This window comes from Streptomyces griseomycini (genome assembly GCF_014203535.1).
Classification (GTDB): Bacteria; Actinomycetota; Actinomycetes; order Streptomycetales; family Streptomycetaceae; genus Streptomyces; species Streptomyces griseomycini.
Genome location: NZ_JACHJI010000008.1, coordinates 284,734 through 395,570 on the forward strand (window position 1 = coordinate 284,734; position 110,837 = coordinate 395,570).

103 protein-coding genes, 1 tRNA gene and 3 pseudogenes (2 of these 107 only partly in view) are annotated in these 110,837 nt (G+C 73.4%); 54 read left to right on the forward strand and 53 right to left on the reverse strand.

Annotation, left to right across the window (positions count from 1 at the left end):
• Positions 1–1,310 carry the 5' portion of a depupylase/deamidase Dop gene (gene dop / locus FHS37_RS23785; protein ID WP_364719590.1) on the reverse strand. 202 nt of this gene lie to the left of the window's left edge, so 1,310 of the gene's 1,512 nt are visible here — the first part of the coding sequence; the start codon lies at positions 1,308–1,310; the stop codon falls past the left edge of the window.
• A 231-nt stretch (positions 1,311–1,541) separates the two neighbouring features.
• Entirely contained in the window at positions 1,542–3,308 is a 1,767-nt protein-coding gene (gene arc / locus FHS37_RS23790) for a proteasome ATPase (RefSeq protein ID WP_184824576.1), read from the reverse strand.
• A gap of 245 nt (positions 3,309–3,553) precedes the next feature.
• On the opposite strand from arc, the gene FHS37_RS23795 reads away from it, so the two are divergent.
• Positions 3,554–3,859 carry a ferredoxin gene (locus FHS37_RS23795; protein WP_184824578.1) on the forward strand — a complete coding sequence of 102 codons (306 nt, stop codon included), beginning with the start codon at positions 3,554–3,556 and terminating at the stop codon, positions 3,857–3,859.
• Positions 3,860–3,938: 79 nt separating this feature from the next.
• On the opposite strand, the gene FHS37_RS23800 is transcribed toward FHS37_RS23795, so the two are convergent.
• From FHS37_RS23800 to FHS37_RS23810, 3 genes are all read right to left on the reverse strand, one after another.
• Positions 3,939–4,517, reverse strand: a complete 579-nt coding sequence (locus FHS37_RS23800; RefSeq protein WP_184824580.1) for a hypothetical protein — start codon at positions 4,515–4,517, stop codon at positions 3,939–3,941.
• A gap of 224 nt (positions 4,518–4,741) precedes the next feature.
• Positions 4,742–5,644 carry a tRNA (adenine-N1)-methyltransferase gene (locus FHS37_RS23805; RefSeq protein WP_184824582.1) on the reverse strand — a complete coding sequence of 301 codons (903 nt, stop codon included), beginning with the start codon at positions 5,642–5,644 and terminating at the stop codon, positions 4,742–4,744.
• A gap of 58 nt (positions 5,645–5,702) precedes the next feature.
• Positions 5,703–7,454, reverse strand: coding sequence for a site-2 protease family protein (locus FHS37_RS23810; protein ID WP_184824584.1), 1,752 nt, complete (start codon positions 7,452–7,454; stop codon positions 5,703–5,705).
• 261 nt (positions 7,455–7,715) lie between these two features.
• On the opposite strand from FHS37_RS23810, the gene FHS37_RS23815 reads away from it, so the two are divergent.
• Entirely contained in the window at positions 7,716–8,690 is a 975-nt protein-coding gene (locus FHS37_RS23815) for a RecB family exonuclease (protein ID WP_184824586.1), read from the forward strand.
• Between the two features lie 14 nt (positions 8,691–8,704).
• Positions 8,705–9,376 (forward strand): response regulator, encoded by a 672-nt coding sequence (locus FHS37_RS23820; protein ID WP_184824588.1) that lies wholly within the window; start codon positions 8,705–8,707, stop codon positions 9,374–9,376.
• 91 nt (positions 9,377–9,467) lie between these two features.
• Here the strand turns inward: FHS37_RS23820 and FHS37_RS23825 are convergent, their stop codons facing one another.
• The 4 genes from FHS37_RS23825 to metH all read right to left on the reverse strand — a co-directional run bounded on the left by FHS37_RS23825 (position 9,468) and on the right by metH (position 17,528).
• Positions 9,468–11,054 (reverse strand): ABC transporter substrate-binding protein, encoded by a 1,587-nt coding sequence (locus tag FHS37_RS23825; protein WP_184824590.1) that lies wholly within the window; start codon positions 11,052–11,054, stop codon positions 9,468–9,470.
• A gap of 67 nt (positions 11,055–11,121) precedes the next feature.
• On the reverse strand, positions 11,122–12,726 hold the full coding sequence (locus FHS37_RS23830; RefSeq protein WP_184824592.1) for an ABC transporter substrate-binding protein: 1,605 nt from the start codon (positions 12,724–12,726) through the stop codon (positions 11,122–11,124).
• A 441-nt stretch (positions 12,727–13,167) separates the two neighbouring features.
• Positions 13,168–13,869, reverse strand: coding sequence for an HAD family hydrolase (locus FHS37_RS23835; protein ID WP_184824594.1), 702 nt, complete (start codon positions 13,867–13,869; stop codon positions 13,168–13,170).
• Between the two features lie 146 nt (positions 13,870–14,015).
• The gene (metH, locus tag FHS37_RS23840) at positions 14,016–17,528 is read right to left on the reverse strand and encodes a methionine synthase (RefSeq protein WP_184824596.1); all 3,513 of its coding nucleotides are present in this window, start codon (positions 17,526–17,528) and stop codon (positions 14,016–14,018) included.
• A 298-nt stretch (positions 17,529–17,826) separates the two neighbouring features.
• Between metH and FHS37_RS23845 the strand changes: the two genes are divergently transcribed.
• The 7 genes from FHS37_RS23845 to FHS37_RS23875 all read left to right on the forward strand — a co-directional run bounded on the left by FHS37_RS23845 (position 17,827) and on the right by FHS37_RS23875 (position 25,505).
• Positions 17,827–18,591: an IclR family transcriptional regulator gene (locus FHS37_RS23845; protein ID WP_184824598.1), complete on the forward strand. Its 765-nt coding sequence runs from the start codon at positions 17,827–17,829 to the stop codon at positions 18,589–18,591.
• Positions 18,592–18,939: 348 nt separating this feature from the next.
• A complete protein-coding gene (locus FHS37_RS23850; protein ID WP_184824600.1) occupies positions 18,940–19,734 on the forward strand; it encodes an MIP/aquaporin family protein in 795 nt (264 codons plus the stop codon).
• An 82-nt stretch (positions 19,735–19,816) separates the two neighbouring features.
• Complete coding sequence (gene glpK / locus FHS37_RS23855) at positions 19,817–21,355, forward strand: glycerol kinase GlpK (protein ID WP_184824602.1); 1,539 nt, start codon at positions 19,817–19,819, stop codon at positions 21,353–21,355.
• Between the two features lie 9 nt (positions 21,356–21,364).
• A complete protein-coding gene (locus FHS37_RS23860; protein WP_184824604.1) occupies positions 21,365–22,981 on the forward strand; it encodes a glycerol-3-phosphate dehydrogenase/oxidase in 1,617 nt (538 codons plus the stop codon).
• A 447-nt stretch (positions 22,982–23,428) separates the two neighbouring features.
• Positions 23,429–23,605, forward strand: a complete 177-nt coding sequence (locus FHS37_RS23865) for a hypothetical protein (RefSeq protein ID WP_184824606.1) — start codon at positions 23,429–23,431, stop codon at positions 23,603–23,605.
• A gap of 73 nt (positions 23,606–23,678) precedes the next feature.
• Positions 23,679–24,350, forward strand: a complete 672-nt coding sequence (locus FHS37_RS23870) for a FadR/GntR family transcriptional regulator (protein WP_184824608.1) — start codon at positions 23,679–23,681, stop codon at positions 24,348–24,350.
• A 171-nt stretch (positions 24,351–24,521) separates the two neighbouring features.
• Positions 24,522–25,505 (forward strand): PAC2 family protein, encoded by a 984-nt coding sequence (locus FHS37_RS23875; protein WP_184824610.1) that lies wholly within the window; start codon positions 24,522–24,524, stop codon positions 25,503–25,505.
• Positions 25,506–25,561: 56 nt separating this feature from the next.
• Here the strand turns inward: FHS37_RS23875 and mshC are convergent, their stop codons facing one another.
• The 4 genes from mshC to FHS37_RS23895 all read right to left on the reverse strand — a co-directional run bounded on the left by mshC (position 25,562) and on the right by FHS37_RS23895 (position 29,058).
• Positions 25,562–26,791, reverse strand: a complete 1,230-nt coding sequence (mshC, locus tag FHS37_RS23880; RefSeq protein ID WP_184824612.1) for a cysteine--1-D-myo-inosityl 2-amino-2-deoxy-alpha-D-glucopyranoside ligase — start codon at positions 26,789–26,791, stop codon at positions 25,562–25,564.
• A gap of 103 nt (positions 26,792–26,894) precedes the next feature.
• Complete coding sequence (locus FHS37_RS23885; RefSeq protein WP_184824614.1) at positions 26,895–27,728, reverse strand: Rv2133c family protein; 834 nt, start codon at positions 27,726–27,728, stop codon at positions 26,895–26,897.
• Entirely contained in the window at positions 27,692–28,282 is a 591-nt protein-coding gene (locus tag FHS37_RS23890; RefSeq protein ID WP_184824616.1) for an Rv2134c family protein, read from the reverse strand. Before FHS37_RS23890 ends, FHS37_RS23885 begins: the two co-directional genes overlap by 37 nt.
• Positions 28,283–28,371: 89 nt before the next feature.
• Positions 28,372–29,058, reverse strand: coding sequence for a histidine phosphatase family protein (locus FHS37_RS23895; RefSeq protein ID WP_184824618.1), 687 nt, complete (start codon positions 29,056–29,058; stop codon positions 28,372–28,374).
• A 62-nt stretch (positions 29,059–29,120) separates the two neighbouring features.
• Between FHS37_RS23895 and corA the strand changes: the two genes are divergently transcribed.
• Entirely contained in the window at positions 29,121–30,116 is a 996-nt protein-coding gene (gene corA / locus FHS37_RS23900) for a magnesium/cobalt transporter CorA (protein WP_184824620.1), read from the forward strand.
• 57 nt (positions 30,117–30,173) lie between these two features.
• Here the strand turns inward: corA and FHS37_RS23905 are convergent, their stop codons facing one another.
• Together FHS37_RS23905 and FHS37_RS23910 are read right to left on the reverse strand one after the other, a co-directional pair.
• On the reverse strand, positions 30,174–30,962 hold the full coding sequence (locus tag FHS37_RS23905; RefSeq protein WP_184824622.1) for a ferritin-like domain-containing protein: 789 nt from the start codon (positions 30,960–30,962) through the stop codon (positions 30,174–30,176).
• Positions 30,963–31,303: 341 nt separating this feature from the next.
• Positions 31,304–32,359, reverse strand: coding sequence for an LLM class F420-dependent oxidoreductase (locus tag FHS37_RS23910; protein WP_184824624.1), 1,056 nt, complete (start codon positions 32,357–32,359; stop codon positions 31,304–31,306).
• A gap of 163 nt (positions 32,360–32,522) precedes the next feature.
• Here FHS37_RS23910 and FHS37_RS23915 point away from each other — a divergent pair, with 163 nt between their 5' ends.
• Both FHS37_RS23915 and FHS37_RS23920 read left to right on the forward strand, forming a co-directional pair.
• Positions 32,523–33,509: an aldo/keto reductase gene (locus tag FHS37_RS23915; RefSeq protein ID WP_184824626.1), complete on the forward strand. Its 987-nt coding sequence runs from the start codon at positions 32,523–32,525 to the stop codon at positions 33,507–33,509.
• On the forward strand, positions 33,506–35,584 hold the full coding sequence (locus tag FHS37_RS23920; RefSeq protein WP_184824628.1) for an ATP-dependent DNA helicase: 2,079 nt from the start codon (positions 33,506–33,508) through the stop codon (positions 35,582–35,584). Before FHS37_RS23915 ends, FHS37_RS23920 begins: the two co-directional genes overlap by 4 nt.
• A 65-nt stretch (positions 35,585–35,649) precedes the next feature.
• Here the strand turns inward: FHS37_RS23920 and FHS37_RS23925 are convergent, their stop codons facing one another.
• Positions 35,650–36,345, reverse strand: coding sequence for a hypothetical protein (locus tag FHS37_RS23925; protein WP_184824630.1), 696 nt, complete (start codon positions 36,343–36,345; stop codon positions 35,650–35,652).
• Between the two features lie 47 nt (positions 36,346–36,392).
• Between FHS37_RS23925 and FHS37_RS23930 the strand changes: the two genes are divergently transcribed.
• Entirely contained in the window at positions 36,393–36,581 is a 189-nt protein-coding gene (locus FHS37_RS23930; protein WP_026085313.1) for a DUF5703 family protein, read from the forward strand.
• An 89-nt stretch (positions 36,582–36,670) separates the two neighbouring features.
• On the opposite strand, the gene FHS37_RS23935 is transcribed toward FHS37_RS23930, so the two are convergent.
• The 3 genes from FHS37_RS23935 to FHS37_RS23945 all read right to left on the reverse strand — a co-directional run bounded on the left by FHS37_RS23935 (position 36,671) and on the right by FHS37_RS23945 (position 39,274).
• Complete coding sequence (locus tag FHS37_RS23935) at positions 36,671–37,399, reverse strand: chaplin (protein ID WP_184824632.1); 729 nt, start codon at positions 37,397–37,399, stop codon at positions 36,671–36,673.
• Between the two features lie 166 nt (positions 37,400–37,565).
• Positions 37,566–37,799 carry a chaplin ChpH gene (chpH, locus tag FHS37_RS23940; protein WP_184824634.1) on the reverse strand — a complete coding sequence of 78 codons (234 nt, stop codon included), beginning with the start codon at positions 37,797–37,799 and terminating at the stop codon, positions 37,566–37,568.
• Positions 37,800–37,948: 149 nt separating this feature from the next.
• A complete protein-coding gene (locus FHS37_RS23945; RefSeq protein WP_184824636.1) occupies positions 37,949–39,274 on the reverse strand; it encodes a M20/M25/M40 family metallo-hydrolase in 1,326 nt (441 codons plus the stop codon).
• 206 nt (positions 39,275–39,480) lie between these two features.
• On the opposite strand from FHS37_RS23945, the gene FHS37_RS23950 reads away from it, so the two are divergent.
• Positions 39,481–39,565: transfer RNA gene (locus FHS37_RS23950), tRNA-Leu, on the forward strand.
• A gap of 63 nt (positions 39,566–39,628) precedes the next feature.
• Positions 39,629–40,000, forward strand: a complete 372-nt coding sequence (locus FHS37_RS23955; protein ID WP_184824638.1) for a YchJ family protein — start codon at positions 39,629–39,631, stop codon at positions 39,998–40,000.
• Between the two features lie 419 nt (positions 40,001–40,419).
• Here FHS37_RS23955 and FHS37_RS23960 read toward each other — a convergent pair whose 3' ends face one another.
• Together FHS37_RS23960 and FHS37_RS23965 are read right to left on the reverse strand one after the other, a co-directional pair.
• Positions 40,420–40,614: a hypothetical protein gene (locus FHS37_RS23960; RefSeq protein WP_184824640.1), complete on the reverse strand. Its 195-nt coding sequence runs from the start codon at positions 40,612–40,614 to the stop codon at positions 40,420–40,422.
• Between the two features lie 112 nt (positions 40,615–40,726).
• Positions 40,727–41,428: a FadR/GntR family transcriptional regulator gene (locus FHS37_RS23965; protein WP_184824642.1), complete on the reverse strand. Its 702-nt coding sequence runs from the start codon at positions 41,426–41,428 to the stop codon at positions 40,727–40,729.
• 136 nt (positions 41,429–41,564) lie between these two features.
• Here FHS37_RS23965 and FHS37_RS23970 point away from each other — a divergent pair, with 136 nt between their 5' ends.
• From FHS37_RS23970 to FHS37_RS23985, 4 genes are all read left to right on the forward strand, one after another.
• On the forward strand, positions 41,565–42,083 hold the full coding sequence (locus tag FHS37_RS23970; RefSeq protein ID WP_184824644.1) for a gluconokinase: 519 nt from the start codon (positions 41,565–41,567) through the stop codon (positions 42,081–42,083).
• Between the two features lie 106 nt (positions 42,084–42,189).
• Positions 42,190–43,587: a GntT/GntP/DsdX family permease gene (locus FHS37_RS23975; RefSeq protein ID WP_184824646.1), complete on the forward strand. Its 1,398-nt coding sequence runs from the start codon at positions 42,190–42,192 to the stop codon at positions 43,585–43,587.
• A gap of 10 nt (positions 43,588–43,597) precedes the next feature.
• Positions 43,598–44,359, forward strand: coding sequence for an SDR family oxidoreductase (locus FHS37_RS23980; RefSeq protein WP_184824648.1), 762 nt, complete (start codon positions 43,598–43,600; stop codon positions 44,357–44,359).
• A 14-nt stretch (positions 44,360–44,373) separates the two neighbouring features.
• On the forward strand, positions 44,374–45,399 hold the full coding sequence (locus FHS37_RS23985; RefSeq protein ID WP_184824650.1) for an L-idonate 5-dehydrogenase: 1,026 nt from the start codon (positions 44,374–44,376) through the stop codon (positions 45,397–45,399).
• A 321-nt stretch (positions 45,400–45,720) separates the two neighbouring features.
• On the opposite strand, the gene FHS37_RS23990 is transcribed toward FHS37_RS23985, so the two are convergent.
• Together FHS37_RS23990 and FHS37_RS23995 are read right to left on the reverse strand one after the other, a co-directional pair.
• Positions 45,721–47,262 carry an APC family permease gene (locus FHS37_RS23990; RefSeq protein WP_184824652.1) on the reverse strand — a complete coding sequence of 514 codons (1,542 nt, stop codon included), beginning with the start codon at positions 47,260–47,262 and terminating at the stop codon, positions 45,721–45,723.
• A 76-nt stretch (positions 47,263–47,338) separates the two neighbouring features.
• Positions 47,339–48,289, reverse strand: coding sequence for a hypothetical protein (locus FHS37_RS23995; protein ID WP_184824654.1), 951 nt, complete (start codon positions 48,287–48,289; stop codon positions 47,339–47,341).
• Between the two features lie 304 nt (positions 48,290–48,593).
• Between FHS37_RS23995 and FHS37_RS24000 the strand changes: the two genes are divergently transcribed.
• Both FHS37_RS24000 and FHS37_RS24005 read left to right on the forward strand, forming a co-directional pair.
• Positions 48,594–49,523 (forward strand): DMT family transporter, encoded by a 930-nt coding sequence (locus tag FHS37_RS24000; protein WP_221500190.1) that lies wholly within the window; start codon positions 48,594–48,596, stop codon positions 49,521–49,523.
• A 55-nt stretch (positions 49,524–49,578) separates the two neighbouring features.
• Positions 49,579–50,121, forward strand: a complete 543-nt coding sequence (locus FHS37_RS24005; RefSeq protein WP_184824656.1) for an NUDIX domain-containing protein — start codon at positions 49,579–49,581, stop codon at positions 50,119–50,121.
• Here FHS37_RS24005 and FHS37_RS24010 read toward each other — a convergent pair.
• Positions 50,069–50,740, reverse strand: a complete 672-nt coding sequence (locus FHS37_RS24010) for a hypothetical protein (RefSeq protein ID WP_184824658.1) — start codon at positions 50,738–50,740, stop codon at positions 50,069–50,071. The genes FHS37_RS24005 and FHS37_RS24010 overlap by 53 nt on opposite strands.
• A gap of 65 nt (positions 50,741–50,805) precedes the next feature.
• Between FHS37_RS24010 and FHS37_RS24015 the strand changes: the two genes are divergently transcribed.
• The gene (locus tag FHS37_RS24015) at positions 50,806–51,198 is read left to right on the forward strand and encodes a YidH family protein (protein ID WP_184824660.1); all 393 of its coding nucleotides are present in this window, start codon (positions 50,806–50,808) and stop codon (positions 51,196–51,198) included.
• Positions 51,195–51,530: a DUF202 domain-containing protein gene (locus FHS37_RS24020; protein ID WP_184824662.1), complete on the forward strand. Its 336-nt coding sequence runs from the start codon at positions 51,195–51,197 to the stop codon at positions 51,528–51,530. Before FHS37_RS24015 ends, FHS37_RS24020 begins: the two co-directional genes overlap by 4 nt.
• 82 nt (positions 51,531–51,612) lie before the next feature.
• Here the strand turns inward: FHS37_RS24020 and FHS37_RS24025 are convergent, their stop codons facing one another.
• The gene (locus FHS37_RS24025) at positions 51,613–52,554 is read right to left on the reverse strand and encodes an NADP-dependent oxidoreductase (RefSeq protein WP_184824664.1); all 942 of its coding nucleotides are present in this window, start codon (positions 52,552–52,554) and stop codon (positions 51,613–51,615) included.
• A 197-nt stretch (positions 52,555–52,751) separates the two neighbouring features.
• Here FHS37_RS24025 and FHS37_RS24030 point away from each other — a divergent pair, with 197 nt between their 5' ends.
• From FHS37_RS24030 to FHS37_RS39805, 4 genes and pseudogenes are all read left to right on the forward strand, one after another.
• Positions 52,752–53,774, forward strand: coding sequence for a phosphotransferase family protein (locus tag FHS37_RS24030; RefSeq protein ID WP_184824667.1), 1,023 nt, complete (start codon positions 52,752–52,754; stop codon positions 53,772–53,774).
• A gap of 6 nt (positions 53,775–53,780) precedes the next feature.
• Positions 53,781–54,995, forward strand: coding sequence for an acyl-CoA dehydrogenase family protein (locus FHS37_RS24035; protein ID WP_184824669.1), 1,215 nt, complete (start codon positions 53,781–53,783; stop codon positions 54,993–54,995).
• Between the two features lie 247 nt (positions 54,996–55,242).
• Positions 55,243–55,341, forward strand: a pseudogene (locus FHS37_RS40830) (LysR family transcriptional regulator); the annotation flags it as partial.
• 221 nt (positions 55,342–55,562) lie between these two features.
• Entirely contained in the window at positions 55,563–55,904 is a 342-nt protein-coding gene (locus FHS37_RS39805; RefSeq protein WP_229889765.1) for a LysR substrate-binding domain-containing protein, read from the forward strand.
• Positions 55,905–56,001: 97 nt separating this feature from the next.
• On the opposite strand, the gene FHS37_RS24045 is transcribed toward FHS37_RS39805, so the two are convergent.
• The 3 genes and pseudogenes from FHS37_RS24045 to FHS37_RS24050 form a co-directional block, all read right to left on the reverse strand.
• A complete protein-coding gene (locus FHS37_RS24045) occupies positions 56,002–56,595 on the reverse strand; it encodes a TetR/AcrR family transcriptional regulator (protein ID WP_184824671.1) in 594 nt (197 codons plus the stop codon).
• Positions 56,573–56,833, reverse strand: a pseudogene (locus FHS37_RS41325) (AMP-binding enzyme); the annotation flags it as partial. The gene FHS37_RS24045 and the pseudogene FHS37_RS41325, both read right to left, overlap by 23 nt.
• A gap of 768 nt (positions 56,834–57,601) precedes the next feature.
• A complete protein-coding gene (locus FHS37_RS24050) occupies positions 57,602–58,375 on the reverse strand; it encodes an SDR family oxidoreductase (protein WP_184824672.1) in 774 nt (257 codons plus the stop codon).
• 225 nt (positions 58,376–58,600) lie between these two features.
• On the opposite strand from FHS37_RS24050, the gene FHS37_RS24055 reads away from it, so the two are divergent.
• From FHS37_RS24055 to FHS37_RS24070, 4 genes and pseudogenes are all read left to right on the forward strand, one after another.
• Positions 58,601–59,854, forward strand: a complete 1,254-nt coding sequence (locus FHS37_RS24055) for an exo-beta-N-acetylmuramidase NamZ family protein (protein ID WP_184824674.1) — start codon at positions 58,601–58,603, stop codon at positions 59,852–59,854.
• A gap of 492 nt (positions 59,855–60,346) precedes the next feature.
• A complete protein-coding gene (locus tag FHS37_RS24060; protein ID WP_184824676.1) occupies positions 60,347–60,949 on the forward strand; it encodes a hypothetical protein in 603 nt (200 codons plus the stop codon).
• Between the two features lie 130 nt (positions 60,950–61,079).
• Positions 61,080–61,805, forward strand: a pseudogene (locus tag FHS37_RS24065) (3-keto-5-aminohexanoate cleavage protein); the annotation flags it as partial.
• 202 nt (positions 61,806–62,007) lie between these two features.
• Positions 62,008–63,075 (forward strand): RNA ligase (ATP), encoded by a 1,068-nt coding sequence (locus FHS37_RS24070; RefSeq protein WP_184824678.1) that lies wholly within the window; start codon positions 62,008–62,010, stop codon positions 63,073–63,075.
• Between the two features lie 277 nt (positions 63,076–63,352).
• Here FHS37_RS24070 and soxR read toward each other — a convergent pair whose 3' ends face one another.
• Positions 63,353–63,862 (reverse strand): redox-sensitive transcriptional activator SoxR, encoded by a 510-nt coding sequence (gene soxR / locus FHS37_RS24075; RefSeq protein WP_184824680.1) that lies wholly within the window; start codon positions 63,860–63,862, stop codon positions 63,353–63,355.
• A gap of 130 nt (positions 63,863–63,992) precedes the next feature.
• On the opposite strand from soxR, the gene FHS37_RS24080 reads away from it, so the two are divergent.
• On the forward strand, positions 63,993–64,454 hold the full coding sequence (locus FHS37_RS24080; RefSeq protein WP_184824682.1) for a MaoC family dehydratase: 462 nt from the start codon (positions 63,993–63,995) through the stop codon (positions 64,452–64,454).
• Here the strand turns inward: FHS37_RS24080 and FHS37_RS24085 are convergent.
• From FHS37_RS24085 to FHS37_RS24095, 3 genes are all read right to left on the reverse strand, one after another.
• Positions 64,445–65,089, reverse strand: coding sequence for a TetR/AcrR family transcriptional regulator (locus FHS37_RS24085; RefSeq protein WP_184824684.1), 645 nt, complete (start codon positions 65,087–65,089; stop codon positions 64,445–64,447). The two genes, FHS37_RS24080 and FHS37_RS24085, sit on opposite strands and share 10 nt — an antisense overlap.
• Before the next feature lie 71 nt (positions 65,090–65,160).
• Positions 65,161–65,448, reverse strand: a complete 288-nt coding sequence (locus FHS37_RS24090) for a YiaA/YiaB family inner membrane protein (protein ID WP_184824686.1) — start codon at positions 65,446–65,448, stop codon at positions 65,161–65,163.
• A 60-nt stretch (positions 65,449–65,508) separates the two neighbouring features.
• A complete protein-coding gene (locus FHS37_RS24095) occupies positions 65,509–66,660 on the reverse strand; it encodes an acyl-CoA dehydrogenase family protein (protein WP_184824688.1) in 1,152 nt (383 codons plus the stop codon).
• A gap of 87 nt (positions 66,661–66,747) precedes the next feature.
• Between FHS37_RS24095 and FHS37_RS24100 the strand changes: the two genes are divergently transcribed.
• From FHS37_RS24100 to FHS37_RS24110, 3 genes are all read left to right on the forward strand, one after another.
• A complete protein-coding gene (locus FHS37_RS24100; protein WP_184824690.1) occupies positions 66,748–67,389 on the forward strand; it encodes a TetR/AcrR family transcriptional regulator in 642 nt (213 codons plus the stop codon).
• Between the two features lie 88 nt (positions 67,390–67,477).
• Entirely contained in the window at positions 67,478–68,203 is a 726-nt protein-coding gene (locus FHS37_RS24105; protein WP_373304230.1) for an ArsR/SmtB family transcription factor, read from the forward strand.
• An 87-nt stretch (positions 68,204–68,290) separates the two neighbouring features.
• Complete coding sequence (locus FHS37_RS24110; protein WP_184824694.1) at positions 68,291–69,268, forward strand: DMT family transporter; 978 nt, start codon at positions 68,291–68,293, stop codon at positions 69,266–69,268.
• A gap of 36 nt (positions 69,269–69,304) precedes the next feature.
• Here the strand turns inward: FHS37_RS24110 and FHS37_RS24115 are convergent, their stop codons facing one another.
• The 9 genes from FHS37_RS24115 to FHS37_RS24155 form a co-directional block, all read right to left on the reverse strand.
• Positions 69,305–70,390 (reverse strand): Zn-dependent alcohol dehydrogenase, encoded by a 1,086-nt coding sequence (locus tag FHS37_RS24115; protein WP_184824696.1) that lies wholly within the window; start codon positions 70,388–70,390, stop codon positions 69,305–69,307.
• Between the two features lie 16 nt (positions 70,391–70,406).
• Entirely contained in the window at positions 70,407–71,795 is a 1,389-nt protein-coding gene (locus tag FHS37_RS24120) for an aldehyde dehydrogenase family protein (protein ID WP_184824698.1), read from the reverse strand.
• Positions 71,796–71,914: 119 nt separating this feature from the next.
• On the reverse strand, positions 71,915–73,252 hold the full coding sequence (locus FHS37_RS24125) for an ABC transporter ATP-binding protein (protein ID WP_184824700.1): 1,338 nt from the start codon (positions 73,250–73,252) through the stop codon (positions 71,915–71,917).
• A gap of 210 nt (positions 73,253–73,462) precedes the next feature.
• Entirely contained in the window at positions 73,463–73,666 is a 204-nt protein-coding gene (locus FHS37_RS24130) for a hypothetical protein (RefSeq protein WP_184824701.1), read from the reverse strand.
• Positions 73,667–73,771: 105 nt separating this feature from the next.
• The gene (locus tag FHS37_RS24135; RefSeq protein WP_184824703.1) at positions 73,772–75,004 is read right to left on the reverse strand and encodes an MFS transporter; all 1,233 of its coding nucleotides are present in this window, start codon (positions 75,002–75,004) and stop codon (positions 73,772–73,774) included.
• Between the two features lie 39 nt (positions 75,005–75,043).
• Positions 75,044–76,456 (reverse strand): CitMHS family transporter, encoded by a 1,413-nt coding sequence (locus tag FHS37_RS24140; protein WP_184824705.1) that lies wholly within the window; start codon positions 76,454–76,456, stop codon positions 75,044–75,046.
• A 134-nt stretch (positions 76,457–76,590) separates the two neighbouring features.
• Positions 76,591–78,855 carry a molybdopterin-dependent oxidoreductase gene (locus FHS37_RS24145; protein WP_184824708.1) on the reverse strand — a complete coding sequence of 755 codons (2,265 nt, stop codon included), beginning with the start codon at positions 78,853–78,855 and terminating at the stop codon, positions 76,591–76,593.
• A gap of 116 nt (positions 78,856–78,971) precedes the next feature.
• Complete coding sequence (locus FHS37_RS24150) at positions 78,972–79,592, reverse strand: TetR/AcrR family transcriptional regulator (protein ID WP_184824710.1); 621 nt, start codon at positions 79,590–79,592, stop codon at positions 78,972–78,974.
• Entirely contained in the window at positions 79,589–80,206 is a 618-nt protein-coding gene (locus FHS37_RS24155; protein ID WP_184824712.1) for a hypothetical protein, read from the reverse strand. The genes FHS37_RS24150 and FHS37_RS24155 overlap by 4 nt, the downstream gene beginning before the upstream one ends.
• Positions 80,207–80,417: 211 nt before the next feature.
• Between FHS37_RS24155 and hmgA the strand changes: the two genes are divergently transcribed.
• Genes hmgA through FHS37_RS24170 form a run of 3 tightly spaced genes read left to right on the forward strand, consistent with a single transcriptional unit; the run spans position 80,418 to position 83,720 of the window.
• Positions 80,418–81,734 carry a homogentisate 1,2-dioxygenase gene (hmgA, locus tag FHS37_RS24160; RefSeq protein WP_184824714.1) on the forward strand — a complete coding sequence of 439 codons (1,317 nt, stop codon included), beginning with the start codon at positions 80,418–80,420 and terminating at the stop codon, positions 81,732–81,734.
• Between the two features lie 27 nt (positions 81,735–81,761).
• The gene (locus FHS37_RS24165) at positions 81,762–82,511 is read left to right on the forward strand and encodes a GntR family transcriptional regulator (protein WP_184824716.1); all 750 of its coding nucleotides are present in this window, start codon (positions 81,762–81,764) and stop codon (positions 82,509–82,511) included.
• 24 nt (positions 82,512–82,535) lie between these two features.
• Positions 82,536–83,720 (forward strand): type ISP restriction/modification enzyme, encoded by a 1,185-nt coding sequence (locus tag FHS37_RS24170; RefSeq protein ID WP_184824718.1) that lies wholly within the window; start codon positions 82,536–82,538, stop codon positions 83,718–83,720.
• A 13-nt stretch (positions 83,721–83,733) separates the two neighbouring features.
• Here the strand turns inward: FHS37_RS24170 and FHS37_RS24175 are convergent, their stop codons facing one another.
• A complete protein-coding gene (locus tag FHS37_RS24175; protein ID WP_184824720.1) occupies positions 83,734–84,447 on the reverse strand; it encodes a TetR/AcrR family transcriptional regulator in 714 nt (237 codons plus the stop codon).
• 63 nt (positions 84,448–84,510) lie between these two features.
• Here FHS37_RS24175 and FHS37_RS24180 point away from each other — a divergent pair, with 63 nt between their 5' ends.
• Positions 84,511–85,488 carry an ATP-binding cassette domain-containing protein gene (locus FHS37_RS24180; protein ID WP_184824722.1) on the forward strand — a complete coding sequence of 326 codons (978 nt, stop codon included), beginning with the start codon at positions 84,511–84,513 and terminating at the stop codon, positions 85,486–85,488.
• Positions 85,485–86,267 (forward strand): ABC transporter permease, encoded by a 783-nt coding sequence (locus FHS37_RS24185; protein ID WP_184824724.1) that lies wholly within the window; start codon positions 85,485–85,487, stop codon positions 86,265–86,267. The genes FHS37_RS24180 and FHS37_RS24185 overlap by 4 nt, the downstream gene beginning before the upstream one ends.
• 176 nt (positions 86,268–86,443) lie before the next feature.
• Here the strand turns inward: FHS37_RS24185 and FHS37_RS24190 are convergent, their stop codons facing one another.
• From FHS37_RS24190 to FHS37_RS24200, 3 genes are all read right to left on the reverse strand, one after another.
• A complete protein-coding gene (locus tag FHS37_RS24190; RefSeq protein ID WP_184824726.1) occupies positions 86,444–86,719 on the reverse strand; it encodes a hypothetical protein in 276 nt (91 codons plus the stop codon).
• Between the two features lie 126 nt (positions 86,720–86,845).
• A complete protein-coding gene (locus FHS37_RS24195) occupies positions 86,846–87,664 on the reverse strand; it encodes an anti-sigma factor (RefSeq protein WP_184824728.1) in 819 nt (272 codons plus the stop codon).
• The gene (locus FHS37_RS24200) at positions 87,661–88,203 is read right to left on the reverse strand and encodes a sigma-70 family RNA polymerase sigma factor (RefSeq protein ID WP_184824730.1); all 543 of its coding nucleotides are present in this window, start codon (positions 88,201–88,203) and stop codon (positions 87,661–87,663) included. Before FHS37_RS24200 ends, FHS37_RS24195 begins: the two co-directional genes overlap by 4 nt.
• 292 nt (positions 88,204–88,495) lie before the next feature.
• On the opposite strand from FHS37_RS24200, the gene FHS37_RS24205 reads away from it, so the two are divergent.
• The 4 genes from FHS37_RS24205 to FHS37_RS24220 all read left to right on the forward strand — a co-directional run bounded on the left by FHS37_RS24205 (position 88,496) and on the right by FHS37_RS24220 (position 95,186).
• The gene (locus FHS37_RS24205) at positions 88,496–90,028 is read left to right on the forward strand and encodes a DUF4331 domain-containing protein (protein ID WP_184824732.1); all 1,533 of its coding nucleotides are present in this window, start codon (positions 88,496–88,498) and stop codon (positions 90,026–90,028) included.
• A 101-nt stretch (positions 90,029–90,129) separates the two neighbouring features.
• The gene (locus FHS37_RS24210) at positions 90,130–91,983 is read left to right on the forward strand and encodes a tetratricopeptide repeat protein (protein ID WP_184824734.1); all 1,854 of its coding nucleotides are present in this window, start codon (positions 90,130–90,132) and stop codon (positions 91,981–91,983) included.
• Positions 91,980–93,452, forward strand: coding sequence for a nickel transporter (locus tag FHS37_RS24215; protein WP_184824735.1), 1,473 nt, complete (start codon positions 91,980–91,982; stop codon positions 93,450–93,452). Before FHS37_RS24210 ends, FHS37_RS24215 begins: the two co-directional genes overlap by 4 nt.
• Positions 93,453–93,503: 51 nt before the next feature.
• On the forward strand, positions 93,504–95,186 hold the full coding sequence (locus tag FHS37_RS24220; RefSeq protein WP_375372318.1) for a serine/threonine-protein kinase: 1,683 nt from the start codon (positions 93,504–93,506) through the stop codon (positions 95,184–95,186).
• Positions 95,187–95,190: 4 nt separating this feature from the next.
• Here FHS37_RS24220 and FHS37_RS24225 read toward each other — a convergent pair whose 3' ends face one another.
• Complete coding sequence (locus FHS37_RS24225; protein WP_184824739.1) at positions 95,191–95,997, reverse strand: SGNH/GDSL hydrolase family protein; 807 nt, start codon at positions 95,995–95,997, stop codon at positions 95,191–95,193.
• A 649-nt stretch (positions 95,998–96,646) separates the two neighbouring features.
• On the opposite strand from FHS37_RS24225, the gene FHS37_RS24230 reads away from it, so the two are divergent.
• From FHS37_RS24230 to FHS37_RS24245, 4 genes are all read left to right on the forward strand, one after another.
• Positions 96,647–97,468 (forward strand): glycosyltransferase family 2 protein, encoded by an 822-nt coding sequence (locus tag FHS37_RS24230; protein WP_184824741.1) that lies wholly within the window; start codon positions 96,647–96,649, stop codon positions 97,466–97,468.
• A complete protein-coding gene (locus FHS37_RS24235) occupies positions 97,465–98,490 on the forward strand; it encodes a glycosyltransferase family 2 protein (RefSeq protein ID WP_184824743.1) in 1,026 nt (341 codons plus the stop codon). Before FHS37_RS24230 ends, FHS37_RS24235 begins: the two co-directional genes overlap by 4 nt.
• Complete coding sequence (locus tag FHS37_RS24240; RefSeq protein ID WP_184824745.1) at positions 98,483–99,274, forward strand: polysaccharide deacetylase family protein; 792 nt, start codon at positions 98,483–98,485, stop codon at positions 99,272–99,274. Before FHS37_RS24235 ends, FHS37_RS24240 begins: the two co-directional genes overlap by 8 nt.
• Positions 99,275–99,367: 93 nt before the next feature.
• Complete coding sequence (locus FHS37_RS24245; RefSeq protein ID WP_184824746.1) at positions 99,368–100,462, forward strand: DUF5925 domain-containing protein; 1,095 nt, start codon at positions 99,368–99,370, stop codon at positions 100,460–100,462.
• 184 nt (positions 100,463–100,646) lie between these two features.
• Here the strand turns inward: FHS37_RS24245 and FHS37_RS24250 are convergent, their stop codons facing one another.
• Positions 100,647–101,015 carry a GntR family transcriptional regulator gene (locus FHS37_RS24250; RefSeq protein WP_184824748.1) on the reverse strand — a complete coding sequence of 123 codons (369 nt, stop codon included), beginning with the start codon at positions 101,013–101,015 and terminating at the stop codon, positions 100,647–100,649.
• A gap of 71 nt (positions 101,016–101,086) precedes the next feature.
• Here FHS37_RS24250 and FHS37_RS24255 point away from each other — a divergent pair, with 71 nt between their 5' ends.
• Both FHS37_RS24255 and FHS37_RS24260 read left to right on the forward strand, forming a co-directional pair.
• Positions 101,087–102,016 (forward strand): GNAT family N-acetyltransferase, encoded by a 930-nt coding sequence (locus FHS37_RS24255; protein ID WP_184824750.1) that lies wholly within the window; start codon positions 101,087–101,089, stop codon positions 102,014–102,016.
• Positions 101,997–102,497: a ribonuclease FAU-1 family protein gene (locus FHS37_RS24260; RefSeq protein WP_184824752.1), complete on the forward strand. Its 501-nt coding sequence runs from the start codon at positions 101,997–101,999 to the stop codon at positions 102,495–102,497. The genes FHS37_RS24255 and FHS37_RS24260 overlap by 20 nt, the downstream gene beginning before the upstream one ends.
• A 10-nt stretch (positions 102,498–102,507) precedes the next feature.
• Here the strand turns inward: FHS37_RS24260 and FHS37_RS24265 are convergent, their stop codons facing one another.
• On the reverse strand, positions 102,508–103,125 hold the full coding sequence (locus FHS37_RS24265) for a class I SAM-dependent methyltransferase (protein WP_184824754.1): 618 nt from the start codon (positions 103,123–103,125) through the stop codon (positions 102,508–102,510).
• A 138-nt stretch (positions 103,126–103,263) separates the two neighbouring features.
• On the opposite strand from FHS37_RS24265, the gene FHS37_RS40590 reads away from it, so the two are divergent.
• Both FHS37_RS40590 and FHS37_RS24270 read left to right on the forward strand, forming a co-directional pair.
• Complete coding sequence (locus FHS37_RS40590; protein WP_268254578.1) at positions 103,264–103,398, forward strand: hypothetical protein; 135 nt, start codon at positions 103,264–103,266, stop codon at positions 103,396–103,398.
• A gap of 174 nt (positions 103,399–103,572) precedes the next feature.
• Positions 103,573–104,631, forward strand: a complete 1,059-nt coding sequence (locus FHS37_RS24270; protein ID WP_184824756.1) for a lytic polysaccharide monooxygenase auxiliary activity family 9 protein — start codon at positions 103,573–103,575, stop codon at positions 104,629–104,631.
• Positions 104,632–104,722: 91 nt separating this feature from the next.
• On the opposite strand, the gene FHS37_RS24275 is transcribed toward FHS37_RS24270, so the two are convergent.
• On the reverse strand, positions 104,723–105,586 hold the full coding sequence (locus FHS37_RS24275; RefSeq protein WP_184824758.1) for an esterase/lipase family protein: 864 nt from the start codon (positions 105,584–105,586) through the stop codon (positions 104,723–104,725).
• 175 nt (positions 105,587–105,761) lie between these two features.
• Positions 105,762–106,208, reverse strand: a complete 447-nt coding sequence (locus tag FHS37_RS24280; RefSeq protein ID WP_184824760.1) for a MarR family winged helix-turn-helix transcriptional regulator — start codon at positions 106,206–106,208, stop codon at positions 105,762–105,764.
• 94 nt (positions 106,209–106,302) lie between these two features.
• Between FHS37_RS24280 and FHS37_RS24285 the strand changes: the two genes are divergently transcribed.
• Positions 106,303–106,677 carry a cupin domain-containing protein gene (locus FHS37_RS24285; protein WP_184824762.1) on the forward strand — a complete coding sequence of 125 codons (375 nt, stop codon included), beginning with the start codon at positions 106,303–106,305 and terminating at the stop codon, positions 106,675–106,677.
• Positions 106,678–106,948: 271 nt separating this feature from the next.
• On the opposite strand, the gene FHS37_RS24290 is transcribed toward FHS37_RS24285, so the two are convergent.
• The 3 genes from FHS37_RS24290 to FHS37_RS24300 all read right to left on the reverse strand — a co-directional run.
• Positions 106,949–108,031, reverse strand: a complete 1,083-nt coding sequence (locus tag FHS37_RS24290; protein ID WP_435883666.1) for a S1 family peptidase — start codon at positions 108,029–108,031, stop codon at positions 106,949–106,951.
• Positions 108,032–108,455: 424 nt separating this feature from the next.
• A complete protein-coding gene (locus FHS37_RS24295) occupies positions 108,456–109,361 on the reverse strand; it encodes a S1 family peptidase (RefSeq protein WP_184824763.1) in 906 nt (301 codons plus the stop codon).
• Between the two features lie 320 nt (positions 109,362–109,681).
• Positions 109,682–110,837, reverse strand: partial view of a DUF5685 family protein gene (locus tag FHS37_RS24300; RefSeq protein WP_184824765.1) — the 3' portion only. 5 nt of this gene lie beyond the right edge of the window; 1,156 of the gene's 1,161 nt are visible here — the last part of the coding sequence; its start codon lies off the right edge, out of view — the gene reads right to left on this strand; its stop codon occupies positions 109,682–109,684.

Genomic DNA, 110,837 nt, shown 5'->3' on the forward strand with positions numbered 1-110,837 from the left:
AAGTACGCGCGGGTGTCCTCCGGAGGCGCCGTACGGGCCCGCTCGACCTCGGCCTCGTCCAGCAGCCGCTTCATCCTGCCCCGGGCCACCAGACGGTTGTACAGGCCCTTGTCGGGGCGTACGTCGGCGTACTGGAGGTCCACGAGGTGCAGTCGGGCGGCGTCCCAGTCCAGGCCGTCCCTGCGCCGGTAGCCCTCCATGAGTTCCCGCTTGGCGACCCAGTCCAGCTCGCCGGCCAGGCTCATCGGGTCGTTCTCCAGGCGGGTGAGGGTGTCCTCCCAGCGCGCCAGGACGTCCTTGGTCTGCTCGTCGGCGTCCGCCCCGAAGCGTTCCTCCACGTACTTGCGGGACAGCTCGAAGTACTCCATCTGGAGCTGGACCGCGGTGAGCGTCCGCCCGCTGCGGAGCGTGACGAGCCGCTTCAGCGACGGGTCGTGCGAGACCTGGTGCAGGGTGCGGACCGGCTGGTCGACCGCCAGGTCCACCGCGATGAAGCCGTCCTCGATCATCGACAGGACCAGGGCCGTCGTGCCCAGCTTGAGGTAGGTCGAGATCTCCGACAGGTTGGCGTCGCCGATGATCACGTGCAGCCGGCGGTACTTCTCCGCGTCGGCGTGCGGCTCGTCGCGCGTGTTGATGATCGGGCGCTTCAGCGTGGTCTCCAGGCCCACCTCGACCTCGAAGTAGTCCGCGCGCTGACTCAGCTGGAAGCCGTGCTCGTGGCCGTCCTGGCCGATGCCGACGCGGCCGGCGCCGGCGAAGACCTGCCGGGAGACGAAGAACGGCGTGAGGTGGCGCACGATGTCCGAGAAGGGGGTCTCCCGCTTCATCAGGTAGTTCTCGTGCGTGCCGTAGGACGCGCCCTTGTTGTCGGTGTTGTTCTTGTACAGGTGGATCGGCTGGGCACCGGGAAGCTGCGCGGCCCGCTCCGCCGCCTCGGCCATGATCCGCTCGCCGGCCTTGTCCCACAGGACGGCGTCGCGCGGGTTGGTGACCTCGGGGGCGCTGTACTCCGGGTGGGCGTGGTCGACGTAGAGCCGCGCGCCGTTGGTGAGGATCACGTTGGCCAGGCCGATGTCCTCGTCGGTGAGCTGGCTGGCGTCGGCGGCCTCGCGGGCGAGGTCGAAGCCTCGCGCGTCGCGCAGCGGGTTCTCCTCCTCGAAGTCCCAGCGGGCCCGGCGGGCCCGGTGCATCGCCGCCGCGTAGGCGTTCACGATCTGGGACGAGGTGAGCATGGCATTGGCGTTGGGGTGGCCGGGGACGGAGATCCCGTACTCCGTCTCGATGCCCATTACTCGCCGTACGGTCATGCGGCCCTCCTTGCCCGGCGGCGTCCCCGGTCGGGGGCGCTGCTGTACCGCTGGCGCTCCGGTGCGTGTGCGGTGCCCGTCCCCGCACTGCGCGACTCGGCGGTACGGACGAGCCTAGAACGCCTTCGCCCTGGTGGGGAGATCATTTGCGTCATTGCTGTGCTCCAGCCGTGGCCCGAAAAGCAGTCGGCTGCGGGTACCCGCCGTGGGCACCCGCAGCCGCCCTGGCTTTTACAGGTACTGACCGGTGTTCGCCACCGTGTCGATGGAGCGTCCGGTGTCCGCACCCTGCTTTCCGGTGATGAGGGTGCGGATGTAAACGATCCGCTCGCCCTTCTTCCCGGAGATGCGGGCCCAGTCGTCCGGGTTGGTGGTGTTGGGCAGGTCCTCGTTCTCCTTGAACTCGTCCACGCAGGCCTGGAGCAGGTGGGAGACGCGGAGGCCCTTCTGGTTCTTCTCGAGGAAGTCCTTGATCGCCATCTTCTTGGCGCGGCCCACGATGTTCTCGATCATGGCGCCGGAATTGAAGTCCTTGAAGTAGAGGACTTCCTTGTCGCCGTTGGCGTAGGTGACTTCCAGGAAGCGGTTCTCCTCGGATTCGGCGTACATTTGTTCCACGGCGGTCTGGATCATGCTCTGGACCGTCATGCCCTTGTCGCCGCCGTGCTCGGCGAGGTCGTCGCCGTGCAGCGGGAGGCGCTCGGTGAGGTACTTGCCGAAGATGTCCTTGGCCGCCTCGGCGTCCGGACGCTCGATCTTGATCTTCACGTCCAGGCGGCCGGGCCGCAGGATGGCGGGGTCGATCATGTCCTCGCGGTTGGAGGCGCCGATCACGACCACGTTCTGCAGGCCCTCCACACCGTCGATCTCGGCGAGGAGCTGCGGGACGATGGTGTTCTCCACGTCGGAGCTGACGCCGGAGCCACGGGTGCGGAAGAGGGACTCCATCTCGTCGAAGAAGACGATGACGGGGGTGCCCTCGCTGGCCTTCTCCCGGGCCCGCTGGAAGACCAGGCGGATCTGCCGCTCGGTCTCGCCGACGTACTTGTTCAGCAGCTCGGGGCCCTTGATGTTGAGGAAGAAGCTCTTGCCGGCGGCCTGGCCGGTGACCTCGGCGACCTTCTTGGCCAGCGAGTTGGCGACGGCCTTGGCGATGAGCGTCTTGCCGCATCCGGGGGGCCCGTAGAGCAGCACGCCCTTGGGCGGCCGCAGTTCGTGCTCCTTGAACAGGTCGGGGTAGAGGTACGGCAGCTCGACCGCGTCGCGGATGGCCTCGATCTGGTTGCCGAGGCCGCCGATCTGCTCGTATCCGATGTCGGGGACCTCTTCGAGGACGAGTTCCTCGACCTCGCTCTTGGGCACGACCTCGTAGACGTACCCCGAGCGGGGCTCCAGGAGCAGGGCGTCGCCGGGGCGGATGGTGACGTCCAGCAGCGGCTCGGCGAGCCGTACCACCCGTTCCTCGTCGGTGTGCCCGAGCACCAGGGCCCGCTCGCCGTCCTCCAGGATCTCCTTGAGGGTGACGATGTCGCCGACGCGCTCGAACTCCATGGCCTCGACCACGTTGAGCGCCTCGTTGAGCATCACTTCCTGGCCGCGCCGGAGCTCGTCGAGCTCGACGCTGGGGCTGACGTTCACCCGGAGCTTGCGGCCGCCGGTGAAGATGTCGGCCGTGCCGTCCTCGTTCGCCGCGAGGAAGACCCCGAAGCCGGCCGGGGGCTGCGCGAGCCGGTCGACCTCCTCCTTGAGGGCCACGATCTGGTCGCGGGCCTCACGGAGCGTGCCCGCGAGTCGTTCGTTCTGGGCGGACACGCCAGCCAGGTTGGTCTGCAGCTCGACGATCCGCTCTTCGAGAATCCTCGTGTGTCGCGGAGAGTCGGCGAGCTTGCGTCGCAGGACGGCGATCTCCTGCTCAAGGTAGGCGATCTGCCCGGCCGGGTCGTCGGACCCGCGTCCCGGGCGGATGCCGCGGTTCATGTCGTCGTCGTGGGCTGCCACGGTCCTCACCTCCTCCAAGGGGAGCTGGACGCTTCCAGACCCTACCTGGGCGGGTGTCGATTGAAACCCCTAGATCACAAAGACGGTCGGGGTGTGTCCGATCTTCACCCTTGCGCTCTCCCTCACGCCAGGGGAATACCCACGGAAGATGATTGGAACCCAGTCACAGGTAGGGTCGACGTGTTCAACACCCGTCGGAGCTGGCCGGATTCCCGTTCGGTCCGACGCAGGAGACGGCAGGAGAGATGAGCGTGCAGCAGGAGGCCGGAGTCGACGGCGAGGCCCTGGAGGTCTGGATCGACCAGGACCTGTGTACCGGTGACGGCATCTGCGCCCAGTACGCGCCCGAGGTGTTCGAGCTGGACATCGACGGTCTGGCCTACGTGAAGAGCCCGCAGGACGAGCTGTTGCAGGACAGGGGCGCGACAACCCCCGTACCGCTGCCGCTTCTCACGGATGTGATCGACTCCGCGAAGGAGTGTCCGGGCGAGTGCATCCACGTGCGTCGCGTTTCGGACAGCGTCGAGGTGTACGGACCGGACGCCGGGTGACCGGTACGGCACGACGCGTCACCGTCGTCTGATTTCTCACACTCTGGGGTGCGCGCCCCGACGCACGCCCTCGCGCGGGTCACACGCTCCTGGCGCCGGACGGGACGGACCGCACGAACGCGCCGTTCTCCCACCGCCACTTCACGCTCTCGCGCACGTCGGGGCAGCAACTGGGGACGTCGGCCGACGAGTAGCCGAGGAGTGCGACGGTGACGTCGCCGTCACGTACGGCGAAGTCGTCGACGTTGGTGCGGTCCTTGGGGTCGACGAGGGTGGCGACCACGCGCGGTACGGTGCTGCCGGCGGCCTGGGTGAGGACGTAGACGCCGTCGGGCGGGGTGCCCATCGGGGCGTCGCAGTGGACGACCGCCACCGTCTCCGGGCGTCCGTCGCCGTCGAGGTCGCCGGAGGCCTTCTTCTTCACCACGACGTCCACCGGGCCGCACTCGAGCGGGAACTCGACGGCCGCCGGGTCGGGCGGGGCGATGTGGGCCGGGGCGCTCTTCGTCCGCGGTCCGGGCGCCTGGGCCGCGGTCGCGGCGTCGGGCTGCAGCACCGCGGAGAGGGCCACGACGCCGGCGACGGCCGTGGCGGTGGCGACCCAGTGGATCGGGCGGGTGTGCGTGTGGGCGAGCTCCGGGACGGCGGAAGACTGCACGAGGAGTGTCTCCTGTGAGGGCTGTGCCGGTGGGGGTGGCCAGCATCGTGCCACACGTCACAGTACGGGGGAACGGCGGGGGTGTGCAGTTCCCGCGCGAGGGGGAACCGGGACGGGTTGCGGTGGCCGCCTCCGCGTCAACGCGAGAGCACCGTGGCGCAGTTCCCGGGATCCGCCGGGAACTGCGCCACGGTGTTTGTGCGTTGTGAGGGTGGCGGGCCGTCTCAGCGGGCGGTGCCCGCCTCGGCGTTGGGTCCCGTGTAGTCCTCGCCGTAGGCGCCCTTGGCGGGGCGGCGGCGGCGCATGGGCGGCTCGACGCCGTCGGCGAGGCGGCGGGCGGTGAGCAGGAAGCCGGTGTGGCCGATCATCCGGTGGTCCGGGCGGACGGCCAGGCCCTCGATGTGCCAGTTGCGGATCATCGTCTCCCAGGCGGTCGGCTCGTTGAAGCAGCCGATCTCGCGGATGGACTCGACGGTCCGGGCGAGCTGGGTGGTGGTCGCGACGTAGCAGCACAGGATGCCGCCGGGCACCAGCGCCTTGGAGACGGCCTCCAGGCACTCCCAGGGGGCGAGCATGTCGAGGATGACGCGGTCGACGTCGGTGTCGGACAGGTTGTCCTGGAGGTCGCCGACGGTCAGCTGCCAGGCCGGGTGCGGGCCGCCGAAGTAGCGCTCGACGTTCTGCCGGGCGATGTCGGCGAAGTCCTCGCGGCGCTCGTAGCTGTGCAGCATGCCCTGGTCGCCGATGGCGCGCAGCAGGAAGCTGCTGAGCGAGCCGGAGCCGACGCCGGCCTCGACGACGCGCGCGCCGGGGAAGATGTCGGCGAAGGCGAGGATCTGCCCCGCGTCCTTCGGGTAGACGACGGCTGCCCCGCGGGGCATGGACAGGACGTAGTCGGGGAGCAGGGGGCGCAGCGCGAGGTAGGCGACGTTCCCGGTGGTGCGGACAACGCTGCCCTCGGGAGCGCCGATCAGTTCGTCGTGCGGGAAGGAACCCTTGTGGGTGTGGAAGTTCTTCCCGGCCTCGAGCGTGAACGTGTAGTGGCGGCCCTTGGGGTCGGTCAGCTGAACCTGGTCCCCGACCTTGAAGGGCCCGCGCCTGCGGGCGGCACCGGTCGGTTCGGACATGTGACCAGCCTACCGGTCCCGGCGGGGGCCGCCGACCACGCGGGCCGCTCCGCGGTGGCTAGGAGGGACGGGCCATGGCCTTGACGAAGGCGCGCTCGACGTCGGCGGCGGACAGGACGCCGTAGATCTCTCCGGTCTCCTCGACCACCAGGTACTCGGTGGCGGGGGTGGCGCGCAGGGCGTCCAGGAGCTCCTCGCCCGCGAGCTCGGCGGAGACGCGCATGCCGTCGGTGAGGTCCTGGGCGAGCCCGCCGACGGGCACCCAGGGGCGGCGGTGCTCGGGTACGCCGACGATGGCGGCCTCGCGGACCAGGGAGAGGGGGATGCCGTCGGCGTCGACGACGACGAGGGCGCGGGCGCCGGCGGCGTTGGCGCGGCGCAGGGCCTCGGAGAGCGGGGTGTCGGTCTCGACGGGGACGGCGCGGCGGGTGAGGGTGCGGGCGCGCAGTTCGGGCAGGTGCTCGCGCAGCCGGGCCATGCGGAGGCTGTTGCCGGCGCCGGTCCAGATGATCGCGGCGAGGATGGCGGCGAGCAGCGCGTCCAGGACGGTGTCCATGCCGACGTTGTCCACCGCGTCGGAACCGAGGGCCCCGGACTGGGTGAGCAGGGGCAGGCCGATCAGGACGGAGAGGGCGAGGGCCCGGCCCACCCAGGCGGCGGCGACGGTGCCGGTCATCGGCTTGCCGCTGAGCTTCCAGACGACGGCGCGGAGCATGCGGCCGCCGTCGAGGGGGAGGCCGGGCAGGAGGTTGAAGACGGCCACGATGAGGTTGGAGATCATCAGCCCGGCCAGCAGGACGCCGGGGACGGAGCCGGGGTCCACGGCGAGCAGGGCGAGGTAGAACAGGCCGGACAGGACGAGGGAGAGCAGCGGGCCGACGAAGGCGAGGACGAATTCGCGGCCGGGTGTCTCGGCCTCCTTCTCGATCTCGGAGACGCCGCCGAAGAACTGGAGCTGGATGCGGCGCACCGGGAGTTTGAAGCGGAGGGCCGCCAGGGTGTGGGCGAGCTCGTGGACCAGCACGGAGGCGTAGAAGGCGACCGCGAAGAACAGGGAGACCAGGTAGCTGGCGGCGCCGAGCTCGGGCAGCACGCGGTCGATCTGCCCGCCGAACACCCAGGTGATGAGGATGGCGACGAGGAACCAGCTGGGCGCGACGTACACGGGCACCCCGAACGGCCGTCCCATCAGCAGGCCGCGCTGCTTCTCCTGGGGCCGTTGCGGCGCGGGGGCCTTGTCGCTGCCGGAGTGGGCGAGCGTGCGGTCGGCGTGCCGGTGGGGCGAGGGGGCGCCGGCCTGGTGTCCGGCTCCGGGGGTGCCCTCCCGGGTGGCCCGGGGGCCGGGACCCGTGACGTGGTGGTCGGCGGGCGGGGTGGCCCGCGGGTCCGGGGTGCCGGGGACGGGGGTGTCGGCCCCGGCCGCCGGGCCGCTCCCGGACGCCCCGGGCACGTGCGCGGGTCCTCGGTCCCCGGAACCGGCGCCCTCGTTCCCGCCGTCGCCGCCCCGGCCGGGCCCGCCCGCCACCGGAGTCCGGGCGGCGGTCGTGTCCCTGCCGTCGGCGGACGGGTGGCCGGCGGAAGGGCCGGCTGCGGGGGGCCGTCCGGCGGCAGGCCCGTGGGACGCCGGGGTGCCGTCGGGCAGGTCACCGGGGCGGTGGCCGGCCCGCTCGTCGGCGGCCCGGCCCGCGGTGGTGGAGCGGTCACCGGCCTCGTGGGGGGCGTCGTCGGTGGCCGGGGCCCCGGGTCCCGTGTGCTCGGCCGACTCGTCGTTGCCGGACCGCGGCTGCCCGCGCCCGCCGCTTACGTCCACCGGTGTCCCCTCGTTCGCTGCGTCTCCCGCTCCTGCCGGGCGGGAGGGTCCTGAGTCGATGGTATGCGGCCTTCGCCGCCCGTTCCGCCCCGGCACCCCTGTGGCTCCCCGTCCGTCGTCGCGCCTCCCGCTTCCCTCCTTTCCCCCTCTCCCTTCGGTCACCCGGCCCCGCCCCCCTGTCGCACCGACCGTCCTCGGCTCGTCCACGGGCGCCGGCCGGGTGTGGGGCACTGTCGGTGCCGGGCCGTAAGGTCTGTGGGCATGGAGACGAGCACCGAGGGCGCGTCGCGCCCCGACAGCAGCCCGGCCGCGGCGGCCGATCCGCCGGTCACGGCCGGTCCGGCGGCAGCGACGGCGGACACGGCCGTGGTGACCGGGGCCCCCGCCACACCGCCCGCCTCGCTGTCCCCCTCGCGTGCGAGCGACTTCATGCAGTGCCCGCTGCTGTACCGGTTCCGGGTCATCGACCGGCTGCCGGAGAAGCCGAGCGAGGCGGCGACCAGGGGCACCCTGGTGCACGCGGTGCTGGAGCGCCTCTTCGACGCCCCGCCGGCCGAGCGCACCGCGCCGCGCGCGAAGGCGCTGGTCCCGGGCCAGTGGGACCGGCTGCGGGAGTCCCGGCCGGAGGTCGCGGAACTGTTCGCCGACGACCCGGAGGGCGAGCGGCTGGCGCGTTGGCTGGCGGAGGCGGAGCGGCTGGTCGAGCGCTGGTTCACGCTCGAGGACCCGAGCCGGCTGGAGCCCGCCGAGCGGGAGCTGTTCGTCGAGGCCGAGCTGGACTCGGGGCTGAGGCTGCGCGGCATCATCGACCGGGTCGACGTGGCGCCCACCGGCGAGGTGCGGATCGTCGACTACAAGACGGGCAAGGCGCCCCGGCCGGAGTACGCCGAGGGCGCGCTGTTCCAGATGAAGTTCTACGCCCTGGTGATCTGGCGGCTGAAGCGGGTGGTCCCGCGCCGGCTCCAGCTCGTGTACCTGGGCAGCGGCGACGTGCTGACGTACGACCCCGTCCCCGCCGACCTGGAGCGGGTCGAGCGCAAGCTGCTCGCGCTGTGGGACGCGATCCGGACGGCGACCGAGACGGGTGACTGGCGTCCGCGCCCCACCAAGCTGTGCGGCTGGTGCGACCACCAGGCGCACTGCCCGGAGTTCGGCGGCACTCCCCCTCCGTATCCGCTGCCGGTGAGGGCGGCTGACTCCGGCGGGGCCCAACAGGGCAGAATGGGGCCGGACTAGCGAAGGAGACTTACGTGGCCATCCGCGTCCTACTGGTCGACGACCAGCCGCTGCTGCGTACGGGCTTCCGGATGATTCTGGAGGCGGAGCAGGACATCGCGGTCGTCGGCGAGGCCGGGGACGGCCTCCAGGCCCTGGACCAGGTGCGGGCGCTGCAGCCCGATGTGGTGCTGATGGACATCCGCATGCCGCGGATGGACGGGGTGGAGGCGACCCGGCAGATCACCGGTCCCGAGCGGAACGGTCCGGCGAAGGTGCTGGTGCTGACGACGTTCGACCTGGACGAGTACGTGGTGGAGGCGCTGAGGGCGGGCGCCAGCGGCTTCCTGCTGAAGGACGCCCCGGCGGGCGAGCTGGTGCAGGCGATCCGTGTGGTGGCCGCCGGGGAGGCGATGCTCGCGCCGAGCATCACGCGCCGGCTGCTCGACAAGTACGCCACGCACCTGCCGTCCGGTGACGAGCCGGTGCCGGACACGCTGCACACGCTGACCGACCGCGAGGTCGAGGTGCTGAAGCTGGTGGCGCGCGGACTGTCCAACGCGGAGATCGCCGCCGACCTGTTCGTCAGTGAGACCACCGTCAAGACGCACGTCGGCCATGTCCTGACCAAGCTGGGGCTGCGCGACCGGGTACAGGCCGCGGTCTACGCCTACGAGAGCGGGCTGGTGCGCCCCGGCGCGCAGTGAGGCGGCCCGCCCGGTCACCGTACGGGACGTGACGGCGCAGAGGGCGCCCCCTTCCGTGGAAGGGGGCGCCCTCTGCGCGCGTGCGGCGGGCTCAGCCCTTGCTCAGCTCCCAGAAGCGGAACACGGTCGAGGCGTCGAGGCAGTACTCCAGGCCGTAGACGTCGTCACGGACGACCGCGTACTGCTTGGCCTGCCAGACGGGGAGGACCGGCAGTTCCTCGGCGACGACGTCCTGGAGCCGGCCGAACTCCTTCTCGGTGGCGGAGCGGTCGCTCTGGGCGGCGGTGCGCGGGATGAGCGAGCCGGTGATGGTGTCGTTCTCGTAGTTGTTGTTCAGCACGTTGCCCTTGCCGAAGAAGGGACCCGTGAAGTTGTCGGCGTCCGGGTAGTCGGGCACCCAGCCCTTGACGTAGACGCCGTACTTGCCGGCCTCGATGTCCTTCTCGTACTGCTCGAAGTCGACGGACTTCATCTCGGCGTCGAACAGTCCGCTGGCGTTGAGCTGCTTGGCGATCGCGGCCAGTTCCTGGTCGGTGGCGGGGCCGTAGCGGGACGGGGTGGACCACAGGGTGAGCTTCACCTTGCCGGTGATGCCCTCCTCCCGCAGCGCGGCGGCGGCCTTGGCCTTGGACGGGCGGGCGCCGTAGGTGTCGAAGAAGGTGGTGTTGTGGCCGTTGATACCGGCCGGGATGATCGAGTACAGCGGGGTGGCCGTGCCCTCGTAGACCTCGTGGATGAGGGCGTCGCGGTCGAGCAGGTAGGCGATGGCCCTGCGGACGCCGAGCTTTCCGGCGACCGGGTCGTCCATGTTGAAGACCAGGTGCTGGACTTCGGCGCTGCTGCCCTCGATGACCTCGATGGCGCCGGTGCCGTCGTCGGCCTTCTCGATGTCGGTGATGGCCTCGGCGGTGAGGCCTCGGTAGGCGATGTCCACCTCGGCGTCCTGGACGGCCTCCTTGAGGGCGTCCTGGTCGCCGTGGAAGAACTTCAGCGTCACGCCGGAGTTCCGCGTCTCGTCGACGGCGCCCTTGTAGTGCTCGTTGACGGAGAAGACGGCCTGGTCCTCGCCGAACGAGTCCAGCTTGTAGGGGCCGGAGCCGACCGCCTCGCCGTCCTCGCGCAGCCCGTCCGCGTCGTACTGGCGGTGGTCGACGATGGAACCGGCACCGGAGGCGATCTTGCTGGGGAAGGTGGCGTCGGGCGTGTTGAGCCTGAAGACGACCGTCTTCTCGTCCGGCGTCTCCACCTCCTCCAGCATCGGGAACATGATCGCGGGACCCTCGGGGTCGTTGATCTTCAGCATGCGGTCGAAGGAGAACTTCACGTCCTTCGAGGTGAGCGGGTCACCGTTGCTGAACTTGAGCCCGTCCCTCAGAGTGCACGTGTACACCTTGGTCTCGGTGTCCGTGAACTCGCAGCTCTCGGCGGCCTCCGGCTCCGGCTCGGTGGCCCCCTTGGGGAAGCTGAGCAGCGACTGGAAGACGTTGTTGAACAACAGCCAGGAGCCGGGGTCGTAACCGGAGGCGGGATCGGTGGCGAGGACGTCGTCGGACATTCCCACCACGACGTTGGAGCCGTCGGCCCCGGAGCCGCCGTTCTCCGATCCGCAGCCGGTCAGCAGGCCGGAGGCCAGCCCCGCCACGATCGGCAGGACCGGCCACTGGTTGCGCAGGTTCACGTGTGTGCCTTTGTCGTCGGTTCGATGTTCCGGGCCGCCCTCCCCCGGCCCGGAACGGGGCGATCCGTCAGCCGCTCACACCACGGCCGAGCTCCCACAGCTGGAGGGTGGAGGAGGAGTTGAGCGCGTAGGCGGTACCGGTGATGTCGTCGTGTGCGGCGACGTACTGCTTGCCCTGCCACAGCGGCAGCACCGGGACGTCGTCCGCCACGATGTCCTGAATGTCCGTCAGGCTGCCGGAGGCGGACAACCGGTCGGCCTGGCGACGGGACTGCGGGATCAGCTCGTTCCGGACCTTGCCGTTGGCGTACGGCGAGCCGAGGAAGTTGTCCTCGTCCAGGAACGGGGCGAGGAAGTTGTCCGCGTCGGGGAAGTCGGGGAACCAACCCATGCCGTAGACGTCGTACTCGCCCTTCTGCCCGGCCGGGCGGAAGGTCTCCCAGGGGGTGCCCTCGATGTCGACGTCGAACAGGCCGCTGTCGTTGAGCTGCTTCTGGAGCTGCTCGAACTCCTTCTTCGTGGCCGGACCGTAGTGGTCGGTGGTGTAGTGCAGCGTCAGCTTGACGGGGGTGGTGACGCCGGCCTCGTTCAGCAGCTTGCGGGCCTCGGCGTCGCTGGGCTCGCCGTACGTGTTGAAGAACGAGTTGGAGTGGCCGGTGATGCTCGCCGGGACCAGCGAGTACAGCGGCTCGGCCTGGGAGCCGTAGACCTTGGCGACCAGCTCGCTGCGGTTGATGACCTGGGCCATCGCCTGGCGGACCGCCTTGTCCTTCACGGACTCGGCCTCGGTGTTGAAGGCCAGGTAGCGGATCTCCAGACCGGGCATCTCGACCAGGTCGACCTCGTCCTTGGCGTTGCCCGCGAGCTCGCGGATCTGCTCCGGCGACATGGAGCGGGACATGACGTCGATGTCATTCTTCTCCAGCGCGGCGCCCATGGCGTCGGCGTCCTCGAAGGAGACGATCTCGACCTTGTCGTTGTTCACCTCCAACGCCCCCTTGTAGGAGGGGTTCTTGGTGAACGTCGCCCGGACCATCCGCTCGCCCTCGACCTTCGCCTCCAGGGTGTACGGGCCCGAGCCGTCCACCTCGAAGCCCTCGCGCAGCCCGCCCTTGTCGTAGTCGTCCGAGTTGACGATGCCGGCGACCGGGGTGGAGAGCTTGTACGGGAAGGTGGCGTCGGCGGTCTTGAGGTGGAAGATCACCTCGCGGTCGCCCTGCGTCTCGACGGTGTCGATGGTGGACAGCAGCGCGGACACACCGCTGTCGGCCTTGATCGAGCGGGCGCGGTCGATGGAGAACTTCACGTCGGCGGCGGTCATCTCGTCGCCGTTCGCGAACTTCAGGCCGTCGCGCAGGGTGCAGCTGTAACGCTCGTTGCCGGCATCGGTGAAGCCGCAGGACTCGGCGGCCTCGGGCACCGGCTCGCCCTCGCCGCGCGGCTGGATCATCAGGGTCTGCACGGTCTGGCGCAGGATGTTCCAGGTGCCGACGTCGTAGGCGTAGGCCGGGTCGAGGGGCGCGGGGGCGGCCTTCGAGGCGGTGAACCGGTCCGTGGTGCCGACGGTGATCGCGTCGCCGTCGCCGCTCCCGCCCTCGGTGTCACCACAGGCGGCGAGCACCGGCGCGAGCAGGCCCATCGCGGCCGCCAGCACCAAAGTCTTGCGGTTCATGCTCGAGTTTCTCCAGGACTGTCGACTCCGTGTATCCGGCACGCAGGGTGTTGCAGCGGCTCACGGGGTAGGGGTGATGTTCTCGCGACGAGGTTAGTGCGCGCCCGCAGGAGGGCTCGCAGCCACCGGAGTTGAGGTGCCATCACGCAGTGAAACCAGGTGTGAACGCACCGGCAGATGTGACCGGGGAAGGATTGGTGCAGCTTCTCACCAAACGGGACACAAGGGCGCACCGATGAACACCGAAAAGGGGTGGACGGCACATGCCGACCCCCCTGTCGACCCCCTCCGGCGTGGTGAACATCACATGTGAAAACGGGTTCGACGGCACCGGAATTCAGCCATCGGCAACGGAGCGAATTCTTTCGGACACCTGTCCGGGGGCGCGGGTGCGAGCGATGTGAATTCCGGCCCTAACGCTGCTGCACGCTGGGTGAACGCCTAGAGCATTTCCGTCATCAGGCCGCGCAGAAATGTCAGGTCGACGACTTCCAGCGAGGGGACGACGGTGCGCCGGACGGCCGGGGCGATCGGGGCCACGGAGGGCACCGCCACGACCTGGCAGCCCGCGGCCTCGGCGGCGGCGACGCCGGTCGCGGTGTCCTCGACGACGGCGCACCTCAGGGGGTCCGCACCGAGCCCGGCGGCAGCCGCCAGATACGGGTCGGGGTGCGGCTTGGTGCGCGGGACCTCGTCGCCGGCGACCGACAGCGCGAAGTGCTGCGGGCCCAGCCTGGCCAGCACCCGGTCGATGATGCGCCGGTGCGAGGCGGAGACGAGGGCGGTGGGGATCTCATGCTCGGCCAGTTCGGCGAGCAGCCGCGCGGCGCCCGGCATCAGCGGCAGGGCGTGGTCGATGCGGTCCTCGAAACCGTCGTTGAGCAGCACCGTCAGCTCGGCCAGGTCGATGTCGGCCCCGGTCGCCTCGATCAGGAACCCCGCGCTGCGGCTCATGGGGCCGCCGACCACGACCTGGCGCCAGGAGTCGTCGAGGGTGTGGCCGAGGGAGGCGAAGACCTCGCACTCGACGTCCCACCAGAAGCCCTCGGTGTCCACCAGGGTGCCGTCCATGTCCAGGAGCACGGCCTGCAGGGCCGAGCCCTCGGTCGTTCTGGTTCCTAGCGCGGGGACCGTGCTGGTCATCCACGTACCTCCTTCACAGGGACGATCAGGCCGGTTCCCTCGCGGGAACCGGCCTGCAGTGGACCGACCAGTGTACGTCGTGCGCGCAGCACGTGCCTCCTGCCGCGCACGGGCCCCTTCCCCGGGCCCGGCGGGCGTTCAGGGCCTCAGCGGGCGTTGAAGTACTTCGCCTCCGGGTGGTGGATCACGATGGCGTCGGTGGACTGCTCGGGGTGCAGCTGGAACTCCTCGGAGAGCTGCACGCCGATGCGTTCGGGCTCGAGCAGATCGGCGATCTTCGCGCGGTCCTCCAGGTCCGGGCAGGCGCCGTAGCCGAGGGAGAAGCGGGCGCCCCGGTACTTGAGGGCGAACATGTCCTCCATCGCGGCCGGGTCCTCACCGGCGAAACCGAGCTCGGAGCGCACGCGCGCGTGCCAGTACTCGGCGAGGGCCTCGGCCAGCTGGACGGACAGGCCGTGCAGCTCGAGGTAGTCGCGGTAGGCGTTGGCCTCGAACATCCGCGCGGTCTCCTCGCCGATGCGGGAGCCGACGGTGACCACCTGGAGGCCGACGACGTCCCTCTCGCCGGACTCCTCCGGGCGGAAGAAGTCCGCCAGGCACAGCCGCCGGCCGCGGCGCTGGCGGGGGAAGGTGAAGCGGGTGCGCTCGTTGCCGGCCTCGTCGAGGATGATGAGGTCGTCGTCCTTGGACACGCACGGGAAGTAGCCGTAGACGACGGCCGCCTCCAGCAGGTTCTCCGTCTGGAGCCGGTCCAGCAGGCCGCGCAGCCGGGGCCGGCCCTCGGTCTCGACGAGTTCCTCGTAGGTCGGCCCCTCGCCGGTGCGGGCCTGCTTCAGGCCCCACTGGCCCTTGAACAGCGCGCCCTCGTCGAGCCAGCTCGCGTACTCCTTGAGCTGGATGCCCTTGATCACGCGGGTGCCCCAGAACGGCGGGGTGGGGACCGGGTTGTCGGTGGCGACGTCCGAGCGCACGTGTCCGGTCTCGGGGCGCTCCTCGATCTCCACGGTGGCGGCGCGGACCCGCCGCTGCCTCAGCTCGGGCAGCTTCGCGCCGGGCACCCCGCGCTTGACGCCGATGAGGGCGTCCATCAGGCGCAGGCCCTCGAAGGCGTCGCGGGCGTAGCGGACCTCGCCCTGGTAGATCCCGTGCAGGTCCTGCTCGACGTAGGCGCGGGTCAGCGCCGCTCCGCCGAGGATGACCGGGTAGTCGGCGGCCAGCCCGCGCTGGTTGAGCTCCTCCAGGTTCTCCTTCATGATCACCGTGGACTTCACCAGCAGCCCGGACATGCCGATCACGTCCGCCTTGTGCTCGGCGGCGGCGTCCAGGATCGCCGAGACCGGCTGCTTGATGCCCAGGTTGACCACGTTGTAGCCGTTGTTCGACAGGATGATGTCGACGAGGTTCTTGCCGATGTCGTGCACGTCGCCGCGCACGGTGGCCAGCACGATGGTGCCCTTGCCCGCCTCGTCGGTCTTCTCCATGTGCGGCTCGAGGTGGGCCACGGCGGCCTTCATCACCTCGGCGGACTGCAGCACGAACGGCAGCTGCATCTGCCCGGAGCCGAACAGCTCGCCGACCACCTTCATGCCGTCGAGCAGGGTGTCGTTGACGATCGCCAGCGCGGGACGGGTCCGCAGGGCCTCGTCCAGGTCGGCCTCCAGGCCGTTGCGCTCGCCGTCGATGATGCGGCGCTTCAGGCGCTCCTCCAGCGGCAGCGCGGCCAGTTCCTCGGCCTTGCCGGCCTTCAGCGACTTGGCGGTCGCCCCCTCGAACAGCTGCATCAGCTTCTGCAGCGGGTCGTAGCCCTCGCGTCGGCGGTCGTAGATCAGGTCGAGGGCCGTGGTGACCTCTTCCTCGCTGAACCGGGCGATCGGCAGGATCTTCGACGCGTGCACGATCGCCGAGTCCAGGCCCGCCTTGACGCACTCGTCCAGGAAGACGGAGTTCAGCAGGATCCGCGCGGCCGGGTTGAGGCCGAAGGAGATGTTCGACAGGCCGAGGGTGGTCTGCACGCGCGGGTGGCGCCGCTTGAGCTCGCGGATGCCCTCGACGGTGGCCAGGCCGTCCTTGCGGGACTCCTCCTGGCCGGTGCAGATGGTGAAGGTCAGACAGTCGACGAGGATGTCCTCCTCGCGGATGCCCCAGTTGCCGGTCAGGTCGTCGATCAGCCGTTCGGCGATCTCGACCTTCTTCTCGGCGGTGCGGGCCTGGCCCTCCTCGTCGATGGTGAGCGCGATCAGCGCGGCACCGTGCTCCTGGGCCAGCCGGGTGACGCGGGCGAACCGGGAGTCGGGCCCGTCGCCGTCCTCGTAGTTCACCGAGTTGATCACCGCGCGGCCGCCCAGCTTCTCCAGCCCGGCCCGGATCACCTCGACCTCGGTGGAGTCCAGCACGATCGGCAGCGTGGAGGCGGTCGCGAACCGTCCGGCCAGTTCCTCCATGTCGGCGACGCCGTCGCGGCCGACGTAGTCCACGCACAGGTCCAGCATGTGCGCGCCCTCGCGGATCTGCTCCCGGGCCATCTCCACGCAGTCGTCCCAGCGGCCCTCCAGCATGGCCTCGCGGAACTTCTTCGACCCGTTCGCGTTCGTCCGCTCGCCGATCGCCAGGTACGACGTGTCCTGCCGGAACGGCACGCTCTGGTAGAGGGAGGCGGCGCCCGGCTCGGGCCGGGGGTCGCGCTCGGGCGGGGTCACACCGCGCACCCGCTCCACGAGCCGGCGCAGGTGCTCCGGGGTGGTGCCGCAGCAGCCGCCGACCAGGCTCAGGCCGTAGTCCCGGACGAAGGTCTCCTGGGCGTCGGCCAGCTCCGGGGGCGTCAGCGGGTAGTGCGCGCCCTCGGCCGTCAGGACCGGCAGCCCCGCGTTCGGCATGCACGACAGCGGCACGCGCGCGTGCCGGGCCAGGTAGCGCAGGTGCTCGCTCATCTCGGCCGGGCCGGTCGCGCAGTTCAGGCCGATCATGTCGATGCCCAGCGGTTCCAGCGCCGTCAGCGCCGCACCGATCTCCGAACCCAGCAGCATCGTCCCGGTCGTCTCGACCGTCACCGAGACGATCAGGGGCACGTCGTAGCCGGCGACCTCCATGGCCCGGCGGGCGGCGATGACCGAGGCCTTGGTCTGCAGCAGGTCCTGGGTGGTCTCCACGAGCAGCGCGTCGGCGCCGCCGGCCAGCAGGCCCTCCGCGTTCTGCTGGTAGGCGTCACGGATCGCGGTGAAGGTGGTGTGGCCGAGGGTGGGCAGCTTGGTGCCGGGGCCCATGGAGCCGAGGACCCACCGCTGACGGCCGTCGCGGGCGCCGAACTCGTCGGCGGTCTCGCGGGCGATGCGCGCGCCGGCCTCGGAGAGCTCCGCGACGCGCTCCGCGATGTCGTACTCGCCGAGGGCGGTGAGGTTGGCGCCGAAGGTGTTGGTCTCCACGCAGTCGACACCGGCGTCGAAGTACGCGGAGTGGACCGAACGGACGATGTCCGGGCGGGTCAGGTTCAGGATCTCGTTGCAGCCTTCGAGGTTCTCGAAGTCCTCGAGCGTGGGGTCCTGGGCCTGGAGCATGGTGCCCATCGCCCCGTCGGCGACCACCACACGGGTGGCGAACGCCTCACGGAGGGCGGACGCACGGGTCCGGCTGTCGGCGGAAGGGGTCAGCGGCAACGAGGCCATGAAAGGGGCTCCCTCAGGTGCGACGGCTGTCGGCTTTGCGGCTGCCCGGAAAAACCGGTCGTCGGACTTTCCCGGCAGGACGCACGCCGTCAGGGTATCCGGGACCGCGTCCTGATGTTCAGGGCGTCCACGGGCCGGACGATGATGGCCGGCGGCCGGCGTGCGGAGCACGGACGGCGCAACGGATCACGGCCGACCATTAGCGAGAGGTCGGCATGGACCGGTAGTGTTCGACATTGCCGAACGGCGGCAGCGGCGTCGCGGGTCGACGGTCGAACGGGACGGAGGCAGTACGGCGATGGCACGGAACATCCAGTCGCTCGAACGGGCGGCGGCGATGCTGCGGTTGCTCGCGGGTGGCGAGCGACGGCTCGGCCTGTCGGACATCGCCTCGTCGCTGGGCCTCGCCAAGGGCACCGCCCACGGCATACTGCGCACCCTCCAGCAGGAGGGGTTCGTCGAGCAGGACGACACCTCCGGGCGCTACCAGCTGGGCGCCGAGCTGCTGCGCCTGGGGACCACCTATCTCGACGTGCACGAACTGCGGGCGCGCGCCCTGGTGTGGACGGACGACCTGGCCCGCTCCAGCGGCGAGAGCGTCTACCTGGGCGTGCTGCACCAGCAGGGCGTGCTGATCGTGCACCACGTCTTCCGGCCCGACGACAGCCGGCAGGTCCTGGAGATAGGGGCCATGCAGCCACTGCACTCCACCGCCCTGGGCAAGGTGCTGTCGGCCTACGACCCGGTGGCGCACAGCGAGGCCCTGGAGGCCGACCGCAAGGCGTTCACCGACCGCACGGTGTGCGAGCTGGACGCCTTTGAGCACATCCTCGACCTCACGCGCGCGCGTGGTTACGCGGCGGACGTCGAGGAGACCTGGGAGGGCGTGGCGTCCGTGGCGGCGCCCATCCACGACCGGCGGCGCATGCCGGTGGGCGCGGTGGGCGTCACGGGCGCGGTGGAGCGGCTGCGCCGGGACGGCGAGCTGCGCCCCGAGCTGATCGCGGCGGTACGGGACTGCGCCCGCGCGGTGTCGCGGGACCTGGGCGCCGGGCGGTTCTGAGCACCGCGAGGGGCCTGTCGCACGCATGGGGACCGGGATGCCGCGGAGCATCCCGGTCGCAGCCGTACCCTGGTGCAGGCATATCGGGCCAACCATGACAGAACACCCCCCGGAGATCGGCGATTCGCGGCGATCAATAACGATCGCGCTTTCGAGAACCAAACTCTTGACGGGTGCGTGACGCCGGGCAAGACTCCCGTCCATCGGTCGGCATTGTCGAACACCTACCGGCAATACGCGCTAGAGTGTGACAACGCCAAGGGCCGGCATCGCTCTCACCCCTGAGGGCGCCAATCCCCGGTGGGACCCGGGGGTCGGCTCCCTGGACGAAGGACAAAGGAGTCGCGGGTGTCCAGCTCCGACATCTTCATCGGCGAGACCATCGGTACCGCCATACTCATCCTGCTCGGCGGCGGTGTGTGTGCCGCCGTGACGCTGAAGGCCTCCAAGGCCCGTAACGCCGGCTGGCTCGCCATCGCCTTCGGGTGGGGCTTCGCCGTCATGACCGCGGTGTACATCGCCGGTCCGCTCTCCGGCGCCCACCTCAACCCGGCCGTGACCGTGGCGCTCGCCATCAAGGACGGCGAGTGGAGCAACGTTCCGACCTACTTCGCCGGAGAGTTCCTCGGCGCGATGATCGGCGCGACCCTGGTCTGGATCGCCTACTACGGCCAGTTCCAGGCGCACCTGACCGACAAGGAGATCGTCGGCGGTCCGGGCGCGCAGGCCACCGCCGCCAAGGCGGTCGAGGCCCAGGAGAAGGGCGCCGGCCCCGTCCTCGGCGTCTTCTCCACCGGTCCGGAGATCCGGAACACGGTGCAGAACCTCGCGACGGAGGTCATCGGCACCGTCGTCCTGCTGCTCGCCGTGCTCACCCAGGGCCTGAACGACGCGGGCAACGGCCTCGGTGTGCTGGGCGGTCTGATCACGGCACTCGTGGTCGTCTCCATCGGTCTGTCGCTCGGCGGCCCGACCGGTTACGCGATCAACCCGGCCCGCGACCTCGGTCCGCGCATCGTGCACGCCCTGCTGCCCCTGCCCAACAAGGGCGGCTCCGACTGGGCCTACGCCTGGATCCCGGTGGTCGGCCCGCTGATCGGCGGCGCCCTCGCGGCCGGCATCTACAACGTCGCCTTCGCCTAGGCGACCGGTCCGCCGCGCCCCCGAATCCCGCAGAAGCGCCGTACGCACAGCCCCTCCACCAAGGAACTCCCAGGAGCACACAGTGACCGACGCCCACACCGCCGGCCCGTTCATCGCAGCCATCGACCAGGGCACCACCTCGTCCCGCTGCATCGTCTTCGACCGCGACGGGCGCATCGTCTCCGTCGACCAGAAGGAGCACGAGCAGATCTTCCCCAAGCCGGGCTGGGTCGAGCACGACGCCACCGAGATCTGGACCAACGTCCAGGAGGTCGTCGCCGGAGCCATCGAGAAGGCCGGCATCACCCGCGACGACATCAAGGCCATCGGCATCACCAACCAGCGCGAGACCACCGTGCTGTGGGACAGGAACACCGGCGAGCCCGTCCACAACGCCATCGTCTGGCAGGACACCCGCACCGACGCCCTGTGCCGCGAGCTCGGCCGCAACGTCGGCCAGGACCGCTTCCGCCGCGAGACCGGCCTCCCCCTCGCCTCCTACTTCGCCGGCCCCAAGGCCCGCTGGCTGCTCGACAACGTCGAGGGGCTCCAGGAGCGCGCCGAGGCGGGCGACATCCTCTTCGGCACCATGGACACCTGGGTCATCTGGAACCTGACCGGTGGCGTCGACGGCGGCCACCACGTCACCGACGTGACCAACGCGTCCCGCACCCTGCTGATGAACCTGCACACCATGCAGTGGGACGAGAGGATCGCCGAGTCCATCGGCGTCCCGCTGGCGATGCTCCCCGAGATCCGCTCCTCCGCCGAGGTCTACGGCGAGATCAAGGGCGGCAAGCTGGGCGACCTGCTCGGCGGCATCCCGGTCGCCTCCGCGCTCGGCGACCAGCAGGCGGCCCTGTTCGGCCAGACCTGCTTCTCCGAGGGCGAGACCAAGTCGACGTACGGCACCGGCACCTTCATGGTGATGAACACCGGTGACAAGATCATCAACTCCTACAGCGGTCTGCTGACCACCGTCGGCTACCGGATCGGCGGCCAGAAGCCGGTCTACGCCCTGGAGGGCTCGATCGCCGTCACCGGCTCGCTGGTGCAGTGGATGCGCGACCAGATGGGCCTGATCTCCACCGCCGCCGAGATCGAGACGCTCGCGCTCTCGGTCGAGGACAACGGCGGCGCCTACTTCGTGCCGGCCTTCTCCGGCCTGTTCGCCCCGTACTGGCGCTCCGACGCCCGCGGTGTGATCGCCGGCCTCACCCGGTACGTCACCAAGGCGCACCTCGCGCGCGCCGTCCTGGAGGCCACCGCCTGGCAGACGCGGGAGATCGCGGACGCCATGACGAAGGACTCCGGTGTGGAGCTGACCGCCCTCAAGGTCGACGGCGGCATGACCTCCAACAACCTGCTGATGCAGACGCTCTCGGACTTCCTGGACGCCCCCGTGGTGCGCCCGATGGTCGCCGAGACCACCTGCCTCGGCGCCGCCTACGCCGCCGGCCTCGCCGTCGGCTTCTGGAACAGCACCGACGACCTGCGCGCCAACTGGCGGCGGGCCGCCGAGTGGACCCCCCGCATGGACGCGGAGACCCGCGACCGTGAGTACAAGAACTGGCTCAAGGCCGTCGAGCGGACCATGGGCTGGCTCGAGGACGAGGAGTAAGAAACCGCCATGACCACCCAGTCCACCCTGCAGTCCGTGCCTGCCCTGGGGACGCACCCGGCGTCCGGCTCGAACCCGAGCCGCGCCGAGACCCGGGAGCAGCTCTCCAAGGCGTCGTACGACCTTCTCGTGATCGGCGGCGGCATCCTGGGCATCTCCACCGCCTGGCACGCCGCGCAGTCCGGCCTCAGGGTGGCCCTGGTGGACGCCGGCGACTTCGCCGGCGCCACCTCCTCCGCCTCCTCCAAGCTGCTCCACGGCGGTCTGCGCTACCTGCAGACCGGCGCGGTGAAGCTGGTGGCGGAGAACCACTTCGAGCGCCGTGCGGTCTCCCGCCAGGTGGCCCCCCACCTGGCGAACCCGCTCACGTTCTACCTCCCCGTGTACAAGGGCGGGCCGCACGGCGCGGCGAAGCTCGGGGCCGGTGTCTTCGCGTACTCGATGCTGTCGGCCTTCGGCGACGGCGTCGGGCACCTGCTGTCCCCCGCCAAGGCGCAGGCGGACGTGCCGGAGCTGCGCACCGAGAACCTCAAGGCCGTGGCCGTGTACGGCGACGACCAGATGAACGACGCGCGCATGGCGCTGATGACGGTCCGCGCGGCCGTCGACGCGGGCGCCGTCGTCCTCAACCACGCCGAGGTGACGGGGCTGCGCTTCACCAACGGCCGGGTCACCGGCGCCGAGCTGCGCGACCGCCTCTCGGGCGACGAGTTCGGCGTGAACGCCCGGCTCGTGCTGAACGCGACCGGCCCGTGGGTCGACCACCTGCGCCGCATGGAGGACCCGAACGCCGCGCCGTCCATCCGCCTGTCGAAGGGCGCGCACCTGGTCCTGAAGCGGACCTCCCCGTGGAAGGCCGCGCTGGCCACCCCGATCGACAAGTACCGGATCACCTTCGCCCTCCCCTGGGAGGACATGCTGCTGCTCGGCACGACCGACGAGGTGTTCGAGGGCGACCCGGCGGACGTCGCGGTCGACGACAAGGACATATCCCAGATCCTCGACGAGGCCGCGTTCTCCATCCGCGACCAGCAGCTCGACCGTGACCTGATCACCTACGCGTTCGCCGGCCTGCGGGTGCTGCCGGGCGGTCCCGGGGACACGGCGAAGGCCAAGCGGGAGACGGTGGTCACCGAGGGCCGGGGCGGGATGCTGTCCGTCGCGGGCGGCAAGTGGACCACGTTCCGCCACATCGGCCGTACGGTGATGCGGAAGCTCCAGGAGCTGCCGGGTCACCCGCTGGGCGACGGCTTCGAGCCGGTCTCCGCGCTGCCGAAGAAGCTGCCGCTGCCGGGTGTCGCCAACCCGCGCGCGGTCGCCCACCGGCTGCTGGTCGACGGCCCCGCGCCCGGCCCGCGCATGGCCGCGGACACCGCCAGGCACCTGGCCACCCACTACGGTTCGCTGGCCTTCGACATCGCCCGCCTGGCGAACGAGGACCCGGCGCTGGGCCGGCGCGTCCACCCGGACGCCCCGGAGATCTGGGCGCAGGTCGTGTGGGCCCGCGACCACGAGTGGGCCGAGACGGTGGACGACGTGCTGCGCCGCCGCACCACCCTGACGATCCGCGGCCTGGCCACGGACGAGGTCCGCGCGAACGTCCAGGAGCTGCTCGACAAGAAGTAGGCCGGCACTCGCCCGACGGGATGCGGCCGAGAGGCCCCGGCTCCCCCGCACGGGGGCCGGTACGGGGAGGGGGGGGCGGCTCCGCGCCGACGGAGCCGCCCCCTCCCCTGCCCGGGACCGGCCCGGGGCCTCGGGGCGTGCCGCCGCGGGAGACCTCCGCGTCCGCGCCGCGACCGCCGCCGACCGTGCGGCGGTCACCGGTCCGCCCGTCTCCTCCCGGGGAGGCACGACCGTCGTGGGCCACGGGACCGGGTACGACGCGGCACGGCCGCCGGCGCCGGTCGCCGAGCGGGAGGGCGTCCCGGCCGGGCTGCTCACGCACGCGGTCGCCGACGGCGCCCTGGAGGTCGTCACGGTGGACGCGGTGGTGCGGCACGCCGGGGCGGGCGGCGCGCTGCCCCGCGCGGTCGTCGAGGTCGCCCGCGGAGGGCGCGCCGGGTGCGGCTGGTGGCCACCGACGGCAGCCCGGACGCGCTGCGCTTCCACCAGCGCCGCGGCCTGCGCATCGTCGGTGTCGCCCCGGGCGCGGTCGACGCGGCGCGCCGGCTCGAGCCGTCCGTCCCGGGGACGGGCGACCACGGCGTCCCCCCGCACGCCGGGCCCACCCCGGAGCCGGTGCCGTGAGCGGGACCGGCCGGTCCGCCGGGTCCGCATAATGGCGGGCACACCGGAGGTCTGATCCGCAGGGAGGCCGGACATGGCAGTCACCGACGAGGCGATCGAGAAGATCAAGGGAATGATCGTCTCCGGCGCTCTGCGCCCCGGTGACCGACTGCCCAGGGAGGGCGAACTCGCCGCCGGACTGGGGCTGTCCCGCAACTCCCTGCGCGAGGCGGTGCGTGCGCTGTCGCTCATCCGCATCCTGGACGTGCGGCAGGGCGACGGCACGTACGTCACCAGCCTCGATCCGCAACTCCTGCTGGAGGCGCTGAGTTTCGTCGTCGACTTCCACCGCGACGACACGGTCCTGGAGTTCCTCGCCGTGCGCCGCATCCTGGAACCGGCCGCGACGGCCCTCGCGGCCACCCGGCTCGGCGAGGAGCAACTGGACGCGCTCGCGAAGAAGTTGGACGAGCTCGGCGACGAGCCGTCCGTGGAGGACCTGGTCGCCGCCGACCTGGACTTCCACCGGACCGTCGTGCGCGGCGCCGGCAACTCCGTGCTGTGCTCCCTGCTCGACGGTCTGTCCGGGCCCACGACGCGGGCCCGCGTCTGGCGCGGCCTCACCCAGGAGGACGCGGTCGGCCGCACCCTGCGCGAGCACCGGGCGATCCTCGCCGCCCTGCGGGACCGGGACGCCGAGGCGGCGCGGTCCTGGGCGACGGTGCACATCGCGAGCGTGGAGCAGTGGCTGCGCTCCACGCTGTGAGCCCTGCCGCGCACCCGCCGCGCGTCTTCGGCGCCCGGATCTGCGGGGGTGTTTCCCGGTGCCCGGCGGGGCAGTGATGGGGCACTCCCCCTGTGAGGGGGTTGCGGGCGTCCCCCCGGGCACGCCGTAAGGTTGGGACGTACGCGAGGGCACGTCGGAAGGAGGCGCTGGGTGATCGAGCTCGAGGGGGTTCCCGAGCTGATCGACCCGGTCATGGTGGCCGCGTTCGAGGGCTGGAACGATGCCGGCGACGCCGCTTCCACCGCGGTCGCGCATCTGGACAGGGAGTGGAAGGGCGAGGTGTTCGCGGCGCTGGACGCCGAGGACTACTACGACTTCCAGGTGAACCGCCCCACGGTGTTCATGGACGGCGGGGTGCGCAGGATCACCTGGCCGACGACGCGGTTGTCGGTGGTCCGGGTCGGCGGCGAGAAGCCGCGCGACCTGGTGCTGGTGCGCGGCATCGAACCGTCCATGCGGTGGCGCTCGTTCTGCAACGAACTCCTCGGCTTCGCGCACGAACTCGGCGTGGAACTGGTGGTCATCCTGGGCGCCCTGCTCGGTGACACCCCGCACACCCGTCCGGTCCCGATCAGCGGGACCACGTCCGACCCGGACCTGGCCCGCCGCATGGACCTGGAGGAGACCAAGTACGAGGGCCCCACGGGCATCGTCGGCATCCTCCAGGAGGCGTGCACGCACGCCGGCGTCCCGGCGGTGTCGCTGTGGGCGGCGGTCCCGCACTACGTGTCGCAGCCACCCAACCCGAAGGCGACCCTGGCCCTCCTCAACCGCCTCGAGGACCTGATCGACGTGCGGATCCCGCTGGGCGAGCTGCCCGAGGACGCGCGCGCCTGGCAGGTGGGCGTGGACCAGCTGGCCGCGGAGGACAGCGAGGTCGCCGAGTACGTCCAGACGCTGGAGGAGGCCCGGGACACCGCCGAGCTGCCGGAGGCGTCGGGCGAGGCGATCGCCCGCGAGTTCGAGCGCTACCTGCGGCGCCGTGACGGGGCGTCGGGTCCGTCCGGCGGACACGCCACGGCCGACGGCTCGGACAGCGCGTACCGGCGGGACGCCCCGGGCGGACGCACCCGCCCGCCGAAGCCGCCGAAGCCGGAGGCGGACTCGGACGGCGAGGAGTCGTCGGAGGACTGAGCGAAGGGGCGCCCCGTTCCGGGAACGGGGCGCCCCTTCTTCCTCTCGCGTCCGCCCTACAGCGCGACGCCGAGCAGCGCGTCCACCGCGCGGGAGACCACGCCGGGCGCGCCCGTGTCCGTACCGCCGCTCCGCTCCTGGAGCGCGACCCAGCGGTCGACGGCGGCCAGCGCGGCCGGGGCGTCCAGGTCGTCGGCGAGCGCCTCGCGGATCTCCTCGACCAGGGCCTCGGCGGGCGGGCCGTCGGGCCGGGAGACGGCGGCGCGCCAGCGGCCGAGGCGGGTCACGGCGTCCTGGAGGACCTGGTCGGTCCACTCCCAGTCGGCGCGGTAGTGGTGGGCGAGCAGCGCCAGCCGGATCGCCGCCGGGTCCACGCCCTCGCGCCGCAGCGCGGACACGAAGACCAGGTTGCCCTTGGACTTGGACATCTTCTCGCCGTGCAGGGCGACCATGCCGGCGTGGACGTACGCCTTGGCCATGGGGAACTCGCCGGTGAGCACCTGGGCGTGGGAGGCGCCCATCTCGTGGTGCGGGAAGACCAGGTCGGAGCCGCCGCCCTGGACGTCGAAGCCCATGCCGAGGTGGTCGAGGGCGATGGCCACGCACTCGATGTGCCAGCCGGGGCGGCCCCGGCCGAGCGAGCCGCCGTCCCAGCTCGGCTCGCCCTCGCGGGCGGCCATCCAGAGCATCGGGTCGACGGGGTTCTTCTTGCCCGGACGGTCCGGGTCCCCGCCGCGCTCGGCGGACAGCAGCCGCATGGCGGCGGCGTCGAGGTGCGAGACCTGGCCGAAGTGCGGGTCGGACTCGACGGAGAAGTAGATGTCGCCCTCGAGCTCGTAGGCCGCGCCGAGGTCGCGCAGCCGCTCGACGAGCGGGACGATGCCGGGTATGGCCTCCACGGCGCCTATGTAGTGCCGCGGCGGCAGCATCCGCAGGGCGGTCATGTCCTCGCGGAAGAGCGCGGTCTCCTTCTCCGCCAGGGCGGCCCAGTCGAGGCCGTCCCGGGCGGCCCGCTCCAGCAGCGGGTCGTCGACGTCGGTGACGTTCTGGACGTAGTGCACCTGCCGCTTGGTGTCGAGCCACACGCGCTGCACGAGGTCGAACGCGTTGTACGTCGCCGCGTGCCCCATGTGGGTGGCGTCGTACGGGGTGATGCCGCAGACGTAGATGCGGGCGACGGGACCGGGGTCGAGGGTGATCGGACCCCCGGTCGCGGTGTCGTGGATCCTCAGGTCGCGGCCCTGACCGGGCAGGGCGGGGACTTCGGAAGCGGGCCAGGCATACATGCCTTGAGCCTAACCGGACCGCAGTTCCGAATACGAACGGGAGCAGGCCGGATGACCGGGAAGGCGCTCTTGCGCACCGCCGCCCGACGTGCTTCGGGTCCGCTCAGACCGGGGGCCAGGGGATCGCCGGCCACTGTCCGCCGGGCTCCGGGTGGGTGCCGGTGGCGATCAGCGACTCGACACGCGTGCGCGTGGCGTCGATCTCCGCGGGGGTGATCAGGGGACCCAGCCGGGCGGCGAGCGCGCCGCCGTCCGTGAGGGCCTTCCTGAGGCCCTTGAGGACGTCGAGCGCCTCCTCGGTCAGCGGCTCCCCCGCCCAGCCCCACAGCAGGGTGCGCAGCTTGTCCTCGACGTTGAAGGTGACCCCGTGGTCGATGCCGTACAGCCGGTTCCCCGCGGTGGGCAGCAGGTGCCCGCCCTTGCGGTCGGCGTTGTTGATCACCGCGTCGAGCACGGCCAGCCGGCGCAGCCGTTCGTCGTCGGCGTGCACGAGCAGCGCGGTGCGGCCCTCGCCGACCTCCGCGAAGCCGATCGCCTTCCAGCCCGGCTCCGGCTCCTCGCCGTCCACCAGGGCGAGCAGTTCCGCCCCCGGCGCCGTCTCGATCCACAGCTGGCACATGCCCTCGCCGTACGGGCCGTCCCGCAGCACGGTGGGCGGCACGAGCCCCCAGCCGGTCGCCTCGGAGACCTCGTACGCGGCGACCTCGCGTCCGGCGAGCGTGCCGTCGGGGAAGTCCCACAGGGGCCGCTCCCCGGCGACCGGCTTGTAGACGCAGGCGGCCTCGCGGCCCTCGTGCGTGACGGTGCAGTACAGCGCCGCGTTCGACGCCTCACGGATGCGTCCGCGCACGGTCAGCTCGCCCTCGGCGAGCAGGACGGCGGCGGCCGGGTCGGCGGCCGTCACGCTCCGCGGCGGTATCCGTTCTGGCGCGGACATACGTGTCCTTCCGGGTCGAGCGGGAGGCTGCACAGCGGGCACGGCGGCCGCCCGGCGTTGACGACGTCGAGGGCGCGCTTGGCGAAGGCCCGGGCCTGCGCGCCGGTGAGCCGGACCCGGAGCATCGGGGGCCCGTTCTCCTCGTCCTGGAGCAGCCGTTCCTCGGCCTCGGCGAGGTCCTCCTCGGACTCGGCGTCCAGTTCGACGAGGGCCTGGGCCTCGACGATCATGCGCTGCTCCTCGCCGTCCCAGGCGAGCGCCATGGTGCCGACGCGGAACTCCTCCTCCACGGGGGTGTCCAGCGGGGCGGTGTCGGTGATCTCGGTCGGAGCCATGGCGGGGACCGCGGCGCTGCCGCCGCTGCGGCGCACGACCTCGTCGAGCAGTTCATCCATGCGCTCGGCGAGCGCCGCGACCTGGGTCTTCTCCAGGGCCACGCTGGTCACCCGGGAGCCGGCGGAGGCCTGGAGGAAGAACGTACGGCGCCCTGGCAGTCCGACCGTACCGGCCACGAAACGTTCCGGTTGGTCGTAGAGGAACACCTGACGGGACACGTCCTGTCTCCATTGAGAGTCGTGGGAACGGGCGGCTGTTCAAACGCGGGCGCACTACTGCGACCGCTTCACCCTACTGCGGCCGACGATCACGGTGCGCCCGCGTCGCCCCCGACCGTGGCTTCGCCGGCGGGCGGTTCCTCGCGCGGCGCCAGGGACGCGAGGTCGCCGGTGTCGCCGAGGCGGACGAGAAAGGGGCGCAACCGCGTGTAACGGATCGCGGTGATGGAACACGGTTCGACGGAGATCCGCTGGAAGAGGTCGAGATGAAGTCCGAGTGCGTCCGCGACGAGAGACTTGATGATGTCACCGTGCGAACACATCAGATACACGGCGTCGGCACCGTGATCGCGCTCCACGCGCGCGTTCCACTCGCGCACCGCCTCGGCGGCGCGCGTCTGCATCGCACGCATGGACTCCCCGCCGGGGAACGCCGCCGCCGACGGGTGGGCCTGCACCACCTCCATCAGGGGCTCGTCGCTGAGCTCGGCGAGCTTGCGGCCCGACCAGTCGCCGTAGTGGCACTCGCCGATGCGGTCGTCGGTGTGGGGGGTGAGGTGGGGCCGGGCGTCCAGCAGCGGCCGGAGGGTCTCCCGGCAGCGCTGGAGCGGGCTGGTGACGATCTCGGCCAGCGGCAGCTCGGCGAGCCGTCCGGGCAGCGCGGCGGCCTGCGCGGCCCCGCGGTCGTCGAGGGCGACGCCGGGCGTCCAGCCGGCGAGCAGTCCCTCGGTGTTGGCGGTGGAACGTCCGTGCCGGACCAGGAGCAACGTGGGCATGCGGCCCAGGGTAGGCGCACGCGCGCGTGCGGTGTCCGTCGTGCGAAGGGAGAATGCGCTCCGTGATCGTCGACTGTGCCATCTACCGGGAGGGACACCGGTCGGAGGGGCCCGAGGATTTCTCCGACGCACTGGCCGAGGCGCGGTCGGCGGGGGGTTTCGTCTGGATCGGGCTGCACGAGCCGACGGAGGACGAGTTCGACCTGGTCACGCAGGAGTTCGCCCTGCACCCGCTGGCGGTCGAGGACGCCCTCAAGGCGCATCAGCGGCCCAAGCTGGAGGTGTACGACGACTCGCTGTTCCTGGTGCTCAAGCCGGTGGTGTACGAGCCGCACGGCGACACCGTCTCCTCCGGCGAGGTCATGGTCTTCCTGGGGGACGCTTTCGTGGTGACCGTCCGGCACGGGGAGGGCGCCCCGCTGGGGGCCGTGCGGGACCGGCTGGAGCGGGAGCCCGAGTTGCTGGGCAAGGGACCGACGTCGGTGCTGTACGCGATCGCCGACGCCGTCGTCGACCACTACCTGGACGTGGCGATCGAGCTGCAGACCGACCTGGAGGAACTGGAGGCGGAGGTCTTCTCCCCCGAAGGGGGCGGTTCGCGGCACACCGCGTCGCGGATCTACACCTTCAAGCGGCAGGTACTGGAGTTCCGCCGGGCGACCGGTCCGCTGACGGTGCCGGCGGCCCGGCTGGCGGGGGTGGGGACGTCCGGGGCGCGCGTGCCCTTCGTGGAGGAACGGTCCCGGCCCTTCTTCCGCGACGTGCACGACCACCTCACGCGCGTCAACGAGTCCGTGGAGGGACTGGACCGGCTGGTCTCGGACATCCTCTCGGCGCACCTGGCCCAGATGAGCGTGCGGCAGAACGACGACATGCGGAAGATCTCCGCGTGGGCGGCCATGGCCGCAGTCCCCACGATGATCGCGGGGGTCTACGGCATGAACTTCGACCACATGCCGGAACTGCGGTGGGCGGGGGCGTACCCGGCGGTGATCGCGCTGATGGCCGGGCTGGTGGTGCTGTTGTACCGGTTGTTCAAGCAGCGGGGGTGGATGTAGGACCGCGCGGCCGGGGAGCGGGGGCGGGGCGGACTCCGGGCGGCGCCCGGGGGTGCGTCAGGCGAACTCCGGGGCGGCGCTCGCGGGACCCCCGAGCGCGTTGCGGCGTTCGGGCGTCCTGAGCGAGACCATGCGGCGCCGGCCGCCCAGGCGCTCGTACGCGTACACCGCGTGGACGCCCGCCGCGAGGACCGCCGCCCTGGGCCCGGACCAGCCGAGGATGCGGCCCATGCGGGCCATCACCGCGAGGCTGACGTCCCGGTGGACGCGGATCTCCGCGAGCGCGCACTCGCGCAGGGTGCGCTGGATGGCGCGGCCGTGTCCGGCGTACGCGAGGCGCAGGAGTTCCTCGTGGCAGTAGGCGAGGTGGTTGTCCTCGTCGTGGGAGATCATCCTGACCGCGCGGCCGAGGTCGGGGTGGTCGGCGAAGTGCTTGCGGAGGAGTTCCATCTGCTCGGAGGCGCGCTGTTCGGTGACCCTGCTGTGCGCGAGGTACGTGACGATGTCCTGCACGGTGAGCGGTTCGTCGCGCCTGAGCCGGCCGTGGGCCAGGCCGATGCCCTTCTGTTCGAGGAGCCTCGTGTAGTCGGTCTCGGGCGGGACGGGGACGGGTTGCAGACCGCGCTTCCTCATCAGGGCGTTGAAGATGCGGCCGTGCTTGTCCTCGTCGGCGCCGTGCCGGGCGATCCTGGGGGCGAGTCCGCGCTGGGTCTCGGGGACCAGCGCGGCGATGCGGGCGTTCTCCCAGCCGCCCTGGGACTCGCCGCTCGCGGCGATGGAGCAGAACAGGGCGAAGGACTCGTCGTGGTCGAGGATCTCCTGGAACAGGCTCTTGGCCGACAGCATGGTGGGCACCCTCTCCGCAGGCTTCCGCGCTCCGCGGGCTTCCGCGTTCCGCTGGTTCCACACGTTCTGGTGTTCCGCGAAGGACGAGTCAAGTGCGGGGAGCGGGGTGCTGCAACAGGCGCGTCGGGCAACTCCGCCGAAAGGGGGACCCGCGAGGGGACCCGGAGGCGTACGCGGGGCGGGCGTGACCCGGAGGGCCGGCCCGCGTGGTGCCGCGTGACGGCCGTGACGGGGAGGACCCCCGAGCCCCCGCCACGACCGTGGGGGCCGGACGGGACCTAGGGCCTCTCGTTTGGACCATGCCGGGCTCGTGGGGTCCGGCATGGTCCAAACGCAGGACCCTAGGCGAGACCGGCGCGTTCCAGGGCCTCGGTGCCGGCGCGGAGGGAGGCGAGGCGTTCGTCGAGCGTGAAGCCGGCCGGGGCGAGGGTGAGGGTGGTGACGCCGGCGGCGGCGTAGGCCTTCATCCGGTCGGCGATGCGGTCGACCGAGCCGAGGAGGGTGGTCCTGTCGATCAGGTCGTGCGGTACGGCGGCCGCCGCGCCCTGCTTGTCGCCGGACAGGTACTTGTCCTGGATCTCGGCGGCCTCCCGCTCGTAGCCCATGCGCCGGGCGAGCTGGTTGTAGAAGTTCTGCTTGCGGCTGCCCATGCCGCCGACGTACAGCGCGGTGTAGGGGCGGAAGGTGTCGGCGAGGGCCGTCAGCTCCTTGTCGTCACCGACGGCGAGCGGGAGGGTGGGGCAGACGTCGAAGCCGTCCAGGGTCTTGCCCGCCTTCTCGCGTCCGGCGCGCAGGTGCTTGACGGCGGTGTCCTCGAGGTGGTCGGCGGAAGGGAAGATCAGCAGGGCGCCGTCGGCGATCTCGCCGGTCTGCTCGAGGTTCTTGGGGCCGATCGCGGCGATGTAGAGCGGGATGTGCTCGCGCTGCGGGTGCACGGTGAGCTTGATCGGCTTGCCGGGGCCGCCGGGGAGGGGGAGGGTCCAGTGCTCGCCCTCGTAGGAGAGGCGTTCGCGGGTCATGGCCCTGCGGACGATCTCGACGTACTCGCGGGTGCGGGCGAGGGGCTTGTCGAACTTGACGCCGTACCAGCCCTCCGAGACCTGCGGGCCGGAGACGCCGAGGCCGAGGCGGAAGCGGCCGCCGGAGAGGGAGTCGAGGGTGGCGGCGGTCATCGCGGTCATCGTGGGCTGGCGGGCGGGGATCTGGAAGATGGCCGAGCCGACGTCGATGCGCTCGGTCCGGGCGGCGACCCAGGCGAGCACGGTGGCGGCGTCGGAGCCGTAGGCCTCGGCGGCCCAGCAGACCGCGTATCCGAGGCGGTCGGCCTCCTGCGCCACGGTGAGGTTGTCCGCGTCCATCCCGGCGCCCCAGTAGCCGAGGTTGATCCCGAGCTGCATGGCCGTCTCCCCTTACCGATCAGTAACGTCGCTTGTGCGCCGACCCTATACCTCCGGTGGCGGGGAGGGGCGCCCGTGCGGGCCGCCGGTCGCCGCGGCACCGCGGAAATCCCTCGTCCACAGGCCCCCACACTCCGGGGTCCGGCCAGTAATCTCGGCGTTCATGGAGCAGAGGCATCTCGGCCGTACCGGCCTGCGTGTGTCACGGATCGGGCTCGGGACCCTGACCTGGGGGCGGGACACCGACGAGCACGACGCCGCGGACCTCCTGAAGACCTTCTGGGAGGCGGGCGGGACCCTCGTCGACACCGCGGACGTGTACGGCGACGGGGAGGCCGAGTACCTGCTCGGGAGGCTGATGGACGGGCTGGTGCCGCGCCGGGACCTGGTGATCTCGACGAAGGCCGGGAGCGTGCCGGGCCCGGACCGCCGGTTCGACGGCTCGCGCGGGCACCTGCTCTCCGCGCTGGACGCCTCGCTGGCGCGGCTCGGCACCGACTACGTCGATTTGTGGCATGTACACGCCTACGATGCCGACACCCCGTTGGAGGAGACGCTCCAGGCCCTCGACATCGCGGTCGGCAGCGGGCGGGTCCGCTATGCCGGTGTGTCCAACTTCTGCGGGTGGCAGCTGGCCAAGGCGGCGACCTGGCAGTTGGCCGTGCCGGGGGCGCGGGCGCGGCTGGCGAGCACGCAGATGGAGTACTCGCTGCTGCAGCGGGGGGTGGAGCGGGAGGTGCTGCCCGCCGCGCTCGACCTGGGGATCGGGCTGCTGCCCTCCTCGCCGCTCGGGCGGGGCGTGCTGACCGGCAAGTACCGGGGCGACGCCACTCCGTCGGACTCGCGCGGCGCCTCGGAGCACCTGGCGCCGTTCGTCGCGCCGTACCTCGACGACACGGCGAGCAGGATCGTGGACGCGGTGACGACGGCGGCGGACGGGCTCGCCGTGACGGCGCTGCAGGTGGCGCTCGCGTGGGTCCGGGACCGGCCCGGTGTGGCCGCCCCCATCGTCGGGGCGCGCAACGCGCAGCAGCTCACGGCGGCGTTGTCAGTGGAGGCGCTTAGTCTTCCTGACGAGATCTGCCGGGCGCTCGACGACGTGTCGGCGCCCGTGCACCGCTATCCCGATCACGACTGGAGCACGCTGTGAGCACGGAGCCGCCCGAGAACCCCGGGAACACGGAGGACGCCGAGCCGGGGACGCCGGGCGCCGACGACGCCTCCGCCGGGGGTGCGCAGGTGTCCGAGGCCGAGGCCGAGCTGCGGGCCCAGCGGATCGAGCGGGAGCGCATCGAGCGGCGGAAGGCGGAGAAGCGGGGGCCGGTCGCGGCCGGCGGCAAGCTGAGCGGCCGGGCGGCCGACCTCCTCGCCGCCGTGCGGGCCGTGGAGAGCGGTGAGAAGCCGGCCGGCACGGTGTTCGAGGAGACGCCCGCCGCGCCGCGCCGGCCCGCTCCCGAGCCGGTGCGGCGGGCGCCGGTGGTCTCCGGTGAGGCGGTTCCCGCCGCGGACGTCGTCGCGGGTGTGCGGGAGGTGCTGGTCCAGGGCGGTGCGCCCGAGGGACTCGCCGTCCGGGCGGCCGGCGTGCTGGGCGAGGAGGGCGCGGGGGTGCTGCGCGCCGATCCCTGGCAGCTGCTGCGGGTCGCCGGGGTGCGGCCCGAGCAGGCCGACGGGTTCGCACGGGCGCTGCTCGGCGCCGGGGCCGGGCCGGACGACGAGCGGCGGGGGCGGGCGGTCACCGTGTGGCTGCTGGAGCAGGCGGCACTGGCCGGGCACACCGCTCTGGAGATGTCCGCGCTGATGGACGCGCTGGGACGGCAGGGGGTGCCGGATCCCGAGGAGGCCGTGCGGAACGCCGCCTCGGAGGGGGACGTCCTCGTCTTCCGGGACGCGGTGGCGGAGGCAGGGACCCCGGCTCCGCAGGAGGAGGGTGAGGAGGAGCACCCGGTCCGGACACTGGTGGGGCTGGAGCGGTACGCGCTGGCCGAGGAGAGCCTCGCCGACGGTCTGGCCCGGCTGGTCGGCTCCGTGCCCGGGCGGGACGGTTCGGACCAGGAGTGGGAGCGGGCCGCCGCCTCGGCGGGAGGATCCGCCGGTGAGCTGATCCGGGCGGTCGCCGGGCACGGACTGGTGCTGCACACCGGCGGGGAGGCCTCGCTGGCCGAGCCGGCGGCGCTGCTGCGCGCCGCGCACGCCATGGGGCTGCGCGCCTGGGCCGCCGCGCACGGCCCGCTCGGGCGGGCGCGGTTCGCGGCGCTGGTGGAGGGTCCGGGTGTCGCCACCGTCGCCGGGCTGCTGTCCGGCGCCGAGGGACCGGGGCGGGACGCCGACGGGGCGCTCGACCTGGACCTGCTCGTCGTGCTGGACGCCCCGCAGCTGGACGTCGAGACGGCCGCCCTGGTCACGGAGTCGCTGCCGGACGGTGCCCGGCTGGTGCTGGCCGGTGATCCGGGGGTGCTCTGGTCCGTGGGCGCGGGGCGGGTCTTCGCGGATCTGCTGACGGCGCGGGTCTGTCCGCAGGTCGCCTCCCGGCGGCCTGATCCCGGGCCGCTGGGCGAGCTGGTCTCCGGGATCGGCGTCGGCGAGCTGCACCAGGTGGACGCGCCCGGCAAGGAGGTCGTGATCGTGCCGGTGCGGGACGCGGGAGAGGCCGTGCACCGGACCGTACAGCTCGTGGTGGACTCGGTGCCGCGCGCGATCGGTGTGCCGGCCGAGGAGACACAGGTGATCACACCGGGGCACGGCGGTGCGGTGGGCACGCGCGCGCTGAACGCGGCGCTGAAGGAGCGGCTCAATCCGGGGCCGGGGCGTTTCGGCGGGTTCGACCCGGGCGACCGGATCGCCCACTCCCCCGCTCCGGGGCGTACGCTGCCGGGCCGTGTGGTGAAGGCCGACGGCGAGGGGCTGCACCTGGAGTGCGGCGACGAGCGGATCGTCGTGCCGAAGGAGCGGGTGGAGCAGTCCGTGCGGCACGGGTGGGCGCTGACCGCGCACCAGGCGGTGGGCTGCCGGTGGCCCGCGGTGGTCGTGGTGCTGCCCGGTGACGCCGTTCCGGCGCTGAGCCGGCCCTGGGTGTACACGGCGTTCAGCCGGGCCGACCGGCACCTGTCCGTGGTGCACGGTGTGGAGCAGGCCCTGCCGCGTGCCGTGGCCGAGGTGGCGGCGAAACCGCGGACGACCCGGTTGCCGGTGCTGCTGGCGCCGCAGGTTCCGGCGGCGGACGGCTGAGTCCGGGGCCGCACGGGGCGGCGGTGGTGACACCCGCGTGCCACCACCGCCGGGAGGCGCACCGGTCAGCGGTCCGCGTCGAGCGGGTCCAGGTCCTCGTCCTCGTCCAGGGCCGGATCCAGTGCGTCCTCGAGACCGTCCTCGTCGGTGTCGTCCTCGAGGTCGTCGTCGAAGACCGCGCTGACGTCGAAGCGGCAGACGACCCGCTGCGGATCCGCCTGCTCGAACGGCGCCTCCAGCCACTCGCCGGGTTCGGCGGGTTCGTCCGATGTCGTCACCCAGAGCGTGGAGTCGCCCTCCTCCAGGCCGAACTCCTTGTGCCGGGAGGCGATCTCGTCCGGCTCGAACTCGCCGAACAGCAGGCCGAGCGCGCCGTGCACCGTGCCGGAGGCCGTCGCGTCCTCCTCGTCGTCCGCCGCCTCGATCCGCCGGGCGTGGGCGAGCAGCCGCTGCGGCTCGGCGACGGTGTAGTCGCGGCGGATCAGGACGCTGAGCGCGCTCGGTTCCTCGGGGCCGGTGTAGGGCGGCAGCGCGTCCTCCGCACCGGGGATCTCGAAGGGCGTGACCTCGTCGTAGCGGTCGTAGAGCAGTTCGTCGTACGCCTCCGCGGCCGCGGCCAGCTGGTTGAACGCCTCGTAGACGGCCGGGTCGTCCTCCCCCGACCTGCGTTCGACCGCGGCCAGATGGCGGTCGAGCGCGGTCTTGACCGCCTCGGCGGCGGCGCGTACCTCGGCAGCGGTGGGCTGCGCAGCATCAGACATAGTGCAGACGCTATCCGTACCGGGGGGCGGACCGCACAATAGATGCGATGCCGGAATACGAATTTGTCGACGTGCACGTACCGCGCGGGGTCTCCCGCAAGGAGACGGCACGTCTGCTGACGGACCATGCAGAGTACGGTCACTGGGAGTTGTACCGCCTGACGCTGATGCGTGACGGCAGTCGCAGGGTGCGGCTGCGGCGGCGGATCATCCGCCAGGTGCGCGCCACCTGGTGAGTCCCGGCGGCCCGAGGAGAATCACGGAACGGAGCGGGCCCCGCGGTCGCGGGGCCCGCTCCGTGTGTCCGGTGCCACGGCGTCCGGTGTCACGCAGCGGCCCGCGCCTTGCGGTAGAGGACCGCGCCGGCGAGCAGCGCGCCCGCGCCGACCGGCAGGACCAGGCCCACGGGCAGCTCGCTGCCGGTCCGGGCCAGCTGTGCGTCGGCCCGGGGCTGGGTGACGGAGTGGGCGACCGGCTCGTGGGCGACCGGCTCGTGGGCGTCCGGGGTCCGGTCGTCCGGGGTGTCCGGCTCGTCGCCGGGCCGCTCGGGGCTGCCCGGCTCGGCGGGGGTGTCCGGGGCCTCGGGCTGTCCGGGCGTCTCGCGGCCCGAGTCGCCGTTGACGCAGCCGTTGTCCGCGGTGGCGTTGCCGACGCCGATGACGTCGATGCTGTTGCCGCAGACGTTCACCGGGACGTGCACCGGCGCCTGGACGTGGTTGCCGGAGGCCACGCCGGGTGAGCCGGTGGCGTGTCCGCCGGCGTGCGCGCCGCCGTGGTCGCCGGAGTCGCCGTGTCCGTCGGACGAGGAGCCGCCCTGGTTGACGCAGGCGTTGCCCACGGACGGGTTGAGGACGCCGACGACGTCGACCGTGTTGCCGCACACGTTGACCGGCACGTGGACCGGCGCCTGCACCGTGTTCCCGGAGAGCACGCCGGGCGAGCCGGTGGCGGCGCCCGTCGCGCCGGAGTCGGCGTGGGCGGCCCCGCCCGCGGCGGCGAGCACACCGGTGGCGGCCGCCATGGTCATCAGGCCCTTGCGGGTGACCTGTCGCATTTGCTGAAATCCCTGCCTTCGACCTTGTGCCGGGAATTCCGTTCCGTCGGATTCCCGGTGTTCCGACGTTCGATGGGACCGGTCGGCCCCGGAGCACATGGCGCGCGCTCCGGGGCCGACGGGCTCAACCCTTCAGAGGGCATGCCCTAGAGGGCGAGGCACGACGTCACTGGTTGATGCAGGTGTTGCCGAAGGCGGGGTTCAGCAGCCCGATCACGGAGACCGTGTTGCCGCAGACGTTCACGGGCACGTGAACGGGAACCTGAACGACGTTGCCGGACAGGACGCCCGGGGAGTGCACGGCGGCACCCTGGGCGCCCGAGTCGGCGGCGGCCATGCCCGCACCCGCGAGAACCAGACCACCGGTGGCGGCCGCGACAGCGACGACCTTCTTGAGCATTATTCCTCCTTGTTGGCAATGCGATCCCAAGCCGCGGATCACATCACGGGTAACGAGGACGGAGTAATGAGGCTACGACCGTATGGTCGCATTCACCCTTCCCAGTTGACCCTGCACGTTTGACCGATAATCTGCGCCCGAGAAAGGGGTCAGGACGCGTCCAGGAAACGGTCGAGCACCCGTACGCCGAACTTCAGGCCGTCCACCGGAACCCGCTCGTCGACCCCGTGGAACATGCCCGCGAAGTCCAGCTCCGGGGGCAGCTTCAGCGGCGCGAAGCCGAAGCAGCGGATGCCGAGGTCGTCGAAGGACTTGGCGTCGGTGCCGCCGGAGAGCATGTACGGCACGGCCCGCGCGATCGGGTCCTCGGCGCTGAGCGCGCTCTGCATGGCGTCGACGAGCCGGCCGTCGAAGTCGGTCTCCAGGGCCTTGTCGGAGTGCACGTCCTCGCGCCGCACGCGCGGGCCGAGGATCCGGTCGAGGTCGGCGAGGAACTCCTCCTCGTAGCCGGGCAGGAAGCGGCCGTCGACGTGCGCGGTGGCCTGGCCGGGGATGACGTTGACCTTGTAGCCGGCACCGAGCATGGTGGGCGCCGCCGAGTTGCGCAGCGTGGTGCCGATCATGCGGGCGATGCCGCCGAGCTTGGCGAGGGTCTCCTCCATGTTCTCCGGGTCGAGCTCGGTGCCGAGCGCGTCGGAGAGCTCGTCCAGGAAGGCCCGTACGGTCTTGGTGACCCTGACCGGCCACTTGTGCCGGCCGAGGCGGGCCACGGCCTCGCACAGCTCGGTGATGGCGTTGTCGTCGTTGGTCATCGAGCCGTGGCCGGCCGTGCCGTCGACGGTGAGCCGCATCCAGTGCATGCCCTTCTCGGCGGTCTCGACGAGGTAGAGGCGCAGCTTCTCGTTGACGGTGAAGGAGAAGCCGCCGACCTCGCCGATCGCCTCGGTGACGCCCTCGAACAGCTCGGGGTGCTCGCGGACGAGGTACTTGGCGCCGTAGGTGCCCCCGGCCTCCTCGTCGGCGAGGAAGGCGAGGACGACGTCGCGCGGGGGCTTGCGTCCGCTGCGCAGCCGGTCGCGGACGACCGCCAGGGTCATGGCGTCCATGTCCTTCATGTCGACGGCGCCGCGCCCCCACACGCACCCGTCGGCGATCTCGCCGGAGAAGGGGTGGTGGGTCCAGTCGGCGGCGTTGGCCGGCACGACGTCGGTGTGGCCGTGGATCAGCAGCGCGGGCCGGGAGGGGTCCTCCCCCTCGATCCGGGCCACCGTGGAGGCGCGGCCCTTGTGCGACTCGAGGATCCGGGGCTCGAGGCCCACCTCGGCGAGCTTCTCGGCGACGTACTCGGCCGCCGCGCGCTCGCCGGGGCCCGAGTGGTCGCCGTAGTTGCTGGTGTCGATCCGGATCAGCTCGCGGCAGAGGTCCACGACCTCGTCCTCACCGGTGACGCTCCTGGCCGTGTCCGTGTCGCTCACGTGCTTCCTCCCGCTGTCACTGATCGTGTCCCTGCTGGTGGGTCCTCCCCATCCTCTCCCCCCGCCGCGCGGGCCCCAAGACCGGGCACGGCCCGTCGCGCGGTTCGCACGAGGACCGGCGGGAGCGGGGGTGATCGAGTCACCCCGGAACACCTGGTAATGTTTACTTCGTCGCCGCGGGGGGAAACCCGCGCGACAGACACCTTGTCCGGGTGGCGGAATGGCAGACGCGCTAGCTTGAGGTGCTAGTGCCCTTTATCGGGCGTGGGGGTTCAAGTCCCCCCTCGGACACACGAAGCGCGAGGGCCGCGACCGCGAGGTCGCGGCCCTCGGGCGTTGTCGCGGAAGGTGACCATGACCACGCGTTCCTGCCCCTGCGGGCTGCCCGAGGCCTACGAGGCCTGCTGCGGCCGGTTCCACAGCGGGGCCGCCGCGCCCACCGCCGAGCGGCTGATGCGGTCGCGGTACTGCGCGTTCGTGCGGCAGGACGCCGGCTACCTGCTGCGGACCTGGCATCCCCGGACCCGGCCGGAGCGGATCGACTTCGATCCGCGGATGCGGTGGACCGGGCTGGAGGTCCTGGAGACGGACCGCGGGTCCGCCTTCCACTCCTCCGGGACGGTGACCTTCCGGGCCTCCTACCGGGGCGGCTCGCTGCACGAGCGCAGCCGGTTCGAGCGGGTCGACGGGGCGTGGGTGTACGTCGACGGGGAGTTCCTGGAGTAGTCCCGGTGCCGGTGCGGGGTACACGCCGGCCCTTCGGGGAAACCCGGGACCGTCACCCCGCCGGAACGCCGCTCCGCCGCGTCCTGCCGGGTGATCGTCCGGTGGACGTCACCGTCGGCCCGTGCGGCGCCGTGCCGCTGGGCGAGGAGGGCCCGGGCCCCGGGACGGAGGAGGTCCCCCCGGTCCTCCGGGCCCCGGTCACGCGGAGGCGGTGACGAGGCCGGTCTCGCGGCAGGGGCCGGTGGAGTATCCGTCGATCCGGAGGTGTGAGGCGCCGAGGAGTCGCCGGTCCTCGTACCGCACGTCGTCCCGGGCGCCGCGCAGGGCCGGGGCGTGGGGTGCTCGGCGGGGTCGGGGAGGGGTTCGCCGTCCGGCGGGGAGACGTCGCACCGCAGCCGTAGAGCGGGCGAACGGCGGGATCACGCCTCGCGCGGCAGGGGCAGCGCCGTCGCGTCCGCGGGCAGCGCCACGAGGTCCGGGGACGCGGTCAGGCAGGTGCGCTCCGGGAGGTCGGGGAAGCCGGCGGGGAGCGGCGCCGGTCCGCCGAAGCGGCCCACGACCGGTCCGTCCCCGTGCGGGTGAGGGCCGCGCACGGACGGGCGGCGTCCGGCCACCTCTCCACCTCGCCGGGCGGTACGCCGCGCGAGCGCCTTCTCCCGGACGCGGTCCGGTTCCCGGAGTGTCTCGGGGTTCGCCCGAGGAACACGGCGCCGGGGTCCGACACGGCTACGGCGCCAGGATGTCCAGTTCCTGGAGGGCGCCGACGGTGATCTGGCGGGTCAGTTCCTCCGCGCGGACGGCGTCGCGCTCGCGGACCGCCTCCGCGAGCTGGACGTGCAGGGTGACGGCGGCCGGGTCGGGGTCCTCGAACATCACGTCGTGGTGGGTGCGGCCGGACAGCACCTCGGCGACGACGTCGCCGAGGCGGGCGAACATCTCGTTGCCGGAGGCGGTCAGGATCACGCGGTGGAACGCCATGTCGTGGACGAGGTACCCCTCCAGCTGGTGACCGCGCGAGTGGGCGACCATGCCGAGGGCGCGCTCGGTGAGTTCGGCGCACTGCTCGGCGGTGGCGTTGCGCGCGGCCAGGCCGGCCGCGACGGGTTCGACCGCCGAGCGGAGCACGGTGAGGGAGCGCAGTTGCCGGGGGCGGTCCGCGCCGGCCAGGCGCCAGCGGATGACCTGGGGGTCGTAGACGTTCCACTCGCAGGTCGGCAGGACCGTCACGCCCACGCGGCGCCGGGACTCGACCAGGCGCATGGACTCCAGCACGCGGACCACTTCGCGCATCACGGAGCGCGACACGTCGAACCGCTGGGCGAGCTCGTCGGTGCGCAGCACGCTGCCGGGAGGGTACTCACCTGCGGTGATCTCGGGGCCGAGGATGTCCAGTACGCGACCGTGCAGCCCCCGGCCCGTTGTGCTCATGCACTCAGCGTACGGGGTGGATCACGGGAACAAAAAGTCAGACTTATATGTCACACGACCTTGAAAACGTCGTACTAATGGGTTTCAGTTACGTCGACATCACGTGTCGACGAAGACAGCAGACAGCGAGGCAGCGATGAACATCCCCCATGTCGTCGTGGTCATGGGCGTCGCGGGCACCGGCAAGACCACCATCGGTCCCCTGCTCGCGGCCCGGTTCGGCGTCCCGTACGCGGAGGCCGACGACTTCCACCCTCCGGCCAACATCGCCAAGATGTCGGCCGGCGTCCCGCTCACCGACGAGGACCGGCTGCCCTGGCTGGACGCGATCGGCGACTGGGCGCGCGGGCGGGCCGGACTCGGCGGCGTGGTCAGCTGCTCGGCGCTGAAGCGGGCGTACCGCGACCGGCTGCGGGCCGCCGCGCCCGACGTGGTCTTCGTGCACCTCACGGGTGACCGCGCGCTCATCGAGGACCGGATGTCGCACCGGCAGGGGCACTTCATGCCCACGGCGCTGCTCGACTCCCAGTTCGCCACGCTCCAGCCGCTGGAGGCGGACGAGGCGGGAGTCGCCGTGGATGTGACGGGCAGCCCGGAGGAGATCACCGAGCAGGCGGTCACCGCCCTCGCGACCCTCCCCGAGCCGACCGCCTAGCCTCCGCCGCCCCCACCGGAAGGTCCCCTCCCGGAACCGGCACGTCCCGGGGCGCCCCCACCGCCCCGCTTCTCTCCCCGACCCCCCGTCATCACAAGGATCCACCGTGACCAGACTCAGCGTCGAGATGCTGGCAGCGGACGTACCCGAGCCGATCACCTCGGCCGGCCACGCTCAGCTGGGCATCGCCGTCCTGGCGGGCATCGCCGTCATCGTCCTGCTCATCACCAAGTTCAAGCTGCACGCCTTCCTGGCGCTGACCATCGGGTCGCTGGCGCTGGGCGCGTTCGCCGGGGCGCCGCTGGACAAGGTCATCACCAGCTTCAGCGCCGGCCTCGGTTCCACCGTCGCCGGTGTCGGCGTGCTCATCGCCCTCGGGGCGATCCTCGGCAAGATGCTGGCCGACTCGGGCGGAGCCGACCAGATCGTCGACACCATCCTCGCCAGGGCGGGCGGCCGCGCGATGCCGTGGGCGATGGTGCTGATCGCCTCGGTGATCGGTCTGCCGCTGTTCTTCGAGGTCGGCGTCGTCCTGCTGATCCCGGTCGTCCTGATGGTCGCCAAGCGCGGCAACTACTCCCTGATGCGCATCGGCATCCCGGCGCTCGCCGGTCTGTCCGTGATGCACGGCCTGGTGCCTCCCCACCCCGGCCCGCTGGTCGCGATCGACGCCCTCGGAGCCAACCTCGGCGTGACGCTCGCGCTGGGTGTGCTCGTCGCCGTCCCGACGGTGGTCATCGCCGGTCCGCTGTTCTCGAAGTACGCCGCCCGCTGGGTGGACGTCCCGGCCCCCGACCGGATGATCCCGCAGCGTGCCTCCGACGACCTCGACAAGCGCCCCGGGTTCGGCCCGACGCTGGCGACCATCCTGCTGCCGGTCGTGCTGATGCTGGCCAAGGCCCTGGTCGACATCGTCGTGGACGACCCCGAGAACACCGTGCAGCGCGTCTTCGACGTCGTCGGCTCCCCGATGATCGCCCTGCTCGCCTCCGTGATCGTCGGCATCTTCACGCTGGGCGTGCCGGCCGGGTTCAGCAAGGAGCGGATCTCGCACCTGGTCGAGAAGGGGCTCGCGCCGATCGCGGGCATCCTGCTGATCGTCGGCGCGGGCGGCGGCTTCAAGCAGACGCTGATCGACTCCGGTGTGGGCCAGATGGTCCTGGACATCTCCGCGGACTGGTCGATCCCGGCGATCCTCCTGGGCTGGCTGATCGCGGTGGCGATCCGGCTGGCGACCGGTTCGGCGACCGTGGCGACCATCTCGGCGGCCGGCCTGGTGGCGCCGCTCGCGGCCGACATGTCGACCACGCACGCCGCCCTGCTGGTCCTCGCCATCGGTGCCGGCTCGGTCTTCTTCAGCCACGTCAACGACGCCGGTTTCTGGCTGGTGAAGGAGTACTTCGGGCTGAGCGTCGGCCAGAACATCAAGACGTGGTCGGTCATGGAGACGATCATCTCGGTGGTCGCCGGCGGTCTGGTCCTGCTCCTCTCGCTGATCATCTAGGGGTACGGAGATGACGGCTCATCCTCTCTTCGACATCAGCGGCCGTACGGCCCTGGTGACCGGCTCCAGCCGGGGCATCGGACTCGCCCTCGCCCGCGGCCTCCTCGAGGCGGGGTGCAGGGTGGTCCTGAACGGGCGGGACGGCGAACGCCTCGCCGGGGCCGCGGCCGGGCTGCCGGGCGACGTCCACACGGCCGTGTTCGACGTGACCGACGGCGCCTCGGTGGCCGCCGGGATCGCGGACGTCGAGGAGCGGGTGGGCCCGCTCGACGTCCTGGTCAACAACGCGGGCATGCAGCTGCGCGCCCCGCTGCTGGAGTTCACCGACGCCGACTGGCACCGCATCCTCGACGCCAACCTCACCAGCGCGTTCCTCGTCGGCCGGGAAGCCGCCCGGCGGATGACGGAACGCGGGCACGGGAAGATCATCAACATCTGTTCGCTGCAGAGCGAGGTGGTCCGCCCCGGCATCGCTCCCTACGCGGCCGCCAAGGGCGCGCTGAAGATGCTCACCAAGGGCATGTGCGCGGACTGGGGTCCGCACGGGGTGCAGGTCAACGGGCTCGGCCCCGGCTACATCGAGACCGAGCTGACCGAACCGCTGGTGAAGGACCCGGAGTTCAGCGCCTGGGTGCGCAGGCGCACGCCCGCCGGGCGCTGGGGCCGCACCGAGGACCTGGTGGGCGGGGTGCTGTTCCTGGCCTCCCCCGCGGCCGATTTCGTCGGCGGCCAGGTGCTGTACGTCGACGGCGGCATGACGAGCGTGCTGTGAGAGGAGCGGCGCGGATGCTGGGCTGTGTGATCCACGGCGCGGGGGACCTGCGGGTCGAGGAGGTGCCGGTGCCGGTCCCCGGTCCTGGGCAGGCGCTGGTCGCCGTGCGGTACGGCGGGGTGTGCGGGTCCGACCTGCACTACTGGCGCCACGGCGGCGTGGGCGACTTCCGGCTCCGCGAGCCGATGCTGCCCGGGCACGAGGTCGTCGGCACGGTCGTCTCCTACGGTGACGGGGCCTCGGGCCCCGCCACCGGTACGGCGGTCGCCGTGCACCCGGCGACCCCGTGCGGGGTGTGCCCCGAGTGCGCGGACGGGCGGCGCAACGTGTGCCGGGACACGCGGTACCTGGGCAGCGCGGCGCGCTTCCCGCACGTGCAGGGCGGCTTCGCGGCCCGGATCGTGGTGCCCGCCGAGCAGCTGCGGTCCCTTCCCGCCGGGCTGGAGCCGCGCCGGGCGGCGCTCGCCGAGCCGCTGTCCGTCGCGCTGCACGCGGTGCGGCGGGCCGGGGAGGTGGCCGGCCGGCAGGTGCTGGTCACCGGGGCCGGCCCCATCGGCTGCCTGGTCGTGGCGGCGGCGAAGGCGGCGGGCGCGGCGAAGGTGACCGTGACGGACCTGCTGCCCCGGGCCCTGGAGTACGGGCGCGTCGCGGGTGCGGACGCGCTCGTGCGCGCCGACGATCCGCAGGACGCGGGGTGGCCGGACGAGGTGGACGTGGCGATCGAGGCGTCGGGCGTGGCCGCCGGGCTGGACGCGTGCCTGCGGCGCGTGCGGCGGGGCGGGGTCGTCGTGCAGCTGGGGATGCTGCCGCCGGGGCAGAGCCCGTTCGCGGGCAACCTCGTGGTGAGCCGGGAGATCGAGCTGCGCGGGTCGTTCCGCTTCGACGGCGAGTTCGACGCGGCGCTCGACCTGCTCGCGGCCGGGTCCGCCCTCGACGGGCTGGTCAGCGCGGTCCTCCCGGCGCGGGACGCGGAGTCGGCGTTCGCGCTCGCCGCGGACCGGAGCAGGTCCTGCAAGGTCCTGCTGGACTTCGGTTCCTGAGCCGTTTCGCCGTTCCCCGGCCCCGGTGGGTCCGCCGACCCGCCGGGGCCGGGGCGTTTGCCCGGTGCCCGGCGCGGCCGTGCCGGCGGCCGGGGCCGGTCCGTCGTGGACGGGGGCCGTCCGGCGCTGCGCGGTCGTGCGGCTGCGCGCGGTGCTCCGGCTCCCGCCGGCGGACCGGGGCTTCCGGCGGCCGTTCGGGGCCGGACGTTCGAGGGGCCGGGCGTTCCGGGGGGCCAGGGGTCCACCGCCCCGCCCGGGCACCCGCACCCCGGTCGGGCCAGGGGGCGCGGGAGCCCGGTGGGCCTGCGTGGCCACCGCTTCCTACGAGGTGCGCCCGGCTTCCTTCTCCAGCCGGAACGCCTCGTTGCCGAGACCGATGCGGGCGTGCGTCTCGGGGGCCCGGGCGCGCAGGACCGCTCCCTGGACCAGGCCGACGACGAGGGCGAGGCCGATGACGCCGGGCAGGATCCAGCTCAGCGAGGAGCCGGGGCCCGCGCCGACCAGGACGTCGAAGTCCCTGACCGTGTAGCCGGCGATCACGACGAGGGCGATGCCCGCCAGCGAGGAGGTGACCAGCCGCCACGCCTGGGCACCCGCGGCGCCGCGCCGGACGAAGAAGACGACGACGGACAGGGAGGCGATCGCCATCAGCACGATCACGCCGAGCGCGCCGATGTTGCCGCCCCAGGTGAACAGGTGCAGGACCGGCGCGGTCGGGTCGCCGGCCGGCTTGTCGTCGGTGAGCGCGAAGGCGAGGACGAACACGGCGGCGATGACGGTCTGGAGCAGGGAGCCGGTGCCGGGGGCGCCGCTGGCGCCGGTGGTGCGGCCGAAGGCGGCGGGCAGCAGGCCCTCGCGGCCCATGGCGAAGGCGTAGCGGGCGACGACGTTGTGGAAGCTGAGCATCGCCGCGAACATGCCGGTCACGAAGAGGACGTGCAGGACGTCGGTGAAGGTGGAGCCGAGCCGGTCCTCGGTGAGGAAGAACAGCAGTCCCGCGCTCTGCTCCTGCGCGGTGCCGACGATCCCGGACGGGCCGGTGGCGACGGTGAGCGCCCAGCTGCTGAGGGCGAAGAAGACGGCGACGCCGGTGACCGCGAGGAACATCACGCGCGGCACCAGGACGTGCGGTCTGCTGGTCTCCTCCGCGTACACGGGGGCCTGCTCGAAGCCGAGGAAGGCCGCGATGCAGAAGCACAGGGCGGTGCCCACGCCGGCGCCGGTGAGCGTGTCCGGGTCGAAGGCGTGCAGCGACAGGCCCTCCTTGCCGGGGTCGGCGACGGCCGCGATGTCGAAGACGACGACGAGCAGCACCTCGATGACGAGCAGGACGCCGAGCACGCGCGCGTTGACGTCGATCTTCAGCCAGCCGAGCGCTCCGACGGCGGCCACGGCCGCGAGCGCCGGTATCCACCAGGCGACCTCGAGGTCGGCGTGGGTGGCGAGGAGGCCGGAGACCTCGAAGCCGAAGATGCCGTAGATGCCGACCTGGAGGGCGTTGTAGGCGACGAGCGCGACCAGGGCCGCGCCCGCTCCGGCGGTGCCGCCGAGTCCGCGGGAGATGTAGGCGTAGAAGGCGCCGGCGTTGTGGACGTGCCGGCTCATCTCGGCGTATCCGAGGCTGAACAGCACCAGCACCGTGCCGAGGACCACGAAGAGCAGCGGCTGGCCGACGATGCCCATCACCGCGAATGTGGTGGGCATGACACCCGCGACCACCATGAGGGGCGCGGTCGCGGCGAGGACGGAGAGCAGCAGGCCCCCCGTGCCGAGGCGGTCGGCGCGCAGGGCGCGCTCCTGCCCCTTGAAGGTGCTGATGCTCTCGGCCGCGGATCTGCTCGTGCTCGAACTGTCCGTCGTCATCGGGAGACCGTCCTTGGGTCGGGTGTGGTTGCGGCGGCTGGGTCGGGAGGGTGCGGGGTGGGAGGCGGGGTCCGGGTCATGCCGTGCCCAGGGCGGCGGCGCGGGCGGTGCGGAAGGCGGTGAGGGGGTCGCGTTCGGGGTACGACCAGGGCGCCGGGGTGGCGTGGTCGCCGATGCGGTGGAACAGGGCGGCCGCCTCGGCGCCCCGGCCCTCGCAGACCTTGGCGTGGGCGAGGAAGTTCAGGTCGACCAGGCGGCGGGGATGGCCTTCCTGCTCCCACTCCAGCCACCAGTCGAAGGCGGCCTTCATCACCTGCCGGGCGCGACGGCCGATCCAGTGTCCGGAGACGGCGGGATCGGGGGGTTCGTGCCCGGCGGCGGCCAGCGCGCGGTAGCGCTCGGCGTGCGCGATGACCGGCAGGATCGCCAGCGGCGAGTCGGCGGGCGCCTGTTCGGCCGCCCAGTTGGCGAAGTCGTAGACCTCGTGCAGCGGGTCCGGGCCCGCCTCCACGCGGCGCTCGGCGAGCCAGGCGACCACCAGGTGGTGGGCGTGGTGGTGGTCCGCGTAGCGGGTGCGGATCTGCTCGAAGAGCCGGACCACGTCCCCCTCGGCGCCCTGGGCGCACTCCAGCAGGAGCAGACCGAGCCACGGGGTGGGGTCCGCGGGCACGAGCCCCGCGGCCTTCCGGCAGGCCTCGCGGGCGTGGGCCGGCTTGTCCTTGCCGCGCAGTGCGCGCCGGACCTGTGCCATGGCCAGCAGCACGGACGCGTCACCGGACTCGGGCTCGGCGAGCAGCCACTCGCGGGCCCAGGCGGCACAGTAGGACTCCCGGGCGAGCACCGTGACGCGGTGGCCGCGACGGTCCCAGTCGTCCCCCGTGTGGACCAGCAGCGAGCGGGCGTTCTGCCAGCGTCCCTGCGCCAGTGCGGCACGCGCGGCGACGAGTTCGGCGTCGTCGAGTGCCTCGTCGAAGGCCTGCGCCGCGCGTCTGCGGGCACGGCCGAGGGGCGGCGGGGGTGGGGGCACCGCGGAACTTCCTCACGCGCTCTTCTTGTGGCTCGGTCCACGGCGGGCGGTCGGTACGGCAGTGGTCGGCTGCCGATTGCCATGAACTGATCACTCACAGCAAACCGCCAGCCCACGGACGGCGTCAAGGGCGCCCGAGGCGTTACACGCGTCAACTGCTGTGACGACAGGGGAACTTGTGACGCACACAGGACGGAAGGAGGCACGGGCGGCACGCCGGAGCCCGCCCTCCTCCGCGGCTCCGGGCGGAGGCACCGCGGGCGGGCAGCGGCTAGAGTCGGTTCCTACGCGTCCGTGACCCCGCATGATCATCGAGGTACGCAGCGTGTCGGTTCCGGTACTGGTGCTCGCCCTGAGTGCCGCCTGTTGTCTGGGCTTCGGTTTCGTCCTCCAGCAGAACGCGGCCCAGCGGGCTCCGCTCGGCGACTTCCTCTCCCCACGGCTCCTGCTCGACCTGGCGAGAGTGCCGCGCTGGCTGGGCGGCACGGCCCTCATGGTGGCCGGCATGGGGCTCGGCGCGGCCGCCCTGGGCCAGGGCGAGCTGTCCCTGGTGGAGCCCCTGCTCGCGACGAACCTGCTGTTCGCGCTCGCGCTCTCCCGCCACCAGACCCGGCAGGCGCTGGGCCGCCGGGGCTGGGCGGGCCTCGTCCTGCTCGCGGGCGGGGTGACGGCGTTCGTCGGCGCGGGCCGGCCGAGCGGCGGCCACGCACCCGCCGACCCGCTGCGGCACTGGCTGATCATCGGCGGCATGGTCGGGCTGGCTCTGCTGCTCACGGGGTGCGCCAGGCGGACGCGGCTGACCCGGGGCCCCGTGCTGCTGGCACTGGCCGCGGGGCTGCTGTACGGCGTGCAGGACGCGCTGACGCGGATGAGCGGGCAGCGCTTCGCCGAGGGCGGCCTCGCGGAGCTGCTGACCGGCTGGCAGCCGTACGCGGTGCCGGCCCTCGGCGTGACCGGGCTGGTGCTCGTGCAGAGCGCCTTCGAGACCGCTCCCCTGCGGATGTCCCTGCCCGCCCTGACCGCGGCCCAGCCGCTGGCCGGGATCGTCTGCGGCGTCGGCTTCCTCGGTGACCGGCTGCGCACCGACACGGGCGCGCTGACCTGGGAGGCCGGCGGGCTCGCGGCGATCGTCGCGGGCATCGTGCTGCTGGGCGTGCACCCGGCGATGCCGCAGGGGGTCGTGCGGCCGGTTCCGGTGCCGGCGCCGGTGCCCGCGGTGCGGGTGGCGGGGTGAGCGGTCGGACGGGCCCGTGCCGGGCCGGGACGGGCGGGCCTGCCTGGAGGGCCGGATGAGCGCCGCCGACGAGATCATCGACATCGTCGACGAGGACGACCGGGTGATCGGGCGCTCCCCGCGCGGTGCGGCCTACGCCCGGGGGCTGCGCCACCGCTGCGTCTTCGTCCTGGCCCGGGACGCCGAGGACCGGGTCTTCGTCCACCGGCGCACCCCGACCAAGCTGGTCTTCCCCTCCCTGTACGACATGTTCGTCGGCGGGGTCGTCGGTGCGGGCGAGGACTACGACGCGGCGGCCCTGCGGGAGGCCGAGGAGGAGCTGGGCGTCACCGGGCTGCCGCGCCCCGAGCCCCTCTTCCGGTTCCTGTACGACGACGGCGCCGGCCGGACCTGGTGGTCGGCGGTGTACGAGGTCCGCTGCGACCTGCCCGTGCGGCCGCAGGCCGAGGAGGTGGCCTGGCACGGCTTCCTGCCGGAGGCCGAGCTGGAGCGGCGCCTGGACGAGTGGGAGTGGGTCCCGGACGGACGGGCGGCGTACGAGCGGCTCAGGGCGTACCGGTCGGACCGGTCGGGTCCGTCGGCCCCGCCGGGAGGCTGAGCAGGTCTTCGCCGCCCGCGGGCCAGAGGGGGGCCTCCCAGAAGGGGTGGTCCAGGAACAGCCCCGCGGTTCCGGGCGCCGACCCGGCGGGCACGCCGACCGCGGTGAGCGCGGCGGAGATCCGCCGCGTCGCCTCGTCGGCCGGCGTCTCGAAGTCGCCGTACGCGGGGAGCAGCAGCAGGAGCCGCAGGTCGGGGTCGCGCACCCCCTCCGCGTCCGCGGGGACCGCGCCGGCGACGGCGACGAGGTCGCGCCAGGACAGTCCGGCGTGGTGCCCCGGGAGGGAGGCCAGCCGGGTCTCGCGGGTCCGGTCCGGACGCGTGAGCAGGTAGTCCGTGCTCGGTTCGTCCGGGAAGTTGCCGTGCACGATCCACAGCACCCGCCCGCCGGGCAGCGGGACGCGGTGGGCGGGCCACACCTCGGTCGCGTCGTGGAGCGCCTCGGCGGCCGCGTCGACGTCGGCCGCGTCGGCGCCGAACAGCTCCGGCTCGCGGGCGAGCTCGTCCCAGACCGAGCCGAGGTACGCGGGCCAGAAGCCGGGCAGGTCGAGCAGGTGCTCGGCGGGCGCGATGCCGTGACCGGGCACCGCGTACCCGGCGAGCGACGGGGGAACCTCCATGGCCGAAAGGTAGCGGGCCGCACCGGCGACGCCCCCGGGCACCCGCCCCCGGTAGGGTCGCCGGCATGATCGAGTTCGTGCGGAACGTCCGGTTGTGGTTCGTGCCCGAGGGCGTGCGGCGGGAGGGCACGACGCCCGACTACCGGTTCTCGCTGGCGAACGAACGGACCTTCCTGGCCTGGCTGCGGACCGCCCTGGCGCTGGTCGGCGGCGGCTTCGCCGTGGACCAGTTCCTGCCGGACCTGCGCTGGGGCTGGCGGGTCGGACTGGCGCTCGCGCTGCTCGCCGCGGGCGTGCTGTGCGCGCTGCGCGCGATCAACCACTGGGTGCGCTGCGAGCGGGCCATGCGGCGCGGCGAGGACCTTCCGGTGTCGCGGTTCCCGGCGCTGCTGAGCCTCGTCGTCGCGGTCGTGGCCGTGGCGATGGTCGTCGTCGTGCTCGTGGGGTGGGAGGGATGACCGGGCCGGCGTCCCGGGAGCGGGTCCGGGACCCCGGACTGCAGCCCGAGCGGACCCGCCTGGCCTGGCGGCGCACGACGCTTTCGGGCACCGTCGTGGCCGTGCTCGCCGGGAAGAGCGCGCTGGCCGGCGGGGCGTCGGCGGGCGGGATCGTCGCGTGCGCCCTGTGCTGCGCCTGCTGGCTGGGGTTCCTGGGCCTCGCCCACCGCCGCATCCGCGCCCTCGCGGCCACGAGCGAGCCGGGGGCGCCCGATCCCCGGTACGCGTCCGCGGCGGTGCTCTGCACGGTGGCGCTGGCCGTGTGCGGGGCGGCCCTCGTCGTCCAGGGCTGACGGCCCTTCCCCGGTCCGGTCGTCCGGGCCGGCGGCTCCTTCCCGGCCCCTCCCGGCCGGGGGCCCGTCCGCCGGCCGGGGCCTACCCCTCCGTCTCCCCGGCCACCGTCACCACGATCTTGCCCCGGGTCCGGCCCTCCTGGTTCAGCCGGTGGGCGTCCGCCGCGCGCTCCAGCGGGAACGTCTCCGAGACGTGCACGCTCACCACGCCCTGTTCCGCCAGTTCGGACAGGCGCCGCAGGTCCCGGGGATCGGGGCGGACGAAGTGGTACCGGCCGCCGTGGTCCACCACCTCGGGGTCGACGATCGACGCCAGGCGGCCCTCGGGGGCGAGCAGGTTCACGGAGGTCCTCAGGGTGTCGCCGCCGACCGTGTCGAACACCGCGTCCACGCCCCCGGGGGCCGGTCCGCGCACCCGCTCGGCCAGGCCCTCGCCGTGACTCACCGGCTCCCCGCCCAGCCGGCGGACGAAGTCGTGGTTGTGCTCGCTCGCCGTACCGATGACCCGGGCGCCGAGGTGGGCGGCGAGCTGGACCGCGAGGGAGCCGACACCGCCGGCCGCGGCGTGCACCAGGACGGTCTCGCCGCGCTTGACCTCGAGGACGTCGTGCAGGACCTGGTAGGCGGTGAGGCCCGTGAGCGGCAGGCCGGCCGCCTCCTCGAAGGTCAGGTTGCGCGGTTTGGGCGCCAGGGTGCGCACCGGGGCGGCCACGTACTCGGCGAAGGTGCCCCGGGAGAGGAAGTCCTCGCGCACGTAGCCGATGACCTCGTCGCCGGGGGCGAACTCCGGGACGGCGACCCCGGGACGGACGACCACGCCCGAGACGTCCCAGCCCGGGATCACCGGGAAGACGGCCTGGAGGAGCGGATCGAGGTGACCCTCGCGGCACTTCCAGTCGACCGGGTTGACGGCCGCCGCCCGGACCCTCACGAGCACCGAGTCGGGACCGACCCGGGGCTCGTCGGCCTCCTCCAGCCCGAGCACCTCGGGACCGCCGTACCGTGAGTACCTGATCGCCTTCATGCGTCCGACCCTCCGAGGTCGCCCCGCGTCGCGCAAGCCGAGCGGCCCGACGTGCGCCGTCCGCGTGAGGCCGGACGGACGCCGGGCGCCCCGGGCCTTATCGTGGCCCCGATCACGTTTCGCTCCCGCTCTGGACGCCATACCGACCGGTCGGCATCATAAGCGGGTACTGTTTCCGCCTGCCTGGAGGAGCGACGATGAGCCCCGACCACCCGCCCGGACTCGATCTCGACCGGCTGCACGGCCTGCTCGAACGGGAACGGCCCGGCCTGGTGAACGGCCCGCTCTCCGGCCGGCTGATCGAGGGCGGCAGGTCGAACCTCACGTACGCGGTCTCCGACGGCACCGCGCGGTGGGTCGTCCGCCGGCCGCCGCTCGGCCACGTCCTGGCCACCGCGCACGACATGAAGCGCGAGCACCGTGTCATCAGCGCGCTGCACCCGACCGCCGTGCCGGTGCCGGCTCCGGTGCTGCTGTGCGAGGACGAGGAGGTGCTCGGGGCTCCCTTCTACGTCATGGAGTTCGTCGAGGGGACCCCCTACCGCACGGCCGGCCAGCTCGCCCCGCTCGGCCCCGAGCGCACCCGGGGCGCCGTGCTGAACCTGGTGGACACGCTGGTCGAGCTGCACGCGGTGGACCCGGGCGAGGTGGGCCTCGCGGACTTCGGCCGGCCCGAGGGCTTCCTGGACCGGCAGCTGCGCCGCTGGGGCAAGCAGCTGGACGCCTCACGCAACCGGGAGCTGGCCGGGATCGACGAACTGCACGCCGCGCTCGGGCGCGACCTGCCCCGCTCCCCTGCGCCGACCGTGGTGCACGGCGACTACCGCCTCGACAACGTCCTGATCGGTGAGGACGACCGAATCAAGGCGATCCTCGACTGGGAGATGTCCACCCTCGGCGACCCGCTGACCGACCTGGGCCTGCTGGTGATGTACAGCATGCCGCTGGGCACGCCGGACTCCCCCGTCTCCACGACCGCCGAGGCCGCCGGGCACCCGGCGCCGGCGGAACTGATCGAGCGGTACGCCGCACGCTCGGGGCGCGACGTCTCCGCGGTCTCCTGGTACACGGCGTTCGCCTGGTTCAAGCTCGCCGTGATCCTCGAGGGCATCCACTACCGCTACACGCTGGGCCAGACGGTCGGGCGCGGCTTCGACCGCATCGGCGATCTGGTCCCCGTCTTCATCGGGCACGGTCTGACCACTCTCCAGGAAGGCTGACGGGACATGGACTTCGCGTTCGACGCACGCACCGAGGAGCTGCGCGCCAGGCTGCTCGCCTTCATGGACGAGCACGTCTACCCGGCCGAGCGGGTCGCGCACGAGCAGCGCGCCGGGCTGGACTCGCCGTGGGAGAACGTCCCCGTCGTGGAGGAGTTGAAGGCCGAGGCCCGTCGGCAGGGGCTGTGGAACCTCTTCCTGCCCGACTCCGAGCACGGCGCCGGCCTCACCAACCTCCAGTACGCCCCGCTCGCCGAGATCATGGGCCGTTCCCCGCAGATCGCCCCCACCGTCACCAACTGCGCCGCGCCCGACACCGGGAACATGGAGGTGCTGGCGCAGTTCGGCGACGAGCGGCAGAAGAAGCAGTGGCTGGAGCCGCTGCTGGCGGGCGAGATCCGCTCGGCGTTCGCGATGACCGAGCCGGACGTCGCCTCCTCGGACGCCACCAACATCACCACGCACATCGAGCGGGACGGCGACGAGTACGTCGTCACCGGCCGCAAGTGGTACATCTCCGGGGCGATGCACCCGGACTGCTCCGTCTTCATCGTGATGGGCAAGACCGACCCGGACGGGGCGGACATCCGCCGTCAGCAGTCCATGGTCCTCGTCCCGCGCGACACCCCGGGCGTCACGGTCAAGCGCGCGATGCAGGTGTTCGGTTACGAGGACCACTACCACGGCGGACACGCCGAGGTGGTCTTCGACCACGCGCGCGTGCCGGTGTCGAACCTGATCGGTGAGGAGGGCGGCGGCTTCGCCATCGCCCAGGCCCGGCTCGGTCCCGGCCGGATCCACCACTGCATGCGGCTGATCGGCATGGCCGAGCGGGCGATCGAGCTGATGTGCCGGCGGGCCGTGTCCCGGGACGCCTTCGGCAAGGCGCTGGCGCAGCAGGGCGTGGTGCAGAACTGGATCGCCGACGCGCGCGTCGCGGTGGAGCAGCTGCGGCTGCTGGTGCTGAAGACGGCCTGGATGATGGACACCGTCGGCAACAAGGGCGCCCACACCGAGATCCAGGCCATCAAGATCGCCACCCCGCGCACGGTCGTCGGCATCCTCGACCGCGCGATCCAGCTGTACGGCGCGGGCGGGGTCAGCCAGGACTTCCCGCTGGCCGAGCTGTACGCCGGGGCCCGCACGCTGATGATCGCCGACGGCCCGGACGAGGTGCACCAGCGGTCGCTGGCGCGGCGGGAGCTGAAGAAGTACCTGTAGGACGCCGGTAGCCGCCGGACGGCGTGTGGTCCGTCAGCGCGCGCAGGAAGTCGCGCAGGCGCGGGAGCCGGCGGGCCGCCAGGCGGGGTGCGGCGGGGGTGTCGGGGGCGTGGGCGGTGGGCCGGAGGGCCGGCACGAAGTCCATGCCGTCAGCACCGGTTCCCGCCCGGCCCGCGGTCCAGCAGATGGTTTCGCCGGGGCCGGTCTCCGGGATCGATGGACGGAGATCCGGCGGCTCCGCCGTTTCGTGGCGGTCGTCACCGAGGGCGGCCTCGCCGCCTCCGCGCGCGCCGGGCTGATCGTGCGGTCGGCGCTCAGCACCTCGGTCCGCGCTCCGGAACGCGAGCGGGGCACCGGTCTGTTCGAGCGCACCGGACGGCGGGTCGTGCTCACGGAGGCGGGACGCGCGCTGCCGGCCGGGGCGCAGCCCGCGCGGGAGGCGGTGGCGGCGGTGGCCGGACCGCACACCGGCCGGGTGGACGCCGGCACCGTCCGGACACTGGCCTGTGTCGGCCTGCCCGGCGAACCGGCCTCCTCCACCGGGAGTTCCCCGGGACCCAGGCTCCCGTGCGGGACGCCGCGGTGGACGAGCCGGCCGGGGCCCTGCGGGCGGGCGAGCCGGATCCGGCGTGTCCCGCGCCGGACGCGCGGGAGCTGCCGGAAGGGCTGGCGGTGCACGCGGCCCGGCACGAGGAGCTGGTGCTGATCGCCGCGCCGGGGCATCCGCTCGCGGCGGCCGGGCGGACGCTGATCAGGGACCTCGCCGAGGAGCCGTTCGTGGACTTCCGCGCGGGAACCGGTCCGGAGACGGCCGTACGGCGGCCGGCCGCGCTCCCCCGGGACCTCGGCTCCGCTCGGGCGGGGAGGCACCCCCCACCGGACTGCGCCGCCGCATCACCTGCGACGTGACGCGGGCCGGGCTGCTGGTGGAACTGGTGCGGGCCGCGGCCGCGCGACCCCGCGGCGACGGTCCTGCTCGATCACCCGACGGGCGGCCGGGAGGACCTCACGGACGCAGTGCCCGCAGCAGCAGGTCCGCCAGGTGGTCGGCGACCTCCTGCGGGCTGAGCGGGCCGTCGGGGCGGTACCAGGTCGACAGGTGGTGCACGGAGCCGAAGTGGTAGTCGACCACCAGGTCGGCCGGGGTGGCCTTGGAGAAGACGCCCGCCTCCTGGCCCTCCTCGACCAGCGCGCGGAAGCGCTCGTGGTAGCGGCGGCGCTCGGCGCGCACCTGCTTGTTCTTCTCCGGGCTGAGGTGGTGCATGGAGCGGAAGAAGATGGACGCGTCGTCGAGGTTCTCGATCGTCGTGACGACGACGTCGGCCGCCGCGCCCCGCAGCCGCTTCTCGATCGGCTCGTCGGCGTCCGCGAAGTGGTCCAGGCGTTCCTGCTGGAGGCGCAGCACGCGCGCGTACACCTCGTGCAGCAGGTCGTCCTTGGAGCCGAAGTAGTGGTAGAGCGCCCCCTTGGTGACGCCGGCCGCCTCGACGATCTCCTGCACGGAGGTGCGGTCGTAGCCCTGCTCGGCGAAGAGCCGGGTGGCGGCGGCCAGGAGCCGCTGCGGCACAGGGGTCCTGTCACCGTCCGTCGTCCTGGGCACTGCCGCCACCCGCCTTTCCGTGTCGCTGTCGGTCGTCGTGCGTCAGGGAACGCAGTTCCCGACGGAGGATCTTCCCACTGGCCGTCCTCGGCAAGTCGGGCAGGACCCCCACCTGACGCGGACACGTGTAGGCGGCCAGTTTCTCCCTGCGGTACCAGGCGAGCGCGTCCGGGTCCGCCTCGGTGCCGGGGCGCGGGCCGGTGAGGGCCTTGACGGGCCCCACGCGGTACCCGCCGGGCGGGTGTGGGGCACGTCCCCGACCTCGCGCGGCCGCGCCTCGCAGCGTCCTCCGGAGGACGCCCCCCCCGGGGTCCGTGGAGCCGGTGCGCGGCTCGCCGTCCGGGAGGGTCCCGGCGCAGGGGACGGTGCGCCGGAAGAGGTCCCCCGGAAGGAGGAGAAGCGGTCGCGGCTCACGGACCGGTGGGCGGCCGGCGGGGCGGGACCCGCCGACGGCCCGACCGTGGGGCCGCGCCGTGAGGGGGCGGGCCACACCGGGGGTCCGGCCTCCCCCTCTCGCCGCGGTGAGGGGATTCCGGCCCGCCGGGCCGAGTCCCGCGAACGCCCGGCCCGCCCCGCCCCCGTGCCTCGTGGCCGGCACGGATCGTCCCCGTGGGGCCGTCGGCGTCCGGGGCCCCGGGGAGCCGCTCGAGGGTACGCAGGGTCCGCACCGGCGGGCCGGCGGCCGTGTCGCGCGGGTACGCCCGCCGGGCCCGGCCGGAGCGGACGGGCGCGGCCGCGCCGGCGTCCCGCAGGACGTGCGTCGCCTCGCCCGACTCGTGCATCGGGTCGACGGGGACGACGACCGCCCCGGCCTCCCACGCGCCGGGCGGGGCGAGGACGAGGAGCGGGGAGTGCTGCAGCGGGGCCGCCGCCCGGTTCCCGCGCTCCGGGCCGCGGGCGGCGCGGCGACCGGCGACGGAGGCGCTGAGCGCGTCGGTCCCCGGGTGGGCCGGGCGGCCGTCGGCGAGGAGGCCGCGCCGGGGACGGGCCGCGCGGCGGGAACCGGTCACCGGGTCGTCTCCCAGTGCTGCTGGATGCGGTTCATGCCGGTGAGCCAGCGGTCGGGGTCGGTGGCGCGGGCCTGGTAGTACTCGGCGACCTCGGGGTGCGGCAGGATCAGGAAGCGGTCCTCCTCGATGCCCCGGAAGAGGGCGTCGGCCACGTCCTCCGGCTCGATCGCGGTCGGCTTGAGGACCAGGTCGCCGGCGCTGCCGCTGGCGTCGAGCATGTCGGTGCGCACGCCCTGCGGGCAGATCGCGTGGACCTTCACGCCGCGGTGGCGGTACGTCAGCGACAGCCACTCGGCGAAGGCGTACGCGCCGTGCTTGGTGACGCTGTAGGGGGCGGTGCCGATCATGGTGAGCAGTCCGGCGGCGGAGACGGTGGAGACGAAGCGGCCGTCGCCGCGCTCCAGCCAGTCCGGGAGCAGCGTGTGCGCCGCGCGGACGTGCGCCATCACGTTGACGTCCCAGGAGAGCGCCCAGCCCTGCTCGTCGAGCGGGCCGCCGGGCTCCCCGCCGTCCCGGCCGACGCCCGCGTTGGCGCAGTAGACGTCGACCGTGCCGCCGAGCGCGTCACGGGCCTCGGCGACGACCGTGGAGGCGTCGCCCGGGACGGCGATGCCGCCGATCTCCTCGGCGACGGCCTTCGCGCGGCCTGCGTCCAGGTCGTTGACGACGACCTGGGCCCCCTGGCCGGCGAAGCGGCGGGCGAGCGCCGCCCCGATGCCGCCCCCGGCCCCCGTGACGACCACCTTCGCACCCTGCACGGCTTCCACCATCGGTCTCCTTCGACGCGGCTTCCCGGCACCGCCGTACGCTCCCCGCGCGTCTCGGCTCCGGCCGTGCGACGGCTGCGGCGGTGACTTCGTCGCGCCAGACTAACCGGTCGGTATGCACGGTGGAAGGGGCCACCCGAACAGGGTCGGTCCGGTTCGTTCCCCGGGGCCGTCAGGCGCGCTAGCGTGCGTGCTCATGACACCCGCCGCGATCACGGAGGTCACCGCATGAAGCTGTCCAGACGGAGCCTGCTCGCCACCACCACGGCCGCGGTGGCCGCGTCCGCCGCCCCGGCGCACGCGGCCCGCGGGCGGACCCCGGCAGGAGGCGGCCGGAGGCTGCGCACCGGGTTCGAGCGGCTCGCCGCGGAGGGTTACGCGCCGCTCGACGGGCAGCGGGTCGGCGTCGTCACCAACCCCACGGGCATCACCCGGGACGCACGGCACATCGTGGACGTCATGCACGCCGACGACCGCGTGGACCTGATCGCCGTCTTCGGCCCCGAGCACGGTTTCCGGGGCACCGCGCAGGCGGGCGGCTCCGAGGGCCGCCACGACGACCCGGCGACCGGACTGCCCGTCTACGACACCTACCTGAAGAGCGGTCAGCCCCTCGCCGACGTCTTCACCGCCTCCGGCGTGGACACGGTCGTCTTCGACATCCAGGACGTGGGCGCGCGCTTCTACACGTACATCTGGACCCTGTTCGACTGCATGGAGGCGGCACGGCTCGCGGGCAAGCGGTTCGTGGTCCTGGACCGGCCGAACCCGGTGACGGGACGGGCGGCGCTGGGCCCGGTGCTGCACAAGGAGTTCGCGACCTTCGTCGGGCGGCAGCCGATCTCGCAGGCGCACGGGATGACGGTGGCGGAGCTGGCACTGCTGTTCAACGGCGAGTTCCTCCGGGAGCCGGTGGAACTGGAGACCGTGCGCATGTCGGGCTGGAAGCGGTCGGACTTCCACGACGCCTCCGGGCTGCCCTGGGTGCCGCCGAGCCCGAACATGCCGACGCCCGAGACGGCGCTGGTGTACTCGGGGACGTGCCTGTTCGAGGGCACCAACCTGTCCGAGGGGCGCGGGACGACCCGGCCGTTCGAACTGCTGGGCGCCGAGGGGATCGACGGACGCTGGGCGGACGGGGCGAACGGGCTGGGGCTGGCGGGTGTGCGGTTCCGTGAGGCGTACTTCGCGCCCACGTTCTCCAAGTTCCAGGGGAGGACCGTGGGGGGCGTGCAGCTCCACGTGCACGACCGGGAGGCGTTCGATCCCGTGCGCACCGGGATCGGGCTGCTGATCACGGCCAAGCGGGTGTGGGACGGGTTCGCCTGGCGTCCGGACAACTGGATCGACAAGCTCACCGGCTCCACGCGGGTGCGCACGATGATCGACGCGGGCGCGGACACGGACGAGGTGGTGGCCGGCTGGCAGGAGGAGCTGGCGGCGTTCCGGAGGACGCGCCGGGAGTACCTGCTGTACCGCTGAGCGGGCCTCGGGCGGGTGTACCGCCGAGCGGACCCCGGGCGGGCCGGGAGGGACCGGCCCGCCTTTCTCATGCCACCTGACCTGCGGTTCCTCTGTTCCGGCCGGGAGCGCTCGAAGCCTCGGGGGCGAGATCGGCGCGATCGGCACGCATATCGACGCGGTCTTCAGGAACCCGTGGACCGCGCGGGGAGTTCTCAGTCCGTCGGGGTCGGTGCGCAGGGCGTGCCGGGGCGTGGAGGGCTCCTCCCGACGGGGTGAGGGCGGTGCGTCACCGCCGGCACCCCGGGGCGGAAGTGAGCGTGCCCGGGCACGGACGACCACAACTGAAGCACGGGCCACGGGAGTTGGCGCACGAGCCCCGCGGCCGGCTGATGGGGGCCATCGGAAAAAGGATGGAGCCGATTCGCGTGTCGACACGTCTATTCGGCGACGTCCGTTCGACGACGCCGAAGTGACGGACTACAGGTGCAGGTGTGACGGAGGTGCAGGACGATGGCCGGTTTCCGGAGTCTGGCGAGACAGGTCCGAGATCCGCGGTGCGACCTGGCACTGCGGCGTTATTCGCTGCGCAAGTGCCTCGAGCGGTTCGCTCCCTACGGACACAGGGCGACCTGGGACCATCTGTGCTCGCGGGCCGGGTTCGACCCCGAGGACCGCTCCGTCGACCCGGCGCGGCTCGTGGCCGCACTGGAGGAGCTGGAGGAGGCACGGGCGGTCTGGCTGGCCTACGAGGTCGAGTTCGCCGAGCGACGCAGGAAGGAGAAGCACGACGGGCTGCGCAGGCCGGGCAGCGTGGACGACTGGCACCGGCTGACCTGGGGCGGTTTCGGCGTGGCCTGGTGCGACGATCCACGGGTGCATCCGCGCGAGCCGCTGGCCGAGGTGCTGCGGCGGCTGATCGCCGCGCTGGAGCGCGAGCCGGGCTCGGCCTGCCCCGTGTGCCGGGGGGAACGGCTCATGTGGCGGTACGGCCTGGACCACGAGCCGTCGGCGGGCCCGGTCTGCGCGGACTGCGGCATCCTGGTGCCGCGCCCCGTGCTCACCCCCGAGGCCCTGGCGGACGCCAGGCGGGCCAGGCTGCTGGTGTCGGCCTGAGGAGCGCCCGAGGGCGCCCGAGGAGTAGGGAGCACCGGGGACGGCGGGGGTGCGGCGGAGACGCCGCACCCCCGCCGTCCCCGTCGGAGATCATCGGTGCGCGGACGGGGCGGGGAGCCGACGGGTGCAGATGTGTCCGAACGGGTCCCGGAGCGCGGCCGGCGGGACGAGGGTGCCGTCGTCGCCGGAGGCGATGGCCGAGTCGGCGGCGGAGGCGGTCGCGGCCGGGGCGACGGACCTCCACGTCCACCCCCGGACGCCGTGCGGACGGGAGACGCTGTCGCCGCGGGTGCCGGCGAGGACGCTGGAGGCGATACGGGCACGCCTGCCGGAGCCGGTAGCGGTCGGCGTCACGACGGGCGCCTGGGCGGAGCCCGACCCCGCGGCCCGGCTGGAGCGGGTACGGAGCCGGGCGGACCTGTCCGAGCCGCCCGACCACGCCTCGGTCAACTGGCACGGGCCGGGCGCCGAGGAGGTCGCCGCCGCGCTCATGGACCCGGGCATCGGCGTCGAGGCCGGCCTGTGGTCCGGTGCGGACGGGACGGCGCGGTTCGCCGCGTCGCCGCTCGCGCCCGGGGCGGCACGGGCGCCGGCGGAGGTGACGGACCCCGACGCGGCGAGCGCCGAGCGGTCCGCGTACGCCCTGCTGTCCGAGCTGGACCTCGTGCACGGTCCGCCGGTCCTGCTGCACGGCGAGGAGGGCGGCGCCTGGCCCGTGCTGCGCCGCGCGGGCCGGCTGGGGCTCGCGACCCGCATCGGCCTGGAGGACACCCTGTTCCTGCCGGACGGACGGGCGGCGGAGTCCGACGCCCAGCCGGTGGCGGAGGCGGCGAGGATCCACGGACGGGCCCGGCGGGGGCACGGGACCGCACCGGGGCGGACGGACCGCGGATCGCACCGCACGGCGCGCGGCCGACGGCTGCGGGCGGCTGACGGCGCGCCCCGCGCGGGCGTCGGCGGCCCGACCGTAACAGGTCGTAAACCGGTCGCTCCACCTCTTTCTCCCACGGACAGTTGGGCGCGACGGAACGCACCCGAGAAGCGTAGGAGCAGTCCCGATGTCGACGCTGCGCGTCACCGCCGAAGTCCTGACCGTCCATGAGCATCCGGGCGCCGACGCCCTCGAGCTGGCCCAGGTGGGCCTGTACCGGGCCGTCGTCGCCAAGGGCGCCTACCGCACGGGGGACGCCGCGCTCTACATACCCGAGCAGGCCGTGCTGCCGGCCGGCCTGATCGAGGAGCTGGGCCTGACCGGCCGCCTGGCGGGCGGCAACCACGACCGGGTCAAGGCGGTCCGGCTGCGCGGCGAGCTGTCGCAGGGCATCGTGTGCCGGCCGAAGGCACTCGCGGACGTCGACCTGGTGAAGGCGGCCGCGGACGGCACCGACTTCGCGGAGCTGCTCGGCATCACCAAGTGGGTGCCGCCCGTACCGCCCACCATGAACGGCGAGGTGGAGTCCGCGCCCGAGCTGCTGCCGTGGGTCGACATCGAGAACATCCAGCGCTACCCGGAGATGTTCGCCCCCGGCGAGCCCGTGGTGCTCACCGAGAAGCTGCACGGCTCGGCCTGCCTGCTGACGTACGTCGCCGGCGAGGAGCGGGTGCACGTCTCCTCCAAGGGGTTCGGCTCCCGGTCGCTGGCGCTGAAGGAGGACCCGCGCAACCTGTACTGGCGGGCGGTGCGCGGGCACGGCGTCGCCGAGGCGGCGGCGGAGCTCGCCGAGCGGCTGGGGGCGCGGCGCGTCGGCGTCTTCGGCGAGGTGTACGGCGCGGGGGTGCAGGACCTGACGTACGGCGCGGACGGGCGGCGCGACACCCTCGGGTACGCCGTGTTCGACGTGTCCGCGGAGATCGACGGCCAGGTGCGCTGGCTGGACGCGGCGGAACTGCTGCGGGGGCGGCTGCCGCTGGTGCCGCGGCTGTTCGAGGGCCCGTACGACAGTGAGCGGGTGCTGGAGGCCGCCACCGGCCGCGAGACGGTGTCCGGGCGGGAGCTGCACCTGCGGGAGGGCGTGGTGATCCGCCCGGCCGTCGAGCGGTACAGCGCGGTGACCGGCGGCCGCGCCATCGCGAAGGCGGTCAGCCCGGCGTACCTGACCCGGAAGGGCGCCACGGAGTACGAGTGAGCGGGGCGACGCGCGGCGCCGGGGCCGTCCCCGGGTGCCCGCCGGCCCGGGCCCGAAGGCGCCGTCGGGCCGCGGTCGCCCACGGCGTCACGGGCGCACGGCGGGCCGCCCCGCGTGCTCCTCGTGCCCGCCCCTGCGGGGCCGCCGCCCCGGGCGCACACCGCCCGGGGCGGCGGGGCGTCGCGGGGTGCGGTCGCGCGGGTTCCGGGACGGCGGGCGGGGCCCCGCCGGGGCGGCGGCCCCGTCCGGGAGCCCGTCGCCGTGCCGGTGCCGGCGGTCAGCGGGTCCTCTCCGGTGCGCGTTCCCGGCGTGCGCGGCGTTGTCCCGCGGTGCCGCTCTCGACCATCAGGCGGGAACCCGTCCGGCGTTCACCGGCGACGTCGTCCGGGTTGGACAGGACGCAGGTGTCCAGGGAGAGGCAGCCGCAGCCGATGCAGTCGGTGAGGTGGTCGCGCAGGCGGTTGAGCTGCTTGATGCGCTCGTCCAGCTCGGCGCGCCAGGCCTCGGAGAGGCGGGCCCAGTCCTCCCGGGTGGGCGTGCGCTCCTCGGGGAGCTCGGCGAGCGCGTCGCGGATCGTGGCGAGCGGGATGCCGACGCGCTGGGCGGCCCGGATGAAGGCGACCCGGCGCAGGGTGTCGCGGCTGTAGCGGCGCTGGTTGCCCGAGGTGCGGCGGCTGCTGATCAGGCCCTTGGACTCGTAGAAGTGCAGGGCGGAGACGGCGGCGCCGCTGCGGGCGGAGAGCTGGCCGACCGTGAGCTCGTGGATCTTCTCTGGAATCTGGGGCACCCCTCGGAGCCTACCGGCCCGTCGGGCGCCCGGTCCGTTGACAGGGGCCGCGCCGCCGACCATGCTAAGCAGTTGCTTAGGCATGTGTGCAGCGACGCGCATGCGACTACGTGACGCGAGAGGCCGGGACATGGCAGAGCCGAGGATCTTCACGTCCGTCGACGACCTGAAGGCGGCGGTGGGCGAGCAGCTGGGGCACACCGACTGGCTGGAGGTCGACCAGAAGCGGATCGACCTGTTCGCCGAGGCCACCGGGGACCACCAGTGGATCCACGTCGATCCGGAGAAGGCCGCCGCGGGGCCCTTCGGGACCACCATCGCGCACGGGTACCTGACCCTGTCGCTGCTTCCGCTCTTCGGGCCGCAGCTGATCTCCGTCGAGGGCGTGAAGATGGGCGTCAACTACGGCACGAACAAGGTACGCTTCCCGGCCCCCGTCCCGGTCGGCTCGCGGCTGCGCGCCACCGCGACGATCACCGCGGTCGACGAGGTGCCGGGCGGCGTCCAGGTGGCCACCGCCTTCACCGTGGAGCGGGAGGGCGGCGACAAGCCGGTGTGCGTGGCCGAGTCGGTGGCCCGCTACTACCTCTGAGCGGCGCCGGGGCCCCGGGCCCCGACCATCCGCAGCACGAGGTCGGCGTAGAGCGCGCCGACCTCCTCGGGGGTGCGGGGGCCGTCGACGTTGAACCAGCGGGCCACGTCGATGCAGAGGGAGAGCACGGCGAGGGTGGTGGCGTGCACGTCGATGACGTCGAACTCGCCGGAGCGCGCCCCCTCCTCGATGATCCCGCGCACCTCGGCGTCGACCTTCCGGCGCAGCCCGAGGATCTCGGCGCGGGCGTCGGGGCCGAGCGAGTCGAGTTCGTACTGCACGACCCGGGCGGTGGTGCGGCCGCCCGCGTGCCAGCGGACGAAGGAGCTGACGGCCTCGGCGAGCCGCTCGGTCGGGCCGCCCCCGGTGCGGGACGCCGTGCGCAGGATCTCCAGGGCCTTCTCGTGGCCGATCCTGCTGATGCGGTGGAGCAGCTCTTCCTTGGTCTTGTAGTGGATGTAAAGCGCGGCCGGGCTCATCCCGGCGCGGCTCGCGATGTCACGGGTCGTCGTGGCGTGGTAGCCGCGCTCCGCGAACGCCTCGACGGCGGCGAGCAGCAGCCGTCGGGCCGCATCGGGCGTGACCTCGTCCCACGGCTGCGCCTCACCGCCGGCCGTCTCCTCCACCGTGCTCATCGCTCACCCCATTCACTGGCAGGGGTAACACCATACCGCCGAGGGTGAGCGGGCGCTTAGCGAGCCCGCCGTCACAGCTTCTGCAGGGGGTCGTGCTCGGCGAGCAGCTTCTCCAGGCGCGCCTGGTCGACGCGGTTCACGATCTGCCCGGCCTCCTGGCGGTCGCGGACGACCTTGGCCAGGGTGAAGGCGGAGGTGACGAGGTACAGGACCGCGACGGCCAGGAAGGCGCGCACCCAGGCGTCGGTCCGGAGGTTGAAGATACCGATCGCGGTGGCTCCCAGGGCGACCGCGAAGGACGCGACGGCCTGACCGTAGAAGGCGGCCGTGCTCTGCTGCTTGACCGGTGTGTCGCTCATGGGGACAAGGATCGGCGGATGTGGCCGCCGCCACATCCGCTCGGATACTCAGACGCGTACTCAGAACGCCGAGACCCCGGTCAGGGCGCGGCCGATGACCAGCTTCTGGATCTGGCTGGTGCCCTCGTACAGGGTCATCACGCGGGCGTCGCGCAGGAGTTTGCCGACCGGGTACTCGTCGATGTACCCGTAGCCGCCGAAGACCTGCAGGGCGTTGTTGGCGGCGCGGACGGCCGCCTCCGAGGCGAAGAGCTTGGCCTTGGAGGACTCGACCGCGAAGGGCCGGCCCCGGTCGATCAGGTCGGCCACCCGCCAGGTCAGCAGCCGGGCCGCGTCGACGTCGACGGCGATGTCGCTGATCAGCTCCTGGACGAGCTGGTGGCGGGCGATGGCCTTCCCGAACTGCTCGCGCTCGCCGGCGTAGCGCACGGCCGCGTCCAGGGCTGCCTGGGCTATGCCGACGCAGCCCGCCGCGACCGACATCCGGCCCTTGGCGAGGGCGGACATCGCGACCGAGAAGCCCTTGCCCTCGGGGGCCAGCATCGCGGAGGCGGGGACGCGCACGCCCTCGAGGACCAGTTCGGCGGTGGCCTGGCCGCGCAGGCCGAGCTTGCCGTGGACGGCGCGGCGGGTCAGGCCGGGGGTGTCGGCGGGGACGAGGAAGGCGGAGACGCCCTTGTGGCCGGGGGCGTCGGTGGAGCGGGCGAAGAGCAGGACGACGTCGGCCCAGGTGCCGTTGGTGATGAACATCTTGGTGCCGTCGATGACGTAGTCGTCGCCGTCGCGCACCGCGCGGGTGGAGAGGTTGCCGGCGTCGGAGCCGGTGCCCGGCTCGGTGAGGCCGAAGCAGCCGACGTACGCGCCGGAGGTGAGCCCCGGCAGCCAGGTCCGCTTCTGCTCCTCGCTCCCCCAGGCGGCGATGGTCTTGGCGACCAGGCCGAGGGAGACGGAGACGATGCCGCGCACCGAGGAGTCGCCGCGGCCCAGTTCCTCGGTGACCAGGCAGTACGCGAGGTGGTCACCGCCCGAGCCGCCGTACTCCTCGTCGATCGTGAGCCCGAGGAACCCGACCTCGCCGAGCTTCTTCACGATGCCGCGGTCGACCTCCTCGGCCCGGTCCCAGGCGGCGGCGTGCGGGGCGACCTCGCGCTCCACGAAGTCGCGGGCCAGCCGCCGGACGGCCTCCTGTTCCTCACTGAGCTCCAGGTTCATACCGCGTCCCCCATGTGAAAGCCGCTTGAAGTCCGTACATTTAAATTAGCACTGCTAGTTTACAGTGGCAGCCCTACTATGTGCGCCATGGCCCGACCGCGCAAGCCCCTGCTCAGCACCGACCGGATCGTCGAGACGGCCCGTGCGCTCGTGGACGCGGAGGGCCTGGCGGCCGTCTCCACGCGCCGGCTCGCCGCGGAGCTGGGGGTCAGCGGGCCCTCGCTCTACAACCACTTCCGTACCAAGGACGAGATCCTGGAGGCGGTCGCCGACTCGGTGAGCGCACTGGTCGACCTGTCGATGTTCGAGGACGGCCGGGACTGGCGGACCGCGCTGCACGACTGGGCGGTGTCCTACCGGACCGCGCTGCGCGACCACCCCAACATCGTGCCGGTGCTCGCCCGCGGTCCCGGCCGCCGGCCGGCGGCGCTGCGGCTCGCCGACGCGGTCTACGGCGCGATGGTCGAGGCCGGCTGGCCGCCCGCGCAGGCCACCTCCATCGGCGCGCTGATGCGGTACTTCATCATGGGCTCCGCACTCGGCTCCTTCGCGGGCGGTTTCGTGGACGACGCCAGCGCCTACGATCCCGCCGACTACCCCCACCTCGGGCAGGCCCATCTGCTCGCCGAGCAGCAGGAGAAGATCGACGAGCGGGCCTTCGAGACGGGGCTGACGGCGTTGCTGGACGGGCTGGCCCGGCAGTACGAGCAGGTGCGGGGCACCGCGTGAGCAGAACCGCGGGCGGTACGGGACCACGGGCAGGACGGGACCGCGGACGGCGCGATGACTTCGGCGGGCGCCGAAGTGTCCGTGCCCCATGCTGGAGGGCATGACCACGAGGAACCCCCGGGCCGCCGGGCTGGCGCGGCTCGCCGGGCTGATCGCCGACGAGACCCGGGCCGCGTGCCTGCTGGCGCTGCTGGACGGACGCGCCTGGACGGCGGGCGAGCTGGCGCGGCACGCGGGTGTCGCCGCGTCGACGCTGAGCGAGCACCTGGGCAAGCTCGTCGCGGGCGGGCTGCTGTCCGAGGAACGCCAGGGACGGCACCGGTACGTCCGGCTGGCCGACGCGACGGCCGCCCAGCTGGTGGAGGAGCTGGCCGCACGGGTCGCCCCGGGGACCGCCGTCCGGCGCCCGCGCACCCTGCGGGAGTCGACCGCCGGCTCGGCGATGGCCCGGGGCCGCACCTGCTACGACCATCTCGCCGGCCGGCTCGGCATCGCCGTCACGGACGCCTTCACCGCGCGCGGACTGCTGCGCCGGGACACCGGGTTCGCGCTCACCGACGCCGGTCTGCGGTGGTTCGACACGGCCGGCATCGCCCTCGACCGCCGCGGCCGGCGCCCGCTGGTCCGTGCCTGCCTGGACTGGACGGAACGCCGGCCCCACCTCGCCGGGGCCGCGGGCGCGGCCCTGTGCCGGCACGCCCTCCAGGCGCGGTGGTGCGTCCGCATCGGCTCCGAACGCGCGGTCAAGGTGACGGACGCGGGCGAGCGCGCGCTGTCCGAACTGCTGGGGATCGCGGCGGAGGCCCTGCGCTGACCGGTGCCCCCTCCCGGCCGTCCCCGGCCGGCTCCGCGTCCGAGATCCACGGGCTTCCCGCCTTCTCCCCTCCTAACCGTCAGGAGCATGATGAACGTCTCCCTCCCGCGTCCCGCCCGCCGTGCGGAGGTGCTCGCCGCCGGCGCGGCCGGTGTCACCGTCGTGCTGTGGGCCTCCGCCTTCGTGTCGATCCGCAGTGCGGGGGCCGCGTACTCGCCGGGGGCGCTCGCCCTCGGGCGGCTGCTGGCAGGTGCCCTGACGCTGGGGGCGATCTGTCTGCTGCGGCGCGAGGGGCCCCCGCCCCGGTCGGCGTGGCGGGGGATCCTGATATCGGGGCTGCTCTGGTTCGGGTTCTACATGGTGGCCCTCAACTGGGGCGAGCAGCAGGTCGACGCCGGTACGGCCGCCCTGGTGGTGAACATCGGGCCGATCCTCATCGCCCTGCTCGGTGCCCGGCTGCTCGGGGACGCGACGCCGCCGAGGCTGCTGGCGGGGATGGCCGTGTCGTTCGCCGGTGCGGTGACGGTGGGGCTGTCGATGTCCGGCGAGGGCGGGGCCTCGGTGCTCGGGGTGGTGCTGTGCCTGCTGGCGGCCGTGGCGTACGCGGCCGGGGTGGTCGCGCAGAAGCCGGCGCTGGGTGCGGCGAGTCCCCTGCAGGTGACGACGTACGGGTGTCTGGTCGGGGCGGTGGCGTGCCTGCCGTTCGCCGGACAGCTCGTGCGGGAGGCCGCCGACGCGCCCGTCTCCGCCACGCTCAACATGGTCTACCTGGGCGTCTTCCCGACCGCCCTGGCCTTCACCACCTGGGCCTACGCGCTGGCCCGGACCACCGCGAGCCGGATGGGGGCGACCACGTACGCGGTGCCCGCGCTGGTGGTGCTGATGTCGTGGCTGGCGCTCGGCGAGGTGCCGGGGCCGCTCACGCTCGTGGGCGGCGTCCTGTGCCTCGCGGGCGTGGCGGTGTCGCGGTCCCGTTCCCGGGCGGGGACGGGACCGGGTGCGGCGCCGGCCTCCCGGCAGGAGACCGGGGAGCCGCGGGCCGGCCGGACGTCCGGGCCGGCGTGACGCGGCCGCCCCGGACCGGGCTCCGGCGGCCGCGCTCTAGAAGACCACCAGGGCGCGGCCGCCCTTGCCGGCGAGCATGGTGTCGAAGGCGGCCGGGATGCCGTCCAGGGTGATCCGTTCGGTCACCAGGGCGCCCGGGTCGAGGCGGCCCGCCCTGATGTGCTCGGCGAGGACCGGGAGGTCCCGGGCGGGGTCGGAGTTGCCGTAGACGCAGCCGGACAGGGTCCTGCCCCAGTGGAAGATCTCCAGGGCGTTGAAGGTGACCCGCTGGTCCTTGCCGCCGATGCCGACGACCGTGGTGCGGCCGCCGCGCCGGGTCGAGTCCCAGGCCGTGCGGATGGTGCTCGCCCGGCCGACGCACTCGACGGCGGCGTCCACGCCCTGCTTGCCGGTGAGGGCGCGGATCTCGCGGGCGGTGGTGTCCGAGGCGATCAGGTAGTCGGTGGCCCCCGCCGACCGGGCCAGTTCCTCCTTCTCCGGGGAGACGTCGACCGCGACGATCGTCGACGCGCCGGCGACACGGGCCGACTGGAGCGCGGCGAGCCCCACTCCCCCGACGCCGAAGACGGCGACCGTCTCGCCCGGTCGCACCCCGGCGGAGTGGTGGACCGCGCCGTAGCCGGTGAGCACGGCGCAGCCCAGCAGGGCGGCGTCGGCGAGCGGGACGCCGTCCGGGGCGGGCAGGACGCAGGACGCGGGCACCACCGTCTCCTCGGCGAACGCGGCGACGTTCAGCCCGGGGTACAGCTCGGTGCCGTCGTCGGCGCGGCGGGCGTGCACCTCGGCGGCGCCGTCCAGGGCGCCCGCGCACAGCCAGACCTCACCGCGTGCGCAGGCGGGGCAGGTGCCGCAGGAAGGTGCCCAGTTGAGGACGACGCCGTCACCGGGCGAGAGGTGGGTGACGCCCTCGCCGACGGCGACGACGGTCCCCGCGCCCTCGTGGCCGAGGACGGCCGGGACCGGCAGGCGCATGGTGCCGTCGGACAGGGACAGGTCGGAGTGGCAGACCCCGGCGGCGGCGAGCCGGACGCGGACCCGGCCGGGACCGGGTTCGGGAAGGTCGATGCCGGTGATCTCCAGCGGTGAACCGACGGCGGGCAGAACGGCGGCGCGGACAGCCATGACGGATACGACTCCCCTAGAACTGGAGGGACTTGGTCTGGAGGTACTCGGTCAGGCCGTGCACGCCGAGTTCGCGGCCCACGCCCGACTGCTTGTAACCGCCGAAGGGCGCGAGGGGGTTGAAGCTCCCGCCGTTGATGTCGACCTGGCCGGTGTCCATCCGGCGGGCGAAGGCCACCGCCTCCGCCTCGTCGCCGGCCCAGACGGCGCCGGCCAGGCCGTAGACGGTGCCGTTGGCGATGCGCAGGGCGTCCTCCTCGTCGTCGTAGCGCAGGACGGACAGGACCGGGCCGAAGATCTCCTCCTGGGCGACGGTCATCTCCGGGGTGACGTCGGCGAGGACGGTCGGACTGACGAAGTAGCCCTTCTCGCGCGGGGCTTCGGGGCCGCCGGCGACCAGGCGGGCACCCTCGGCCACGCCCTTCTCGATGTAACCGCGCACGCGCTCCCGCTGTCCCGCGTTGACGAGCGGGCCGATGCGGTCGCCGTACTTCGCGGCGGCGGCCGCGGCGAGCTCCACCGCCTCGTCGTAGCGGTCCCGGTGGACCAGCATGCGGGTCCAGGCGCTGCACGTCTGGCCGGAGTTGGACATGACGTTGGCGACACCGACGTTGACCGCGCGGGCCAGGTCGGCGCTCGGCAGGATGACGTTGGCGGACTTGCCGCCGAGTTCCAGGGCGACCCGCTTCACCATGCCCGAGGCGATCGCGCCGATGCGGCGGCCGACGGCGGTGGAGCCGGTGAAGGAGACCAGGTCGACGTCCGGGTGCTCGGCGAGGGCCTGGCCGGCCACCGGACCGAGGCCGGTGACGAGGTTGAACACGCCCGCCGGGACCCCGGCCTCGTGCACCGCCTCGGCGAAGAGCCGGGCGGTCAGCGGGGTGTCCTCGGCGGGCTTGACGACGACCGTGCAGCCGGCGGCGAGGGCGGGGGCGACCTTGGCGACGATCTGGTGGAGCGGGTAGTTCCAGGGGGTGATCGCACCGACCACGCCGACCGGCTCGTGGAGGACCGTGGAGTTGCCCGTCCTCTCCTCGAAGGCGTACGCGGCCGCCAGCTCGGCGTACGAACCCGCCACCGCGACCGGCAGGCCGGCGTGGACGGTCTGCGCGAGCTTCGGGGGCGCGCCGAGTTCGGCGGTCACCGTCCGGGCGATCTCGTCCTGGCGGGCCACGAGCGCGTCCCGGAGGGCGGTCAGGCGGGCGGCGCGCTCGGCGGGCGGGGTGGCGGCCCACGCCGGGAGGGCGGCGCGGGCGGCGCGCACGGCGGCGTCGACGTCCTCCACGGTGCCCGCGGGGACCGTGGCGATCACCTGCTCGTCGGCCGGGTCCACGACCTCGATCACGTCCGGTCCGGCGGCGGGGCGCCACGAGCCGTCGATGTACATGCCGTCGTATGCCTTCATCGCGCTTCCTCCGAGGGGGCGTCGTCGTCCGGCACATAAACTAGCGACGTTAGTTTTTCTGCGCCAGAGGGGCCTCCGGGAGCGGACGCCCCACCCCATGATCGGGCCGTGCGCCGGTGTCACTCCTCCAGATCGGGCAGGCGCTCCGGGTTCGGGCAGATGCGTTCGCCGTGCTGGTCGAAGACGAACAGGTGGGCGAGATCGACCAGGAGCGGCACCTGCATGCCGTGCCGGAGGCGGATGTCGGGGGTGGTGCGGACGATGAGGTCGCCCGGCACGCGCGGCTCGGCGGAGGCGGGCGCCGGTTCCGCCCGCTCGGGCCGGTCCAGGGTCGCCACGGGCCCCGCGCGCAACGCGCCGGCCCGCTCCCGCAGGCGTTCCAGGACCGTGCCCTCGCGGCGCCGCCGGGCGGGCCGGCCGGGGCGGGGGCGCGGCGCCTCCAGCTCGGGGACGACGGCGGGGCGGGAGCCGGTGTTGAAGTGGACGAGGACCTCGTGGCCCTGGAACTCCACGTGCTCCACCAGGCCGGTGAGCGCCACCTCTCCGGGGCGGGCGGCGGCGGGCTTGGCGATGCGGACGGCCTCGGAGCGCAGGCCCACGATGACCTCGCGGCCCTGCTGCACGCGCAGCAACTGGTGGTCCAGGCAGAGGGGTTCGGGCAGCCGCAGGAACTGCTTGCCCAGGCTGATGGTCATCGCCCCGTCGAGCGGGGCGCGGACCAGACCGCGCAGCAGATTGATGCGCGGGGTGCCGATGAAGGCGGCGACGAAGACGTTGCTCGGCAGCGAGTACACCGTGCGCGGGGTGCCGACCTGCTGGAGGACTCCGCCGCGCAGGACGGCGACGCGGTCCCCGAGCGACATCGCCTCGGACTGGTCGTGGGTGACGTAGACGGTGGTGACGCCCAGCTCCCGGGTGAGCTGGGAGATCTCGGCGCGCAGATGGTTGCGGAGCTTGGCGTCCAGGTTGGACAGCGGCTCGTCCATCAGGAAGGCGGAGGGGTGGCGGGCGATGGCCCGGCCCATGGCGACCCGCTGGCGCTCCCCGCCGGAGAGCTGGGCGGGGAAGCGGTCGAGCAGGTCCTCGATGCCCAGCATGCGGGCGGTGGCGTCCACGCGCGGGGCCGGGTCGGTGCCGGGCGCCTCGATGCGCAGCGGGAAGCCGATGTTGTCGCGGCTGGTCATGCTCGGGTACAGGGCGAAGTTCTGGAACACCATCGCCATGTCCCGGCCGGAGGGCGGCAGGTCGTTGCCGTATTCCCCGTCGAGGAAGAGCTGTCCCTCGTCGATGTCCTCCAGGCCGGCGATCATCCTGAGCACGGTGGACTTGCCGCAGCCGGACGGGCCGAGCAGGACGAGGAACTCGCCCGGCGCGATGTCCAGCGACAACCGGTCCACCACGCGGACGCCTTGCGTGTAGGCCTTGCTCACGTCGTGCAGGGAGATGGCGCGTGTCATGAGGGTGCCCCCGGGGGCTCATCAGGGCGCTGGTGCTCCGCGGTCGGACGCCCCGTGCGGGTCGTACGGGGCGTGTGAGTCACGGAAGCTAACGGAATGTAGGCGGCCGGGGGAAGACACGGGACGGGATCTCGGCACTTCGTCCGATCCGCGAGAAAGCGGACGCCAGGATTCAGCGCGTGGGGCGGCAAACCCCTCCCCTGCTCCGCGTCAGCCCTCCCCGCCGTCGGAGTCGGTCGTGGATCCGCTCCGCGCGCCCGCGCGCGGACGGATCACCCGGAGCACCTCGCCCGCCAGCAGGGTCGCCCTCGCCACGCCGCGCGCCCAGCGCGGGCCGCCCCGCGCCGCCCAGACGACGCAGGCGCATCCGCCGATGACGACCAGGAGCACACCGGACAGGACGACTGTGAGCATGGGGTTCCTCTCGTGGGGCGTACGGCGTCCGGCCCTCGGCGTGCGGCCCCGTACGCGCGCGTGGTCCCGCCATCCTGTCAGCACGTGAGCGCCCACGGTCGCCGCTCAGCGGGTCGTACGGCACCGGGAGCGGTCGCGGGTGGGCCTCCGGCCGGACGGCCGGTCCCCCGTCGGACCGGAGGGGGTGCGCAGGGCGACGCCCGAGGACAGCAGGAGCAGGACGCCCAGCATCACGAACGGCGCCGCCGCGCCCGCCGCTCCCGCGATCAGGCCCGCCGCCGCGGGAGCGGCGGCCTGGCCCAGGCGGTTGCCGGTCAGGCGCAGGGCGAGGGCCGTGGAGCGGGCGTCGGCGGGGGCGGCCCGGACCACCGTGGTCATCGACAGCGGCTGGCCGACGCCCAGGCAGAAGCCGAGCACCGCGAGCATCAGGGCCAGGGCCCACACCGGGACCGGCACCGCGATGCCCGCGCAGAGCACCGCGGCCAGCAGGCACGTCACCGTCAGCAGCACGGTGCGGCCGAGCAGCCGCAGCAGCGGGGTGAGGACCAGCCGGCAGGCGATGGTGGCCGCGGCCCGCAGACTGAGCAGCAGGCCGACGACCGACGGGGCGATGCCGCGGTGCTCGCCGACCACGGGGAGGTAGGCGGTGAGGATGTCGGTCGCGGACAGCACGGCCATGCTGATGAGGATGCCCGCCGGAACGCCCCGGGCCCGCAGGATGCGCCCGACCGGGACGCGCTCGCCCGGCGCCGCGCGGGAGACGGCCGGCGCCGGCTGCTCGATGCGCCACAGCGAGGTGCAGGCGACCGCCGCGCCCGCGCCCGCCACCAGCAGGGCGAGCGCGCTGGTGCCGGCCATGTCGGAGCCGCCGATCAGCGCGCCCGCCGCGATCGGACCGACCAGTTGGCCGAGGGAGGCGCCGATGGTGAAGTGGCCGAAGTTGCGGTCCTGTTCGTGCGGCGCCGACTGGCGGGCGACGAGCGACTGCGCGCCGATGACGAAGCAGAGGTGGCCGAGGCCCATCACCCCGCTCCACAGGCCCATCGCCCACAGGGAGTCCGCGAGCCCGCTCAGCGCGCAGCCGCCGGAGATGAGGACCACGCCGGCCGGCAGCAGGGGCGCGCAGCGGCCGTGGTCGGTGCGCCGGCCGAGCGGTACGGCGACGAACAGCGGCAGCAGCGCGTACGCGCCCGCGATCACGCCGACCGCCTGCTCGTCCGCCCCCAGCGCGAGCGCCCGGTAGGAGACGGCGGGCCGGGCCATCGACACCGCCCCCTGCGCGAAGCCGAAGGCGATGACGAGGCGGAGCAGCCAGCCGCGGTTCCCACCGGGCGCCATGATCGGGTCCTCCTTGGAGCGTTCTCGGCTGAGCCGGGATCAGATGGTCCCGAACAGGATTCCGGCCGCGAGGATCAGCAGGCAGGTCAGGGCCGCCCACTTCACCACGAACCGCGTGTGGTCGCCGAACTCGACCTTGGCCATGCCGACCAGGACGTACACCGCGGGGACGAGCGGGCTGGACATGTGCAGCGGCTGGCCGACCAGGGAGGCGCGGGCCATCTCCAGCGGGGAGACCCCGTGCGCCGCGCCGGCCTCGGCGAGCACCGGCAGGACACCGAAGTAGAAGCCGTCGTTGGACATGAAGTAGGTGAGCGGAAGGCTCAGCAGGCCGGTGACCAGGGCCATGTGCGGGCCCATGCCCTCGGGGATGACGTCCACCATCCACTCGGCCATGCTGTCGACCATCCCGGTGCCCTGGAGGACGCCGGTGAAGACGGCGGCGGCGAAGACCATGCCGGAGACGTTCAGGACGTTGTCGGCGTGGGCCGCGATCCGGGCCTTCTGGTCGGGGATGTGCGGGAAGTTGACGGTGAGCGCGAGCGCGGCGCCGAGCAGGAACAGCACCGGGATCGGCAGCCACTCCATGATCATCGCGGTGAGCAGGGCGACCGTGAGCAGCGCGTTGAACCAGTACAGCCCGGGACGCAGGGTGGGGCGGTTCGGGTCGAGGCCCCGGAAGTCGTCGTCCTCCGCGTCGGCGCCGGCGTCCGTGCCGGCGCCGGAACCGCCGGCCGCCGTGGTGCTCCCGCCGCTGCCGGCACCGCCGCCCGCGCCGACGAGAACCGCCTCGGTCCGCTCCGCCTCCTCCCCGACCAGCGCCTCGTCCAGCGTCAGCACGCCCAGCCGCCTGCGCTCCCGCAGGCCGAGCACGTACGCCAGCAGGACCACGCCCAGCAGGCCGACCAGCAGGGCCGGGATCATCGGGACGAAGATGTCGCTCGCGTCGAGCTTCAGCGCGGTGGCGGCACGGGCCGTCGGGCCGCCCCAGGGGAGGGTGTTCATCACGCCGTTGGCCATGGCGGCGACGCCGGTCATCACGACCAGGCTCATCTTCAGGCGCTTGTACAGCGGGTACATCGCCGAGACGGTGATCATGAAGGTGGTGGACCCGTCGCCGTCCAGCGACACGATCGCGGCGAGCAGCGCGGTGCCGACGACGATCCGCATCGGGTCCGCCTTGCAGAACCGGAGGATCCCGCGAACGATCGGGTCGAAGAGGCCGACGTCGATCATCACGCCGAAGTAGACGATCGCGAACATGAGCATCGCCGCGGTGGGGGCGAGGCTGGACACGCCGTCGATGACGTAGTCACCGAGGTGCGCGCCCTTGCCGACGAACACGCAGAACAGCGCGGGGATCAGCACGAGCGCCGCGATCGGCGACATCTTCTTCACCATGATCAGGACCAGGAAGGTCGCGATCATGGCGAAGCCGAGGATGGTCAGCATGAGTGGACACCTAACGTTCGCCCTTGAACATCCCACCAGGGCCGGCGGTGCGACGACGTTAGGTGCCGCAAAGCTGCGTTAACAAGACGTTGACGTGCGAGCAATAAGCGCAAAACCCCAGGTCACGGCTTTGCTCAGGTCAGCGCCTCGAACGTTTCGGTCACGGCGGCGGTCAACGGGGCCACCTCGACCGGGATCCCGTTGAGGACGGCGTTGCCCGACAGCGGGTCGAGGAGGCCGCCGTCCAGGAGCTGGTTGACGTTGGCCCCGGGGTCGGCCGCGGCGTGCCGCGTACGGGTGCCGGGCCGGTCGTGTCCCCAGCCGTGCGGCAGGCTCACCACGCCCCGGCGCACCGTGTCGGTGACCTCGGCGGGCGCGGTCACCTCTCCCCCGGCGCCCTTGACGCGCACCGGCTCCCCGTCCCGTACGCCGAGGCGTTCGGCGTCCTCGGGGTGGAGGTGCAGGGTGCAGCGGTTGGAGCCGCCGGTGAGGACGGGCACGTTGTGCAGCCAGCTGTTGTTGGAGCGCAGGTGGCGGCGGCCGACGAGGACGAGTCCGCCGGGGCGCTCGTCCAGGGCGGCGCGCAGCCGCGGGAGGTCGGCGGCGATCGGTTCCGGCAGCAGCTCCACCTTCCCGCTGCGGGTCCGCAGCGGCTGCGGCAGCCTCGGGCGCAGCGGTCCGAGGTCGATGCCGTGCGGGTGGGCGAGCAGCTTCTGGAGGGTGAGCCCGTCCGGGTCGGCGCCGAAGCCGTCACCGTACGGGCCGAGGCGCAGCATCATGTCCAGTCGCCGTTCGGGGCCGTTCTCACCGGTCAGCAGGTCCGCGAGCGTCTTCGGGTCGCGGCCGTGCACCGGGGAGTGGGGTTCCTTCACCGCCTTGCCGAGGGTCCGGTCGATCACCAGGGCGTCCACACCGGCGGGGTCGGCGCCGTGCATGCCCGTCGCCGCGAGGACCAGCCGGGCCAGGATCTCCGTCTCGGCCATCCGTCCGGGCTCCAGCGGGACGGCGGGGCGGGTGTAGCGGACCTGGTTGCGTACGGCCAGGGTGTTGAAGGCGAAGTCGTGGTGCGGGCTCTGCGCGGGCGGGGGCGGCGGCAGGACGACGTGGGCGTGCCGTGAGGTCTCGTTGAGGTACGGGTCGACGCTGACCATGAAGTCGAGGGAGCCGAGGGCCTTGTCGAGCCGTTCGCCGTCCGGGGCGGACAGGACCGGGTTGGCGGCAACGACAATGACGGCGTGGATCGGCTCGCCCTCGTCGGTGGGGGTGTCGATCTCCTCGGCGAGGGCGGAGATCGGCAGTTCGCCCTTGGCCTCGGGGTGCCGGCGCACCCGGGAGTGCCAGCGCCCGAGGGCGAAGCCGCGGCCGGGTCCGGCGGGGCGCGGCGTCCTGTCGGTCGCGGCCTGCGGGAAGAGGGCGCCGCCGGGCCGGTCGAGGTTGCCGGTGAGGACGTTGAGGACGTCCACGAGCCAGCTGGCGAGGGTGCCGTGCGGGACGGTGCAGCTGCCGATGCGGCCGTAGACGGCGGCGGTGGGGGCGGCGGCGAGTTCGCGGGCGAGGGTGCGGACGACGGCCGCGTCGACGTCGCAGGCGCCGGCGACCGCCTCGGGCGTGAAGTCGGCGAGCGCCGCCGGGAGTTCGTCGAGCCCGTCGAGGTGCGGCGCCAGGTCTCCCGGATCGGCGAGGCCCTCGTCGAACAGGACGTGCGCCATCGCCGCGAGCAGCAGGGCGTCGGTGCCGGGGCGGACGGCGACGTGCCGGTCGGCGAGGCGGGCGGTGCGGGTGCGGCGCGGGTCGACGACGGTGAGGGTGCCGCCGCGGGCCTTCAGCGCCCTGAGCCGGCCGGGGAAGTCGGGGGCGGTGCACAGGCTGCCGTTGGACTCCAGTGGGTTGGCGCCGATCAGCAGCAGGTGGTCGGTGCGGTCCAGGTCGGGTACCGGGATCGCGTTCGCGTCGCCGAAGAGCAGCCCGCTGGAGACGTGCTTGGGCATCTGGTCGACCGTGGAGGCGGTGAACAGGCTGCGGGTGCCGAGCCCGGCGAGCAGCACGGGCGGGTAGAGCGCGCCGGCCACGGTGTGGACGTTGGGATTGCCGAGGACGACGCCGACGGAGTCCGGGCCGTACCGCTCGGCGACCGTCCGGATCCCGGCGGCCACGGCGTCGAACGCCTCTTCCCAGGTGGCCTCGCGCAGCTCGCCGTCCACGCGGACGAGCGGGGTGCGCAGCCGGTCGGGATCGGAGTCCACGGCCCCGAAGGCGGCGCCCTTGGGGCAGACGAACCCCTTGCTGAAGACGTCGTCGCGGTCGCCGCGGGCGCCGGTGACCCGGCCGTCGTCGACGGTGAGGACCAGGCCGCAGGTGGCCTCGCACAGGGGGCAGATACGAAGGGCGGTGCGGGACACGGGACCTCCCGGGTACGGCGGCACGGTGACTCACGGACGAGCCGAGCATACCGACCGGTATGGACGGAGGGGAGGGCCTGGCGCGGACGGGGGTGCGGAACCGGCCGCGGGGGCGCTCAGTCCAGCACCCGCGCCAGGTAGGCGCCCAGCATCTCCCGCAGCTCCGCGATGACCTTCTCGTCCCCCTCGGGCGCCGTCCGGAACGCCAGGTGGACGAGGGCGTCGGCGGTCTCGACGGCGACCAGGAAGGTGCGGCGCAGGTCCTCGTCGGCGGCCTCGCGGCCCAGGTAGCCGGAGAGCAGGTCGGTGAGGCGGCCGGCGACGCGGTGGTTGGGTTCGGCCCGGCGGGTGCCGACCGGGATCTGGTTGCCGAAGTCGACGAGGGAGAACCCGGGCGCGGTGCGCTTCATGTCCAGGTACTCGTCGATCACGGCGTTCATGGCGTGCCGCCAGCCCCGGTCACCGGCGTCCTCGAGGCGCTCGCCGACGCGTTCCGAGAAGCGCTCCAGGTTGCGCTGGGCCAGCGCGTCGGCCATCTGGCGCTTGTTGCCGAAGAAGCGGTAGACGGAGCCGATGGGCACACCGGCGCGCTGCGCGACGGCGCGGGTGCTCAGGTCGTCGTAGCCGACCTCGTCGAGGAGCTCGGCGCAGGCGTCGAGGATCCGGGCCAGCCGTTCGGCGCTGCGCCGCTGCACAGGCGCTCGGCGGAGCGATGTCGCGTGGGGCACGGCACTCATGATGCCCCTTCGGCATCCTCCGGTGAACCTCGCCCTCCGGTACGGCTCCGGCGGTCCGTTCCGCCCACCGCGGCGGCCGGTCCCGCGTTCGCGCCCGCACTCGGATCCGCACTCGGGTCCTGCTCCGACACCGTGATGTCGGCCGTGCTCTCCACCGGCTCCCCGTCCACGGCCCACACCGAGCCGTCGTCGGCGTACAGGCGGGCGGTGACCTGGTGCGTGCCGCGCGGGACGAAGTGGGCGGAGAGGCGGTACTCGGGGGTGCGCAGCGCCGCGACGAGGCGGCCGTTCACGTAGAGGTGCGCCAGGCCCCGGCCGGCCGCCGCCCGCCGGCCCGTCCCCTCGGGCGAGAAGCGGAAGTTCCGCACGGTCAGCCGCACGTCCCAGTCGCCGTCGGTGTCGGGCGTGACCTCGACGCCGACCTCGGGCGCGCCCTCGCCGCCCACCTCGCGGTAGGGCCTCCCCTCCTCGTCCCGCTCGTCCAGGAGCTCGCCGACGGGCGAGGGCGACCCCCCGTCCCGCCCCTGGGCGTCACGGGACCCACAGCCCGCGGATCCGGCCAGCAGCACGACACAGACCGCGAGCGCGGTGCTCAGTCTCCGCGTCCACGACATGCCGGGGAGCGTAGAACACCGGTCCGATCTCCCGGATCCACCTGGAGTCGGGTTCCGCGTCCTCCGCCGAGAGGAGGACGGCGCGGAGGAGAGCACCGGGGGACGACGACGGCCGGAAACACCCGGTCCGAGATCACGCGGCCCCCTTGCGCCGGGGAAAACGCAATCCTACGGTGACCCATAGGAATCACGTCGCAAGGGAGCAGCGAACATGAGCGGGGACGCGCGCAAGACCGCCGAGGGACTGGAATACCTCTCCGGTTTCGGCAACGAGCACAGCTCCGAGGCGGTCCCGGGCGCCCTGCCCGAGGGCCGCAACTCGCCGCAGCGCGCACCGCTCGGGCTGTACGCGGAGCAGCTGAGCGGTACGGCGTTCACCGAGCCGCGGGCGCACAACCGCCGCTCCTGGCTGTACCGGATCCGCCCGTCGGCCGCCCACCCGGCGTTCACCCGCACGGCCAACGGAGCGATCCGCACCGCGCCCTTCACCCAGACGGTGCCCGACCCCAACCGCCTGCGCTGGAACCCGCTGCCGGAGCCCGGCGAGGGCACCGACTTCCTGGCCGGCCTGTGGACCCTGGGCGGCAACGGCGACGTCACCCAGCGCACCGGCATGGCCGTGCACCTGTACCACGCCACCTCCTCCATGGACCGCGTCTTCGGCGACGCGGACGGCGAGCTGCTGATCGTCCCGGAGCGCGGCGGGCTGCTGCTGCGCACCGAGTTCGGACTGCTGCACGCGGAGCCGGGCCACGTCGCGCTGATCCCCCGCGGGGTGCGCTTCCGCGTGGAGCTCCTCGAGGAGACCGCCCGCGGTTACGTGTGCGAGAACTACGGCACCCCCTTCCAGCTCCCCGACCTCGGCCCGATCGGCGCCAACGGGCTCGCCAACGCCCGGGACTTCCGCGCGCCCGTCGCCGCGTACGAGGACGTCGAGGGGCCGGTGGAGGTGGTGAACAAGTTCTGCGGCAACCTCTGGTCGGCCACCTACGACCACTCGCCGCTCGACGTCGTCGCCTGGCACGGCAACCACGTGCCGTACGTCTACGACCTGCGCCGCTTCAACGTGATGGGCACCATCTCCTACGACCACCCGGACCCGTCGATCTTCACGGTGCTGACGTCCCCGAGCGACACCCCCGGCCTCGCCGGGGTGGACTTCGTGGTCTTCGCCCCGCGCTGGCTGGTGGGTGAGGACACCTTCCGGCCGCCGTACTTCCACCGGAACGTGATGAGCGAGTACATGGGCCTGATCGAGGGCGCCTACGACGCGAAGGCGGAGGGCTTCGTGCCGGGCGGGGGATCGCTGCACAACATGATGTCGGCGCACGGCCCCGACCGGGAGACGTTCGAGAGGGCGAGCGCCGCGGACCTGCGTCCGCAGAAGATCGACGACGGTCTCGCCTTCATGTTCGAAACCCGCTGGCCGGTGTCCCTGACGCCCCAGGCGGCACGGGCGGAGCACCTGCAGCAGGGTTACGACGACGTGTGGCAGGGCCTGGAGCGTCACTTCCGGCCGTTGCACTGAACCTGTTCCGACAGGTACGGATAGCCCGTGACCTCCTTCGCTCCGGACTCGATCGTCCTGAACCGCAAGCTGCCGCTCTGGTACCAGGTGTCGCAGTCGCTGCGCGCCTCGATCCTCGGCCGCTCGCCGCAGGACCCGCTGCGCCTGCCCACCGAGGAACAGCTGGCCGGGCACTACGGGGTGAGCGTGCTGACCATGCGGCAGGCGCTGAAGGAGCTGGAGGAGGAGGGGCTGATCACCCGTCACCGCCGACGCGGCACGTTCATCGAACCCGACGCCAGGCGGGGCGCCCCGGTCCGCCTGCTGGGCTCGGTGGACGCGATCGTGGCCCAGCAGTCCGGGATGACCACCGAGCTGCTGGAACACGGCCTGGCGCCGATACCCGCCGAGGTCGCCGAACACTTCCCGGACCTGTCCGAGGCGGCGGCCTACCACCGGCTGCGCAGCGACGAGAAGACGGGCGAACCGACCAACCACGCCCGCAACTACGTCCGTCCCGAACTGGCCGCCCGGATCGACCTGGACGACCTCGTGCGCTGGCCGATGACCAAGGTGCTGCGCGACGCCGTCGGGGTGGACATCAGCCGGATCACGGACACGGTGGAGGCGCGGCTCGCCGACCCGGAGACGGCCCGCCTGCTCCAGGTGCCGCTGCTCAGCCCGATCCTGCACTACACGGGGGTCACGTACGACACCGACGGCCGGGCCCTGGACGTGGCCGTCATCAACTACCGGGGCGACCGCTTCTCCTTCACGGTGACCCTGGACGCCACCTGATCCGCCCCTCCCGCACGTCGTACGATGCCCGGCGTGACGCATGACGACGCCCCGCCGCTGGCGGACCTCATGCCGTGGTCCGTCGCACCGCCGCGGCTCGGCCGGGAGTGGCCGGCGGCCCCCGACGCGGCGTCCCTGAAGGCCCGTTGGAACGCCCTGCTGAAGGCCGAGGGGCCCGACCGGGAGGCCCTGTTCCGGCCGACGCGCTCCCGGACGCCGCACACGGCGGTCGGCCGGCTGCCGGGCGGGGGCGGCGGCACGGAGAGACTGGTCCGCGCCTCCGGCCCGTGCCCGGAGCCCGTCCGGGTGCTGCACGCCCCGTTCGACGAGCAATGGCTGATCCCCGACCAGCGGCTGATCGACGCGGCCCGCCCGGAGCTGTGGCGGGTGGCGGACGAGCGGCAGGTCTTCGTCGTCGAGGCCCCCGGGGCCTTCGGCTCCCCCGGCCCCCCGCTGCTCGCCACCTCCCTGTTCCCGCTGCTCCGCCCCGGCCGGGTCCGCCCGCTGTACCGGCGCCCCGGGGGCGCGGAACCGAACCTGGCCCCCGGCCTGTGCGCGCACCTGGCGGCGCGGCTCGGCCACCCGGTGTCCCCGGCCGACGTCCTCGCCTGGACGATGGCCGTGGCGCACGTCCTGCCCGGCGGGCCGGTGGTCCCGCTCACCGGGGACGCCGGCACGTGGGAGCGGGGCGTGGAGGTGGGCCGCCGGACGCTGTGGCTGATGCGGCGCGACGGGGAGCGTCCCCGGCTCCCCGGCGGGCGCCGCCCCTACGTCCGCGCCCCGCTGCCCTCCCGTCCGTCGGCGGTGCACTACGACCGCGACGAGGAGGCGCTGTCGCTGGACGGGGGCCGCATCTCCCCGGTGCCACCCGGGGCCTGGGACTTCGAGGTGGGCGGGGTGCGGGTGCTGGAGCGGTGGCTGGCGGCCCGCACGGAGGAGGCCGAGCCGGGCACCCTGGCCGCGATCCGTCCGGCCGGCTGGCCGCAGGCCTGGACCTCGGAGCTGCTGGAACTGGTCACGGTCCTCACCCTGCTCGCCGAACTGCACCCGCGCCGGGCCGCGTTGGCCGACCCGGCGCCGCCCGACCCGATCACGTCGGCCGAGCTGCGCGAGGCGGGCGTCCTCCCGGTGCCGCCCTCCGCGCGCCGGCCCGCCTCGGTACTGGACGCCCACGAGGAGGGGCCCGAGGGTCAGCTGGCGCTGGTCTGACGCCCGGGCCCGCTCACCGCCGCGGCGCGAAGCCGTCGAGCACCCGGCCCAGCGCCCGCTCGAACACGGCCTCCAGGTCGATCGGCCCGGGGTCCTCCGCGAAGGCCGCCGCCATCCTCGGGTACGCGCCGGTCGCGATCCGGCCGCCCAGGTAGGCGCCGCGCATCGCGTTCTCCTGTTCCTCGCTCCAGGGCAGGGAGCGGGCGCGTTCCGCGGTGGCGAGCTCGTTGGCGACGAACGAGGTCACGACGGCGTTCAGCATCGCGACCAGCTCCAGCTTCGTGCCGTAGGGCGCCTCGAGCGGGTCCAGGCAGGCCAGGCAGTGCTCGAGGTAGCGCAGGGCGTTGGGGCTGAAGCCGTAGACCGGTGACATCAGCCGCGGCAGCCAGGGGTGGCGGTGCATCAGCGCTCGGGTCCGGTGCGCCACCCGGAGCATGTCGGCGCGCCAGTCGCCGCGGGGCTCCCACAGCTCGTGCTCGCCGCCGGCCGCGTCCACCATCAGCTCGTACAGGTCCTCCTTGCGGGGGACGTAGTTGTACAGCGACATGGTGCCGCAGCCCAGTTCGGCGGCGACGCGACGCATGGAGACCGCGTCCAGCCCCTCGGCGTCGGCGATCCGCACCGCCGCCGCCGCGATGTCGGCACGCGTGTACGCCGGCCTCGGTCCGCGGCCCGTGCGCTCGGGGCGCGCCCAGATCACCTCGGGTTCGGCCGCTCGGCCCGTCATCGGTCATCACCTCGCCCACCATCGTAGTTACGTACGGCGTACGTAGTGCGCTATGGTCGGCCCATGACTACTACGTACACTGTACTTAGTGAGGGTCTGGAGAAGCGCTTCGGCGATGTCCGCGCCCTGCGCGGGCTGGATCTGGCGGTGGCCGAGGGGACGGTGTGCGGGGTCCTCGGGCCGAACGGGGCGGGCAAGACGACGGCGGTGCGGCTGCTGACCACCCTGCTGCGGCCCGACGCGGGGTCCGCGCGGATCGCGGGCCACGACCTCGTGCGGGAGGCCGCCGCCGTACGGCGCCGGATCGGCGTCACCGGACAGGACACCTCGATCGACGGGGACCTCACCGGGCGGCAGAACCTGCGGCTGTTCGCCCGGCTGCACCGGGTGCGCGGGGCGGCGGCGCGGGCCGCGGAGCTGCTGGACCGCTTCGGGCTGACGGAGGCGGCCGACCGGCCGGCGTCCGGCTACTCCGGCGGCATGCGGCGCCGGCTGGACCTGGCGGCGAGCCTGGTCCGCCGGCCCGAGGTGCTGTTCCTGGACGAGCCGACCACCGGGCTCGACCCGGCCAGCCGCACCCCGGTCTGGGACGCGGTGCGCGAGCTGACCGGCGAGGGCACGACCGTGCTGCTCACCACCCAGTACCTGGAGGAGGCCGACCGGCTCGCCGACGACATCGCCCTGGTGGACCGGGGGCGGGTCGCGCACACCGGGACGCCGGCCGGGCTCAAGTCGCTCGTCGGGACGCACGTCGAGGTCGTCGTCGCGGACGCGGACGCCCTGGTGACGGCCGCCGGGGTGCTCGACCGGCTCACGGGCGCCGAGCCGTCCTTCGACCGGGAGCGCAACGCCGTCGGCGCGGTCACCGGGGACCCGACGCTCACGCTCCCGCGCCTGGTGCGCACGCTGGACGCGGCGGGCGTGCCGCTGCTCGACGCGAGCCTCAGGCCGCCGACCCTCGACGACGTGTTCCTGCGGCTCGTCGGCGGACCGGGAACCCCCTCCGACCACCCCGCCGAGGACGAGGAGCGTGCCGCATGAGCACATGGGCGTACGACGGCACCGCGATGTTCGGCCGGCAGCTGCGGCGGATGCGCAACAATCCGGGGCTGCTGGTCCTCACCCAGACGATGCCGGTCAGCATGCTGCTGTTCTTCGGCTACGTCTTCGGCAGCGCGCTCGCCGTGCCGGGGGCGGAGTACCGCTCCTTCCTGGTCCCGGGACTGCTGGTGGCGACCGCGTCGGGCGGTGTCATGACCGGCATGTTCCAGTCGGCCCAGGACGTCCACCGCGGGGTGACGGACCGGCTGCGCACCCTGCCGGTGAGCCGGGCGGCCGTGCCGGTGGGGCAGGCGGCGGCGGACGTGGTGGTCACGGCGGCCGGGACGGTGCCGTTCCTGCTGGTGGGGCTCGCGGTCGGCTGGCGGGTGGAGGGGAGCGCGCTCGGAGCGGTGGGCGCCGTCGCCCTGTTGCTGCTGTTCCGGTTCGCGTGCGTGTGGATCGGGATCTTCCTCGGGCTGCTCACCCGGAACGAGGAGGCGGCCGGTCAGCTGGGCGGGGCGACCTTCCTGCTGCCGCTGCTGTCCAGCGCGTACATCCCGACCGAGGGACTGCCCGACGGGCTGCGCACGGTCGCGGAGTGGAACCCGATCAGCGCGGTGGCGACGGCGCTGCGGGACCTCTTCGGCAACGCTCCCGTGCCCGAGGGCGCGGCCTGGCCGGTGGCGCACCCGGTCGCGGGGTCGCTGGGCTGGTGCGCGGTGCTGCTGGCGGTGTTCGTGCCCCTCGCGGTGCGGCAGTACGCGCGCGGGAAGCGGTGAGGTGCGCGGCCGGGGCGGGAGGGGCCGGCGAAGCCCCCGGCTCGCTGCCGGGCGGGATCAGGGGCGCCGACCAGGGGACGTGCTCGGAGCGCACCGGTCGCCACTGCGTGCCGCGGGGATGACGGACGCGGGCGGGGGCGCTGCGCCGGGACGGCGGAACCGTCCGGGCGCGTGCGCTACCGGCTGCCGAACAGGGAGCGGCGCAGCCGACGCAGCGGAGCGAAGAGCGAGACGCGGCTCGCCCGTGCCCGCGCGCCCCTGGCGCCGCGGTCGTGCGCGGTGTCACGCGCGATGAGCTCGCGCATCAGCGACGTCGCCTCGGCCGTCTCCCGCTGCGGGAGGGCGGGTCCCGCCAGCACCGAGAGGTGGCGGTCGAGGCGCGAACTGGTCGCGCTGCTCCCGCAGGTGATCGCAGGGACCCTGGCCCTGCTGCGCACTGTTATCTGTTCCATGTCACTCCCCACCCGTACGAGTCCACCCGGCCCGGGCAGGGTAACCCTATCGCCCCGTCCGGGCACGCGTGTATCGAGGCCACAGGATTCACCTTCCCTGTAAGGGGGTTGACGAACACGCGATGGTCACTCTCCGAATCCGACCGTTTTCAGGGCGAGTTGGATGATGGGCTGGCCGGTGGGCTGCGGTGATCCGCCATCAGGTTCGACGGTCACCGCGAGTGATGCAGCGGACTCCTCGAGGTCGGAGGCGACCAGGGGCGTGTCGCCCTCGAAGAGCCCCAGGGAGCGCGGTCCGGCGCCCGGGCGCATCAGCCACAGCTGGCGCACACGTCCGTTCGGAGGGTCGTCGTATCCGCCGAGGGTGACGACCGCGCTTCCCGCCGATGCGGAGGCGATCACTCCGATCGTGCGGCCGCGCGCGTCCCGGCCGCTGCTCGCACGGGCGTCCGGAGCGGCGAGGACGTGGGCGATCTCACGTGACCGGTCGCGTTCGGCGTCCAGCCGGTCCCGGGTCCGGTCCGCCTGGACGGCGAACAGCGAGGCGACGACGAGCGCCGCGGCGGCGGTGGCCGTCGCGAACGGCACGAACAGCGGCGCCCGGCGCCGCTCACGGGCGCGCGGCACGGGGGCGGCGCCCCACACGTGCGGCGGCAGTTGCGGCGCACGCGCGCGGGCGGTCTCCCGGGGCGCGGGGTCCTGCGGGGTGGTCCGCGCGGCGGCCAGGACCCGGTCGCGCAGGGCGGCGGGCGCGGGAGCGGCCGTGGACCAGGCGAGGCGCACGGCGTCCTCGGCGAGGGCCCGCACCTCGGCGGCGCAGCGGCCGCAGGACGCCAGATGCCTCTCGAAGCGGACGCGCTCGGCGGGTTCGAGTGCGTCGAGCGCGTAGGGGGCGGCGAGCGAGTGCAGCTCCCCGCGGCGCACCAGTCGGGCCAGCAGGCTCATGCCGCGCCTCCCAGGCAGTCGCGCAGGCGGGTCAGGCCGTCGCGCATACGGGTCTTGACCGTGCCCAGCGGCAGCGACAGCCGCTCGGCCACCTCTCGGTAGGTGTAGCCGTCGTAGTAGGCGAGGGTGACCGACTGGCGCTGGAGTGCGGTGAGGCGGTCCAGGCAGCGGCGTACCCACTCGCGTTCGAGTCCGGCCTCGACCTCCTCGGCGACCTGGTCGAAGGCGGGGCCGCCGGCGCGCCGGGCCTCGCGCTGCTCGCGCTCGCCGGCCGCGCGGGCGCTGCGCACCCGGTCCACGGCGCGGCGGTGGGCGAGGGTGAGGACCCAGGACAGCGCGCTGCCCCGGCCGGGGTCGAACCGCGCGGCCGAGCGCCAGAGGTCGAGCAGCACCTCCTGGGCCACCTCCTCGGACTGGGCGGGATCGCGCACCACGCGCCGCACCAGTCCGTACACCGGCCCGGAGACCAGCCCGTACAGCTCCTCGAACGCCTTGTGGTCGCCCCCGGCCACCAGCACCAGAAGCTCGTCCGCCTCCAACGCGCACCCTCCCCCCTCCGGGCCCCGCCGGGGCCGCCCGATCGCACGAGGCGTGCGCGGCGAGCGCGCCTCCGGAAGGGAATTACGGATCGGCGGGCCGAAAACGCGGGTCCGGCGGCAAGAAATGCCACGGGCGGCCGGGCGCGGAGGCAGCGGTCCGCCGGCGGGCTGCCGGGGGCTGTCGGGGGCTGTCGACGGGCTCCGGGGGGACTGCCGGAAGTCCGACCAATCCGGTCCGCCACCCGTTCCGAATCCCGGTGCGTCAGGCAAGTCGGCACTGAGGACGGACGGCATGACACCTAACTCCAGGACCGGGGCGGGGCGCAGGAGTCTCGCGACCCTGATCTGCGGCGCGCTGGCCGCCGGAGGGCTCGCGGCCGCCGGCACCACCGCGCTGGAACCGGGGGCGGCCTCCGCCTCCAGCCACCGGGAGGCTCCGCTGGTCTCGGGCACTCCGCAGTACGACAACACGGACCTGTACGCGTTCGTCAGTCCCGACAAACCGGACACGACGACGATCATCGCGAACTGGATCCCCTTCGAGGAACCGGCCGGCGGACCGAACTTCTTCACCTTCGCCGAGGACGCGCAGTACGACATCCACATCGACAACAACGGCGACGCGCAGGGCGAGGTTCTCTTCCGCTACACCTTCACCACCCACACGAAGAACGACAGGACGTTCCTCTACAACACGGGCCCGGTCACCAGCCTGGACGACCCGGACCTCAACATCACGCAGACCTACGACATCGAGCTGCTGAAGCTGAGGGACCAGCACCCGGTGTCCCGCACGAAGATCGCGGACGACGTTCCGGTGGCGCCGTCGAACGTCGGCAAGGCGTCCATGCCGGACTACGGCACCCTGCGGAAGCAGGCCGTGCACCAGCTGGCGGGCGGTGCGACGACGTTCGCCGGGCAGGCGGACGACCCGTTCTTCCTCGACCTGCGCGTCTTCGACCTGCTGTACGGCGGGAACCTCTCCGAGGTCGGCAACGACACCCTCAAGGGGTACAACGTCAACTCCCTCGCCCTCCAGGTCCCGACGCGCATGATCACCGAGTCGGCGGACCGGCCGGTCGTCGGCATCTGGTCGACGACGCAGCGCAAGAACGCCGAGGGGACGTTCGTCCAGGTCTCGCGGCTGGGCAACCCGCTGGTCAACGAGGTCGTCAACCCGCTGAAGGACAAGGACGTGTTCAACGCGTCCGGGCCGTGGGAGGACGCCCGGTTCCTGAAGAACGTCACCCAGCCCGAACTGCCGAAGCTCATCGAGGCGATCTACAAGATCGACGCGCCCGACGAGCCGCGCGACGACCTGGTCGACGTGTTCCTCAAGGGCGTCGAGGGACTCAACCGGCCGCCCCACGTGACGCCGTCGGAGATGCTCCGCCTCAACACGTCGATCGAGCCGGCGGCGGAGCCGAAGCGGCTGGGCGTCCTGGACGGCGACAACGCGGGCTTCCCCAACGGGCGACGGCTGACGGACGACGTGATCGACGCGGCGCTCCAGGTCGTCGAGGGGGAGCTGGTCGGGGCGGAGAACGACCTGGGCGACGCGGTCGACGCCAACGACAAGGAGTTCGGCGCCGCCTTCCCGTACCTGGCCGATCCGACGGAGGGGTCGCGCGGCCCGCTCGCCGAGGGCGTGGACGGCGGCGACGACGTGCGCAACCAGCTCGGTGACGCGCTCCGGCCCGCGGGAGCGGACGGCTCCGGCGACACCACCCTGATCGCCGCGTCCGCGGGTGCGGGAGCCGGCGGGATCCTGCTGATCGGCGCGGCCCTGGTGTGGTGGCGCCGGATGCGCCGCCGGGCGTACTGACCCGGCCCGCCCACCGACGGGCGCGGCCCGTTCCCTCCCGTCCCCCACGGCACGGGCCGCGCCGCCGACTCCCGCACCCAGCGAGCGACCGAGGAGAGGTCATGCCTCCGCGTACGAACGACAGCGCCCGCGAGAACGAACAGGGCGCCGCGCCGCCCTCGTCCCCGGAACCCGGGCACGGGGAAGCGCCGGGCGCGGCACGCCGGCGTGACCGGGGCGGGAAACGGCACCGGCCGCCGGACCGGGCGCACGGGACGGAGCCGGACCGGGAACGCGGGACGGAGACCACCCGCTCGCCGGGCCGCGCGCCCCGACCGGGCCACGGACACGCGCCGGACCACGCGCCCGAACCGCACCACGCGCACGCACCGGATCCCGCGCGTGAACCGGGCGACCGGCGCGGGCCGGGCCCCGCGCGTGGGCGGGGCGACGGGCAGGAGCGGCGAGCGGGACGACGGGCCGGGGACGGCGGGGACCTGCCCGAGCGGCGGGCGGGCCACCGGCACGGCACGTCTCCGACCGCCGGCACCGGCACGGAAACCGGCACCGCGGGGCCGTCCGGCACCGCCTCCGCCGGGCAACGGGTCGCCGCCCTGCGCCGGTTCGCCGCCGCGCGGCACTCGCGCGGGGTCCACCTCGCCCTGTGCGCCGGTCTGCTGGCCGTCGCGATGACCGCCGGGGCCGTCGCGGTGGGAGGCGGCCGGGACGGGGAGCGGGCCGGGACCGACGCGGCACCGGCGGCCGGGACACGCGCGCCCGGTACGCTCGCCGGCGGTGACCTCGACGCCGGGATCCGCGCGCTCCAGGCCCATCTGCGCGCCCAGCCCCGCGACTTCGGCAGCTGGGCCGACCTGGGGGCCGCCTACGTCGAGCAGGCCCGGACCGACGGGGCCCCCTCGCGCTACCCGCAGGCCGAGCGGGCGCTCGCCCGCTCCCTCGCCCTCGCCCCCGGCAACGGGCAGGCCCTCGCCGGGCGGGCCGCGCTCGCCGCCGCCCGGCACGACTTCACCGGCGCCCTGGAGTACGCCGACCGGGCCCTGGAGCAGGACCCCTACAGCGAGCGCGCCCTGTGCTCCCGCATCGACGCCCTGGTCGAGCTCGGCCGGTACGACGAGGCGGCCCGGGCCGCCGGCACCGCCGACCGCAGGCGACCCGGGGTGCCCGTGTTCACGCGGTACGCGTACGTGCGGGAGCTGCGCGGCGACGTGCGGACCGCGCGGGAGGTGCTGGAGCGGGCCCTGGACGGCGCGTCCTCGCCCGCCGACGTGGCGTACGTCGCGACCGCGCTCGGGCACCTCGCCCGGAACCAGGGGGACCACCCGGCGGCCCTGCGCCACTACGCCCGCGCGCTCGCCGCCGACGAGGACCACCTCCCCGCCCTGGAGGGCCGCGCCCGCGCCCAGGCCGCGAGCGGGGACCGCGCGGGCGCCGTCGAGGCGCTGGAGCGGGTCGTCGCCCGTTCCCCGCTGCCCGGCCCGCTGGTCGCCCTCGGCGAGCTGTACGAGGACCGCGGCGCCGACGGCGACCGGGCGAAGGCCCGTGCGCAGTACGCCCTGGTCCACGCCTGGACCGCGCTGGCCCGCGCCGGGGGTGTGAACGCCGACCTCGACACCGCGCTCGCCGCCGCCGACCACGGTGACCCCGGGGAGGCCCTGCGCGCGGCCCGCGCCGCGTGGGACCGCCGGCACAGCGTGCACGCCGCGGACGCCCTCGCCTGGGCGCTGCACGCGAACGGCCGCGACGGGGAGGCCCTTCCGTACGCCCGCCGGGCCACGGCCACCGGGTACCGCGACGCCGCCTTCCTCTACCACCGCGGCATGATCGAACGCGCCACCGGACACGACCGCGCCGCCCGCGCCTCCCTCACGGCGGCCCTGGAGCTGGACCCCGGCTTCTCCCCCCTCGGCGCCCGTGCGGCCCGTGCCGCGCTGAGGGACCTGGAGGGGGCACGGTGATCCTCCGCCGTTCCGTCGCCGCCGGAGCCGCCGTCCTCACCGCCGCGTGCGCGCTCGTCCTGGTCCCGGCCACGGCGGCGAGCGCGCACCCGCTCGGCAACTTCACCGTCAACCGCTACGACGGGCTGGTCGCCGCGCCCGGCGAACTCCGCGTCCGCCATGTCGAGGACCTCGCGGAGATCCCGGCCGCCCAGGCCGGACCGGACCTCGACCGGCTGGGCCGGGACGCGTGGGCGCGGCAGCGCTGCGCCACGGCCGCGCGCGGCAGCGAGGTGCGCGTCGACGGACGCGCGGTCCCGCTCACCGTGCGCGACAGCCGGGTGCGCGTGCGGCCCGGTCAGGCCGGGCTCGACACGCTGCGCGTGGAGTGCGGGCTGACCGCTCCCCTGCCCGAGGGCGACACGGCGGACGTCGGCTTCCGCGCGGCGGGCGCGGCGTCCGGGCCGGGCTGGCGGGAGATCACCGCGCGCGGCGACCGCATGACGCTCACCGACTCGGACGTACCGGGGACTTCGCTCTCCCATGAACTGACCCGCTATCCGGAGGAGTTGCTCTCCTCCCCGGCCGGCACCACGACCGCGGCCCTGCGTCTCCGCCCCGGCGGCCCGGCGCTGCAGGGGCGGGAGGCCGGCCCGCCCGCCGCCTCCGTGCTGCCCCGCGGCGCCGACCGCTGGACGCGCGCCCTGGGCGATCTCGTCGCACGGCGCGATCTCACGTCCGGCTTCGCCGCGCTCGCCCTGCTGATCGCCGTGGCCCTCGGCGCGATGCACGCGCTCGCGCCGGGCCACGGCAAGACCCTCATGGCCGCGACGGCGGCGGCGCGCGGCGGCCGGGCCCGGCTCGGGGACGTGCTTCCCCTGGCCGCCTCGGTGACGGTCACCCACACCCTCGGCGTGGTCGCCCTGGGCCTGCTGGTCACGGCCGGTTCGGCCGCCGCGCCCTCGGTGATCGCCTGGCTGGGCGTCGCGAGCGGCGTCCTCGTCACGCTGGCCGGCGCGGGCCTCGTGCGCCGGGCCCTGCGTGACCGGGGCCACCCGCACCGACATCCCCACCCGCACCCGCGCCCGCACCCGCACGGGACGACGCACACCCACGGCGGCCGTACCCACACGCATCCGGCCGCGCCCGCCCTCCGCGGCACGATCCTGCTCGGTTTCGCCGGCGGGCTGGTGCCCAGTCCGTCCGCCGTGGTGGTGCTGGTCGGTGCCGCGGCCCTCGGCCAGGCCTGGTTCGGGCTGCTGCTCGTCGTCGCGTACGGCGTGGGACTGGCGCTGACCCTCACTGCGGCCGGGTACGCCGTCGTCAGGGCGGGCGGCGGGGTGAGCCGGCTCCTGGCCCGGCGCCCCCGCTGGACGGACGGCCCGGTGGCCGGACTGGTGCGCCGGAGCGCGCCCCTGGGATCGGCGTGCGTCGTCGTGGTCCTGGGAGCCGGATTGGTGTTCAGGGGGGCGGCATCCGCACTCGGCTGAGCTACTTTCATGGGGAAAGGGAGAATTCGCCCGGCTGCGAATGGGGGCGCCGTGTCCGAGGAACCGGGCGGTGAGCGGGTGATCGCGGGCCGCTACCGGCTGCTGTCGCCGCTGGGCGAGGGCGGCATGGGCACCGTGTGGCGGGCCCGTGACGAGGTGTTGCACCGCGAGGTCGCCGTCAAGGAGGTGCGCGCCCCGGCGGGACTGCCGGCGTCCGACGTGGAGCGGATGTACGCCCGGCTGGAGCGGGAGGCGTGGGCGGCGGCCCGGGTCGCCGACCGCAACGTGGTGACGGTGTACGACGTGGCCACCGAGGACGGACGGCCGTGGATCGTCATGGAGTTGGTCCGCGGCCTGTCGCTGGCCGAGGTGCTGGACGCCGAGGGCCCGCTGTCGCCGCAGCGGGCCGCGCACATCGGCGCGGAGGTGCTGGCCGCCCTGCGGGCCGCGCACGCGGCCGGGGTGCTGCACCGGGACGTGAAGCCGGCCAACGTGCTGATCGCGAACGACGGCCGGGTCGTGCTCACCGACTTCGGGATCGCCATGGTCGAGGGCAGCTCCGCGCTGACCATGACCGGGGAGGTCGTCGGGTCGCCCGAGTTCCTCGCCCCGGAGCGGGCGCTGGGCCGCACGCCCGGGCCCGAGTCGGACCTGTGGTCGCTCGGCGTGCTGCTGTACGCGGCGGTCGAGGGGAACTCGCCCTTCCGGCAGGACACCCCGCTGAGCACCCTGCGGGCGATCGTCGACGAGGAGCTGCCGCCGCCGCGCCGGGCCGGTCCGCTCACCCCGGTCCTCGAGGGCCTGTTGCGCAAGGAACCGGCCCGGCGGCTCCCGGCTGAGCGGGCGCAGCAGGACCTGCGGGTCATCGGTGCCGGGGGCGCCCCCTCCGGGGGAGGCGCTCCCCGGACCGGTGCGGCGGGTCCGGCCGCGTACGCCCCGACCGTGACCGCGCCTCCTCCCCCGCGGCCGCGCCCGGACACGCACCGCTCCCGGCCCTCGCCCACGCCTCCGGTGCCGGTCGCGGGAGCGCCGGCCGGCACCACCGGGGTCACCCGGCCCGGGTACGGCCGCCGCGCCGTCGTCGTCCTGGTCGCGGGCGTGGCCGTACTGGCCCTGGCGCTGGCCGGGCTGGTGTACGCGCTGCTGAACCGCGAGGACGGCGGCGGGGGCGGCGCATCCGACGCCGACGGCCGGGGCACGGGCACTCACGTGAGTCCGCCCGCGCCGGCCGGCGGGGACGAGGAGGACGGCGGGACGCCTCGGACGGACGGGCCGACGCCCTCCCCCGGCACGAGCAGCGCGCGGGAGAGCACGCCCCCGCCCCGGACGGTGTCGGTGACGGTGACCGGCGTGCGCACGGAGTACTCCGGCGGCTGCCCGCCGCCCGAGGACGAGGCTCCCGCGTTCACGGCGACGTTCACGGTGGGGCGGCTGCCGGCCGAGGTCTCCTACCGCTGGGTGGCCGAGGACGGTTCGGTGGCCGATCCGGGGTGGCGGACGCTGTCGTTCCCGGAGGGCGGCGGGCGCACGAAGCAGGACACGGTGGCCGTGACGACGCACTCGGAGAGCGGCACGTACGCGAGCAGGATCGGTGTGGAGGTCCGGGAGCCGGTGGGGACGACGTCGGACCCGGTGCCGTTCTCGGTGACGTGCGAGCCGGAGACCCCGCCGGACGGGGTCTCCCCTTCTCCTTCCGGTTCTTCCGGTGCTCCCGATTCGGCGACCGCGCCCTGACGGGTCAGGCCGCGCCGTTCAGCACCGGCAGGTAGCCGCCGGACTGGCCGGCCGCCTTCGGGTGGTAGGACTCGCCGATGTTGAGCCAGTTCACGCTGTGCAGCCAGGAGTTGCCGGAGCAGATCTCGTGGCCGGTGAAGGTGGGGCGGACGTCGCCGAAGGTGAAGCCGTGGGCGCGGGCGCGCTGGGCGATGGCGTTGTCGAGGTGGTCCGCGGCGTCGTTGATGGCCTTCCGCTTGGTCTCGGAGAGGCCGAGGCAGGAGGTGCCGAGCTGGTAGAAGCGGGGGTAACCGAGCACGACGACGTGGGCGTTGGGGGCCCGGGTGCGGATGGCGCCGTAGACGCCGTCGAGCTTGCCGGGCAGCGTCGAGTCGACGTAGGCCCGGGCGGTGGCGACCCGGGAGAGGCAGGTGCTGTCGGACTGGAGCACACAGGTCGTCATGACGTCGGCGAATCCGGCGTCGTTGCCGCCGACGCTGACGGAGACGAGGCCGGTGGCGGAGCTGAGCGGGCCGAGCTGCCCGGAGAGAACATCACCCGTACGGGCGCCCGAGCAGGCGGTGAAGTCGAAGGACGAGGGTGAGTTGGCGGCCGCCCAGAGGTACGGGTAGGCCTTCGTGCTGCGCTTGCAGTCGCCGCTGGAGGAGATGTAGCCGCCGGCCCCGAGGCCGGAGGAGTAGGAGTCTCCGAGCGCCACGTAGCCGCCTGCGGCGGCCTGTTGGGACGCCTGGGCCGTCGTGGCGCCGGTGAGGGCGGTGGTGACGGCGAGGAGGAGGGAGCTCAGGAAGAGGACAAGTCGGGAACGTCTCATGGAACCTCCCTTTAGCAGGATCTCTGCCTCAACCGTCGTAGCAACTACGCGTGTTGACTGGAAGTGTCCATGCCAATAATTTTCGGCTCCCCCCAGGAACTCCCCGACTCCTTCACGAAAACCGCCCCGTGGAACGGCTGTTTAATCCTGGACGAAATCCGGCCGCAGGGACTTTCGGCCCTTGACGCCCCCTACGGGGTGCGTCACATTGAAGCCCGGCATTGGACGCTTCGGGGGGCAAAGTCGGCCGTGCAGACACGCACATCCGGGCAGGAGTCACCCGCAACGGCCAAACCGGCAAGAACGTGAGACGCCGTTCCAGGTCTTGCCATACAGGTTCATTCGTCAATACCGTCATACATCTCACCCGCATCGGTCCGTCAGTACGCGGCTCCAGGGGAGGGCTCAGGACCGCGACGAACCGGCGCGGGGCGCGGTAGGGGGGTGCCGTGCTCGGTGACCGCAACGGTGGCCGGGCCGTGCCGCGCGGTCGGCTGCCGTTCTCGTGGCCGGCCAGATTTGCCAGCTCACCCGGCGTGCGCTTCGGTTCCGTCCGTCGCGCCGTGGGTGAGAACCCCCCTTTCGAACCGGACGAACAGCCGGGCCGCCCGAGGGGCGGGCGGTCCACCGGACGAGAGGGACCAGACTCATGAGCTCCGTTCTGCAGCCGGCGACCGCGGACCAGGATCCGCCGACCGCCGGCAAGTACCGGCCCGTCTCCTCGCACCTGGCCATCGCGCCGCCGGTGAGCGTGGTGATACCGGCCATGAACGAGGCGGAGAACCTGCCGTACGTCTTCAAGACGCTTCCCGACTGGATCCACGAGGTGGTCCTGGTCGACGGCAACTCCACCGACAACACCGTCGAGGTGGCCCGCGAACTGTGGGCGGACGTCAAGGTCGTCGAACAGCGCGGCAAGGGCAAGGGCGACGCCCTGCGCACCGGGTTCGAGGCCTGCACCGGCGACATCATCGTGATGGTCGACGCGGACGGCTCGGCCGACGGCAACGAGATCGTCAGCTACGTCTCCGCCCTGGTCTCCGGCGCGGACTTCGCCAAGGGGTCGCGCTTCGCCAACGGCGGCGGCACCGACGACATGACCTTCGTCCGCAAGCTCGGCAACCGGGTGCTGTGCGCCGTCGTCAACCGCAAGTTCGGCGCCCGCTACACCGACCTCTGCTACGGGTACAACGCCTTCTGGCGGCACTGCCTGGACAAGATCGACCTCGACTGCACCGGCTTCGAGGTCGAGACCCTGATGAACATCCGGGTCGTCAAGGCCGGCCTCAAGGTGCAGGAGATCCCCAGCTACGAGTACCTGCGCATCCACGGCACCAGCAACCTGCGGGCCGTGCGCGACGGGCTGCGCGTGCTGAAGGTGATCCTCGGGGAGCGGTCCAACCGGCGTGCGCTGCGCAGCCGTACGCACCACTCGCCGCTGCTCGGCACGGGCCGGGGGAAGGTGTCTTGAGCGAGCCCGGGGCCCCGGGCATCTCGGTCGTGATCTGCGCCTACACCGAGGACCGCTGGACGGACGTCCTCGCGGCGGTCGCCTCGGTGCGGGCGCAGTCACGGCCGGCCCTGGAGACCCTGCTGGTCGTGGACCACAACCGGGCCCTCCTGGACCGTCTGGGCAAGGAGTACAAGGAGACCGAGGACGTGCGGGTGCTCGCCAACGCGGGCCCCCGCGGCCTGTCCGCCGGCCGCAACACCGGGATCGCCGCCTCACGCGGCGAGGTCGTCGCCTTCCTCGACGACGACGCCGTGGCCGAACGCGACTGGCTGAGGCACTTCGCCGAGGCGTACGCCGATCCGCGCGTGATGGCGGTCGGCGGGCGCACCGAGCCGATCTGGGCGTCGGGCCGGCGTCCCGCCTGGTTCCCCGAGGAGTTCGACTGGGTGGTGGGCTGCACCTACCGGGGCCTGCCGCCCGGGCGGGTGCGGGTGCGCAACGTCCTCGGCGGCAACGCCTCCTTCCGGCGCAGCGCCTTCGACGCGGCGGGCGGCTTCGCCACCGGTATCGGACGCGACGGGAACAAACGCCCGCTGGGCGGGGAGGAGACGGAGCTGTGCATCCGCCTCAGCCGCGCCCGCCCGGACGCGGTCCTGCTGATCGACGACCGCGCGGTGATCCACCACCGGGTGCCCGAGACCCGCGAGCGCTTCCGCTACTTCCGGACGCGGACGTACGCCGAGGGCCTGTCCAAGGCGCTGGTCGCCCGCAGCGTCGGTGCGCAGAAGGGGCTGGAGTCCGAACGCCGGTACACCACGCGCGTCCTGCCGGCCGGAGTGGTGCGGGGGCTGCGCGACGCCCTGCTGGCCCGGCCGGGCGGTGCGGGGCGCGCGGGGGCGATCGTCGCCGGCGTGCTCACGGCGGCGGGCGGTTACGTGGTGGGGAGCGTACGGGCCCGGCGGGGCGGGGTGACGTTCTCCGTGGTCGACGTCGGAGGGGGCGTCCTTCGCGACGGGGACCGGGGGGGCGCCGGTGACTGACGTGCGCGTGCCGATCCTCATGTACCACTCGGTCGCCACCGATCCCAACGACGCGACCCGTGCCCTCTCCGTGACCCCGGAGGCGTTCGCCGAGCAGATGGCGGTGATCGCGGACCGCGGCCTCACCCCCGTCACCACCGCCGACCTGGCGGCCCGTTGGCGCTCGGGTCACCCGCTGCCCGCGCGGCCGGTCCTCGTCACCTTCGACGACGGCTACGAGGGCGTGCACCGGCACGCGCTGCCCGTGCTCGCCGAGCACGGCTTCCCGGCCACGCTGTTCGTCTCCACGGGCTGGCTGCGGGGGCCGTACGACACCGGCGGCGGCCTGGACACCATGCTGGACTGGGACCAGGTGCGCGAACTGGCCGGCGCGGGCGTGGAGATCGGCGGGCACAGCCACAGCCATCCGCAGCTGGACCAGCTCGACGACCGCCGGCTGCGCTCCGAGCTGATCCTGTGCAAGGAGATCGTCTCGGACCAACTGGGCTCCGTTCCCGCCTCGTTCGCGTACCCCTACGGCTACTCCAGCCGTCGGGTGCGCGAGGCGGTGCGGGAGACGGGATACGCCCAGGCGCTCGCCGTCGGCAACGGCCTCGCCCGCCGCGCCCAGGGACCGTACGCCCTGCGGCGGGTCACCGTGCGGCGGTCGACGGACACCGCCGAGTTCGAGCGGCTGGTCCAGGGGCGGGCCGTCGCACGCACCTTCGCCCGGGACCGCGCCCTGACCAAGGGGTACGCGGTGGTCCGCCGGGCCCGGCGGCTGGTCCGCCGGCCACCGGACTGAACGCGCGGGGGACGAACCGCGCACGGGCGACACATCCGCGCGCACCCCGGAAACCGGGTGCACGCGGCGCCCGTGTGCCCGATCATGGCGGACATGTCCGCGCAGCCACACGACGCACTGCCGATCCGGCTCAACGTCGACGACAGCGACTCCCCGTCCGACGTCGTCGACGCGCTGTTCCTCGGCCGCTTCGCGACGGGCGAGCAGCCGTACTCGCACGCCGTCACCATCGACCGCGTGCGCTCCGGCGCGACCCTGCTGCCCGGGAACGCGCGGGTGCTGCGGATCGCCCGGGACGACGACCGCAGCGCCACCCTCGCCGAGGGCGACGGCTGGACGCTGCTGGTCTCCCGCTGGAACCGGGGCGCCGACGTGACCGTCACCGCGACCAGCGCCGACCTCGCGGCGAGGGTCCTGGGCGAGGCCACCGACGGCGCGGCGGACGAGCCGGAACCGCAGCCGGAGAACGTCACCATGGGCTTCTGGTACGTCTCCCCGCGCCGCGGCCCGCACCGCACCACCCGGCAGATCTCGGCGGGCACCTGGGACGAGATCCGGCCGAACTACACCGCGCCGGTGGCGGACGCGATGGACCGCCTGATGAAGACCACCCCCGAGGACATCTCCGGCCGGCTGCTCCTGCTGCACGGCCCGCCGGGCACCGGCAAGACGTCCGCGCTGCGCACCCTGGCCCGTTCCTGGCGCGACTGGTGCCAGGTGGACTGCGTCCTGGACCCGGAGCGGCTGTTCAGCGACGTCGGCTACCTGATGGACATCGCGATCGGCGAGGAGGACGCGGCGGGCAAGGGCCGCTGGCGGCTGCTGTTGCTGGAGGACTGCGACGAACTGATCCGCGGCGAGGCCAAGCACACGGCCGGGCAGGCGCTGTCCCGGCTGCTGAACCTCACGGACGGTCTGCTCGGCCAGGGCCGCAACGTCCTGGTCGGCGTCACCACCAACGAGGACCTGGAGCGCCTGCACCCGGCCGTCGTCCGCCCCGGCCGGTGTCTCGCCCGCATCGAGGTCGGGCCGCTGACCCGCGCGGAGGCGGTGAACTGGCTGGGCCGCGAGGACGGCGTCGGCCGCGAGGGCACGACCCTCGCCGAGCTGTACGCCCTGCGCCGGGGCACGTCCCCGACCGCGCTGCCGGAACCGCGCGGAGACGCGGACGCGGGGCTGTACCTGTAGGCACGGGGCCGTACCCGTGGGCGCGGTCCGCCGGCCGCCGGTCCGGAGCCCGGACCGGGGCCGCCGCCCCGCTCCGCCCGGCACGGGTGCGGCACGGCGCCGGCTCCGCCCCCCGCCCGCGGGCCTTCCCGCCGCCGCGATCCCGGCCGCCGGACCCGGACCGGCCGGCGGCCGACCGCCCCGCCTACTCCCCGTAGACCGCCCGCAGGGCGTCCCGCACCGCGGCCAGCGCCTCGTCCTCGGTCAGCCCGAGCCGCCGCGCCCGCTCCGCGTACCCCTGGGCCGCCGACGCCGCCTCCCGCTGCGCCGCCGAGCCCGCGGCGGCGATCACCGTGCCGTTGCGGCCCCGGGTCTCGATCACCCCGTCGGACTCCAGCGCCCGGTAGGCCTTGGCCACCGTGTTCGCGGCGAGGCCGAGCGTCCCGGCCAGGCCCCGCACCGTCGGCAGCCGGTATCCCACCGGCAGCGCTCCCGACCGGGCCTGCTCGGAGATCTGCGCCCGCACCTGCTCGTACGGCGGCGCGCCGTCGTCGATATGGATCTTCAAGGTCACGGCCCGATTGTCCCGCACCCGGCGGAAAATGAGGGGCACCCCGGGTGCGTCCCGACGTAGCGTGCGCCTCCATGACCGTGATCGTGCGCGACCTGCGACCAGATGTCCGAGCCGACGCCGAGGGTTTCTCCCACGTCCGGCGCCTCGCCCTCCCCTTCATGCTGTCCACCCCCGAATCCGTGCTGCACGATCTGACGCGCTCCCACCCGGACGCCCACTTCGGGCAGCTCGTCGCCGAGGAGGACGGCGAGATCATCGGCACGGCCCAGGTCGGCCTCGCCCACGACAGCCCGAAGCCCGGCCAGGGGTCCGCCAACATCTACGTCCGCCCGGACAGGACCCGGCACGGCGCCGGGTCGCTCCTGCTGCGCGCCGCCGAGGAGCGCCTGGCCGGCCTCGGTGCCCGCAGGATCCACAGCTGGGTCCTGGACGAACCGCACCACCGGGCCTTCGCCGAACGGCACGGCTACCGCGCCGGCCGCTCGGCCCACTTCCTGCGGCTGGACCTGGCACAGGGCGTCCTGCCGCCCCTCCAGGACCCGCCGCCCGGCGTCGAGTTGCGCACCGGCGCCGACTTCGCCGGCGACCCGCGCCCGCTGTTCGCCCTCGACGCGGAGACGGCCTCGGACGAACCGGGCGACATCGACACCGAGCTCACCGACTACGAGGCGTGGCTCGAGCAGACCTGGCGGCACCCCCTCCTCGATCTCGGCCTGACCACGGTCGCGGTGGTCGACGGGCACCCGGCCGCCTTCACCGCGGCCTACACCGACGGTTCCGCCCGGTACGGCACCGCCATGACCGGCACCGCCCGCGCCCACCGCGGCCGGGGGCTGGCCAAGCTCGCCAAGAACACCTCCCTGCACCGCGCCCGCGCCGCCGGGCACACGGAGGCCTTCACGGGGAACGACACCGGCAACGGCCCGATGCTCGCGATCAACGAGTGGTTCGGCTACGAGGTCTGCGCCACGGAGGTGCGGTATGTCCGCGAACTCGGCTGACCGCCCGGCCCTCCTGGACGTCGTCCTCGTCAAGGCGGGCCGCGAGAAGATCCGTTACCCGGCCGAACTGCTCGCCGACGACGGCACCCGCGTCACCGTGCGCGCCCCGTGGGCGGGCGCCGGCGTGCGCGACTTCGGCTTCGTGCGCTTCGAGCCCGGCGACGTCCTCACCGAGCACTACTGGCGCGACCGGTGGTACTCCGTGAAGGAGGTCCGCACCGCCGACGGCGCCCTCAAGGGCCACTACTGCGACGTCACCCGCCCGGCAGAGCTCTCCGGCACCCGGCTGGTCGTCGAGGACCTCGACCTGGACCTGTGGGTCGGGGCGGACGGCACGGACGTGCGGCGGCTGGACGAGGACGAGTTCGCCGAGAGCGGTCTGGCGGCGAGGGATCCGCGGGCGGCGGCCGCCGCCGTGGCCGCGCTCGACGAACTGGAGGCGCTGGCGCGCGGGGACGGCCTCGGCGCGCTGCTCGCGTGAGGCGGCCGGTTCAGTCCGGTACCGCGACCACCGCGTACCGCTCGTCGTCGACCTCCTTGCCCCACAGCGCCGTCTCCTGTGACAGCCGCTCCAGGCGCACCCGCCCGGCGAGCGGGGCGAGGAGGGCGGTGAGCCGGTCCGCCGGTATGCCGACCGGGCTCGCGGTCCCCCACACCCCCTCCACCAGCACCAGCCGTCCTCCCGGGCGCAGCAGCCCGCGCCAGTGCCGCAGGGCCCGGCCCGGTTCGGGCAGCGTCCACAGGACGTGCCGGACCAGGACGGCGTCGTAGCGCTGCTCGCCGACCGGCGGTGCCGCCGCGTCACCGACCAGGAACACCGCGTCGCGGCCGGCGAGCTTCTCCCGGGCGAGCGCCACCATGGCCGGGGACCGGTCGACCCCGGTGACCCGGTGTCCCCGTCCGGCGGCGAGGAGCGACAGGCTGCCGGTGCCGCAGCCGAGGTCGAGGACGTCGCCCGCCCGTCCGGGCAGCCAGGCGCGCAGCCGGTCGGCCCAGGCGGCGCGCACGGACGGATCGCGCAGTCCGTGGTCCGGCTCGTCGTCGAAGGCGGCGGCCCGTGCGTCCCAGTCGACGCCGTCCGCGCCCGTCCGATCGCTGTCGTCGCTCATGGCCCAAGAGTGACACCCACCACTGACAATCGATTCGTGACAGCGGCCACAGACAGACCGGGACCGATGAGGAACTCTCCCCCGAAAGGTCCGCCTCCGTGAGAACACGGAACCCGGTGGACCCTGAAGGAGGCAGCCATGCGCCGTGTCACCGTGCACAAGCCCCTGAAGAAGACGGACGCCCGCCAGGTCCGCGAGGAGGCCGACGAGCGCCCCGTGGGACGTCAGGAGGTCCGCGAGGACATCGCCCGCACCTGGTGGCCCGACGGCTGAACCGGCCGCGCGGCACGTACCTGATCCCAGTCTGAGCGCTCCCTTAACGCGGCCATAAGGATCTCCTCCCACGGCCTCCGCCAGGCGATTTCACGGTTCCTCGGGGCTAGCTTCTGAGTCACCCCCACGGGATCCCCCCGAGTCCAGTGAACGCTGTCGAGGAGTTGCTGCCCCATGCCCGCACGCCGCAAGGCCGCTGTCGCCGCCGTCGGTCTCGTTCCGCTCGCCCTGACCGGGCTGTCCGCCGCGCCGGCGTCCGCGCACGGCTCGATGGGCGACCCGGTCAGCCGGGTCTCGCAGTGCTACGCCGAGGGCCCGGAGAGCCCGCAGTCGGCGGCCTGCAAGGCGGCGGTCGCGGCCGGCGGGACCCAGGCGCTCTACGACTGGAACGGCATCCGCATCGGTGACGCGGGCGGACGCCACCAGGAGCTCATCCCCGACGGCAAGCTGTGCAGCGCGAACAACGAGCAGTTCAAGGGGCTCGACCTGGCCCGCGCGGACTGGCCGGCGACGAGCGTGAACAGCGGGTCGTACACCTTCAAGTACCGCGTGACCGCCCCGCACAAGGGCACCTTCAAGGTGTACATCACCAAGCCCGGTTACGACCCGGCGAAGCCGCTGGCCTGGAGCGACCTGGACCTGGCGAACCCGGTGGCGACGGCCACCGACCCGGCCGCCTCGGGCGGCTTCTACACCTTCGCCGGCACCCTCCCCGAGCGTTCCGGCAAGCAGCTGCTGTACGCGGTCTGGCAGCGCTCGGACAGCCCGGAGGCGTTCTACTCCTGCTCGGACGTCACGTTCGGCGGCGGCAGCGGGGGCGCGGCCGTCGGCGGGGACGGGGCCGGCGACGGAGGGGAGGCCGGCGACGGGGACACGCCCGGGGAGGAGACCGCCGGGGCCGCCCCGGCGCCGGCCGCCTCCGCTCCGACCGAGGAGCAGATCGAGGCCGGTGCCGAGAAGTCGACCATCGAGAACCACGGGCACGGCGACGACGACCCGGACACCACGGCGGAACCCGCCGCGGCGCAGGACGACACCGCCGCGGACGCCTCCGACGGCGACACCGCCAACCGGCCCAAGGCGGCCGGCGGCTCGGAGAACCTCGCGGAGACGGGCGGCGACGGCACCACCCCGTACCTGATGGTCGGCGGCGCCGCGGCGCTGGCACTGGGCTCGGCGGCGCTGTTCGCCTCCGCCCGGCGGCGCGCGGCGGGCGGACGGCACGGCCGCTGAACCGGCCCGGGGTCCTGTCCGGCGGCTCAGGCCGGACAGGACCCCGCCGTGTTCGCGCCGGCCTGCACGTGCCGGCCGTGGCCCGCACGTGTCAGCCGAACACCGAGGCGCAGGTGGTGGGCGTGGCGCGGGCCGGATCGAGGGCGTTGGCCACCTCGTGGAAGGCGATCCGGTCGAACAGCCCGATGGCCAGGTGCTCGGACAGGTCGAGCGGACACAGGTCCTGGAGCAGGACGTTGCGCACGCCCGGCCCGCTCAGGTACTGGCTGCGGTACGGGGTGACCACCTCGTCGTACTTCGTGGCGATGACGGTGTACCGGACGCCGGGCACGGTGTCGCCGCCCTCGTTGAGCCTCGTGAGGAAGCCGGAGCCGGCGACCTGCTGCGCGAGGGCGGGGGTGGCCTCGCTCAGCAGGTCCTCGGCGCCCGGGAAGTACGGCAGCAGACGGGTGAGGCCGCCGAGCGTGGTGCCGTGGTTGCTGGGCGCGATCCCGACGAGGGCGTTCACCTCGTCCGCGCCGCCGAGGAACCTGAGGTAGTGGCGGGGCATCACGCCGCCCTGCGAGTGGCCGACGAGATCGGCTTCGGCGGCGCCGGTCGCGGCGAGCACCCCGTCGACGAAGGCGTCGAGCTGTTCCGCGGACTTCTCGAGGGGGCCGAGGCCGTGGAAGAAGGGGACGCCGGGGAGCTGCCCGTAGTCGAGGGAGAAGACGCAGTAGCCGCGGCGCACGAGGTAGGGCGCGAGCCCCAGCCAGTTGTCGACCGAGTTGCCGAAGGTGCCGTGCACCAGGACGACGGGGCGGGGATGGGCGACGGAGGGCCTGCAGGAGTAGTCGTTCCAGCCCCTGGTGGGGACGTCGGAGGCGTGGGCGCCGGTGACGGTGGGGACGACGACGGTCACGGCGGCCAGCAGGAGTGCGGCCAGCGGTCTGATCACTCGCTTCCAGGGCAGCATCGGGTGATCTCCTTGCGGTTCAAGGGGAGGTGGGGAGGTCTTGCTCCCGGTGATCCGGATCACGAGGATGCTGTTCACCCGTCAAGTTACGGACGAGTAGGGAAGCTGGGAAGTTACGCGTCGGTAAAAATTCCCGGCATCACCCGGCGAAGGCCCGTTCGGACCTGACAGGGCGTCACCAGGCGGGGCGAACCGGCCCTTCGGGGGCGATGCGCAGCAACGCCTCCCGCAGCCCGCGCACTTCCGCCTCCCCGAGCACGTCACTCCAGGCGCCCACGGCTTCCGCGGCCGCCTCGTCCGCCGCCCGGGTGCAGGCCCACCCCGGTCCGGTCAGGACGACCAGGCGGGCCCGCGCGTCCTTCGGGTGCGGGCGCCGCTCGACGTATCCCTTGCGGACCAGCTCGTCGACGAGCTGACTCGCCGCCTGTTTGGTCACCCCGAGGTGGACCGCGAGGTCGGTGACCGTCGCACCGTCCGGGGCGAGCCGGGCGAAGGCGAAGCCGTGCGCGGGCCGCAGCCCCTCGAAACCGCGGGCGACCACGCCCTCGTGGATGCGCTGGACGAGCTCACCGGCGGCGGCGAGCAGGGCGGCGGACAGGGCCATGGCCTCGGAGTTCTGCACGGGGGCATTGAAGCACCCTTGACGAACCGGTCAAACAGCTTGACCATAAAGTCAAGTAGCTTGACCATCAATTCGCTCCTGCCGGAGGTCCGCCGTGCCCGTCGTCCGCCCGTCCGAAGCCGTCGTCCACGAGATGCACGGTGTCCGCTTCGTCTCGTACGCCGCCCCGTCGACCGGCAGCAGGGAGCTGTGCGCCTGGCGGGGCGAGATCCCCGCCGGCACCAGGGCGCCCGCGCACACCGTCAACCGGGAGGAGATCTTCCACCTGCTCGACGGCGAGCTGCTGATCACCCTCGACGGCACCGCCCACCGCGTCACCGCCGGCGACACGGTGATCGTCCCTCCCGGTGCGACCCTCGCCGTGGAGAACCCGACCGCCGAGCCGGCGGTCTCCTGGGTCACCACCTCCCGCGGCCTGGAGGCGACACTGGCCGACGGCACGCGCGTCGTGCCGCCGTGGGCCGGCTGAACTCCGGAAGGGCCTCGTTCGGCCGGCGCGTCCGGGGTCACGCCGCAGACCGCTCCGCGCACGCATGCGCACCGTCCGCTCGGCCCCGTCCCGTCTGCGCGGCCCCGTCCCGTCTGCGCGGACATCCGGCCCCTGGACCACGGGGGATGACGCGGACCACCGGCGACGAGGACGGCGCGGATCCCGACGGGAGCGGACGGGCGGGATCCCCCGCGACGCGGAAGTCCCGCCCCTCACGCACCGGGGCGGGACTTCCGCGGGAGGCCGCTGCTCAGCCGATCTGCGTGCCGGTCGCCGAGAGGGCCTCCGTCACCGGCTGGAAGAAGGTCGTGCCGCCCGAGGTGCAGTCGCCGCTGCCGCCGGAGGTGAGGCCGACCGCGCTGCTGCCCGAGAAGAGCGAGCCGCCGCTGTCGCCGGGCTCGGCGCAGACGTCGGTCTGGATCAGGCCGTTGACGATGTCGCCGTTGCCGTAGTTCACGGTGGCGTCCAGGCCGGTGACCGTGCCGGAGTGCACCTGGGTCGTGGAGCCGCTGCGGGTGACCTGCATGCCGACGGTGGCCTCGGCGGCGCCGGAGATCGCCTGCGTGGAGCCGTCGTAGAGGTTCACCTCGCTCGGGTGGGCCACGTCGGCGGTGTACTTGACCAGGCCGTAATCGTCGCCCGGAAAGCTGGACGCGGCGTTCTCACCGATCACGTCGCCCGAGGAGTCCGACCAGGTGGAGATCCCCTCGGTGCAGTGCCCCGCGGTGAGGAAGTGCGGCTCGCCGCCCTTGGTCACGTTGAAGCCGAGCGAGCAGCGCCCGCCGCCGCCGGTGATGGCGTCGCCGCCCGCGACGAAGGGCTTGAACTCCCCCTTGGTGCGCTGGAGCTCGGCGGTGGGACCGAGCTCGTCGACGACCTTCTCCAGCTCGGCCCACTCGGCCTTCGAGACCGTGCGGTCCGCGGTGACGACGACCTTGTTGGTGGTCGGGTCGGTCACCCAGGAGGTGCCCGGAATGGTGGCGTCCTGCTCGAGGGTGGTGCGCGCGCTCTTCAGCTCGGCGAGGGAGTTCGCCACGACTCTCGCCTCGGCGCCGGCCGACTCGACGGTCTCCGCGGCGGCTTCGTCGAGCACGTTCACCACGAGGCTCTTGCTCTTCGCGTCGTAGTACGTTCCCGCCGCGTCGGCGCCGAGGTCCTCGGCGAGCGTCGAGGCGAGCTTTCCGGCCGCCGTGACCGAGAGGGTCCGGGGCGCGGAGTCCGTCGGGGTCTCGCTGGCGTTCGCAGTCTGGAAGGTGACTCCGGCGGCGACCAGCGCGGCGACACCCGCACCAGCCATCACGGCACGCCGCTTGGGTATGCGTCGGTGCTTCAACTCGCGTCCTCCTGTGGGGGGACGGCCCGGGAGGTTGTGGGGACCCCACGAGCCGGAAGGCGTACGGCCACGAGGGCGGCGCACGAGAAAAGCCGCGCCCGTGCCGGTGGAACGGCGCCTACTCTTCCGAACCCCGCGGGGAGCACACAAGGTCGACTTCAGGACGCGCGTACGGCGACGACCGTGCGCCCCCTATGTCCTGACAGGTCATGGACACGTAGGGCGGTTCGCACTGCAAACGTTACGAGCGGGTAACCGGCGGTACGGTCCGCAGGGACCGCCCTTGGCTTGAATTCGCCCCCGGCTGCGGAGTCCGCTCATGGGCGAGCCCCCGCACGGCGGTTGCGTGCGGGGGCTCGTCGTGCTGCCGGCTGCAGGTGGGACGGAAGGGACCGGTGGCGCGGACCGGTCCCGGTGCCCGGTCCTAGTAGAGGCTGACGCCGTAGGCGCTCAGGGCCTCCGTCACCGGCTGGAAGAAGGTCGTTCCGCCCGTGCGGCAGTTGCCGCTGCCGCCGGAGGTCAGACCGTACGCGGTGCCGTTGCTGCCGTAGAGCGAACCGCCGGAGTCGCCGGGCTCGGCGCAGACCGTGGTCTGGATGAGGCCGGAGACGACGTCGCCGCCGCCGTAGTTGACGGTCGCGTTGAGGGCGGTGACCCGGCCGCTGTGCGTGCCCGTGGTGGAACCGTCACGGATGACGGTGGTGCCCACGCTCGGGGTGGCCGCGCGGGTGATGTCCACGCCGTTCGCGGTGCCGGGCCGGCTGACGGAACCGGTGTAGCGCACGATGCCGTAGTCGTTGCCCGGGAAGCTGGTGCCGGCGGTCGAGCCGAGCACCGTGGTGCGGCTGGAGTTGCCGTACCAGGTTCCCGCGCCCTCGGTGCAGTGACCGGCGGTCAGGAAGTACTCGGCCCCGCTGCTGGAGCGGACGTTGAAGCCGAGGGAGCAGCGCCCGCTGCTCGAGTAGATGGCGTCGCCGCCCTGGATGAGCTTGCTGAACTTGCCCGGGGTGCGCTTGACGGTGATCGCGTCGGCGTCGTCCCCGGCCTGCTGCTTGATCTTGTTGATCTCGGCCTGGGAGACCGTGCTGTCGACGGTGACGACGACCCGGTTGGTCTTGCTGTCGACGGCCCAGGCGGTGCCCGGGACGTCGGCCTTCAGCACGTCGCTGCTGACGCCCTTGAGCTCGGCGGAGCTGAAGGTGGTGGGAGTGTCGGCCGCGTTCGCGCTGGGGATCGCGATCGCGGCGGCGGCCACGAGACCGGTGGAGACGGCGATCAGCCGGGTACGTCTCGAGATGCCGCTGCGGGGGGTGGTGCGCTCGATCCTCACTTCTCGTTCCTCCACAAAGGAAGTAGGGGGCCCTCGTGGGGTTGTGGGCCCGTGAGGCGCAGTCAGGGGACCGGGCGCCCGGATTCCGAACACGCCGTGCCCCTGACAAGCGCTGTGGGCGAGTATTCGACCGACCGACCGTTCGGCGCAAGGGTGCCTTTTGGCCGTCAACCTTTGAACCTTCTATGAGATTTGGTCCGCGCGCGGGACCGAGTTACCAGTGGTCACACTCATGTGACGACCAGTCGAACACGCCCGTGGTGTCCGGAACTAACCCCTCCGGATGGCCGGTGCCCGGCTGCCCGCGCGCGGTGCCCGGCTCAGCAGCCGCAGTCGCAGCCGCAGTCGCAGTCACCGTCCTCGCCGCAGCAGCTGCAGCAGTTGCTGCAGCAGTTGCAGCAGTCACCGCACCCGCTGCAGTCGCAGTTGGCGCACGTCCCCTCCTTGCGCTCCCCGCTCCAGGGGTCCTCGTAGGTGCCGCAGCACAACTGGCACGTACAGGCCAGTCCCAGCCACACGGCACAGCCCGCGAGCAGCCCGCGCCGGTCACGGCGCGGCGGCCCGGGAGGCAGCGGGGAGCCGGGGGTGCCGGGCGCGCCGGGAGGTGCGTAGGGACCGGATCCGTGGGCACAGGAGACGGTACCGAAGGCGCGGTGGACGGAGTTGGGCAGTTCGTGGACGAGCAACCGGTGAGCGAGACCCCCGTCGGTGAACTCCACCTCGCGCAGCGCGAGCCGGATACCGTGCACCGCGTCGTCGGCGAGCCGGCGGGCCTCCTCCAGCGGGGTGCCGGTGGCGGTGAGCGGGTTCCAGGCGCCCGACGCGGCGTCGGCCTCCCTGTCCTCCACGGCGTCCAGGAGATGCGCGAGGCGCCCGAAGAGGCGCCCCGCCTCGGCGAGCGGTGCGGCGTTGTGCGGCCGTCCGGCGAGCACCGCGGTGTGCGCGAAGGCCGCCGCGGTCGCGGTCTCGGTCGGTTCGGTGACGGTGAGGAGGGGGGTGCCGGGGCCGGCGAGGGTCTCGAGACCGGTCTGCCGGTCCACGGCGTCGACGAGGACGGCGGTGTCGAATCCGACGTCCGAACCGGTCCGCGCCCCGGCCCGGTCCCAGCCGGCGGCGACCCGGCGCGCGGCGAGCGCCACCGGCCTGCGCGCCAGCAGCCCGTCCCCGTCGGCGACGTGGTCGCGCAGCTTGGCGGAGGCGAGCACCAGGGAGACGGCCGCCGCGAGCCGCGCGCCCTCGCCGTGCGCGACGGACGCGGTGCGCATCCCGCGCAGCGGGCACGGCCCCGCGGTGCGCCGTCCCGCGCCGGTGTGACCGGCCTGAGCCTCCGTCAGGACGGATATGAGGAGCCCGTCGTAGTTGGTGACGACGCGCGCGAACTGCCCGTGGTCCCCGCGCAGCGCGAGGCACAGCCCGCACAGGTGCGCCATCCACTGGGCCGTGAGCTTCTCACCGAGCCGGTGCCTGCAGGGTCTG

What these genes read in the sequence shown, in the direction of transcription:
- FHS37_RS24195 (WP_184824728.1), bottom strand. Translation starts at nt 87,664, where the DNA reads ATGAGCCTGCTGGCCCGACTGGTGCGCCGCGGGGAGCTGCACTCGCTC.
- FHS37_RS23905 (WP_184824622.1), bottom strand. Translation starts at nt 30,962, where the DNA reads ATGCTGTCGGCCAAGAGCCTGTTCCAGGAGATCCTCGACCACGACGAG.
- FHS37_RS24095 (WP_184824688.1), bottom strand. Translation starts at nt 66,660, where the DNA reads ATGAACCTGGAGCTCAGTGAGGAACAGGAGGCCGTCCGGCGGCTGGCC.
- FHS37_RS24245 (WP_184824746.1), top strand. Translation starts at nt 99,368, where the DNA reads ATGTCCGCGCAGCCACACGACGCACTGCCGATCCGGCTCAACGTCGAC.
- FHS37_RS24000 (WP_221500190.1), top strand. Translation starts at nt 48,594, where the DNA reads ATGATCATCGAGGTACGCAGCGTGTCGGTTCCGGTACTGGTGCTCGCC.
- FHS37_RS24170 (WP_184824718.1), top strand. Translation starts at nt 82,536, where the DNA reads ATGCCCGGCGTGACGCATGACGACGCCCCGCCGCTGGCGGACCTCATG.
- FHS37_RS23830 (WP_184824592.1), bottom strand. Translation starts at nt 12,726, where the DNA reads ATGAACCGCAAGACTTTGGTGCTGGCGGCCGCGATGGGCCTGCTCGCG.
- FHS37_RS23815 (WP_184824586.1), top strand. Translation starts at nt 7,716, where the DNA reads ATGGAGACGAGCACCGAGGGCGCGTCGCGCCCCGACAGCAGCCCGGCC.
- FHS37_RS24005 (WP_184824656.1), top strand. Translation starts at nt 49,579, where the DNA reads ATGAGCGCCGCCGACGAGATCATCGACATCGTCGACGAGGACGACCGG.
- FHS37_RS24185 (WP_184824724.1), top strand. Translation starts at nt 85,485, where the DNA reads ATGAGCACATGGGCGTACGACGGCACCGCGATGTTCGGCCGGCAGCTG.
- FHS37_RS23910 (WP_184824624.1), bottom strand. Translation starts at nt 32,359, where the DNA reads ATGCAGCTCGGGATCAACCTCGGCTACTGGGGCGCCGGGATGGACGCG.
- FHS37_RS23915 (WP_184824626.1), top strand. Translation starts at nt 32,523, where the DNA reads ATGGAGCAGAGGCATCTCGGCCGTACCGGCCTGCGTGTGTCACGGATC.
- FHS37_RS23935 (WP_184824632.1), bottom strand. Translation starts at nt 37,399, where the DNA reads ATGCGACAGGTCACCCGCAAGGGCCTGATGACCATGGCGGCCGCCACC.
- FHS37_RS24205 (WP_184824732.1), top strand. Translation starts at nt 88,496, where the DNA reads ATGACACCTAACTCCAGGACCGGGGCGGGGCGCAGGAGTCTCGCGACC.
- FHS37_RS24155 (WP_184824712.1), bottom strand. Translation starts at nt 80,206, where the DNA reads ATGTCGTGGACGCGGAGACTGAGCACCGCGCTCGCGGTCTGTGTCGTG.
- FHS37_RS24080 (WP_184824682.1), top strand. Translation starts at nt 63,993, where the DNA reads ATGGCAGAGCCGAGGATCTTCACGTCCGTCGACGACCTGAAGGCGGCG.
- FHS37_RS24035 (WP_184824669.1), top strand. Translation starts at nt 53,781, where the DNA reads ATGGACTTCGCGTTCGACGCACGCACCGAGGAGCTGCGCGCCAGGCTG.
- mshC (WP_184824612.1), bottom strand. Translation starts at nt 26,791, where the DNA reads ATGTATGCCTGGCCCGCTTCCGAAGTCCCCGCCCTGCCCGGTCAGGGC.
- FHS37_RS23985 (WP_184824650.1), top strand. Translation starts at nt 44,374, where the DNA reads ATGCTGGGCTGTGTGATCCACGGCGCGGGGGACCTGCGGGTCGAGGAG.
- FHS37_RS24180 (WP_184824722.1), top strand. Translation starts at nt 84,511, where the DNA reads ATGACTACTACGTACACTGTACTTAGTGAGGGTCTGGAGAAGCGCTTC.
- FHS37_RS24275 (WP_184824758.1), bottom strand. Translation starts at nt 105,586, where the DNA reads ATGCTGCCCTGGAAGCGAGTGATCAGACCGCTGGCCGCACTCCTGCTG.
- FHS37_RS24260 (WP_184824752.1), top strand. Translation starts at nt 101,997, where the DNA reads ATGTCCGCGAACTCGGCTGACCGCCCGGCCCTCCTGGACGTCGTCCTC.
- FHS37_RS24255 (WP_184824750.1), top strand. Translation starts at nt 101,087, where the DNA reads ATGACCGTGATCGTGCGCGACCTGCGACCAGATGTCCGAGCCGACGCC.
- FHS37_RS40590 (WP_268254578.1), top strand. Translation starts at nt 103,264, where the DNA reads ATGCGCCGTGTCACCGTGCACAAGCCCCTGAAGAAGACGGACGCCCGC.
- FHS37_RS24070 (WP_184824678.1), top strand. Translation starts at nt 62,008, where the DNA reads ATGTCGACGCTGCGCGTCACCGCCGAAGTCCTGACCGTCCATGAGCAT.
- FHS37_RS23805 (WP_184824582.1), bottom strand. Translation starts at nt 5,644, where the DNA reads ATGTCCGAACCGACCGGTGCCGCCCGCAGGCGCGGGCCCTTCAAGGTC.
- FHS37_RS24120 (WP_184824698.1), bottom strand. Translation starts at nt 71,795, where the DNA reads ATGAAGGCATACGACGGCATGTACATCGACGGCTCGTGGCGCCCCGCC.
- FHS37_RS24150 (WP_184824710.1), bottom strand. Translation starts at nt 79,592, where the DNA reads ATGAGTGCCGTGCCCCACGCGACATCGCTCCGCCGAGCGCCTGTGCAG.
- FHS37_RS23860 (WP_184824604.1), top strand. Translation starts at nt 21,365, where the DNA reads ATGACCACCCAGTCCACCCTGCAGTCCGTGCCTGCCCTGGGGACGCAC.
- FHS37_RS23925 (WP_184824630.1), bottom strand. Translation starts at nt 36,345, where the DNA reads ATGTCTGATGCTGCGCAGCCCACCGCTGCCGAGGTACGCGCCGCCGCC.
- chpH (WP_184824634.1), bottom strand. Translation starts at nt 37,799, where the DNA reads ATGCTCAAGAAGGTCGTCGCTGTCGCGGCCGCCACCGGTGGTCTGGTT.
- FHS37_RS24090 (WP_184824686.1), bottom strand. Translation starts at nt 65,448, where the DNA reads ATGAGCGACACACCGGTCAAGCAGCAGAGCACGGCCGCCTTCTACGGT.
- FHS37_RS24140 (WP_184824705.1), bottom strand. Translation starts at nt 76,456, where the DNA reads ATGCTGACCATCCTCGGCTTCGCCATGATCGCGACCTTCCTGGTCCTG.
- FHS37_RS24055 (WP_184824674.1), top strand. Translation starts at nt 58,601, where the DNA reads ATGAAGCTGTCCAGACGGAGCCTGCTCGCCACCACCACGGCCGCGGTG.
- FHS37_RS24270 (WP_184824756.1), top strand. Translation starts at nt 103,573, where the DNA reads ATGCCCGCACGCCGCAAGGCCGCTGTCGCCGCCGTCGGTCTCGTTCCG.
- FHS37_RS24125 (WP_184824700.1), bottom strand. Translation starts at nt 73,252, where the DNA reads ATGACACGCGCCATCTCCCTGCACGACGTGAGCAAGGCCTACACGCAA.
- FHS37_RS24135 (WP_184824703.1), bottom strand. Translation starts at nt 75,004, where the DNA reads ATGGCGCCCGGTGGGAACCGCGGCTGGCTGCTCCGCCTCGTCATCGCC.
- FHS37_RS24010 (WP_184824658.1), bottom strand. Translation starts at nt 50,740, where the DNA reads ATGGAGGTTCCCCCGTCGCTCGCCGGGTACGCGGTGCCCGGTCACGGC.
- FHS37_RS24115 (WP_184824696.1), bottom strand. Translation starts at nt 70,390, where the DNA reads ATGGCTGTCCGCGCCGCCGTTCTGCCCGCCGTCGGTTCACCGCTGGAG.
- FHS37_RS24015 (WP_184824660.1), top strand. Translation starts at nt 50,806, where the DNA reads ATGATCGAGTTCGTGCGGAACGTCCGGTTGTGGTTCGTGCCCGAGGGC.
- FHS37_RS24025 (WP_184824664.1), bottom strand. Translation starts at nt 52,554, where the DNA reads ATGAAGGCGATCAGGTACTCACGGTACGGCGGTCCCGAGGTGCTCGGG.
- metH (WP_184824596.1), bottom strand. Translation starts at nt 17,528, where the DNA reads ATGGCCTCGTTGCCGCTGACCCCTTCCGCCGACAGCCGGACCCGTGCG.
- FHS37_RS23970 (WP_184824644.1), top strand. Translation starts at nt 41,565, where the DNA reads ATGAACATCCCCCATGTCGTCGTGGTCATGGGCGTCGCGGGCACCGGC.
- FHS37_RS23895 (WP_184824618.1), bottom strand. Translation starts at nt 29,058, where the DNA reads ATGCCCACGTTGCTCCTGGTCCGGCACGGACGTTCCACCGCCAACACC.
- FHS37_RS24130 (WP_184824701.1), bottom strand. Translation starts at nt 73,666, where the DNA reads ATGCTCACAGTCGTCCTGTCCGGTGTGCTCCTGGTCGTCATCGGCGGA.
- FHS37_RS23930 (WP_026085313.1), top strand. Translation starts at nt 36,393, where the DNA reads ATGCCGGAATACGAATTTGTCGACGTGCACGTACCGCGCGGGGTCTCC.
- FHS37_RS24190 (WP_184824726.1), bottom strand. Translation starts at nt 86,719, where the DNA reads ATGGAACAGATAACAGTGCGCAGCAGGGCCAGGGTCCCTGCGATCACC.
- FHS37_RS24100 (WP_184824690.1), top strand. Translation starts at nt 66,748, where the DNA reads ATGGCCCGACCGCGCAAGCCCCTGCTCAGCACCGACCGGATCGTCGAG.
- FHS37_RS23965 (WP_184824642.1), bottom strand. Translation starts at nt 41,428, where the DNA reads ATGAGCACAACGGGCCGGGGGCTGCACGGTCGCGTACTGGACATCCTC.
- FHS37_RS23845 (WP_184824598.1), top strand. Translation starts at nt 17,827, where the DNA reads ATGGCACGGAACATCCAGTCGCTCGAACGGGCGGCGGCGATGCTGCGG.
- FHS37_RS23870 (WP_184824608.1), top strand. Translation starts at nt 23,679, where the DNA reads ATGGCAGTCACCGACGAGGCGATCGAGAAGATCAAGGGAATGATCGTC.
- FHS37_RS24230 (WP_184824741.1), top strand. Translation starts at nt 96,647, where the DNA reads ATGAGCTCCGTTCTGCAGCCGGCGACCGCGGACCAGGATCCGCCGACC.
- FHS37_RS24085 (WP_184824684.1), bottom strand. Translation starts at nt 65,089, where the DNA reads ATGAGCACGGTGGAGGAGACGGCCGGCGGTGAGGCGCAGCCGTGGGAC.
- FHS37_RS23990 (WP_184824652.1), bottom strand. Translation starts at nt 47,262, where the DNA reads ATGACGACGGACAGTTCGAGCACGAGCAGATCCGCGGCCGAGAGCATC.
- FHS37_RS24105 (WP_373304230.1), top strand. Translation starts at nt 67,478, where the DNA reads ATGCTGGAGGGCATGACCACGAGGAACCCCCGGGCCGCCGGGCTGGCG.
- FHS37_RS23955 (WP_184824638.1), top strand. Translation starts at nt 39,629, where the DNA reads ATGACCACGCGTTCCTGCCCCTGCGGGCTGCCCGAGGCCTACGAGGCC.
- hmgA (WP_184824714.1), top strand. Translation starts at nt 80,418, where the DNA reads ATGAGCGGGGACGCGCGCAAGACCGCCGAGGGACTGGAATACCTCTCC.
- FHS37_RS23835 (WP_184824594.1), bottom strand. Translation starts at nt 13,869, where the DNA reads ATGACCAGCACGGTCCCCGCGCTAGGAACCAGAACGACCGAGGGCTCG.
- FHS37_RS24265 (WP_184824754.1), bottom strand. Translation starts at nt 103,125, where the DNA reads ATGAGCGACGACAGCGATCGGACGGGCGCGGACGGCGTCGACTGGGAC.
- FHS37_RS23885 (WP_184824614.1), bottom strand. Translation starts at nt 27,728, where the DNA reads ATGTCCGCGCCAGAACGGATACCGCCGCGGAGCGTGACGGCCGCCGAC.
- FHS37_RS24225 (WP_184824739.1), bottom strand. Translation starts at nt 95,997, where the DNA reads ATGAGACGTTCCCGACTTGTCCTCTTCCTGAGCTCCCTCCTCCTCGCC.
- FHS37_RS23795 (WP_184824578.1), top strand. Translation starts at nt 3,554, where the DNA reads ATGAGCGTGCAGCAGGAGGCCGGAGTCGACGGCGAGGCCCTGGAGGTC.
- FHS37_RS23980 (WP_184824648.1), top strand. Translation starts at nt 43,598, where the DNA reads ATGACGGCTCATCCTCTCTTCGACATCAGCGGCCGTACGGCCCTGGTG.
- FHS37_RS24050 (WP_184824672.1), bottom strand. Translation starts at nt 58,375, where the DNA reads ATGGTGGAAGCCGTGCAGGGTGCGAAGGTGGTCGTCACGGGGGCCGGG.
- FHS37_RS24110 (WP_184824694.1), top strand. Translation starts at nt 68,291, where the DNA reads ATGATGAACGTCTCCCTCCCGCGTCCCGCCCGCCGTGCGGAGGTGCTC.
- FHS37_RS24175 (WP_184824720.1), bottom strand. Translation starts at nt 84,447, where the DNA reads ATGACGGGCCGAGCGGCCGAACCCGAGGTGATCTGGGCGCGCCCCGAG.
- FHS37_RS24020 (WP_184824662.1), top strand. Translation starts at nt 51,195, where the DNA reads ATGACCGGGCCGGCGTCCCGGGAGCGGGTCCGGGACCCCGGACTGCAG.
- FHS37_RS24060 (WP_184824676.1), top strand. Translation starts at nt 60,347, where the DNA reads ATGGCCGGTTTCCGGAGTCTGGCGAGACAGGTCCGAGATCCGCGGTGC.
- FHS37_RS24210 (WP_184824734.1), top strand. Translation starts at nt 90,130, where the DNA reads ATGCCTCCGCGTACGAACGACAGCGCCCGCGAGAACGAACAGGGCGCC.
- FHS37_RS24030 (WP_184824667.1), top strand. Translation starts at nt 52,752, where the DNA reads ATGAGCCCCGACCACCCGCCCGGACTCGATCTCGACCGGCTGCACGGC.